The following is a 114,681-nucleotide window of genomic DNA, read 5'->3' as shown; positions in this document are numbered from 1 at the left end:
ATTTATTGCGCCACGCGGCTATTAAAGCACAGCGCTAATGTGACAAACACCCCGAAACCGGCAAGGGTTTATTGCGCTACGAGCAATAATCCTGCACTGAACAGTTACGCAGCGCACATCGTCTTTAAGAGGATTCCTTTAAGCACACTTAACGATTAACAGCGGTATTTTGATAAAGTTGCTCTTCACTATCCTTCAATGCTGCGAAATGTAACGTTATTGTGACTTTTAGCAGATATATTAAGCACTAAAGAAAGCGCAGCGGCTGCCGATATCCTGACAAGGTATTAACAGCGCTTAATGATTATATCGTGGAGTGGTTATGCGTAAGAGCTTTGCCCTGCTGGTTTTAAGTTTGACCGGTTGTTCAGTCGGTCATTATGAATACAGTAAAGAGGCCCAAAAGCGCGTTGATATGACCGTAACCGGCATTCCCACGGTGCTGGGTCTCGGCACGCTGGGCACCACAATTCCTTTGACTGCGGACTATAGCCTGACCGCCGCCCACGTCGCGAAGTTCTCTTTATACAAGGTTAAGGCCTGGCATCCTGAGTGCGATCTGGCGATCGTTTACCATAAGAATGACGAGAAAAATCTGCCGCCACGCTTTCGTAACGGCTTTATGGGCGACCGGATAAATCTCTACGGCTACAGTTTTTATACTGCGATGCCGGTCTCTTCATCCGGTAAAAACCTGGCGAATAGCAACCTGAAAAACAGCTGGAATAAGCAGGGCTGTGTGGTGGTCGCGGCAGACGCAGGCGTGGTACAGGGAATGTCTGGCGGCGCGGTTTATAACGCTTCTGACGATACGCTGGCTGGGGTAATAGTCGGCTACAGCGCAAAGATTAACGACAAGAAAAGCGGCAAAACGCTGTATAAGAACACCGCGCTTTATGTGCCTTATTCACAGTTTTCGGACTGGCTGACGGCAGAGACAAAATCGTAAGCGCCGGTGCCTGCCTGGCCCCCTACTCTCGCGGCTTATCTGGCAGCCCGTTATGCGCACCCAGGGGTTGCAACGGCGGATCGCGCCAACGATCGCTTCGGGTCGCTTCATACTCAGGGTTCAGCGGATAATGGATGCGATTTTCCTCTTTGTTCGCTTCGCCCACCACCAGTAATCTGGCTTCCGCCGTCCCGTTATTAATAAAGGTATGACAAATCCCCGTTCCTGCAGGAAAAGCCACCGCATCGCCCGGCTGCAAGGAATAGAGTTCGCCATTGATCCAGACATCAGGCTGCCCTTCCAGCACGTAAACGAACTCCTCTTCCGCACTTTCAGCATGTGGATAAGAGAGGCGACGCCCGGGCAACAGGCGCTCGTGATGGATGCCGATGCGTGTTAATCCCAGCGCCCGCCCCAGCGGCGCGCCGATGCCCATGTGCTCACTACTGCCGCTGTAATGCGCTTCATCAGGCGCTTCCAGTTCTTGCCAGTGACGAATAAAGCCGGGACGCGCTTTTAGCTGCATGCTTTCAACTCCCTACAGAAAGAATCTTTTGAGCATGGCAAAGGAAAAAGAGAATCTCAAGAGAGAGCAGCAGAAGCCGCTGGGTGGGAATCAAAATAAAAAGGGACGCCTGAGCGTCCCTTTTAGCAGGATAACCTGAATTACTTCGCAGACGGACGCAGCGCCGGGAACAGGATAACGTCACGAATGGTGTGGCTGTTGGTGAACAGCATTACCAGACGGTCGATACCGATGCCGAGACCAGCGGTCGGCGGCAGGCCATGCTCCAGCGCGGTGACGTAATCTTCATCGAAGAACATGGCTTCATCATCACCGGCATCTTTCGCTTCCACCTGCTGACGGAAACGATCAGCCTGATCTTCAGCATCGTTCAGCTCGGAGAAGCCGTTGCCGATTTCACGTCCGCCGATAAAGAATTCAAAACGATCGGTGATTTCCGGGTTGGTGTCGTTACGACGAGCCAGCGGAGAGACTTCTGCCGGATATTCAGTGATAAAGGTCGGCTGGATCAGATGACTTTCCGCCGTCTCTTCAAAGATCTCGGTAACGACGCGGCCCAGGCCCCAGCTTTTTTCTACTTTGATACCCAGCGAGCGCGCAATCGCCACCGCTTTATCAAAGTCTTCCAGATCGGCGAGGTTGGTTTCCGGACGATATTTCTGAATCGCTTCTTTCATCGTCAGTTTGGCAAACGGCTTGCCAAAATCAAACGTCTGGTCGCCGTATGGCACTTCAGTGGTGCCCAATACATCCTGCGCCAGCGTGCGGAACAGGCTTTCGGTCAGCTCGATCAGATCTTTGTAATCGGCGTAGGCCATATAGAGTTCCATCATGGTGAACTCAGGGTTATGGCGCGGCGAGATACCTTCATTACGGAAGTTACGGTTGATTTCAAATACCCGATCAAAACCGCCTACAACCAGGCGTTTCAGGTAGAGTTCCGGCGCGATACGCAGGTACATGTCGATATCAAGCGCGTTGTGATGCGTGATGAACGGACGTGCAGAAGCACCGCCAGGGATCACCTGCATCATCGGCGTTTCCACTTCCATAAAGTCACGGCCAACCATGAACTGGCGGATGCCGGCCATGATCTGCGAGCGAATTTGGAAGGTTTTACGCGACTCTTCGTTGGCGATCAGATCCAGATAGCGCTGACGATAGCGGGTTTCCTGATCGGCCAGGCCGTGGAATTTATCCGGCAGCGGACGCAGCGCTTTAGTCAACAGGCGCAGTTCGGTGCAATGGATAGAAAGCTCGCCGGTTTTGGTTTTAAACAGTTTGCCGCGCGCGCCAAGGATGTCGCCCAGGTCCCACTTTTTAAACTGTTCGTTATAGAGGCCTTCCGCCAGGTCATCGCGCGCGACGTAAAGCTGAATACGTCCGCCAACGTCCTGCAGCGTAACAAATGACGCTTTACCCATGATGCGGCGCGTCATCATACGACCCGCCACGCTGACTTCAATATTCAGCGCTTCCAGCTCTTCGTTTTCTTTATCATCGTACTGAGCGTGCAGCTGGTCAGAGACGCTGTCGCGGCGGAAGTCATTCGGGAACGCCACGCCCTGTTCACGCAGCGCGCTGAGTTTTTCACGGCGCGCTTTCAGTTCGTTGTTAAGTTCCAGCGCATCATCAGCGCCTTGTGATTGTTGTTCAGACATATTTAGAGTCCTGCTTTCAAACTTGCTTCAATGAAACGATCCAGATCGCCATCCAGCACAGCCTGGGTGTTACGGGTTTCTACGCCGGTGCGCAGATCTTTGATACGTGAATCATCCAGCACGTAGGAGCGAATTTGGCTGCCCCAGCCGATATCAGATTTGTTGTCTTCCAGCGCCTGTTTCTCGGCATTTTTCTTTTGCATTTCCAGTTCATAAAGCTTGGCTTTCATCTGCTTCATGGCCTGGTCTTTGTTTTTATGCTGAGAGCGATCGTTCTGGCATTGGGTGACGGTGCCGGTTGGAATATGGGTAATACGCACCGCTGATTCCGTACGGTTAACGTGCTGGCCGCCCGCGCCGGATGCGCGATAGACGTCGATACGCAGGTCCGCCGGGTTGATTTCGATATCGATATCGTCATCCACTTCCGGGTAGACGAAGGCGGAGCTGAAGGAAGTATGACGACGACCGCCGGAGTCGAACGGGCTTTTACGCACCAGGCGATGGACGCCAGTTTCTGTACGCAGCCAGCCAAAGGCATATTCACCGGCGATACGGATAGTGGCGGATTTGATGCCCGCGACTTCACCGTCGGAGACTTCGATGACTTCGGTTTTGAAGCCTTTATCTTCTGCCCAGCGCAGGTACATACGCAGTAGCATGCTGGCCCAGTCCTGAGCCTCCGTACCGCCGGATCCCGCCTGGAGATCGATGTAGCAGTCGGCGCTGTCATATTCTCCGGAGAACATGCGGCGGAATTCCAGTTCGCCCAGTTTTTTCTCCAGGATGTCCAGCTCGGCGACGGCTTCGTTGAAGGTTTCTTCATCGTCCGCTTCAACCGCCAGTTCCAGCAGGCCAGCCACGTCTTCCAGGCCCTGGGTCATTTGGTCAAGGGTGTCGACGATGGCTTCCAGCGTGGAGCGTTCTTTACCCAGCGCCTGGGCGCGCTCAGGTTCATTCCAGACGTTGGGTTGTTCGAGTTCAGCGTTTACTTCTTCGAGGCGTTCTTTCTTGGCATCGTAGTCAAAGATACCCCCTAAGAACGTCGCTGCGCTCAGTGAGGTCCTGGATACGATTTTTCACCGGATTGATTTCAAACATGGCTTTAGGATCTTTTAAGAAGTGACATGAGATATAACAGGGGAGTTTAACCGAAAAGGCAGTGAGATTGTAGTTTTGTACGGCAATGTTGCGGCGAACGGGGCTGATGTTTGGGTGGACAGCGTCGCGGCGGACTGGTGTTGGTGTTGGGTTTCGGGGCGTCGCGGCGGATCGACACTGGTATTCAGACCGGGGGCGTCAGCAACAGGCGGGCCGTTCCGTAAAGACGTCGTCAATCCATCCCTGGAGACTCCGCCGCGTCATCCCTGACGCGGAGGCTTTACTCCACGGCCCGTCTGTCGCTTCCCTGAGTTCAGCGTTAATGCGATAACAACAAGGCTCTCAAATGAGAGCCGTAAGTCATTATGGAGCAGAAAAAAATCATTCAAAAACGCGGGTAATTCCCTTGTGGATACATAATCCAGGTTGGTGTACCTGGTTTCCAGCATTTATTATTTGCATCTATCCCCCCCCATATCTTTTCCCCTACTGTCAAAGATATTATTTGATGGACGTAAGCCATTAAGGTTCATCGCACCAGATATTTTTTGGGTTTCGACATGCAATAGCTTTCTTATAATAACACTCATTTTTCTTTATCAATAACACCCTTTCCTCTTTATTATGGAGAAGATTTCTCCAAACTTTCTTTTTTGCAAAATATCCCCCTGAAGTATGGTGACATAGCCTTGTGCTGGGTTAATCTCGCCAAGTCTCTTTTTGTTAATAAGCCATAATCCACATGCGGCATAAAGCTTACTTTCTTTTGTGGCTTTTTCTGACTGTATCACTCTTAAAAAAATATCTTCCCTGTGTGTTGAGGACATTATTTTTTCATAAAGTCGTTCACCTTCTGATTTTTTAGGCACAAACCCGTTATAGCCTATAGAGAAATATTTTATCTGTGCCAGCTCATCTTCAATGCTCATAGCATGAGCAGATAATGATACGCTAAACAATAGTAAAGAAATAAATTTAAACATTGTCATCTGTCTCTGTTTTCAAGCAGCAAAGTAATAAAACCCTGCTCCCATTAAATTGACAGGGATCACAATGTAATGAATTAACCGCAATCAATCATTAAAGGTATCAATGTAAACAGATTAATAATAATCTTGGTTTTTTGAATTATATGATGGTAATAAATGAGCGAATAATAAATTAGAGTGAGAGAAAAGCGCTGGCAGAAGAGATAGCTCCCTCATGCCAGCTTATGCTTATAACGGCCAGATATGCTCGATTAACAGTTGTACGCTGCGGTTGCCGCGAAACTCGTTCACATCCAGCTTATAGGCCAGCTCTACGTGCCGCACGCTGGCGTCAGGCCACAGGCGCGTATCCACGTTAAAAGCGATACCGTCCAGTAACGGGCCACCGCCTAACGGCTCAATCATTACCTTCAGATGACGTTCGCCTACCAGCCGCTGCTGTAACAGCTTGAATTTGCCATCGAACACCGGCTCCGGAAACGCCTGTCCCCAGGGACCGGCATCACGCAGCATCTCTGCGGTGGGTAAGGTCAGCTCCTGCGCCATCAGCTCGCCATCGGACCAGATCACGCCCTGCAAGGCTTCTGCATCCAGCCAGTCGTCCACCAGCTCGCTAAACAGTGCGCTGAACTGCTCGAACTTCGACTCTTCCAGCGATAGCCCGGCAGCCATCGCATGGCCGCCGAACTTCAGAATCAAACCGGGATGCAGCGTATCCAACCGCTCCAGCGCATCTCGCAAATGCAACCCGGCGATTGAGCGACCAGAGCCTTTCAGAGTGCCGCCGCCCGCTGGCGCAAAGGCGATTACCGGACGATGAAAGCGCTCTTTCAGGCGCGAAGCCAGAATGCCAACCACGCCCTGGTGCCATTCAGGATGATAAAATGCCAGCCCTAAAGGCAACGCCTCGCTACTGCGCTCCAGCTGATTACAGAGCGTCAACGCTTCAGCCTGCATCCCCTGCTCAATCTCTTTACGCGTTTGGTTTAAAGCGTCCAGTTCGCTGGCCAGCATCCGCGCCTGCGCTAAGTCTTCCGTCAGCAACAGCGCCACGCCGACCGACATATCATCCAGACGGCCCGCCGCATTCAAACGCGGCCCCAGCGCAAAGCCCAGATCGCTGGCGGCCAGCTGACGCGCATCACGATTGGCGATTTCCAGCAGCGCACGGATCCCCGGACGACACTTGCCCGCACGGATGCGGCTCATGCCCTGCCAGACCAGAATGCGGTTATTGGCATCCAGCGGCACCACGTCCGCTACCGTGCCTAACGCCACCAAATCCAGCAGCTCCGCCAGATTAGGAATGCTCAGCCCATTGTCGAACCAGCCCTGCTCACGCAAATGCGCCCGCAGCGCCAGCATTAAATAAAACGCGACGCCAACTCCGGCTAGCGCCTTTGAAGGAAAAGTACTGTCGGTCAGGTTAGGATTAACGATCGCTTCTGCCGCTGGCAGCGTCTCGCCCGGCAGATGGTGATCGGTGACCAGCACCGGGATCCCTTTCTGATGCGCGCAGGTCACGCCCGCATGTGAGGAAATACCGTTATCGACCGTCAGAATTAACTCTGCGCCGCGCGCTGCCGCCTGCTCCACCACTTCCGGGCTCAGGCCATAGCCATCATCAAAGCGGTTAGGCACCAGATATTGCACATTCCGGCCGCCCATGCTGCGTAGTGCCAGCACGGTCAGCGCGGTGCTGGTCGCGCCGTCGGCATCAAAATCACCGACGATCATAATCTGTTTCTCATCGCGCAGCGCCTGATGCAGCAAGGCAACCGCCCGATCCATACCGCTTAAGCCCTGCCACGGATGCAGAAACTTCGCGCCGCGCTCCAGGGCGCGCTCATCGATTACGCCTCGCTGGGCATAGAGACGGCGCAGCAGCGGATGAAGATCCGCTGGCAGCGCCGCATTGTTTGCCGCCTCACGACGGCGGAGTTGCGTGGGTTTATTCACTGCTGATTAGCTACCGCTTTTTTGTTTATCAAGAAGCTGTTTCATCTCTTTCGGGCCCTGATAGCCTGGGATCATCATGCCGTTTTCCAGCAGGATGGCTGGCGTGCCCTGAATACCATAGAGAATGCCCAGCTGATAATGCTGATCGAGATTGATTTTGCAGTCGCCAGGGGAAACTTCGTCGCCTTTCATCGCCGCATCAAATGCCTTGTTGCGATCGGCCGCGCACCAGATAGATTTCATCTCTTTCGCTACCTGACCATTCATCCCTTCACGCGGGAAAGCCAGATAGCGTACGGTGATGCCCAGCGCGTTGTAATCCGCCATTTCCTGATGCAGCTTACGGCAGTAGCCACAGGTAATATCAGTGAAAACAGTAATCACATGCTGCTCTTTTGGCGCTTTGTAAACGATCATCTCTTTACTTAACGCATCAACCTTTTTCTGCAGCAGCTGATTGGTGACATTCACCGGATGCGCGCCGCTGACGTCATACAGCGGACCCTGAATAAAATGCTTTCCATCTTCGGTGACATACAGCACGCCGCTTTCCGAGAGCACGGTCTTCATGCCTGGCAGCGGAGAAGGTTGGATTTCAGTCTGTTGCAGTCCCAGTTTGCGTAGTGATTGCTGAATCGTAGCGTCGTCGGCCTGCGCGACACCGGTAACAGCGGCAGCCAGCAAGGCGACGATAGCAAATGTTTTTTTCATCCTGTTCCCTTATTGTTCCACGGCCTCAGGCGCGCGGATGATGCTGTTGATGTAACTGACGCAGACGCTCAGTGGCGACATGCGTATAAATCTGTGTGGTGGAGAGGTCGCTGTGTCCCAGCAACATCTGTACGACACGTAAATCCGCGCCGTGGTTCAGCAAATGCGTGGCAAACGCATGGCGCAGCACATGTGGCGAAAGTTTTTCGCTGTCGATGCCTGCCACCGTGGCGTAATGCTTAATTCGGTGCCAGAACGTTTGACGCGTCATCTGCTGCGCACGATTGCTGGGAAACAGCACGTCGATGACCTGCCCATTCAGCAGCCAGGGGCGGCCATATTCCAGATATTGCTCCAGCCAGTGTATCGCCTCTTCCCCCAGCGGCACCAGCCGCTCTTTATTACCCTTGCCGATGACGCGAACCACGCCCTGACGCAGACTAACGTCGCTGACCGTTAATCCTACCAGTTCGGAAACACGTAACCCGGTGGCATACAGCAGTTCCAGCATCGCCTTATCACGCAGCTCAATCGGCTGCTCAACGCTGGGTGCCTGTAGTAAACGTTCGACCTGCGCTTCCGAAAGATCTTTCGGCAGACGCTGCGGCAGTTTCGGCGAAGAAAGCAACGCGCTGGGATCATCAGTCCGTAGCTTTTCGCGATACAGATATTGAAACAGACGACGCATAGCGCTTAGCAGGCGCGCCGAGCTGGTGGCTTTATAACCGCCCTCCACGCGATCGGCAAGAAAAGCCTGTAGATCTGCCGCCTCTGCCTGAAGCAGCGTTCGCTCATGGTGTTTCAGCCAACCGATTAACGATTGCAGATCCTGACGATACGAAGCCAGGGTGTTTTGCGCCAGATTGCGTTCGATCCACAGCGCATCCAGAAACTGTTCAATAAGATCGTTATCCTGCACTCTTGCCTCTTTGCGCAAACGTGTGAATTTCTCCGCATTATGCCTGAAAGCGGCGGCCTTCTGATACAATTGCGCCCATCTGAAGCTATTTATGAGTAGATGTTCCGTATGAAGATTGGCCTTTTTTACGGTTCCAGCACCTGTTATACCGAAATGGCCGCCGAGAAAATTCGTGATTTTATCGGCGAGGAGCTGGTGACGCTGCATAACCTGAAGGATGATTCTCCGGCACTAATGGAGCAGTACGATATGCTGATCCTTGGCATTCCAACCTGGGATTTTGGGGAGCTGCAGGAGGACTGGGAGGCAAAATGGCAGGAGATTGCGGCGCTTAACCTGCGCGGTAAGGTGGTAGCGCTGTATGGTATGGGCGATCAGTTGGGCTATGGCGAATGGTTTCTTGACGCGCTGGGCATGCTGCATGAGCTGCTGGCACCGATGGGCGTACAGTTTGTCGGCTACTGGCCAATCGAAGGTTATGAATTTACCAGTCCGAAACCCCTTACCGCCGACGGCAAACAGTTTGTTGGCCTGGCGCTGGATGATGTGAATCAGTTTGAAGAAAGCGATGAACGCATCGCGCAGTGGTGTGAACAGATCCTGACGGAAACCGCTGCATTACTCTAACCTGCTCTACTGCTCAGGCTATCCCGGGTGCATATTGCCCGGGATTCATCGGTCAATAATAACCTTTTGTCAGACGCCGCAGCGCTCGCCAGCTGGTTTCGCTCATGCTGTCCCGCATCAGCCACAGTGAAAAACGTTTCCCCTGTTGCGTACGCAGCGAGAGGATAACGCCAAACGGCAGCACAAAAGGCGGACGCGTTACCCAACCACGCTGCTGCTGCCAGCACCAGCAGCGGTTTTCATCCGTGGTTAATACGCCGCGCCAGCGCTGCTGTAAATGCAGGCGATACCGTAACTCAATGATTAATAACAGCAGCAGGCCGACAATAATGGGGATCAGCCGCGTCGGCCAGGGCAACAGCAGCAGTCCGGCGGCGATCGACAAATAAAGCGCCAGGGTAACGCACCGGGCTAATGCCGACGGCGTCAGTTCAGATTGCCACCGCACCACGTTCCGGGCCACGCTGCTGGTTACGAGTCTGGATCAGCTGCACCATGCGTTTTAGCTCGGCGTCCGCCGGTTCGCCGTGGTTCATCAGCCAGTTAAACAGATCCGGATCGTCGCTTTTCAACAGACGGATAAACAGCGCCTTATCGTCATCGCTTAACGAATCATACTCATATTTAAAGAAAGGCATGATGGCGATGTCCAACTCCAGCATGCCACGGCGGCACGCCCAGTGAATACGGGATTTATCGTTAATATCCATGTGTTCTGTCATCGGTTAGCTTAAATATGCTGGCTAGTGTAGCGCTTTTTTTCCGGCCTGTTACAGGCAAATTCCTCTCCTGCGTAGAGTGCCGCATAGCGCACGCGCAAGTTACAGGGTTATCAAGCGATTTGTGCGTCTGTTTCCGGAAACAGGTTGCAAAGCCCTCTTGCTCTTTTAATATGAAGTCACTTTTGGTATTCACTGACTCTTCAGGATTTCGCTATGCCTGACTTTACTTTTCCACCGCGCCAGCCGGTTGCTTCATCCCGTCTGCCGCTGACATTGATTTCACTGGAAGACTGGGCGCTGGTTGTCGCTCAGGGCGCTGACAGCACCACCTATTTACAAGGTCAGGTGACGCTGGATGTCGCCGCTCTGCCCGCTGAAAAGCATCTGCCCTGCGCGCACTGCGATGCCAAAGGCAAAATGTGGAGCAACCTGCGCCTGTTTCACCGTGGCGAAGGTTACGCCTATCTGGTGCGTCGCGGCCTGCGTGATACGCAGATCACCGAACTGAAAAAATACGCCGTGTTTTCTAAGGTCACCATCGCTGCCGACGACAACGCGGTGCTGCTTGGCGTTGCTGGCTTTCAGGCCAGAGCCGCGCTGACTAACCGTTTTGCCGCTTTGCCGGATGCACAAACGCCGGTGATTCAGGATGGTGATTCCACGTTGTTGTGGTTTAGTACTCCAGCTGAGCGTTTTCTGTTGGTGACCACCGTGGAAAAAGCCAGCGAGCTGAAACAGGCGCTGGAAGGCGAAGCGCAGTTGAACGACAGCCAGCAGTGGCTGGCGCTGGATATTGAAGCGGGCCTGCCGGTACTGGATGAAAAAAACAGCGCGCAGCTGATCCCTCAGGCCGTTAATTTACAGGCGCTGGAGGCGATCAGCTTCAAGAAAGGCTGCTATACCGGTCAGGAGATGGTCGCGCGCGCCAAATTCCGCGGCGCCAACAAGCGTGCTCTTTACTGGCTGGCAGGTAAAGCGGGACGCGTGCCTGAGGCTGGCGATGCGCTGGAACTCAGAATGGGTGAAAACTGGCGGCGCACCGGCACTATTCTGGCGGCGGTGCAGCTGGAGTCAGGCGATGTTTGGGTTCAGGCGGTACTGAATAACGACCTGGAAGCAGATAGCGAACTGCGTGTGCAGGGCGATGACGGCGGCCTGCTGGCCATTCAGCCGCTGCCCTATTCGCTGGCGGAAGCCTGACTGAAACAGCAGGTAAAAGGCGGCTATGCAGCCGCCTTTTTTATGCCTGTTCGTTTACAGCACGTAAAGATAGATGGCTAAAAAGTGACAGATGCTGCCGCCCAATACAAAGCCATGCCAGATTGCATGATTGTAAGGAATGCGATCAGCCACATAAAAGATCACCCCCAGCGTATAGGTGATGCCGCCCGCCGCCAATAGCCAGACGCCGCCGGGCGCCAGCTTCATCGCCAACTGATAGATAACGATAACCGACAGCCAGCCCATCAGTAGATAGGTGACCAGCGACAGCACCTTAAAGCGATGGATAAAAACCAGCTTAAAAATAATTCCCGCCAGCGCCATGCTCCAGATAACCACCATCAAACTATGCGCCAGAGGAGACTTCAGCCCCACCAGCAAAAAGGGCGTATAGGTGCCGGCAATCAGCAGATAGATGGCGCAGTGATCCAGCTTTTTTAACCAAAATTTCGCGCGTGGCCAGGGAACCGCGTGGTATAGCGTCGAGGCCAGAAACAGCAAAATCATACTGCCACCGTACACACTGTAGCTGGTGATAGCTATCGCGTCTGCGTTCGCCTCCAGCGCCTGACTTAGCAGCAGGATCAGCCCGACGATACCAAAAATACAGCCAATGCCGTGACTGATACTGTTGGCAATTTCCTCCGCCAACGAGTATCCCGGCGACAATCCGCTCTTATTCACCATGTCTTACTCCCTCCATCCCGCTGATATTTTGTTTATACAAAGGGAATCGTTATTGTCTCCCCTGTTCAGCTTTATTCACACAGACTAGCTAACTATCATTTCAGTGTACACGTGTACGCTTATTAAATTTATCTCATGCTATAACCTGTAAGCGCCCGTCGGTGATTAAGGCAAAATCTGGTAAGGTATGGCGCGGGAATCACTGGCGGATATAGCATGTTTACTCACAGTATAATTTCAACGCTCAATGACACAGAGATGATGGTATACAGCACCGTGATCAAAAGCGGTGACAAGGTGATGTATATGACCATTCGCGAACTGGCGGATGCCGCTGGCGTCTCTACCACCTCGGTATTACGCTTCTGTCGAAAAATGCAGTGTGACGGTTATTCCGAGTTTCGTATTCGTTTTAAATTATATCTGGAACAGGAGCAGCAGCGCCCTGTTAATTATGGCGTTAATGAAATCGTCAGCTTTTTTAAAAGTATTAATAACGATGAATTCGAAAATTTAATTAGCCAGGCGGTGGATCATATTCTGGCGGCGCAGCGTATTATTTTTGTTGGCGCGGGTACCTCCGGAACTTTAGGGAAATATGGTGCACGCTTTTTCTCTAATGTCGGTAAGTTCAGCAATTATATTGATGACCCCTATTATCCGGTTAGTAACGATATGTATAAAGATGCCCTGGCGATTATTCTTTCCATATCGGGGGAAACCGAGGAGATCCTCAGGCTGGCGAGCCAGTTCAGCCTGCACCGCTGTAAAATCATCACCATTACCAATAGCGAAACCAGCTCGCTGGCTAAGCTGGCCGATTTTAATATCTCCTGTCATATGCCATTAATACGCATGAATGGCGGCTTTGATATTACCAGTCAGGTGCCCGTTATGTATATTATCGAGACGATTGGGCGTAAACTCGCCAGCCGTCAGGCGAAATAAAACAGGCTGTTTTTCTCAGGTAACAAATCACGTTTGTCACGTTTCGTTATAACGTGACATTCTTCCGCGCTTTGCTACACTCCGGTCAACGTTTGCAATCAAACCGTTATATTTCCCTGCGCCCTTGATAACGGCTGCACTAATATTTTCCTGCCGCCGCGTAATATCACTGGGTGCTGTGTAAGCCAGACCCTTTTTTACTGCAACAGTAAGGATCTCTTTATGACAAAGCAGCAATTACCGAAGGATTTTCTCTGGGGCGGCGCCGTTGCCGCGCATCAGGTTGAAGGTGGCTGGGATCAGGGCGGTAAAGGTATCAGCATCTGTGACGTGCTCTCCGGCGGCTCACACGGCGTCGATCGCGTGATGACCGATGGCGTACAGCCCGGCTATAACTATCCAAACCATGAAGCGGTAGATTTTTATCATCGCTACAAAGAAGATATCGCGCTTTTTGCAGAGATGGGGTTTAAATGCTTCCGTACCTCTATCGCCTGGACGCGCATTTTTCCCAATGGCGATGAACGGGAGCCGAACGAAGCGGGGCTGCAATTTTACGACGACCTGTTCGATGAGCTGCTGAAGCATGGTATCGAACCGGTGATCACCCTGTCACACTTTGAGATGCCGTGGCATCTGGTGAAACAGTATGGCGGCTGGCTGAACCGTAAAGTGGTCGATTTCTTTGTGCGCTTTAGCGAAGTGGTCATGAACCGCTATCAGCACAAAGTGAAATACTGGATGACCTTTAACGAAATCAATAACCAGCGCACCTGGAACTATCCGCTGTTCGGCTATTGCTGCTCAGGCGTGGTCTTCACCGATCATGAAAAACCGGAACAGGCGATGTATCAGGTGATGCACCATCAGTTTGTTGCCAGCGCCAAAGTGGTAGAGCTGGGTCATCGCATCAATCCCGATTTCCAGATTGGCTGTATGATCGCCATGGTGCCGGTTTATCCTTTCTCCTGCCATCCGGATGATGTGATGTTTGCTCAGGAAGCGATGCACCGCCGCTATGTCTTCAGCGATGTACAGATGCGTGGCTATTATCCTGCTTATACGCTGCATGAATGGGCGCGCAAAGGTTACCACATTGAAATGGAAGCCGGAGATGAAGAGATCCTGCGCAACGGCTGCTGTGACTATATCGGCTTCAGCTATTACATGAGCAATGCGGTGCAGGCGAATACCAAAGGCGAAGGTGACTCGATTACCGGTTTCGAAGGCAGCGTGCCGAATCCGCACGTCAAGGCCTCCGACTGGGGCTGGCAGATCGATCCGGTCGGCCTGCGCTATTCGCTGAATATCCTGTATGAGCGCTATCAAAAGCCGCTGTTTATCGTGGAAAACGGCTTCGGCGCTATTGATAAACCGAATGCCAACGGCTTTATTGAAGATGACTACCGCATCGATTACCTGAGCGCGCATATTGAGCAGATGAAAAAAGCGGTGCTGGAAGATGGCGTCGATCTGATGGGCTATACGCCGTGGGGCTGCATTGACTGCGTCTCGTTCACCACCGGTCAGTACAACAAGCGCTACGGCTTTATCCATGTGGATAAAAACGATGACGGCACCGGCACCATGGCACGTTCAAAGAAAAAGAGCTTCGCCTGGTATCAGCAGGTGATTGCCAGCAACGGCGAGCAGCTTTAACAACAAGAAGGCCGGAACAAGTCCGGCCTTTTTTATCACTTAAACAGGCTTACTGGTAATCGCTAAGCGGCACGCAAGAACAGAACAGATTGCGGTCGCCAAATACGTCATCCAGGCGCTTCACCGTCGGCCAGTATTTATTGGCGCTGCCTGCCGGGAACACTGCCAGCTCACGGCTGTAAGGATGTGTCCATTCGCCCACCATTTCCTGCTGCGTGTGCGGCGCATTAACCAGCGGGTTATCTTCCAGCGGCCACTCGCCGTCCGCCACGCGATCGATCTCCATACGAATCGCCAGCATCGCATCGATAAAGCGATCCAGTTCAGCTTTTCCTTCTGATTCAGTTGGCTCAACCATCAGCGTACCGGCAACCGGGAATGACATTGTTGGCGCATGGAAGCCGTAATCAATCAGACGCTTGGCGATATCCAGCTCGCTGATGCCGGTCTGCTCTTTTAACGGACGAATATCCAGAATGCATTCATGCGCTACGCGGTTATCGCGACCGGTATAAAGCACCGGATACGCCGACTGCAGACGGCTGGCGATATAGTTGGCATTGAGGATAGCGACCGAGCTGGCCTGCTTCAGCCCCTCTGCGCCCATCATGCGAATATACATCCAGCTAATTGGCAGAATCGACGCGCTGCCAAACGGCGCGGCGGATACTGCGCCCTGCTGCGTGAGCATATCATCAATCTGCACCACGCTATGACCCGGCACAAACGGTGCCAGATGCGCTTTCACGCCGATTGGCCCCATTCCCGGGCCGCCGCCGCCGTGCGGGATACAGAAGGTTTTATGCAGGTTCAGGTGAGAAACGTCTGCGCCAATATAGCCCGGCGTGGTGATCCCGACCTGCGCGTTCATGTTCGCGCCGTCAAGGTAGACCTGGCCGCCATACTGATGAACGATCTGACAAACCTCGCGGATAGTCTCTTCGTATACGCCGTGCGTGGAGGGATAGGTCACCATAATACAGGAGAGCGCGCTGCCTGCCTGCTCTGCTTTCTGACGCAAATCATGCAGGTCAATATTGCCCTGTTTATCGCAGGCCACCACCACCACCGTCATGCCCGCCATCTGCGCCGAAGCCGGGTTGGTGCCGTGTGCTGAGCTGGGGATCAGACAGATATGACGTTCGCCTTCATTACGGCTTTCATGGTAACGGCGAATCGCGAGCAGGCCAGCATATTCACCCTGCGCGCCAGAGTTGGGCTGCATACACAGCGCATCATAGCCGGTCAACTGCACCAGCCACTGCGAGAGCTGGCCGATCATTTGCAGATAGCCCGCAGCCTGCTCCGCCGGGCAGAATGGGTGCAGCTCGGCGAATTCTGGCCAGGTGATCGGGATCATTTCAGCGGCGGCGTTCAGCTTCATGGTGCAGGAGCCGAGCGGGATCATCGCCTGATTCAGCGCCAGATCCTTTTTCTCCAGGCTGTGCATATAACGCATCATCTCGGTTTCGCTGTGATAACGATTAAATACCGGATGGGTCAGAATCGGCTGCTGGCGCTGCAGCGCAGGCGGAATAGAACCGCTGTCGGCGGCAACGGCGGCGTCCAGCGCATCAATATCCAGTCCGTGCTCATCGCCCAGCAGAATAGCAAACAGCGTGGCGATATCTTCGCGGCTGGTGGTTTCATCCAGCGTAATACCCACCGCCTGATGAATATCGGTACGCAGGTTAACGCCAAAGCTGAGCGCACGCGCCAGCACCGCCGCCTTGTCCGCAACCTCCACGGTAAGAGTATCGAACCAGCTATGATGACGCAGGGTCAGGCCGCCTTTTTGCAGCCCGGCCGCCAGAATATCCGTCAGGCGATGGATACGGCTGGCGATACGCTTCAGTCCCTGCGGGCCATGGAACACGGCATAAAAACCGGCGATATTGGCCAGCAGCACCTGGGAGGTACAGATATTAGAGTTCGCCTTTTCACGGCGGATATGCTGTTCACGCGTTTGCATCGCCATGCGTAACGCGGTGTTGCCTGCAGTATCGCGCGATACGCCGATAATACGCCCCGGCATTGACCGTTTAAATTCATCGCGTGCGGCAAAGAAAGCTGCATGTGGGCCGCCGTAGCCCATCGGCACGCCGAAACGCTGGGCAGATCCAAAAACGATGTCCGCGCCCTGCTTACCCGGCGCTTCCAGCAATACCAGCGCCATAAAGTCAGCCGCCACGCTCACCACCACTTTACGGGCCTTTAATTCGCCGATCAGCGCGCTATAGTCGTGCGCTTCGCCAGTGGTGCCGGTTTGCTGCAACAGCACGCCAAACAGCGCCTCATGATCCAGCGCGCGCTCCGCCTTATCCACCAGGATTTCAAAGCCGAACGTCTCTGCGCGCGTTTTTACTACGTCCAGCGTTTGCGGATGGATATCATCAGCAATAAAGAATTTGTTGGCATTTTTAAGCTTGCTGACGCGCTTTGCCATCGCCATCGCTTCTGCGGCAGCAGTGGCTTCATCCAGTAACGAGGCGGAAGCGATATCCATCCCGGTTAAATCCAGCGTCAGCTGCTGGAAGTTCAGTAACGCCTCCAGACGCCCCTGGGAGACTTCCGGTTGATAAGGGGTATAGGCGGTGTACCAGCCTGGGTTTTCCAGCATGTTGCGCAGAATAACCGGCGGCGTCAGCACCGGTGTATAGCCCATGCCGATATAGGTTTTGCAGCGCTGGTTACGGCTGGCGATCGCTTTTAGCTCCGCCAGCGCCTGATGTTCCGTGAGCGCATCGCCAATAGCGGGCGGGCCTGGCAACTGAATATCAACAGGAACAATACTGCCGATAAGCTCACTGAGCGAAGGGGCACCGATGGCCTGTAGCATGCTTTCCTGCTGTGAGGCAGAGGGACCGATATGGCGTTCGATAAAGGCGCCAGTATGTTCAAGCTGGCTGAGTGTCTGAGTCATGAATCGTCAATCCTGAGGGGCGGCTACCGCTATCAACATAAGCGGCCAGCCGCAGCGACCGCTAAAACCTGGAGGTCAGCGCATTATCCGCTGACAGCCTGCTGGAGATTACTCATCAATGGAGGCCAGATAGGCTTCCGCATCCATCAGTTGCTCCAGTTCAGATTCATCGCTGGCTTTGAGGCGAAACAGCCAGCCGGAAGCGTAAGGCTCGCTGTTAACCAGCTCCGGCGAAGTTTCCAGCGCATCGTTAACCGCCACAACCTCGCCGCTTAACGGGGCGTAAATATCAGAAGCCGCCTTGACCGATTCCGCGACCGCGCAGTCGTCACCGGCGGCAAAGCTGCTGCCTACTTCCGGCAGGTCGATAAATACCATATCGCCCAGCAGCTCCTGCGCATGTTCAGTAATGCCAACGGTATAAGTGCCGTCCGCTTCCTTACGCACCCATTCATGACTTTCACGATATTTTAATTCATTTGGCACATTGCTCATCGCTGCATTCTCCTGCACTGGTTACTGAGCGACCGGTTTACCGGCGCGAACAAAAATAGGTTTAGTGACGTTGACCGGCATTTCCCGATTACGAATCTGTACGATGGCCTGCTCGCCAATACCCGCCGGAACGCGGGCCAGCGCAATGCTGCAGCCTAACGTTGGAGAAAAAGAGCCGCTGGTAATTACCCCCTGCTGCAGGTTGCCCTGCGCATCGGTAAACATTACCGGCAAACCATTACGCAACACGCCCTTTTCCGTCATCACCAGGCCAACCAGCTTCTCGGTGCCCTTTTCACGCTGATGCTCCAGCGCCTCGCGCCCGATAAACTGACGATCGGCTGGCTCCCAGCAGAGCGTCCAGCCCATATTCGCCGCCAGTGGCGAGACGCCTTCATCCATATCCTGGCCGTAAAGATTCATCCCCGCCTCCAGACGCAGCGTGTCACGCGCGCCCAGTCCGGCAGGCTTTACGCCCGCAGCCAACAGCTGCTGCCAAAATTCAGCGGCCTGCTCACCCGGCAGTGCGATTTCATAGCCGCTTTCGCCGGTATAGCCGGTGGTGGCGATAAAAAATCCGTCTGACTCAACGCCGAAAAAGGGCTTCATACCGCTCACAGCCTGACGCTGCGCATCGCTAAACAGCGTTTGCGCTTTCTGCTGGGCATTCGGTCCCTGTACGGCAATCAACGCCAGATCGTCACGTACCTGTAACGACACATCGTAGGGCTGCGCATGCTCGCCTATCCACGCCAGATCTTTTTCGCGCGTAGCGGAGTTCACCACCAGCCGGAACCAGCTATCGCTCATAAAGTAAACAATCAAATCATCAATCACGCCACCGGAAGCATTGAGCATGGCGCTGTAAAGTGCCTTTCCTGGCTGCGTCAGTCGCGCAACATCATTCGCCAGCAGTATGCGCAGAAACGCCCGGGTGCCTTCACCCCGGAGATCCACAATGGTCATATGGGAGACATCAAACATACCGGCATCTGTCCGTACCGCATGATGTTCATCCATCTGCGAACCATAGTGCAGCGGCATCATCCAGCCGTGGAAATCGACCATGCGGGCGCCGCACGCTTGATGCTGTTGATACAAAGGAGTCTGCTTCATAACATTCCTGTGCGTTAACGGGGTGATCAGACGCTAAAAGAGGCTAAAACGTCCGACGCAAACGTTCTCTTTCATTCGACGTTATCACTGAATGAGCCGTTTAACCATAAGCTAAACAAGGGCGAATTCATTCTGACAGCGTTGAAGTCCTCAGGGATTGTGCAGAACTTTTCACTGAAAAAATGCGTGGCAAGGCACATAACCAGCAACAAAAGCGCAACAAAGCAGTTTAAAAACCAGCCAGAGAATAAATAACGTTAAGAACGGCCACTGGCAAACAGCTTTGCGCATTAGAAAAAATAATGCGAAAGGAGGGGTTAAATTAGAATAATTCAAACGAAAGATCCAAAAGCGTGCAGCTGCTTCAGACTGGTGCAAAGCAGAGAAAAATGCGTGAAAAAACCATAACAGGTGATGAACGGCGCAAAAAAGGGCCGAACGGCCCTGAGATAGTGGGCTACAAACCCGCGCTGTAGGTTTGACGTGTAAATGCCCTGTCAGCAGGCTGCGCTTAGCGTAACCATTCCGGCAGGTCATGTAAGCCCATCGCCTGTTTCAGCAATCGGGGCTTAACGCCCGGCAGACGATCCGCCAGCCGCAGGCCAACATCGCGCAATAGCTTTTTCGCAGGATGGTTGCCGGCAAACAGCTCACGAAATCCCTGCATATTAGCCAACATGAGTGCCGCGCTGTGTTTGCGGCTACGCTCATAGCGACGCAGATAGAGATGCTGACCGATATCTTTGCCCTGCTGCTGCAGGCGGCGGATTTCACCGGTAAGCTCCGCAGCATCCATAAAGCCCAGGTTAACGCCCTGCCCGGCAAGCGGATGGATGGTATGGGCCGCATCGCCAACCAGCGCCAGCCGATGGGCCGCAAACTGGCGGGCATAGCGCGCCGTCAAAGGAAATGTCTGCCGTTCGCTCTCCAGCTCACACAGGCCAAGACGCATATCGAAAGCGACCGACAGTTGCTGATTAAACAGCGCGGCAGGCATTTCACGCAGCCGGGTCGCTTCCTGCGGCGGCAATGACCAGACAATCGAACAAAGATGCGCATCGCTCAGCGGCAGGAAAGCCAGTATGCCTTCGCCATGGAAAACCTGACGCGCCACCGCCTGATGCGGCTGTTCGGTACGAATATTCGCAACCAGCGCGTGATGCTGATAATCCCAGAAGGTTAAGGGAATATCGGCCTTTTCACGCAGCCAGGAGTGCGCACCGTCAGCCCCAACCAGCAGGCGCGCGCTCATCATGCTGCCATCCTGCAATGTGATAAAAGCTTCGTTATCGCCAAAAGCGACCTGCTGCAGCTGAGCCGGTGCCAGCAGCGTGATATCACTCAACTGTTGCGCACGCTGCCATAAAGCGTGATGGATAGCCTGATTTTCAATAATGTGGCCAAGATGGCTGACGCCCTGCGGCTCATCAAATTCAATGCGGCCAAAACTATCGCGATCCCATACCTCCATGCCGTGATAGGCGCTTGCGCGCTGCGCCAGAATCGCGGACCAGACATCAAGATGCTGTAGTAGCCGTTCGCTGGCGGCATTGATCGCAGAAACGCGCAGGCCGTGCGGCTCGCTGGGGTTAAAGGGTTCCGGCGCAGATTTTTCCAGCACCGCGATACGCAGGCCGCAGCCCTGTAATCCGCAGGCTACCGCCAGCCCCACCATTCCGCCACCGGCGATCACCACATCATAAGTTTGCATTGAAATCCTCTTTTCAGCGCGTTACCCAGCCAAGCGTACGCTCCGCCAGGCGGTTGCGCAGCCAGGGTAAATTGTCCATTGTCATCAGGCCAAAATTACGTCCTGCCACCAGCGGCAGATAACGGTTAGCAAACAGCCGCACCAGCCCATCGGTAATGCCGATAGTGGCGGCGCGATCCGCCTTTCGCCGTTGACGATAATGCTGTAGTACGGCAAAACTGCCCGGGTCTTCCTGCTGGCGTTGCGCTGCCGCCAGCGTTTCAGCCAGCGACATCACGTCACGTATGCCAAGGTTAAATCCCTGTCCGGCAATCGGATGTAAGGTCTGTGCCGCGTTGCCCACCAACGCCAGCCGATGCGCTACTGTCTGGCTGGCGCTTTGCAGCGCCAGCGGGTAGCTGGCGCGCTGTCCTACATGGGTAAAACGTCCCAGCCGCCAGCCAAACGCCTGCTGAAGTTCAGCTAAAAACCCGGCGTCGCTCCAGCTATCGATACGCGATTGCGCTGCTGGTGGATGACACCAGACCAGCGAACTGCGGCCATGCGACATCGGCAGCAAGGCCAGCGGGCCATGTTCGGTAAAGCGCTCAAAAGCGCGTCCCTGATGAGCAATTTGCGTCGTCACGTTGGCGATAACGGCGATTTGTTGATAGTCACTCCGCTGCCACTGAACGCCGCAGGCAGCAGCCACGCGTGAACGGGAACCATCCGCCGCGACCAGTAAACGCCCCTGCAGCTGCTCTCCGCTGGTCAGGGTAACATTGATATGATCCTGATGCTGTTCAACGCGGCTTACCTGCTCCGGGCAGCGCAGCGTCACGCCGGGAGCCTTGCGTAACCGCTGATATAACCGGTTTCCCACTTCGTGCAGCTCAACCACATTGCCCAAAGCGTTAACGCCATAATCAGCGGCATCGATGTTTACAAACCCGGCGTGACCGCGATCGCTAACGTGAACATGGGTAATTGGCGTTGCGCAGTCGGCAAGCGCGGGCCAGAGATTAATGGCCGCCAGCTGCTGACAGGTTCCTGCCGCCAGCGCGATTGCGCGTCCGTCATAGCCTGGATGGGCGCGTTCTCCCGGCGCAATTGCTTCAATTAGCGTAACCGGCATCTTTCCCTGCGTCAGATGCGAAAGCGCCAGCGCCAGCGTTGCGCCGGTCATGCCGCCACCGGCAATGATCACGCTCATGCCTGCTGCGCTGCCGCCATCAGCGCTTCGATAGCATCAACATCTTTCACCACGCTATCGGTAAGATTTTCATTTCCTTGTTCGGTAATCACGATGTCATCTTCAATACGAATGCCGATGCCGCGATATTCAGCCGGTACATCCGCATCCGGCGCGATATAAAGCCCCGGCTCAACGGTAAGCACCATGCCCGGCTCCAGAATACGTCCACGATCCGGCGTGCCGTAATCACCGACATCATGTACATCCAGCCCCAGCCAGTGACTCAGGCCGTGCATGAAGAACTGTCGATGGGCGTTTTCAGCGATCAGCAATTCCACATCACCTTTCATCACGCCCAGCTCCACCAGCCCGGTAACCATGACCCGCACCACCTCCTGGTTCACCTCACGAATGCTGGTGCCGGGACGAAACAGCGACAGCGCTTTGTACAGCGAAGCCAGCACGATGTTGTAAATCGCCCGCTGCGGCGCACTGAACCGGCCGTTAACCGGGAAGGTGCGGGTAATATCGCCTGCATAACCGTGCAGTTCACAGCCGGCATCGATCAGCACCAGGTCGCCATCGCGCAGCGCGCTCTCGTTTTCGGTGTAGTGCAGAATACAGGCATTTTCGCCGCCGCCAACAATGGTGTTGTAAGAAGGATGTCGTGCGCCGTGACGGGTAAACTCATGATGAATTTCACCCGCCAGTTGATATTCAAACATGCCGGGCCGACAGGCCTGCATAGCGCGCGTATGCGCCATCGCACTGATTTTTCCGGCGCGGCGTAATATTTCCAGCTCTTCCGGTGCTTTAAACAGGCGCATCTCATGCACCCAGGGCCGCCAGTCAGTTAGCGTATTCGGCGCCTGCAGGTTTTGCCGGAAGCCGCGACGCAGCTTTTCTAACGCGCTGAACAGAATACGATCGGCAAATTCATATTCGCCCTGCGCATGGTAAACCACCTCCAGCCCGTTCAGCAGCTGATGAAGCTGTTCGTCCAGCGCATCCCAGGGCAGCGCGCGATCCACGCCCAGCTTTTCCGGCGCAGAATCCTGCCCCAAACGGCGACCAAACCAGATTTCCGCCTGTTTATCGCGTACGCGGTTAAACAGCACGCTGTGGTTGTGGGTTTCACTGCTTTTAATCAATAGCAGCAGCGCTTCAGGCTCGTTGAAGCCGGTGAAATACCAGAAATCGCTATGCTGGCGAAAAGGATATTCGCTATCCGCGCTGCGCGTCACTTCCGGCGCCGCAAAAATTAACGCCGCGCTGCCCACAGCCATACGCGACAACAGCGCCTGACGGCGCTGCAAAAAAGTATCCAGCGTAATCATCCGTATCTTCTCCCTGAGTTAGGCCGCCGCGCGGCGATAGCAAACCATCAGTGCAGCGTAACCTTTTTCTCTTCCGGCGCGCCCGGCGGCATCGGCGGATTAAAGGTTTCATAGCATAGCAAGGCGGCTACGCGCACATACTCAATAACCTCTTCCATTGACTGCTCCAGCTCTTCCTGGTCGTCCTCTTCATCATAGCCAAGCTGCGCAATGGTGCGCAGATCGTCGATGGCTTCGCCCGCTTCGCCTTTGACTTTATCCAGTTTAGGCTGCGTTACGCCCAGCCCTAGCAGAAAATGGTTAACCCAGCCGGCTAACCCATCCGCGCGCTCAAAGACGCTGCTTTGGTCTTCGTCGGGCAGCATCAGCTGAAACAGAAAGCCCTCTTCTTCCAGCGTATCCTGAATATGCGCATGCAGTGCCTGTAGCGGCTGCGAGAGCGATTGTGAGAAGGCTAATCCTTCGTTGGCAAGATCGTGCACCAGCGCTTTCCAGCTGTGATCTTTATTGCCACCGCAGACAATGCCGCTGATCAAGCCGTGCATTTCAGCCGGCGTCATTCCCACCCCCTGTTGGGTCAGGAGGGATGCCAGCGTCTGATAGCCCGGCTGTGTGTTATCTGTAGACATATGCATTATCATCGTTGGCGGAGTAAGTTCGTGTTATGCTACCACCAGGTGCCTTGAGGTTTCCAGAAAGGGCTTGTTTCTTCACGCAAGGGTAGATATAGTGGCGCCCCTTCTGAGCCGGAGCAGGTTCAGAACGATGCGGGCGCAGTAATCAGTCAGGAAGGTGGCATGTCTGCACAACCGGTAGATATTCAGATTTTTGGACGTTCGTTACGCGTGAATTGTCCGCCTGAACAGCAAGATGCGCTGAACGCGGCGGCGGAAGATCTTAATCAGCGGTTGCAAGATCTGAAAGTTCGCACTAGAGTCACAAATACAGAGCAGCTGGTGTTCATCGCTGCGTTGAACATTTGCCATGAGCTGGCGCAGGAAAAGGGGAAAACCCGGGACTACGCTGCTAACATGGAACAACGCATTCGAATGCTGCAACAGACCATTGAACAAGCGTTGCTTGAGCAAGGTCGCATAACTGAACGCCAGGGTGCGAAGTTCGAATAACACTTTACGGCCTGCTGTGATACAGTGGCGGTGAAGTACAATTTCTCTGAGATGTTTGCAAGTGGGCCAGTCCCCTGAGCCGATATTTCAAAACCACAGAGTGTGGCGCTCCGCAGCCTGTGTGCATGCCCGGTCCGTCCGGGAAGCCTAATGGTTACGACGACACATTCACCTTGAACCAAGGGTTCAAGGGTTACAGCCTACGGCGGCATCTCGGAGATTCCTTTCTTTTCCTCAGCAGTAACAGTAACGCCCTGCGTTCGCCTGTAAATCCTCTGTGTTCTCTGTGCTATATTCGCAGCATTCCCCGCTGGCGCAGGAACCCCTATGTCTTTATCTCTTGAACCACAGGCTATACGTACGCATGTACGCCATTTACGGCGTGGACTCAGCGCAGAGCAGCAAACGCGTGCGGCAAATAGCGTCGCTGAACATGCATTAAACGTAGCGTCGATGGATCAGGCGCAGCATATCGCGCTGTTTCTGTCGGTTGATGGCGAGCTCAATACCCGTCCGCTGATTGCCCGGCTCTGGCAACAGCACAAGCAGGTTTATCTGCCGGTATTACACCCTTTCTCGCCGGGAAACCTGTTGTTTATCCACTATACGCCGGAAACAATACTGATCCCCAATCGGCTACGCATTCCGGAGCCGCCGCTGGACGTGCGGCATATTATTCCGCTCGACCGGCTGGACGTGATGTTTGTGCCGCTGGTGGCGTTTGATAAGCAGGGACAGCGTCTGGGAATGGGGGGCGGGTTTTACGATCGCACCCTGCAGCACTGGCGCAGCCATGGTTTTCTTCCCATCGGTCTGGCGCACGACTGTCAGCAGGTGGATACGCTGCCTGCCGAAGCCTGGGATATCCCGTTACCGGCGATTTTAACCCCTTCCCGTCTGTGGCAGTGGGAAACGTAAAACGCCGCCTGAAAATCAAGGCGGCGTTCACAGAGATAAACGCGGGTAATCAGTAAAGCAGGCGCGCGCGCATCGTGCCCGGAATTGCTTTCATCAGCATCAGCGCTTTATGCGCAACATCCAGTTCCGCATCAATATCGATAACCACATAGCCCATCATCGGCGTGGTTTGCAGATACTGCGCAGAGATATTGATCCCCTGCTCCGCGAAAATCTGGTTAATGGCGGTCAGCACCCCTGGACGGTTTTCATGGATATGCAGCAGACGGCTAACGTGCGCGCCATGCACAGGCAGGGAAACTTCCGGGAAGTTAACGGCAGAGAGCGTAGAGCCGTTATCAGAATATTTCGCCAGCTTGCCAGCGACTTCAATGCCGATATTCTCCTGCGCTTCCTGCGTTGAGCCGCCGATATGCGGCGTCAGGATCACGTTGTCGAATTCGCACAGCGGGGAGTTAAACGGATCGCTGTTGGTCGCCGGCTCTTCCGGGAAGACATCGATAGCCGCACCGGACAGATGTTTATTCGCCAGCACCTGGCAGAGCGCAGGAATATCCACCACCGTTCCGCGCGAGGCGTTAATCAGCAGCGAACCGGGCTTCATCAAGGCCAGCTCCTCTGCTCCCATCATATTTTGGGTAGCGGGGGTTTCCGGCACGTGCAGGCTGACAACATCGCTCATATTCAGCAAATCGGAAAGATGCGTGACCTGTGTAGCGTTACCCATTGGCAGCTTGTTTTCAATATCGTAGAAGAATACGTGCATACCCAGGCTTTCCGCCAGCACGCCCAGCTGCATGCCGATATGACCATAGCCAATAATGCCCAGTTTCTTACCGCGCGCCTCATACGAACCGGCCGCCTGTTTATTCCAGATGCCGCGATGGGCTTTGGCATTCGCCTCTGGGATGCCGCGCATCAGCAACAGCATCTCCCCGATAACCAGCTCCGCCACTGAACGCGTATTCGAGAACGGCGCATTGAACACCGGCACGCCGCGTTTTGCCGCCACGTCTAAATCCACCTGATTGGTGCCGATACAGAAGCAGCCTACGGCCACCAGCTTTTCAGCTGCGGCAAGAATCTCTTCAGTCAGCTGAGTACGGGAACGAATACCGATAAAGTGCGCATCGCGAATGGAGGCTTTCAGCGCTTCGCTATCCAGCGCGCCTTTGTGATATTCAATATTGGTGTAACCTGCCGCACGCAAATTATCCAGCGCGCTTTGGTGAACGCCTTCCACCAGCAGAAACTTAATTTTGTCTTTCTCCAGCGATACTTTTGCCATTTCCCGACCCTATTTTGCAGACTTCAGAAGAGGCTGTAATAAGCCAGCCTTCTGCCAAAATATCAAAATTTACGCGCACGGCAATACAAACGATTGCCTGCCGCTTAGCATGGGTAAATGTGGATTAAGACGGATTCAACAGATTATGATGAGAAGCGCGTTACTGGCAGAACGATAGCATTGCAGACACCCGTTATGTGACATAAGTCACCAAATTATGCCGTGCGTAGAAAAGATGTTTTTCAGCAAGAAATAACCGGCGCGGCAGACGCGCCGGTCAGATCATTGGGTAATGGTTTTTACCCCATCAGGGCCGCCGATCAGTGCCACATCGGCGCCGCGTGCGGCAAAAAGCCCCACCGTTACTACGCCAGGCAACGCATTGATGGCGCGCTCCAGCTCGGTCGGGTTCACAATGCTGAGATTATGTACGTCGAGAATAATGTTGCCATTATCGGTTACCACCTGCTGACGATATTCCGGCAGGCCGCCCAGCTTCACCAGTTCACGCGCCACATAAGAACGCGCCATAGGGATCACTTCCACCGGCAGCGGGAAAGCGCCCAGCACATCAACCTGCTTTGACGCATCAGCGATGCAGATAAACTTATCCGCGACCGCCGCGATGATCTTCTCACGCGTCAGCGCCGCGCCGCCGCCCTTGATCATCTGCATCTGCGGGTTGATTTCATCGGCGCCGTCAACGTATACCGCCAGAGAGTCGACCTCGTTAAGATCGAATACCGGGATACCCAGACCTTTTAGCTTCAGCGTAGAAGCCTCTGAGCTGGAAACCGCCCCCTCGATTTGGTGTTTGATCGAGCCGAGTGCATCAATAAAGTGGGCGGCGGTCGAGCCGGTGCCCACGCCAACAATGGTCCCTGGCGTGACATAATCCAGCGCGGCCCAGCCAACTGCTTTTTTCAGTTCATCCTGCGTCATGGTATGTTTAAAACCTGTGCTAATAGTGTGCGCGTAGTATAAAACAAGCTCTGGCTAAAATGCCTGTTGGACACGCGGTGTTTTGTCGCTTTGCAAAGCAGTCCACAAACTGTCGTCGTTATCCGCAGCCGCAAAGTATTAATTTTATGGCATAGTGTCCCGCCGTTCCTGAAGGAGAACAGAATAACAATGAAAAGACCCGATTATCGAACGCTTCAGGCTCTGGACGCTGTGATTCGCGAGCGCGGCTTTGAGCGCGCGGCGCAAAAATTGTGTATCACCCAGTCGGCGGTGTCACAACGTATAAAGCAGCTGGAGAACATGTTCGGTCAACCTTTGCTGGTGCGCACTATTCCGCCCCGCCCGACCGAACAGGGACAAAAACTGCTGGCTTTGCTGCATCAGGTAGAGCTGCTGGAAGATGAGTGGCTGGGGGATGAAAACGGCGGCACAACGCCGTTGCTGCTGTCACTGGCGGTAAACGCGGACAGTCTGGCGACCTGGCTGCTGCCCGCGCTAAAAGATGTTTTAACCGATTCGCCGGTACGCCTGAATTTACAGGTGGAAGATGAAACCCGCACGCAGGAACGCTTACGTCGTGGTGAGGTTGTCGGGGCCGTGAGTATTCAGCCGCAGCCGCTGCCCAGCTGTTTAGTGGATCGGCTTGGCGCGCTGGATTACCTGTTTGTCGGCTCGCCTGAGTTCGCCGCACGCTACTTTCCTAATGGCGTAACGCGCTCAGCGTTGCTAAAAGCGCCAGCGGTGGCCTTTGATCATCTTGATGATATGCACCAGGCCTTTTTACAGCAGAATTTTGATTTATCGCCCGGCAGCGTGCCTTGCCATATCGTTAATTCGTCTGAGGCGTTTGTGCAGCTGGCACGTCAGGGCTCGACCTGCTGTATGATCCCACACCTGCAAATCGAAAGAGAGCTGGCAAGCGGTGAGCTAATCGATCTTACACCCGGCCTTTATCAGCGCCGGATGCTTTACTGGCACCGCTTTGCGCCAGAAAGCCGCCTGATGCGTAAGGTCACCGATGCGTTGCTGGCGCATGGTCATCGTGTATTGCGTCAGGAAGAAGATAAAGCGATTAGCGGTTAAGGCGCGATGAAAGACATGCTTGCCTGCACATTAACGCCCAAAACCTAAGGCTCGGGGAGTGCAGGCAGAGGAGTAAAGCGTCCCGCGCCATGGATGGCGCGGGCCGAGCTGTCAGGGATGACGTTTTTTGCGTCTTTACGATCGGCCTGCACTTCCCGCGCAAGCGCCCTGCTTCCGCAACCTAAGGCGTGAGAAGTCCTTTAGGCTATTCAGATGGCATTTCTGCCGGGTTCAACTAGTTACGCTGTAGTTCGAACACCACATCAACCTGATCGTCAAAATGAATGCTCTGCTGCTCATACGTTTGCTGAGCAGAGGTCATTGGCGCAGCCTCAGCGGCTTTGTACATACGCGCAATTGGCATCGGCTGATAGTTGGCAACATGGTAGCGCACGCTATAAACCTGGCCCAGCTTAGCGTTAAAGCCTTTTGCCAGCGCCGCCGCCTGCTGCGTGGCGTTTTCAATCGCCGCCTGTCGCGCCTTCGCTTTGTAATCATCCGGATTCGCTACGCCCAACTCTACCGAGCGAATCTCATTCAGCCCTGACTTCAGCGCGCCATCCAGTAAATCGTTCAGCTTATCCAGCTGACGCAGCGTCACCTGCACCTGACGTACCGCACGGTAGCCTTTCAGCACCGATTTACCCTCTTTGGTGTAGTCATATTCTGGCTGGGTACGCAGGTTCGCCGCATCGATATCTTTTTTCTCGATACCATTTTTACTGAGCAGATCGAAGTATTGCGCCACGCGATCGTCCGCCTGTTTTTTCGCTTCCGCGGCATCCTTGGAGGAAACGTTAACTTCTATCGCCAGCGTGGCGATGTCAGGACGGGCATCTACGCTGGCCTGTCCTGATGTAACAACGTGCGGTCCGTTGGGTAGCTCATTCGCCTGAGCGATTAACGGCCCGGTACTTAATCCCATCATTGCGGCCAGAGCCAGTGCTTTCAGTTTCACGAAAGGTCCTCCTTGAAGACAAAACAAATTAACGGGGCACCGTACTGGCAGTTGCCATCACGGCCACGCAAGCCTGCCACAAGCCAGCCGCGGGCGACATGCGTGCTCCTCTGAGTTTTTATTGTGGCAAAAGTTTCCTTTTTTGCCGCGCGCCGCGTTTAATTCTGCCAGCGGCTCAGTAAAAGCCCGTTAACGCCTGTAATGCCAGTTTGAAGGCAATGAACCACATCACTACGCCGACAAACAGATTAATGATGCGCTGCGCGCCGACCGTACTCAGCCGTGGTGACAGCCAGGCCGCCAGCAACGCCAGGCTAAAGAACCAGAGAAAAGAGGCACTGGCGGTGCCGAGCGCGAACCAGCGACGCGCCTCTGGCGGCAGTTGCCCACCAAGGCTGCCCAGCACGACAAAGGTATCCAGATAAACGTGCGGGTTTAACCAGGTCACCGCAATCAGCGTAGCGATAATTCGCCAGCGGCTTTGCTGCTTTAGTTGGGTACAGGCAAGAGAAATATTAGCGCTAACCGCCGTACGCAGTGCGCCCCAGCCATACCACAACAGAAAAGCGACGCCGCCCCAGGTCACCAGATTCAGCAGCAGCGGTGACTGATTAAGCAGCGCGCTGCCGCCGAAAACGCCGGCGGAAATCAGAATGATATCGCTTAGCGTACAGAGCGCGGCGGTCATAAGATGATATTGCTGCCGTATACCCTGATTAAGTACAAACGCGTTTTGCGGTCCCAGCGGCAATATCAGCGCTACACCCAAAGCAAGCCCTTGAAAGTAGATGGATAACATGAACTTTTTCCCAAAGCGGATAATGGCGGGCAGTGTATAGCGTCAGGACAAGCAGGAGAAATGGAAAGAATTAATGAGATATCAGCGAAGCTAATAACAGCGCGGGCGAGGTGTTACCTCGCCCGCTGGCTTACACTGCGTTTGCCATTGCTTGCCATTATTGTTTAACGTTAACGGTTTCTGCGCTGGCTTTTTCCGCTCCAGCAGACTTTACCTGATGCAAATGAACATCCATCTGCGGATAAGGAATACCAATGCCGTTCGCATCCAGCGCACGCTTGAAATTTTTCATCAAATCCCAGTAAACATCTATCAGCTCGCCACTATTACTCCAGCAGCGCACCACAAAATTCAGCGAGGAAGGCGCCATTTCATTCAATCCAATCTGTACGCCTTTATCCTGCAACACGCGCGGATCGGCATCCACAACCTCACGCAGCAGGGAGATCACCTGATCGACATCAGCATCGTAGGCCACACCGATAATAAACTCATTACGGCGCACCGGCTCGCGTGAGAAGTTAACAATGTTGCCAGAGATTATTTTCCCGTTAGGGACAACTACCATTTTACCGTCGGCGCTGCGTAACGTCGTAGAGAAGATCTGCACATTCAATACCGTGCCCATTACGCCGCCCAGATCGACAAACTCACCGGTACGGAATGGACGGAAGGTGACCAGTAGTACGCCTGCGGCAAGGTTAGAGAGTGAGCCTTGTAACGCGAGGCCCACCGCCAAACCTGCCGCACCCAGTACGGCAATCACCGACGCCGTCTGTACCCCGACGCGCCCCAGCGCAGCAATCAACGTAAAGGCGATAACGCCGTAACGCACCAGCGCCGACAGAAAATCTGCCACGGTGGCATCGATATGACGTGCGAGCAGCAGACGGTTTATTCCGTTCGAAATGATGCGCGCGATAATCATCCCCACAATAAGGATGGCGAAAGCGGCAACAATATTAACCGCATAACCGATCAGCAACGCCTGATTATGTATCAGCCATCCGCCTGCGCTGCTGATGCCATTTACCACATCTAAATCTTCCATCTATTCACCCTGTTATCTTTCCCCAAAAGAGATTGTGAAAACCGTTAGTGAGAGCTGAGCAGCCCTGCACCAAGGGTAACAATAACCATCCGCTTCGCCAAATAAGTGACGATAAAGGTTACATTTTTCATGCAAAATGCCATAAAAAAAAAGGCCCCCTGGGGCCTTTTATCATCAGTTCGCGATTACAGCGTATTGATGTTGTTCAGCTCTTTAAATGCCTGCTCTAAACGCACAACCATGGAAGTCTGTGCAGCACGCAGCCAAACGCGCGGATCGTAGAATTTTTTGTTCGGCTTATCGTCGCCTTCCGGGTTACCCAGCTGCGCCTGCAGATAGCCTTCGTTCTTTTTGTAGTACTGCAGAATACCGTCCCAGGTCGCCCATTGGGTGTCGGTGTCGATATTCATTTTGATTACGCCGTAGTCGATAGATTCTTTGATCTCTTCAGCAGAAGAACCAGAACCACCGTGGAACACGAAGTTCAGCGCATTGTGCGGCAGGTTATGTTTCTGGCACACATATTCCTGAGAGTTTTTCAGGATTTTCGGCGTCAGAACCACGTTACCCGGCTTATAAACGCCATGTACGTTACCGAAAGAGGCGGCGATGGTGAAACGGTGGCTTACTTCGCTCAACCTGGTATAAGCGTAATCAACGTCTTCCGGCTGGGTGTACAGCGCAGAGCTGTCGAGATGGGAGTTATCCACGCCATCTTCTTCACCACCGGTCACGCCCAGTTCGATCTCCAGCGTCATATCCATTTTCGCCATACGCGCCAGATATTTGCTGCAGATTTCGATGTTTTCTTCCAGCGTCTCTTCAGACAGGTCGATCATGTGAGAAGAGAACAGCGGCTTACCGGTCTGAGCGAAATGTTTTTCGCCCGCGTCCAGCAGACCGTCGATCCACGGCAGCAGTTTCTTCGCGCAGTGGTCGGTGTGCAGGATAACCGGCACACCATATTTTTCTGCCATCAGATGCACATGGTGCGCACCAGCGATCGCACCAGCGATAGCAGCAGCCTGCGGCTCGTCAGATTTAAAGCCTTTACCCGCGATAAATGCGGCACCGCCGTTAGAGAACTGAACGATAACCGGAGCCTGAGCTTTAGCAGCAGCTTCCAGTACGGCGTTGATAGAATCGGTGCCCACACAGTTAACGGCTGGCAGAGCGAATTTGTTCTCTTTTGCTACCTGAAATACTTTCTGTACGTCATCACCGGTGACAACGCCTGGTTTTACGAAATCAAAAATTTTAGACATCTGTTTTGTCCTGTTTCGTCGGCCGTGTTACGGATTCACGCCCATTTAAGTAAGCTGGGCAATACGTTCTGGCAGGACGCAAAGCCCTGCCCTAAAAGTTACTGTTTAGCACGCTCTTCGAGCATAGCGACCGCTGGCAGTTTTTTACCTTCCACAAACTCAAGGAACGCGCCGCCGCCGGTAGAGATATAAGAAATCTTATCTTCGATGCCAAACAGATCGATTGCCGCCAGCGTATCACCGCCGCCAGCAACAGAGAACGCTTCGCTATCAGCGATGGCGTTAGCGATGATTTCGGTGCCTTTACGGAAGTTCGGGAATTCGAACACGCCTACCGGGCCGTTCCACAGAATGGTTTTCGCCTCTTTCAGCACTTTCGCCAGGGACTGTGCCGTTTCATCGCCGAAGTCCATAATCTCTTCGTTGTCGGCGATTTCGTTAACTTTTTTCACCGTAGCCGGAGCAGTTTCAGAGAATTCCGTACCCACGCGTGAGTCGGTAGGCACCGGAATAGCGTACTGATCGCGCAAGCCTTTCGCGGCTTCAACGAAATCCGGCTCATACAGAGATTTACCGACTTTGTTATCGATAGCCACGAAGGTGTTGGCGATACCGCCACCGACGATAACGGTGTCAGCGATTTTAACCAGTGAGTTCAGCACGTCGAACTTGGTAGAAACTTTAGAACCACCCACTACCGCTACCAGCGGACGAGCCGGGTTGTTCATCACTTTACCCAGCGCTTCCAGCTCGGCAGAGAGCAGCGGGCCGGCACAGGCGATCGGCGCAAATTTACCTACGCCATGCGTAGAAGCCTGCGCGCGGTGAGCGGTACCAAATGCGTCCATAACGAATACGTCGCACAGCGCGGCATATTTTTTCGAGAGGGTTTCGTCGTCTTTCTTCTCGCCTTTGTTGAAACGCACGTTTTCCAACACCACCAGCTCACCTGCGCCAACTTCTACGCCGTCGAGGTAATCTTTAGCCAGGGTAACGTTGGTGCCGTTCAGTTTCTCTTTCAGGTAGTTAACTACCGGCAGCAGCGAGAACTCTTCGTTGTATTCGCCTTCGGTCGGACGTCCCAGGTGGGAAGTCACCATCACTTTCGCGCCCTGTTTCAGAGCAGCTTCGATGGTCGGCAGCGAAGCGCGAATACGCGCATCTGACGTCACTTTCCCTTCTTTAACCGGCACGTTGAGATCGGCACGGATCAGAACGCGTTTACCAGCAAGATCCAGATCGGTCATCTTAATTACAGACATGGTGAACCCTCTCGTTGATTCTCATAAGTTTTGTCAGACGCATCCGCGTCTTACCTGAAACCACTTGCGGCCATTGCTAACGTCGTGTCGAGCATCCGGTTAGCAAAGCCCCATTCATTGTCACACCAGACTAATGTCTTAACCAGGTGGTGACCGCTGACCCGCGTTTGCGTGCCGTCCACTATGGCACTGTGCGGATCGTGATTAAAATCGATCGAGACTAACGGCATTTCCGTATAGTCAACTATACCACTAAAAGCCCCCGCTGAGGCATTTTGCAGCACGGCGTTCACCTCGCGCGCGCTGACCGCAGCGCGGACGCTAACGCTGAGATCCATCGCGGTCACGTTAATCGTAGGCACCCGCACGGCGATCGCTTCAAAGCGATCGTGGAACTGCGGCAGGATGCGTCCAATGCCCGCAGCAAGCCGCGTATCAACGGGAATGATCGACTGACTGGCAGCGCGTGTACGGCGAAGATCGCTGTGATAAGCATCGATCACTTGCTGATCGTGCATCGCGGAATGGATAGTGGTCACGGTGCCGGATTCGATGCCAAAAGCATCATCCAGCAGCTTAATAATCGGAATAATACAGTTAGTCGTGCATGAGGCGTTGGAGACAATGCGATCGCTTTGTTTAAGCGCCTGCTCATTTACGCCGAAGACTACCGTGGCATCAAGATCGTTGCCGCCGGGATGGGAAAACAACACTTTCTTCGCCCCCGCCTGCAGATGGGCTTCGCCATCGGCCCGGCTACCCCAGATGCCGGTACAATCCAGCACCACGTCAACATTGAGTTCGCGCCATGGCAGATCGGCAATTTGCGCCTGATGCAGCAGACGAATCGTATCTTCACCCACCCACAATAGATCGCGCTCCTGACGCACTTCCCAGGCAAAACGACCATGGCTGGTATCATATTTCAACAGATGCGCCATACCGGCAGATTCCGCCAGTTCATTAATGGCGACCACGCTAATTTCTGCCCGACGGCCGGTTTCGTACAGCGCACGTAGTACGCTGCGTCCAATACGGCCAAAGCCATTAATCGCTACGCGAAGGGTCATACATCTCCTGCGTCAGAACCTGATAAATACGTGCCGATAGCCTGAGCCAGCCGTTACGATTTGTACAGGGAAAAATCCGCCAGCGCAATCCATCCAAAGTGTGAGGAATTGTCGAAACTGAAACGCTTCAGCCAGAATATTCGTTACCAGGAATAATTAAAATGATAGCGATCAACCCTTGGCACAAACTTCTGACGCAGATCACAAATTTGAATAAAAGTTGCCGTGGGTATCCCCGCTTTTGTCAGCGCTCATAGTATGGTGAGACAATATCAACGCCTGCTTTACATGCAAACCGCCTGCAAGCGGAGACCTGTGGTCATGCATCGCCCGCACTTTGCGGAGGACCTGATGCTCTGTATTAAATGCAGACATTATCTGACAGCTCTGTATTACCTGATAAAAGGTTCAGTCGTGACGACTGCACCGCACTTATTTTGGTTCGGTAAAAGGACGTTATGAACTATAAGCTGCTTTGGGGCGTCTGGTTTACCTGGGCTACGGCTTTACTGATTTATTGTCTTGAATGGGAAAGCCGCCAGGAGCTACTCATCCTCCTGTTAAAAATAATGTTGGCGTTAATAACCTCTTTCATTATTTTATCTTTACTTCGCTATATAACATCTCACAAAGGACTGATTATGTTTAAACGCAAAGAGAACGCATCCGCCAGTAATTCCGCTACGGAAGAACAGGCGTGTTATATTCCGCCGCAGCCAATACAGGATAATAGCGAAACGGTTTCGGCCGCGATGGTGGTAGACAAGGAAGCGACTATTATTCCCTCTAATTGCCATATTAACGGTGAGATAAAAGCGTCTGGCGATATGAAAATCAACGGTACTATCGACGGCACCATCACGGCGGAGCGAACCGTCTACGTGCTCAGTAAAGGCAGCGTGGAAGGAGAAATTTATGCCGCTAAGGTTGTTGTGGATGGCAAAGTCACGGGCGTTTGCGCCAGCGCGGTTGTAGAGATCAACGCCCGCGGCTTAATTGACGGCACCATTGAAAGCGACGATCTCTCTATCAATAAAAGCGGACGTTTTTACGGTACGTCGAAACCGCTGGCGGTAAAAAAAACGCCGCCGGAAAGCAAGCCAGCAGTTGATAATAACAATAGCGATGAACAGTTTACGATTATTCAACAGGTACTGGATAACGTGCCGGATAAATTATCATTCCAGATGAAACCTGAAGTTTATTAATTGCCAGATTCATAAATAAAATAACATCTACTAAATGAATAGATTTTACGTCAGCCAGTTAGACTCTTAAGCCCAGAAGGTTAGCTGCAGCAATTCCGCTATTTATTAACGAAAGTAATTAGTTGCTAAATTAATGGGCTGGACAATGGGGGGGCTAATTTCATAAAAGATATTTTTACTGCATAAAACAACATATAAATAATGGCGCGCGGATTATTAAACCGCGCGCCATGAAAATATCAGGTTCGTCCGCATAACGGACAAACCTTTTTCTTACAGAATCGCTTTCGCTTTTGCTACCACGTTCTCAACGGTAAAGCCAAACAGCTCGAACAGCTTCTCCGCCGGGGCAGATTCACCAAAGGTGGTCATGCCGATTACCGCGCCGTTCAGGCCGGTATATTTATACCAGTAGTCAGCAATACCCGCTTCGATAGCTACGCGCGCGCTAACCGCTTTCGGCAGCACTGATTCACGGTAAGCCTCATCCTGCTTATCGAACGCATCGGTAGAGGGCATAGAAACCACGCGTACCTGATAACCTTCAGAAGTCAGCTTATCCCAGGCAGCAACCGCCAGTTCAACTTCTGAACCGGTTGCGATCAGGATCAGCTGCGGCTGGCCTTCGCAATCTTTCAGCACGTAGGCGCCGCGCGCAATGTTTGCCAACTGCTCAGGGCTACGTGACTGCTGTGCCAGATTCTGACGGGAGAAAATCAGCGCTGTCGGGCCATCCTGACGTTCAATGGCATATTTCCACGCCACGGCAGATTCAACCTGATCGCACGGACGCCAGGTGCTCATATTCGGCGTGACGCGCAGGCTGGCAATCTGCTCAACCGGCTGGTGAGTCGGGCCATCTTCGCCCAGACCGATAGAGTCATGGGTATAGACCATCACCTGACGAATTTTCATCAGCGCAGCCATACGCGCCGCGTTACGCGCATACTCAACGAACATCAGGAAGGTGGCAGTGTAAGGCAGGAAACCACCGTGCAGCGCAATGCCGTTAGCGATAGCGGTCATGCCGAATTCACGTACGCCGTAGTGGATATAGTTACCAGCCGCATCATCATTGATGCCTTTTGAGCCGGACCACATGGTCAGGTTGCTTGGTGCCAGGTCAGCAGAGCCGCCCAGGTATTCCGGCAACAGTTTACCGAACGCTTCGATCGCATTCTGCGATGCTTTACGGCTGGCGATTTTCGCCGGATTGGCCTGCAGCTGCTCGATAAATTTCTGCGACTCTTCCTGCCAGTTGGCCGGCAACTCGTTGTTCATGCGACGCGTAAACTCAGCAGCCAGCTCCGGATAAGCCTGCGCATAGGCATCAAATTTCTGCTGCCATGCGGCTTCTTTTACCCGACCTGCTTCTTTAGCATCCCACTGCGCATAAATGTCCTGAGGGATAACAAAAGGCGCGTGTTCCCAGCCCAGCTGTTTGCGGGTCAGCACGATCTCGTCATCGCCCAGCGGCGCGCCGTGTGAATCATGCGTACCGGCTTTATTCGGTGAGCCGAAGCCGATAACGGTTTTACACATCAGCAGCGACGGTTTATCGCTCACCGCTTTCGCTTCTTCAATCGCTTTCTTGATCGCATCGGCATCGTGGCCGTCTACGCCGCGCACCACGTGCCAGCCGTAGGCTTCGAAGCGGGCAGCGGTATCGTCGCTGAACCAGCCTTCAATATGACCATCGATAGAGATACCGTTGTCATCGTAAAACGCCACCAGCTTGCCCAGCTTCAGCGTACCGGCCAGCGAGCAAACCTCATGGGAAATCCCTTCCATCATGCAGCCGTCACCCATAAACACATAAGTATGGTGATCAACGATGTCATGATTCGGACGGTTAAACTGCGCCGCCATGGTGCGTTCAGCGATCGCCATACCCACCGCATTGGCAATCCCCTGCCCCAGCGGTCCAGTCGTGGTTTCCACACCTGCGGTATAACCATATTCCGGGTGGCCCGGCGTTTTAGAGTGCAGCTGACGGAAGTTTTTCAGCTCGTCGATTGGCAGATCGTAACCGGTGAGGTGCAGCAGGCTGTAGATCAGCATCGAGCCGTGACCGTTAGAAAGAACGAAACGATCGCGATCGGCCCACAGAGGGTTGGTTGGATTATGGTTCAGATAATCGCGCCACAGCACTTCGGCGATATCAGCCATGCCCATCGGGGCGCCCGGATGACCAGATTTCGCTTTTTGTACTGCATCCATGCTCAAGGCGCGAACGGCGTTGGCAAGCTCTTTACGAGAAGACATGTGTTACTCCAGGTCGGATTTATTGCTTCGCCGTCCTTAACCTATTGTAATTAATGAGTTATCAGGCAAAGCCAAGGGAAAGTCGCCAAACAATGTACATGAAAAGCGGGGTGGAAGTACATGGCGTGAGATGCGAAATATCAGGGACATTTCGCGCTTTCGGCGTTGTCTACTGGGCTTTATATATTGAAACCGCTATAAAGGTGCCTTCCTGAAAAAAGCGCCACGCGTAGTTTTATGCAGGACTTATTATATTTACTAGCTTGTTACTGTTATGGGATATGAATGGAATGAAAATCCGTGCTTCTTTGATGGCCCTGTCGGTCGCCACTTTACTTTCTGGCTGTCAGAATATTGACAGCTCCGCGCTGATGCAGTCTGGCGCCCAGGCTTTCCAGGCCGTTACCCTCAGCAATGATCAGGTTAAGACGCTCAGCGACCAGTCATGCCAGCAGATGGACAGCGAAGCGCAAATCGCTCAGCCAGGCAGCACCTACCAGAAACGTCTGGATAAGATCGCCGCCGCGCTGGGCAATAACATTAACGGTACGCCGGCCAACTATAAGGTTTATCTCACCAAAGATGTCAACGCCTGGGCGATGGCCAACGGTTGTATCCGCGTTTATAGCGGTCTGATGGATATGATGACCGATAACGAAGTTGAAGCGGTGTTGGGTCATGAGATGGGTCACGTTGCGCTGGGCCATACGCGTAAAGCGATGCAGGTCGCTTACGCCACCACGGCGGCGCGCACTGCTGCAGCCTCAATGGGTGGTATTGCGGCCTCGCTGTCACAATCACAGCTCGGCGAACTGGGTCAGAAACTGGTTAGCGCGCAGTTCTCGCAAACCCAGGAATCTCAGGCGGATGATTACTCTTACGACCTGCTGAAAAAACGCGGCATCAATCCGAACGGACTGGTTACCAGTTTTGAAAAGCTGGCGAAGCTGGAAGGCACTCATCAGAGCTCGATGTTTGACGACCATCCCGCTTCTGAGGCGCGCGCGCAGCATATCCGTGAACGTATGGCTGCCGACGGCCTTAAATAAGTTAACCCACAGGGGCGTTACGCCATCTCTTTTTAGCCAGCGGCATAAAAAGGAGGCGTTTCGCCTCCTTTGTGCATGATAAGCAATAAAGCGCTGACCGCCGCCTGACAATGTCGCGACGGTCAGAGGTTTAACCTTTATTAGCTTTATTCACCGCCTGCACGTGCAGCATATCCAGCGCAATGGTTGCCGCTGCCAGCGAAGTCAGATCGGACTGATCGTAGCCCGGCGCCACTTCTACCAGATCCATCCCCACAATATTCAGGCCCTGCAGACCGCGAACCAGCTTCAGCGCTTTATCGGTGGTCAAACCGCCAATAACCGGCGTGCCGGTGCCAGGCGCATGCGCCGGATCGAGGCAGTCGATATCAAAAGTCAGATAAACCGGCATGTCGCCGACGATCTGCTTCACCTGCACCAGAATGTCATCAACGCCGCGATCGTTAATCTGCGCCGCATCCAGCACCTGATAACCAAGATTTTTATCAAACTCGGTGCGAATACCGATCTGTACCGAGCGCTGCGGATCGATCAGACCTTCGTTCGGCGCATGATGGAACATGGTGCCGTGGTCAAATTTCGGGCCGTTGGAGTAGGTGTCGGTATGCGCATCAAAATGAACCAGCGCCATCTTGCCGAAATGCTTTGCATGGGCGCGCAGCAGCGGCAGGGTAATGTAATGATCGCCGCCAAAAGTGAGCATACGCTTACCGCTTGCCAGCAGTTTTTCCGCATGCGCCTGCAGCTTGTCGGTCAGATCCTGTGAATCACCGAAAGCGTAAACCAGATCGCCGCAGTCAATCACCTTCAGACGCTCGCGCAGATCGAAATCCCACGGCCAGCGACAGCCTTCCCATGCCAGGTTAGTGGAGATCTGGCGAATCGCGCCCGGGCCCAGGCGGCTGCCGGGACGACCAGACGTCGCGGCATCAAAAGGAACGCCGGTGATCACCCATTCAGCATCGCTGTCGTACGGCTGGAAATTCAACGGCAAACGCAAAAAGCCGAAGGCGTTGGAAACCAGGGAATTATCGTACTGATGACCTAAGGTGTTGGTGTTATTCATAACAACTCCTTTTATTCATGACGGCGCGGCCGACATGGTTGTTCAGATGAAAAAAATCCCCTCCGCGTCGTTAAACCCGACGAGGAAGGGATTGATGAGATAACTGACGGCGATTATCGCCGCGCGAAACGCTGGCGGCAATGTCATTTTTGACCCTCGCCGCCGCATCGCTGCTTATTCGTCTTCTAAATAAGTATAGCCGTAGAGGCCCGCTTCAAACTCTTCAAGGAACTGCGCGCGCAGTTCATCGTCAAGCTCGGTCTGTTTAACCTGATTGCGGAACAGATCCAGCAGCTCCTGCGGGTTCAACTGGACATATTCCAGCATATCCGCAACGGTATCCCCTTCATCCGACAGCTCTACTTCCACGCTGCCGTCGGCGAAAGCGTAAACGTTAACCGCTTCAGTATCGCCAAACAGGTTATGCATATTGCCCAGGATCTCCTGGTATGCGCCCACCATAAAGAAGCCCAGCATCGGCGGGTTATCCACGTCGTACTGCGGCATCGGCATGGTGGTAGCGATGCCATCGCCATCCACGTAGTGATCGATGGTGCCATCAGAATCACAGGTGATGTCGAGCAGTACCGCGCGACGCTCCGGCTTCTTATTCAGCCCTTCCAGCGGCAACACCGGGAACAGCTGATCGATGCCCCACGCATCCGGCATCGACTGGAACAGCGAGAAGTTAACGTAAATCTTATCCGCCATACGCTCCTGCAGCTCATCGATAATCGGACGGTGAGCGCGGTTGCTGGGGTCAAGATGCTGCTGAATATAGTGGCAGATGCTCAGATAAAGCTGTTCTGCCCAGGCGCGCTGCGACAGATCGTAGGTGCCCTGCGAATAACCGGTATGGATATCATGCAGATCCATCTGGCTGTCGTGCAGCCATTCACGCAACGAACGACGCGTATTCGGCTCGTGCATCTCCTGCCAGGTTTCCCACATGCTCAGCAGCGGACGCGGCGCATCCACTTCCGGCGCCGATGGCTTGCTGAACTCGCTGCGCTCAACGCCGATAATGTTGGAAACCAGCACGGTGTGATGCGCGGTTACCGCACGGCCCGACTCGGTAATCACCGTCGGATGCGGCAAGCCATGCTCTTCACAGGCGTCGCCAATGGCCCAGATCACGTTGTTGGCGTATTCGTTCAGGCCATAGTTAACGGAACAGTCTGACTGCGAGCGCGTACCTTCATAGTCAACGCCCAGACCGCCGCCGACATCAAAACACTGGATCTTAACGCCCAGCTTCGCCAGCTCCACGTAGAAACGCGCGGACTCACGTACGCCGGTAGCGATATCGCGGATATTGGCCATCTGCGAACCGAGATGGAAATGCAGCAGCTGCAGGCTGTCGAGACGCCCGGCGTTGCGCATAATATCCACCAGCTGCAGCACCTGCGAAGCGGAAAGACCAAACTTCGATTTTTCACCGCCGCTGGACTGCCATTTACCGGACCCCTGCGAGGCCAGACGGGCGCGAATACCCAAACGCGGCACCAGATTCAGGCGTTCCGCTTCTTCCAGCACCAGTTTCACCTCGGTCATTTTTTCGATAACCAGGTAAACTTTATGGCCCATTTTTTCGCCAATCAGTGCCAGACGGATATATTCACGATCTTTATAGCCGTTACAAACGATAACCGTGCGCGTCATACCGGCGTGAGCCAGTACCGCCATCAGCTCCGCTTTCGAACCCGCTTCCAGACCCAGCGGCTCGCCGGAGTGGATCAATGATTCGATCACGCGCTTATGCTGGTTCACCTTGATCGGATAGACCAGGAAGTAGTCGCCCTGATAGCCGTAAGACTCACGCGCGCGTTTAAAGGCAGCGTTAATAGAGCGCAGACGATGTTGCAGGATCTGCGGAAAGCAGAACAGCGCCGGCAGGCGCTGGCCGTCAGCTTCACGCTCTTTTACCAGGCGGGCCAGGTCTACGCGCACTTCCGGCATATCCGGATCGGGACAGACGCTAATATGCCCCAGCTCGTTGACGTCATAATAGTTGTTGCCCCACCAGGCAATGTTATAGGTGCGCAGCATTCTGCTCGCATCTTGATCGCTCATCGCCACCTCCTGCATTGAGCGCAGTTCACCCTGTTCGCCTGCTGACGAACCCTTGATATTCTTTATGTCGTCAGACATTGCGAACCTCAACATTAATTAGTGTTGCAGAATAATTAACAACTATCGCAGTTTGGCGCTGCCAGAACAAGCCACCTTCCGGCGAGATCGCCAGCATAAAATGCTGAACGGTCGCCTCAACCCACTGCGTCATAGATTCAGTGTAAAACACGTCGCTGAACTCCGTGTTGCGGGATAAAAAAGCATCAGCTCACCTTCAGCTAAAACTGAAGGCACCCAGTCAAACTGTAGCAAGTTAGCCTGCGCTCGTGTCGTGATGATGACCGAAACAGAGAAAACCTTGACGGAAAAGGCTGGCGGAGGAGCAAACGGAAAGAGACGAATACACATCAGTGCAGCGGAGTGAACCGGAAGAAAGGGTGAAAACCTGGTTCATTACTCGTATCACCTCCACACATGCCGGGCATGTGGAAAATAGGCCTGAGGGTGAAAATCAGATATCTCATCTGACGGGCCAGACGCGCTGAGCGTCCTGTATCTTCGCTGAAAACAGCAGCCGCGTTTTATACCGCTCACGCGGGCAAATTGCAAAAACAAATTATGTAAGCTGTGGTTGCTGTCAGGAAATCGGGCCAGCTGCCGATAATCAGAAAGCACCACCCGACAAAAAAGGGCTGGCAATTCGCTTACAGAGTAACCTAAAATAGACGTCCAGATGTTAATCCGTCTAAACTGGTTAACTTCTGTGCTGCACGCGGCTTTGCCTGAAGGGGCGCTGGAACAGGCTAAGCCTTTTCCCTGCGCCGGGCAGTTGTTAATTAAACCGTTTTAGTAAGGTAAAGAATTAAATGGCTAAACACCTTTTTACCTCAGAGTCCGTATCCGAGGGACATCCTGATAAAATTGCCGACCAAATTTCGGACGCCGTTCTTGATGCGATCCTCGCTCAGGATCCGAAAGCTCGCGTGGCTTGCGAAACGTATGTGAAAACCGGTATGGTCCTGGTGGGTGGTGAAATCACCACCAGCGCCTGGGTTGATATCGAAGAGATCACTCGTCAAACCGTGCGTGATATTGGCTATGTTCACTCCGATATGGGCTTTGATGCTAACTCCTGTGCCGTTCTGAGTGCTATCGGCAAACAGTCGCCCGATATCAATCAGGGCGTTGACCGCATCGATCCGCTGGAACAGGGCGCGGGCGATCAGGGCCTGATGTTTGGCTATGCCACCAATGAAACCGATGTGCTGATGCCTGCGCCGGTGACTTATGCTCACCGTCTGGTACAGCGTCAGTCTGAAGTACGTAAAAACGGCAGCCTGCCGTGGCTGCGTCCGGATGCAAAAAGCCAGGTAACCTTCCAGTACGATGGCGGCAAAATTGTCGGTATCGATGCCGTTGTGCTCTCCACGCAGCATGCAGAAGATATTTCTCAGGCCGACCTGCAAGAAGCGGTGATGGAAGAGATCATCAAGCCGGTCCTGCCGACGGAATGGCTGAGCTCTACCACCAAATTCTTTATCAACCCAACCGGACGCTTCGTTATCGGCGGCCCAATGGGCGACTGCGGCCTGACGGGTCGTAAGATCATCGTTGATACCTACGGCGGCATGGCTCGTCACGGCGGCGGCGCGTTCTCTGGTAAAGATCCCTCTAAGGTTGACCGTTCAGCGGCTTATGCGGCGCGCTATGTGGCAAAAAATATTGTGGCTGCCGGCCTGGCCGATCGCTGTGAAATTCAGGTTTCCTACGCTATCGGCGTAGCTGAACCAACGTCTATCATGGTTGAAACCTTCGGCACCGAGAAAGTCTCTACCGAGCAGCTGACTCTGCTGGTACGTGAATTCTTCGACCTGCGTCCGTATGGCCTGATTCAGATGCTGGATCTGCTGCAGCCGATCTATCGCGAAACGGCAGCTTACGGCCACTTTGGTCGCGAGCATTTCCCGTGGGAAAAAACCGATAAAGCACAACAGCTGCGCGACGCGGCTGGTCTGTAATCCTTTCACGCTGCCGTTTTCATCGGTGGCGTCTGTATAAAAAGGGAGCATTCATTGCTCCCTTTTTTATTCCTCATGTTTTTTTTCCCCAGCTACACTTTTTGTTGCCTGTATATACCGCTGGCATGATAACGCTTACAAATCGAAAGGCCTTATATTTCGGTTATTTAGGATTTAATCGCGGATGTATTTTGTCAGAAAATGCGTTATTTTCAGCGTCGTCTGATGGCGCATTAACACCGGACTGTCAGAAACTTAACAGGTGCTATACCTTACTGGTTATGTAACCAGAGCCTGGTGATAAATGCTGGTTTTCAGGGTTCCGGCGTGTGTAACCGATTACACCTCTGTGATCCGTCTCACTTTTCGCCCGGCTCAGGTTTCCTAACATTGATAACTACAACGATGGATACTATTCGGAGGCAATATGCCTGGTAATACCCACAAAAGCAGAACCTCGAATAAGATGATGACCTTATTCGTCTGCTTTCTTGCTGCACTTGCTGGCCTGCTGTTTGGCCTGGATATTGGCGTTATCGCCGGTGCCCTACCCTTTATCGCTAAAGATTTTAATGTTACCAGCCATCAACAGGAGTGGATCGTTAGCTCAATGATGTTTGGCGCAGCGATCGGCGCGATCGGTAGCGGCTGGATGTCTTCCCGCCTGGGCCGTAAAAAAAGCCTGATGGCCGGTGCGATCCTGTTTGTTATCGGTTCTCTCTGGTCGGCCATGGCGCCGAACCCGGAGATGCTGATCGCCGCACGCGTGGTACTTGGTCTGGCCGTGGGCGTTGCCTCCTATACCGCGCCGCTTTACCTGTCAGAAATCGCGCCGGAAAAAATTCGCGGCAGCATGATTTCTCTGTATCAGCTGATGATCACCATCGGTATTTTGGGCGCTTATCTTTCTGATACCGCCTTTAGCTATACCGGTAACTGGCGCTGGATGCTGGGCATTATTACCATTCCTGCCGTTCTGTTGCTTGTTGGCGTCTGTTTCCTGCCGAACAGTCCACGCTGGCTGGCGGCAAAAGGCCACTTCCGCGATGCGCAACGCGTGCTGGATCGCCTGCGTGACACCAGCGAGCAGGCAAAGCGTGAGCTGGATGAGATCCGCGAAAGCCTGAAGATCAAGCAGACCGGCTGGAGCCTGTTCCGCGAGAACAGCAACTTCCGTCGCGCGGTATACCTGGGCGTGCTGTTGCAGGTTATGCAGCAGTTCACCGGCATGAACGTCATCATGTATTACGCGCCGAAAATCTTTGAAATCGCGGGCTTCAGCAACACGACCGAGCAGATGTGGGGCACGGTAATTGTTGGCCTGGTCAACGTGCTGGCAACCTTTATCGCTATCGGTCTGGTGGATCGCTGGGGCCGTAAACCCACGCTGACGCTGGGCTTCCTGGTCATGGCGGTTGGTATGGGTATCCTTGGCACCATGCTGCATATGGGTATCGAATCGCCGGGCGCGCAATATTTTGCCGTTGCCATGCTGCTGATGTTTATTATCGGCTTTGCGATGAGCGCCGGTCCGCTGATTTGGGTACTCTGCTCGGAAATTCAGCCGCTGAAAGGGCGCGATTTCGGGATTACCGTTTCCACAACCACCAACTGGATTGCGAATATGATCGTCGGCGCAACCTTCCTGACGATGCTGAATACGCTGGGCAACGCCAATACCTTCTGGGTATACGCGGGCCTGAATATTCTGTTTATCATCCTGACGGTAATGCTGATCCCGGAAACGAAAAACATCTCTCTGGAGCATATCGAACGCAACCTGATGTCGGGTAAAAAACTGCGCGATATTGGTTCGCAAGAGTAACCCTGCTATCTGCAACAGCCGGGGCCGCCTTTGCCGCCCCGGTTTTTTTTATCCTCTGCCTCTGCTCAATCGCTACCCGCGCCCCATTGTTTTCTTGCTTTACGCGCCGTATTCTTTGCCGCTATGAAACCCATTCGCCTTCCTATTCCCCTGCAGCAGGCCGTTATGCGTGCGCTGCGTGAGAAACTGCAGCAGGCCAATCAGCGCCTGGCGCGCAATTACCCTGAGCCCACTCTGGTGTATCAGCAGCGCGGTACGGCAGCCGGCACCGCCTGGCTGCAAAGCTGGGAGATCCGCCTGAATCCCGTGCTGCTGCTGGAAAACCAGCAGGCGTTTATTGAAGAGGTGGTGCCGCATGAGCTGGCGCACTTGCTGGTATGGCGTCACTTTGGCCGCGTCGCGCCACATGGCAAAGAGTGGAAATGGATGATGGAAACCATTCTGGACGTTCCGGCGCGCCGCACGCATCAGTTTGAAGTTGCCTCCGTGCGCGGTAAAACCTTTCCCTGGCACTGTCGCTGTCAGCAACATCATCTCACGGTGCGCCGCCATAACCGTGTTATGCGCGGTGAAACAGAGTACCGCTGCGTTCAGTGCGGCGATCTGCTTCAGCCTGGCCATTACCCGGCATCAGGTGACTAAGCCGCCTGATTAATGCGCATTTCCCTCCGATCGGCCCTTTAGCATTCCGACAGACGACGCAATCTGGTACGCTGCGCGCTCTTTTTCATCAGCTGAAAAATGGAATATGTCTCGCAAATTTTTGTTTACCGTTGCCTTTTCTGTTCTGCTTGCGCCTTTAGCCGCGCACAGCCTGAGCGGAAATACTTATCATCAGAATAATTTTCAGCAGGCGAAGAAAGTCGCTGTGCAAATCAATGCCGATGCGCCAGGCTCTTTCTACTGCGGCTGTAAGATTAACTGGGAAGGGAAAAAAGGCGTGCCCGATCTGGCCTCGTGCGGCTATCAGGTGCGTAAAAACGCCAACCGCGCCAGCCGCATCGAATGGGAACATGTGGTTCCCGCCTGGCAATTCGGCCACCAGCGCCAGTGCTGGCAGGACGGCGGTCGTAAAAATTGCAGCAAAGATGAAGGCTATCGTCAGATAGAATCTGATTTACATAACCTGCAGCCGGCAATTGGCGAAGTGAATGGCGACCGTGGCAACTTCATGTACAGCCAGTGGAACGGCAGCGAACAGCAGTATGGCCAGTGCGAAATGAAAATAGATTTTAAAAATAAGCTGGCAGAGCCACCGGCCCGGGCGCGTGGCGTTATCGCCCGAACTTATTTTTATATGCGCGATCGTTACCAGCTGCGCCTTTCCCGTCAGCAAACTCAGCTGATGCAGGTATGGGATAAGCAGTATCCGGTAACGCCCTGGGAATGCGAACGTGATAAACGCATCGCAAAAATTCAGGGAAACCACAACCCTTACGTTGAGCGCGCTTGTCAGCGTTAAAAGCGCTGCCCTAAACTTTACATAACCGCATGGCAGGCTCTGCGTCTGTTATGCGAAGGTACTTTATGCCGTGCGCCTGCGCGGTCTGTTATGATCAGGAATATCATGCGAAAACCCCGCATTTATCATCCCGAATCCCTGACGGTGGGTCATGAAATCGCGCTAAGCGAAGATGCCGCCAATCATGTTGGCCGGGTGCTGCGTATGGGCAGCGGCCAGGCGCTGGAACTGTTTGATGGCAGTAATCTGGTTTTTGACGCTGAAATTTTACGCGCCGATAAGCGCAGCGTAACGGTCAAAGTCACGCAAAGCCGCATGGATAGCCGCGAGTCGCCTCTTCATCTGCACCTGGGACAGGTGATGTCGCGTGGTGAAAAAATGGAATTTACCATTCAGAAGTCGATTGAACTGGGCGTTAATGTTATTACCCCCTTGTTTTCTGAGCGCTGCGGCGTAAAGCTGGACGCCGAGCGGCAGGCCAAAAAGATTCAGCAATGGCAAAAAATCGCCGTGGCCGCCTGCGAGCAGTGCGGACGCAATGTGGTGCCTGAGGTCCGTGAAGCGATGTCGCTGGAAACCTGGTGCGCCGAGCAGGATGACGCAATGAAGCTGAATCTGCATCCGCGAGCGCAACACAGCATTAATACGCTGCCGCAGCCGGTGGAGCGGGTTCGCCTGCTGATTGGCCCGGAAGGCGGATTAACCGCTGAGGAGATCGCGATGACCGGCCAACATGGTTTTACCGATATTTTGCTTGGACCACGCGTGCTGCGCACCGAGACTACCGCGCTCACTGCAATTACGGCACTCCAGGTCAGGTTTGGCGATCTGGGTTAAGCTGAATAAGCGGCCCATTGCGTTAAGCCTGTAAAAAGAATTTATGCCAACCTGCGGCAAGCGGCATACCGACCGCCCGATCGAGGAGAGAAGAATGATTAAGCTTGGCATCGTCATGGATCCTATTACGACGATCAATATTAAAAAAGACTCCAGCTTTGCAATGCTGCTGGAAGCACAGCGCCGCGGTTACGAAATTCACTATATGGAGATGAACGATCTCTATTTACGCGGCGGTGAGGCGCGTGCGCGTACCCGTCAACTAAGCGTTGAGCAGAACTACGATAAGTGGTTCGAATTTGGCAGCGAGCAGGATATTGCGCTGGCTGAGCTGAATGTGATTTTGATGCGTAAAGATCCGCCTTTCGACACAGAATTTATCTACGCCACCTATATGCTGGAGCGTGCGGAAGAACAGGGCGTGCTGATCGTTAACAAACCGCAGAGCCTGCGCGACTGTAATGAAAAGCTGTTTACCGCCTGGTTTGCCGAGTTAACGCCCGATACGCTGGTCACACGCGATGCGAAGCGGATCCGTGAGTTCTGGCAGCAGCATGGCGATATTATCCTGAAGCCGCTGGACGGCATGGGTGGCTCTTCCATTTTCCGTGTGAAACAGGACGATCCAAACCTTGCGGTGATTCTGGAGACGCTGACCAATCACGGCAGCTTCTTCTGCATGGCGCAAAATTATCTGCCAGCGATCAAAGAAGGTGATAAGCGCGTGCTGGTGGTGGATGGCGAACCCGTTCCTTATTGCCTGGCGCGTATTCCTCAGTCGGGTGAAACGCGTGGCAATCTGGCCGCCGGTGGACGCGGTGAAGCGCGCCCGCTGAGCGAAAGCGATTGGGAAATCGCGCGTCGCGTTGGCCCCACGCTGAAGCAAAAAGGCCTGATCTTTGTTGGGCTGGATATTATCGGTGACAAGCTGACCGAGATTAACGTAACCAGTCCAACCTGCATTCGTGAAATCGAAGCCGCCTTCCCGGTCTCCATCACCGGTATGTTGATGGATGCCATCGAGAAGCGCCTGGCATAAATTTGAACGGGGCAGTAGCCCCGTCTTCAACCCGTTAATGGCCTGCCGTTCGCCGTTAACCCGTATTCAGACGAGTGAGAATGAATTTACAGCACCATTTTTTGATTGCGATGCCCGCCCTCCAGGATCCGCTGTTTAAACGTTCGGTGGTGTATATCTGCGAGCATAATCAGGACGGCGCCATGGGATTAATTATCAATAAGCCGATGGAGAACCTGACGGTTGAAGGCATCCTCACTAAGTTAAAAATTGCGCCCTCACCGCGCGATCCGCAGGTTAAACTGGATAAGCCGGTGTTCTCCGGCGGCCCGCTGGCTGAAGATCGCGGCTTTATTTTGCATTCTGCCCAGCGTACTTTCGCCTCCAGTATCCGTATCTCCGATAATACCGTCATAACCACCTCGCGCGATGTTCTGGAATCTCTTGGAACGCCGGAACAGCCGGAGCAGGTGCTGGTGGCGTTGGGCTACTGCGCCTGGGAGAAAGATCAGCTGGAAGGCGAACTGCTGGAAAATGCCTGGCTTACCACCCCTGCTAACAGCAATATTCTGTTCCAGACGCCAATCGCTGATCGCTGGCGTGAAGCGGCAAAAAGCATCGGCATAGATATACACAACATCACCAGCGAGGCAGGTCACGCCTGATGAGTAACATGACACTTCTGGCGTTTGATTTTGGCACCAAAAGCATCGGCGTCGCGGTAGGCCAGCCTCTTACCGGCACCGCGCGCCCTTTAACCGCCCTGAAAGCGCAGGATGGCGTGCCCAACTGGGAACAGATCGAACGACTGTTACAGGAATGGCAGCCGCAGCAGGTAGTGGTCGGCCTGCCGCTTAATATGGACGGCACCGAACAACCACTGACCGCCAGGGCGCGTAAGTTTGCTAACCGGCTGCATGGCCGTTTTGGCGTGCAGGTTGTTTTACATGATGAGCGGCTCAGTACCGTTGAGGCACGCGCCGATCTGTTTGCTCGTGGCGGCTATAAAGCGCTCACGAAAGGCAGCGTCGATTCGCTTTCGGCGGTGATCATCCTGGAAAGCTGGTTTGAGAACTATCCGGTCTGACAGTCAGCCCCTGTTGCTGCCGCTGTAGCAGGCTCTGTTCGAAGGTCTGCATACCTGACTGCATCCCGGTTTGCAGCAGGCCTGCTATCTGATGGGTTTTCCCCTCACGGATCAGGTTGGCGATCGCCGGCGTATTGATTAACACTTCATACAGCCCAACGCGCCCTCCCTCTTTCGCCACTACCAGTCGTTGGGCGACCACCGCCTTCAGGCTGGACGCCAGTTGACTGCGCACCAGGTTTTTCTGCTCAGCCGGAAAAACATCTATCAGGCGATCCACCGCCTGCGCCGCATTGCGCGTATGCAGCGTCGCCAGCACCAGATGCCCGGTTTCCGCCGCCGTCAGCGCCAGGCGAATTGTCTCCAGATCGCGCAGCTCTCCCAACAGAATCACATCGGGATCTTCGCGCAGCGCCGCCCGTAATCCCTGCTGAAAGCTGCTGCAATGCTGACCGATCTGCCGCTGCTGAATCAGCGACCGGTGACTAAGGTGAATAAACTCAATGGGATCTTCAAGCGTAATAATGTGGCGAGCCGCCTGCTGATTTAAGGCATCTACCATTGAGGCCAGCGTGGTTGACTTGCCGCTGCCGGTGGCACCGGTAATCAGGATCAGGCCATCCTGCTGCTCCAGCAGCGCCGGAACGCTGGCAGGCAGCCGCAGCGCCTCCAGCGCTGGACAGCGGCTACTAATCACACGCAACGCCAGCGATATACCCTGCCGCTGCTGGAATAGATTCGCGCGCAGGCGCTGCCCGCTGTAGGTGGTTATCGCAAAATCAATGTCTCCGTTCTGCGTCAGGCTGGCCTGCTGATCAGCATCCAGCCAGCGCTCACGCAGCGCCTCCAGCATTGCAGTACAGGTTGGCGGCTGATCGGGGATGGGTTGCAGCACGCCATCCAGACGCCAGCGCGGCAAATGTCCACTACAAAGATGCAGATCGGCAGCATTATGCTTTACACTAAGGGCCACGATTTCTTCCACATCCATGATTTTCTCCTGACTATGACTTCTATTCAGCACAACTTACAGGAAGTTCGCCAGCGTATCGCCGCGGCGGCGTCGCGTTGCGGCCGCGATCCACAAGAAATTACGCTGCTTGCCGTCAGTAAAACCAAACCTGCGAGCGCTGTCGCAGAAGCCCTGCAGGCAGGACAGCTTGCCTTTGGTGAGAATTACGTTCAGGAAGGCGTGGATAAAATTCAGGCGTTAGCCCACAGTGACCCTGAATGGCACTTTATCGGTCCGCTGCAATCCAATAAGAGCCGTCTGGTGGCGGAGAATTTCGCCTGGTGTCATACGGTGGATCGCTTACGTATCGCTACGCGCCTGAACGATCAACGTCCGCCACATCTGCCGCCGCTGAATGTGTTAATTCAGGTAAATATCAGTGACGAAAACAGTAAATCGGGCATTATGCTTGAGGCGCTGCCGGAACTGGCACAGGCAGTTGCAGCGCTGCCGCATTTGCGGTTGCGCGGACTGATGGCGATTCCGGCGCCGGAAAAAGATTACCAGCGTCAGCTGGCGGTCTGTCAGAAGATGGCGGATGCGCTGGCCTCGCTGAAACAGCATTATCCATCCGTCGATACACTTTCTCTGGGAATGAGCGACGATATGGAGGCCGCGATTGCGGCAGGCAGTACCATGGTTCGTATCGGCACCGCTATTTTCGGTGCGCGTGATTACGGCACCACTCCCCCACAACAATAATTGAGGAACCTCATGCTGACGTTGACTTTCCTGGTAACGACGCTGATTAATCTGTACGTGAAAGTGTTGTTGCTGCGCATCTGGATGCAGTGGGCAAGATGCGATTTTTATAACCCGTTCTCCCAGTTTGTAGTCAAAATTACCCAGCCGGTAATCAAGCCGCTACGCCGCGTTATCCCTTCTGTCGGTCCGTTGGATACCGCATCGCTGCTGCTGGCCTATGTGCTTAGCGTGCTGATGTTTACCCTGGTTTTCGCGCTTCAGAGCAGCGTTTTCCTGTTCGATCCGGTGTTCCTCTATTTCGGTTTGGTCTCGCTGGTGAAAGCGGCTGGCGTCCTGGTATTCTGGGTAATTATCGTCCGTTCGCTAATGAGCTGGATAAGTCAGGGTCGTAATCCGGTGGATTATGTACTGATTCAGCTGACCGAACCGCTGATGGCACCTGTGCGTCGCTTCCTGCCGGCAATGGGCGGTATCGACTTCTCCGCCATGGTGGTCATTTTGATCCTCTATATGCTGAACTTCCTGGGCATGGATTTCATCCCTGGCTGGGCGCAGCTGTAATTGTTGTTATCGCCGTAAACGTTTCTGGAACTGATATGCAAAAAGTTGTCCTCGCCACCGGTAACCCGGGTAAAGTGCGTGAACTGGCCGATATGCTGGCTGATTTTGGCCTGAATATTGTGGCGCAAACCGATCTGGGCGTAGAGCCCGCAGAGGAAACCGGCTTAACCTTTATTGAAAACGCCATTCTGAAAGCGCGCCATGCCGCCCAGGTAACCGGCCTGCCAGCCATTGCCGATGACTCAGGTCTGGCGGTAGATGCGCTCGGTGGCGCGCCTGGGATCTATTCGGCGCGCTACGCCGGCGAGGCGGCCAGCGATCGGCAAAATCTGGAGAAGCTGCTGGATGCGTTGCAGGATACCCCGGAAGGCCAGCGTCAGGCGCAGTTTCACTGCGTGCTGGTTTATCTGCGTCATGCAACCGATCCGACACCGCTGGTGTGCCACGGTAGCTGGCGCGGGGAAATTATCCGCACGCCGGCGGGCATTGGCGGTTTTGGCTACGATCCGATTTTTTATGTCCCTGAGCTGGGCAAAACCGCAGCTGAGCTGAGCAAAGCGGAAAAGCACGCGGTTTCTCATCGCGGCCAGGCGCTGACTCTGCTGCTGGAAGCGATGCGTAATGGCTAATCTTCCACCGCTCAGCCTCTATATTCATATTCCCTGGTGCGTGCAGAAATGTCCCTACTGTGATTTCAACTCGCACGCCTTAAAAGGCGAAGTGCCGCATGAGGAATATGTTAATCACCTGCTGGCCGATCTGGATCGCGACCTGCCGTTAACCCACGGACGTGAAGTGGCCACGATCTTTATCGGCGGCGGTACGCCCAGTCTGTTAAGCAGTCACGCCATGCAGCTGCTGCTGGACGGCGTGCGGGCGCGTCTGCCGCTGGCTGCCGGGGCAGAAATTACCATGGAAGCGAATCCCGGTACGGTGGAAGCCGATCGTTTCAGCGCTTATCAGGCGGCTGGTGTAAACCGTATTTCCATCGGCGTACAGAGCTTTAGTCCGCTTAAGCTACAGCGTCTTGGTCGCATTCATGGCCCGGAAGAGGCAAAGCGCGCGGCTCACCTGGCTGCCGGCCTTGGGCTGCGTAGTTTTAACCTTGATTTGATGCACGGTCTGCCCGATCAATCGCTAACCGAGGCGCTGGACGATCTGCGTCAGGCGATTGCGCTTAATCCGCCGCACCTTTCCTGGTATCAGCTGACGATTGAGCCGAATACGCTGTTTGCCTCGCGTCCGCCAGTGCTGCCTAATGATGACGCGCTGTGGGATATTTTTGAGCAGGGCCATCAGCTGCTGACGGCGGCGGGCTATGAGCAGTATGAAACGTCGGCCTACGCCAAACCTGGCTATCGTTGCGAACATAACCTGAACTACTGGCGGTTCGGTGACTATTTGGGGATTGGCTGCGGCGCGCACGGCAAGCTAACGCAGCCGGATGGCCGGATCGTGCGTACCATAAAAACGCGCCATCCACGCGGCTTTATGTCAGGAGATTACCTGGATAAGCAGTATGAGGTGGCGGACGAAGATAAGCCCTTTGAGTTTTTTATGAACCGTTTCCGCCTGCTGGAGCCAGCGCCGCGCGGCGACTTTACACGTTATACCGGTCTGGATGAAACCATTATTCGACCGCAGCTGAATAGTGCGCTGGAGAAAGGCTACCTGACGGAAACGCCACAATTTTGGCAGGTAACGGAGAAAGGCAAGCTGTTCCTTAATTCGTTGCTGGAACTGTTCCTGGCGGAATAATCTTTTTAATTAAAGCGCAAAGCTCATTGTGACTGGCTGATCTATTTAGCAGGCACATTGAGCTTTTTTATTTCCTCTGACACCTGACTATTGCTATCAGACAGGAATGATTTTCTTATCATTGCAAAGCCCGGCAATATCCCCTTTCCTGTTAATTTTAAAACAGCGAATCACGATTAAAACGGCCCTGAGTTCCTCGTTCAGATAAACAACATCGATAATTTCAGCGGGTTATGTCTCAGTGTAAGATCTTGATAATGTATTATTTATTTCTCCCTGTAATATTTTCCTTCTGGTTAATAACTTATTTCACAAAATGCTATGGCGTTTAACCCATCCTGACAGCATTCTGGACATTGTATTTATAAAGTTCCGGCTGACTACTTAAAGAGATACGGACTTTACATAACAAGGAGGTTATGGCTATGACGTACACGATATTCGTTCAGCGAAAATGGCAAACCACGTTATCTACCATTAGCGAATTCAGTATCCCTGGCACAGACATTAGAGGTTATTTTTTGGAATGTCCCGGACCTGATACGATTACTGCGGATTTAAACAAAAGAATCCCAGAAGGAAGTTACAGCCTCGTTTGGCACACCAGTAATAAATTTTCTAAGCACAGCCCTCTTCCTCAACTTTATAATGCACAGGTACCGCTAAGCCGCTGGATACTTATCCACCCAGGTAACGAACCTTCAGATACTGAAGGTTGCTTATTGCCTGGCCGTGTAAAGCTTTTTGATCGTGTTGAAGTCAGTAAAACGGTATATGATCGTATAAAATCTTTTATGTTGTCTAAGGGAATCAATAATTTCAAAGTAATTATCACATCCCACTATGTAGATGGAAACAGATAAAGGCGGAAGGAAATAACATGAAAAAATTTACCCTTTTGTTATTTTTATTGTTCTCCCCCATAATCCAGGCGCAGGAATTGAGCAGTGAAGGTATTTTACAGGCTTACTGGAAAGCAGAGTGGAACGGGGAAGGTACGGTAAATGAACCGGAATTAGCCTTGCGCTTTTTCCCGGCCGAAACTTCTTCTTCCTGGGGCAAGGTGTTTGATATCCGCCTAAAAAATCAAAGAAAAGCTATTGAATTTGTAATTCGAAATTTCAAGGTAATCCCTGATAATTTCTTATTACATAAAGAGTGGTTCGTTAATCAAAAAGGAACCGTTTTTCTTAAAAATCCAGAGCATTATATTGAATGTAGCACTGAGAACTATATGGCGATTTTATTGGATTTTATCCCTGACTTTTCAGCAAAAGCTTCTGACACAACTGCTTATGAAGAGATGGGGCGCTGTGGATATAATGGTGCCAGACCTTTTCTTACCTCTTATTATCTAAATCCAGAATATAAAAAGGGTTACTTCCTTTTAGAGCCTAACGATAATGCCGATTACGTTAAAACCTTTACTATCAGAGACCGGCTGGTAAAAATCAAAACCATTAATGAGAAATGGATTTACGCTACAATATATGATGATCAAAAAGAAAATAAGTTAGGAGATACAAAAGGTTATATAAATATAAAGTACCTTTTACCTTTTAACTAAAGTTAGGGCGAGCTTACGATAAGCGCCCTGCCAGCCCTCTGAGGCCGTCAGGGCATTTTACTATTTAATTCCGGCTAACACCGCTTTCCGTTGGTTTTCCAGGGCGGTTACGCGATTACAGACTTCACGACCGAAGTTCTGGAAATCCTGCTCCTGGTTACTCCATTCTGCCTGAATCGCCTGCTGCAAGCCGCCCAGATTACCCATAATCGCCTGCAACGGATTATCGCTCTGGCTGGCCTGTTTTGTGCCCATCTCGTTCAGGCTGTCCTGCACGACGCCGCCTAAGCTGCTTTGCACCAGACGCTCCCCGTCAGCACGAACCTGATCGATAGCCTGATGGTGGAAGGTTAAGCCGTCGCTGCGATGCTCAATAATACGGTTCATCTGCTGCTTCAGCTGCTCATCCAGCGTGGTAAGCCGCTTGCGCACGTTGCTGCTGGCTCCAAGTTTCTCCACAACTACCTTATCCAGTGCCACGCGGCCTTTCTCCAGCCGCTTCGATGCGCCCTGATCCACCCACGGCAAATCACGACGCAGCGCCGCCTGATAATCCACTGCTTTCTGACGTGTCGCCGTATCTGGCTGAATCTGCTTGCCGTTGTATTGCAGATCGCCCACCGGAGAGATCACCAGATTACCGCTGGCGCCCACTACCTGTACCGACTGCGGCGTGATAACCACATCATCCTGCGGCTTCACCGGGCATTCATAAGCTGCGTGCGCCTGCACCGCAGCCAGCAAAAGTACGCCCGTCAGCGCTTTACGCATCATAAAGACTCCTGGGTTCGTTATAGGACTCATTTCCCGTGCGCCTGTGAAACAGATGCTGTCATTGGCCAGGCGCGTTTTCAGCGCGGCCTGCCCGCTTCAGGCGCTCACTTAACGCGCCTGAATTGCCAGTATGCGCGTTGGCTTAGCTTTTAGTCCCACCAGACATCAAACAGTTCAGTGACTTTTACACCTTCCATATTGCGCGCTTCCAGCCACTGACGAACCTGTTCACGATGCTCATCGGTACATTTACCGATTTTCTGCAGGCATACCAGACCTTCCCATTGCAGATAACCGCTGCCGTCAAACGCCAGTCCGTTAGGCTCAATGACTTCATGAATAAAGGCATCAACGGTCGTATCGATCTCTTCTACCGCAGTACCCTGCGGAAACGTCCAGGCAACAGAAAAGCCCAATTCCTGAAACTCGTCAATATGCAGCTTTTTACGTAAACGGCGGCTACGCTGTATTGCCATTATTTAATCCTCTCAAACATTAAATCCCATACGCCGTGGCCCAGTCGCTGCCCGCGCTGCTCAAATTTCGTCAATGGTCGCGTTTCCGGACGCGGCACATAATCACTGGTGGCGGACTGGTTCTGATATCCCTCTACGCTGCTCATCACTTCCAGCATGTGCTCAGCGTATTCCTGCCAGTCGGTGGCCATATGAAATACGCCACCCAGCTTCAGTTTACGTAATACCAACTCGGCAAACGGAACCTGCACAATGCGGCGTTTGTTATGGCGCGCTTTATGCCAGGGATCGGGGAAAAACAGCTGCACCATGCGCAATGCGTTATCCGGGATCATCTTTTCCAGCACTTCAACCGCATCGTGGCACATTACGCGCAGATTTTTAAGCTCTGCTTCCTGCGCCGATCCCAGACAGGCCCCTACGCCTGGCGCATGAACCTCAATTCCAAGGAAATTTTGTTCCGGGTTTGCGCTGGCCATCGCTACCAGCGATGCGCCCATGCCAAAGCCAATCTCCAGCACCACCGGCGCTTCCCGGCCAAATAACGCCACCAGATCCACCGGCTCCGCCTGATACTCTACGCCCATAACCGGCCATAAGGTATCAAGCGCCTGCTGTTGACCTTTTGTCAGGCGACCCTGACGACGCACAAAGCTGCGGATACGACGCAAAGGGCGCCCGTTTTCATCAAATTCCGGTGTGATGACGTCATTAATCATGTCGTTGCCTGCCTGTCTGCATATTCAGGAAAACGGGCATTATGCAAAGTTACCGGACAGAAGCAAGCACTTGCAAAGTTCCGGTTTACTCCGCGCAATGTCTATGCTGGAATGCCTGCCTGAGTGTAGAGCAATAACGGAAATTTTCCTTCTCATGATGCAAGCGCAACAGTTCGCGCAGCAGGTGCTGGACTGGTATCAGCGCTTCGGACGTAAAACCCTGCCGTGGCAACAGGCCAAAACGCCTTACAAGGTTTGGCTCTCCGAAGTCATGCTGCAACAAACCCAGGTCGCCACCGTGATCCCCTATTTTGAACGCTTTATGGCGCGTTTTCCTACGGTCAACGATCTGGCGTCAGCGCCGCTGGATGAGGTGCTTCACCTCTGGACCGGCCTTGGTTATTACGCCCGTGCGCGCAACTTACATAAGGCGGCGCAGACCATTGCCGAGCGTCATCAGGGCATTTTCCCTGAAACTTTTGATGAGGTTGCAGCCCTGCCCGGCGTAGGCCGCTCTACCGCAGGCGCCGTGGTCTCGCTGGCGCTGGGCCAGCACTATCCGATTCTGGACGGCAACGTAAAGCGCGTGCTGGCACGCTGCTATACGGTGGGCGGCTGGCCGGGCAAGAAAGAGGTGGAAAAACGCCTGTGGCAGATTGCGGAAGAGGTCACGCCTGCGGCTGGCGTCAGTGAGTTTAATCAGGCGATGATGGATCTCGGCGCGCTGGTTTGCACGCGCTCAAAGCCCAAATGTGAAATTTGTCCGCTGAATAACGGCTGTATGGCTTATGCCGAGGGAAGCTGGGCCAGCTACCCCGGCAAAAAGCCCCGGCAGACGCTGCCGGAACGCACCGGTTATATGCTGCTGATGCAGCGCGGCGAGGGAGTCTGGCTGGAGCAGCGCCCGCCTGTTGGCCTGTGGGGCGGCCTGTTTTGCTTTCCACAGTTCGCTAACGAAGAGGAATTACGCGCCTGGCTCACCGCGCGCGGCATGCGCAGCGCCGCGTTACAGCAGCTAACTGCTTTTCGCCATACTTTTAGCCATTTCCATCTGGATATTGTGCCAATGTGGCTGGAACTGCCATCCTCGGGCGCGGTGATGGATGAAGACGCGGGTCTCTGGTATAACTTAGCGCAACCACCGGCCGTGGGTTTAGCCGCACCGGTCGAACGCCTGCTGCAAGAATTGCGGCATCCCCAGCAAATATCGCTGCATATGCGCGTTTCTGAAGAGGAAGAGTAATGAGCCGCACTATTTTCTGTACGTTTCTGCAACGCGAAGCTGAAGGTCAAGATTTTCAGCTCTACCCAGGCGAACTGGGAAAACGCATCTACAATGACATCTCGAAAGAGGCCTGGTCAAAGTGGATGAGTAAGCAGACCATGTTGATTAACGAAAAGAAACTCAACATGATGAACCCGGAAGATCGCAAAGTGCTGGAGAAGGAAATGGTGAATTTCCTGTTTGAAGGCAAAGATGTGCACATCGAAGGTTATACCCCACCAGAGAAATAACATTTTGGGCCTCATTTGAGGCCCCTGTTTTGGGTTCAGCGCAGATACGATGAAAAAAAAATTTCTTGCCTTGCTAGTGATAGCACCGCTGCTGGTTTCCTGCTCAGGAAGTAAAAAACAGACCTTCCATGAGGAATGGGTAAAAGACACCAACGGCTTCGATATATTGATGGGCCAGTTTGCTCATAACATTGAGAACATCTGGGGCATCAACGAAGTTCTGATAGCCGGACCAAAAGACTACGTTAAGTACAGCGATAACTATTACACCCGTAGCCATATCAACTTCGAAAAGGGCTCGATTACCATTGAGACCATCTCAGGTACCGATCCGACAGTCAGTCTGCGTCAGGCGATTATCACCACCTTGCTGATTGGTGAAGATCCCGGCAATGTCGATCTCTATTCTGATGCCAATGATGTGCAGCTCAGCAAAGAGCCGCTGCTGTATGGTCAGGTACTGGATAATACCGGTCAGCCTATTCGCTGGCAGGGGCGCGCCGCCAGCTTCGCGGATTATCTGATCCAGAACAAGCTTCAGCGCCGCGTTTCCGGCCTGCATGTGATCTGGTCGGTCACCATTCCAATGGTGCCTAACCACCTCGACAAGCGTGCGCACAAATATCTGCCGATGGTACGTAAGGCGGCGGAAAAATATAATGTGGATGCGTCTCTGATCCTGGCGATTATGCAAATCGAATCCAGTTTTAACCCGTATGCGGTCAGCCATGCCGACGCGCTGGGTCTGATGCAGGTGGTTCAGCATTCTGCCGGAGTTGACGTGTTCAGAATGAAAGGTAAATGGGGCAAGCCAAGCCGTAGTTATCTGTTCGATCCGGAAAATAATATTGATACCGGCACTGCCTATCTGTCGATTTTGCAAAGCAACTATCTGGCGGGTATTGCTAATCCGGTATCACGCCGCTATGCGGTAATTACCGCCTATAACGGCGGCGCAGGCAGCGTTCTGCGCGTCTTCTCCAGCGATAAAGATCGGGCCTTTGCGCAAATCAACGCCCTGTCGCCAGATGACGTCTACAAAACCCTGACGACCCGCCACCCGTCCGCTGAGTCACGCCGCTATCTGTATAAAGTCAGCCATGCTCAGCGCAGCTACAACCGCTTTTAACTTTAAAGAAGCCAGCCTCAAGTGCTGGCTTTTTTATCTTTTCCGGTTAATAACTATAACAACCTACTGACTAAAAAAGCATCAATATTACAAGCAGCGACAACTTCAATAACCACGCCCCGGTTAGTGGTCGCAATATTGCTGCTATACAGGCCAAGGGAATTTTTAACGCAGGTGAAATGGAAGCCAGCGATAAATTCGAGGCGGAAGGAAGCGCCCACTTTACGAACGCCGGTAAAGTGACCGCATTTCATCCTTGATTTGCCGCAATGGCAGCATCAGTTTTGCGTTGGCGGGTCTGCCGTTATATAAACCCGACAACTACCGGACGGATACCCTGACGCTGGGTTTTAATGTGCAATGGTAATATTAAAAAAGGGCAGCCCATCACCCGGCTGCCCTTTTACTGTTGCGTAAGCGGAATACCCGCCTGACGTTTCTGAATAAAACCCTGATGTTGGCGCTAAAAATTAACGCTGAATACTTTTAAACTGCTTAGTTGTATTAGTTAAAGCCACTTCTGTTGGTAACCGCTCCATCGAACTGGCGCCATAAAAACCGTCGCACAGTGGGCAGTTATCCATAATATATTGCGCATCTTCCGGGGTAGAAATCGGTCCACCGTGACACAGCACAATAATATCTTCCCGCACCGCTTTTGCCGCCTCGGCCCAGGCCGTGATCAGCGGAACGCAATCCTCCAGCTTCAGCGCGGTTTCTGCGCCGATATTTCCGCCAGTGGTTAATCCCATATGCGGCACGATAATATCTGCGCCCGCCTCGGTCATTGCAACCGCATCCTGCTCGCTAAAAACGTAGGGCGTGGTGAGCATATCTTTCTGATGCGCCAGACGGATCATCTCAACTTCCAGTCCGTAGCCCATACCGGTCTCTTCCAGATTTGCGCGGAAATTACCGTCTATCAGGCCTACCGTTGGGAAGTTTTGTACGCCGGAAAAACCCAGCGCCTTCAAATCGTCCAGAAACTTATCAAAATGGCAGAAAGGGTCGGTGCCGTTTACGCCCGCCAGTACCGGTGTTTTTTTCACTACCGGCAACACCTCTTTTGCCATATCGACCACGATTTCATTCGCGTTGCCGTAGGCCAACAGCCCTGCTAAAGAGCCTCTGCCCGCCATACGATAACGCCCTGAGTTATAAATAACGATCAGGTCGATGCCGCCCGCTTCTTCACATTTGGCGGAGAGGCCGGTGCCCGCTCCGCCGCCAATGATCGGTTCGCCTCGGGCAATCATTGCACGAAAATTTTCCAGCAATTCCTGTCGGTTTAACGCAGGCATGATTAGAACTCCCTGGTGTTGATGGTACGAAACGCTTCAACTGCAGCGTCAGCAAACATTGCATCATTAATGTTATAAGGTAATCGTATTATTTTTCTTTTTTCGGTTGGTATCAGTTCTGCTTCCAGCGTAGAGATAAACGCCCTGTTTGCTTCAGGTGACCAGAATGGCATCCCCGGCGCGTCAAGAGCGGAAAATCCCCCTTCCGGAATTAAAAACCGTACTTCCCCTTCGCAGCGATTAAGCTTGGCGGCAATCCACTTCGCCATCGCGCGGTTTTCCCCTGGTGTGGTGCGCATTAGCGTGACCTGGGCGTTATGATGATAAAACAGCCGGTCCGCATATTTTTCCGGCACGCTGGACGGATGACCGAAATTGACCATATCCAGCGCGCCGCAGGAAACAACATAAGGCACCTGTGAGCGGGCAATAGCATCAAAGCGCGTTTCAGCGCAGGCCAGTACGCCACCGGCTAACAGGTCGCAAACTTCAGTAGTGGTCAGATCCAGCACGCCGGCCAGCATGCCGCTATCCGCCAGTTTTTCCATCGCCATGCCGCCGCTGCCGGTGGCATGAAAAACCAGACAATCGAACTCATCTTCCAGCTGCTGGCTTACTGCCTGGATACAGGGCGTTGTTACGCCAAACATGGTTAAGCCAAGCGCAGGTTTATCATCTGCACAGGCTTCCGGCTGGAACAGCACAGCGCCTGCGATTTGATGTGCAGCGTTGCCAAGCACCTGACGTGAAATACGGTTAAGGCCCGCCACGTCGGTTACGGAATAGAGCATGCTGATGTCGCTGGCGCCGATATAGCCTGCGATATCGCCCGAGGCCATGGTCGAGACCATCACTTTCGGCACGCCGACCGCTAAATCCTGCATCGCTGGCGTAATCAGCGCGGTGCCGCCTGAGCCGCCCAAACCGAGAAGACCAACAACATCTTTACGGGTTTTAAGGTAATTCTGAAAAGCGAGCGCCATTGCCTCGATCGCGCGGCCACGGTCGCCGCAAAAAACGGCCTCCGTACCCTGGGGATGAAAAGCCGCTACCTCTTCTGGCTTTACATCAGCAGCGGAACTGGTGCTAAGTGCTTGAGTTGATAAGTCAACCGTCAGCGCCTGCAAGCCAGTTTTTCTAATCAAATCACGAACGTAAAACAGTTCCCTTCCTTTAGTATCCGCTGTAGCAGCAATGTAGATATAACCGGTTTCTTCTTTCATTTCTGTTAACCATTCCTGTCACAAAAGCCATTAAAAGCTTGATAAAACTGAAATAAAAACCAAAATGCTCTTTATAAGCGGAGGGAAGACCGTCCGTTCGAGACAACAGTATCATCGTCCTGAATGTTAAATCAAGCGAATGAAATGCACGTCTCAACAATAATGAGAAAAAACTGATGATTAAACAGGACGAATGTTGGCTGTTAATATTATGAGTTCTGTTATAGTGCCAACAGAGCTTGGCGAATCAGCGGACTCTGAGTCCAAACAGAGAAAACAAGGGGTTAAAGTGGTTGAAAGGGACACCCAGGCAGATATGCCGATGACGTCCACGCGCGCCCGTACGCGCAGGCTATTAATTGAAACGGCAATGAAAATGTTTGATAGCGGTAGCTTTCCTTCTATTACCGAAGTGGCTCAGGCAGCCCAGCTATCACGCGCCACAGCATACCGTTACTTCCCTACACAAAGCGCGCTGGTTTCAGCCATAGTCACTGAAACGCTGAGCCCGATGAAAAATTTCCAGCCGACAAAACCCGATGTCAGCGATCGTATTGATGAATTACTGGCTTTCGCTTTCCCACGCATGTTGCAACATGAAGGTACGCTCCGTGCAGCGCTGCACTTATCCCTGACGCAGTGGGCGCAGTCTCGCTCAACGGATTTGCCGCTGGTGAAAGAAAAGCTGGTACGCGGTAATCGTAAGCAAACACTGCAGCGTGTGGTTGAGCCGCTAAAAACTGAACTCTCCCCGGAGCTGTTGCAGAAAGTGATGTATGCGTTATCGCTGGTATATGGTTCTGAGATCTTTCTGGTAATGAAAGATATTTGGGGTTGTGATGATGACTCTCTGCAGGGCGTGGCGCGTTGGATCGCTAAGGCTATTGTACGTCAGGCGCGGGAAGATGCGCAGCTGGAATCGGCTGCAGATAAGTAGATCGTTGCGGCTTTCCCTTTCGGCCTTATCAAAGTGCGTCAGTTTAGGCCATTTGCCTGTCGGGTAAATCGCTATAGGTTATTTCTTAGCCAGTCAATATTGCATAGATCTTCGCATTGCTGGCTAAAGCGCAGTTAGCTGACGCTCTAAATTTTTGTCTGGTACAGACAAAGCCCTTGCCTTATGTTTAAGCGAGGTACGCCTTTCCTCTATCCTCTCTGCACAACACATTCTTTGTACGCTGTACAAGCGCGTCGGAAAAAGCGAAAATCAGGGCAGGATTTTACCGGAATAGTTTACGCTCCGGATTAGGTTTTGTAATTCAGATGCAAAACAACATCATCGAAATGGAGTCAGCATGATAAATTTTCTTGACATTAACTACCAAAAGTTATCAGAGCAAAGGTCGAGCGAGCTATTTATCCTGAGGAAGGAAACCTTCAAAGATCGCCTGGACTGGGCAGTTAACTGCATCAATGGTATGGAGTTTGATGAGTATGATAACGAACATACAACATATGTGTTCGGTATTCATAACGATAACGTATTATGCAGCGTAAGATTTATCGAAACCCGCTACCCTAATATGATCAGCCATACCTTTGCACCCTGGTTTAATAATGTTGAGTTGCCTGCAGGAAACTATATAGAATCCAGCCGTTTCTTTGTTGATAAAGAGCGCGCTCGCTCTTCCGATCTTTATCAATATCCCGTCAGTAACATGCTTTTTTTGGCAATGGTAAATTATGCGCGTCATTATGGTTATGAAGGCATATATACCCTGGTCAGTCATGCGATGCTGCGTATATTGAAACGTTCCGGCTGGGAAATTTCAGTAGTTGAGCAAACGCTGTCTGAGAAAAAAGAAAAAATTTATATCGTGTTTTTACCGATTGACGATAAAAACCGCGATATACTTATTGAGAAATCCAATCAGGATAAACTTTTTGATGACAAAGAGTTAGCTAAGTGGCCGCTGGCTTTTCAGCCTAACCTGCGGCAGGTTTAATTAGCTGTAGTTCAATACCCATCCTGATGGCATGTTTTGCGTTCATCACGCCCAGTTTTTTGACAACATTGCCAATGTGGAATTTTACGGTGCTTACTTTGATATCCAGGATAAGCGCTATTTCCTGGTAAGTTTTCCCAACGCTGGCCCAGTAAAGAATTTCATTTTCACGCGGTGAGAAAATATCTTTACTCACCTGTTTTTTACTGGCAGCGTTATCATCCATCTCTTTATAGAGCGAGATGACCTTGTCATGCGCTTTGATCAATAGCATCTGTAACTGTTCCTGATGCTGCGCAACAATCGCTTCGGTTTCATGAACATGATTTTCATTCATTAAAATAGAAAGCAAGGCAAGGTTATTGTAATAATCATGTAAAACAAAAGTATGACCGTTAACGATCTTATAATTTTTAGATAGATTGAAAATCTTGGAAAAGTTTAGCTCGCTATTGATCGTGATATTCTCGTCCCATGAGAAAGGCGAAATACGCGTAAAGGATGCAATAACCACAGGATCAATTTGCTGATAATTATTTTCTTTATAAATCTCTACCCATTCTTTCGGGTAGTTTGAAATAATCACCATGTCAGCGGGATTCTTTTTATTTAAAACCATATAGGCATATTTTAAATCGCCAAGCTGATTTAATTCGCTATCGAAATAGTGCTGTGCGGTGTCGATGATCGCCTGATTTTCTGAAAAAAATAGTGACATCCATAACCTCAAAATAACGTTGTATCTTCCTTAATTTTCCCGCTAATGCAGGACCCCTATACTAAAGTGTAACTTACAACCATGGTACATACATCGTAAAGTGTATGAAAGTAAAAGACAAAGAATAAATTACACGCAAAAAAAAACCTGACCATATGAGATCAGGTTGCCATTTGGCCAACACCAGGGAAAATTTATCTAAAAATTATCATACAGTTAACTGTCTAGCGTCAAGATAAACCCTCATTCTGTAATGATATATCCATATAACCTTTTCACGCCCTCGCTGTCCGTTTCGGTATACACGCCTTGCAGTTCCGGTGAAAAACCCGGCAGCAGGTTTATGCCCGCTTCCAGCGCTAAAAAGTAACGCAATGCTGCCCCGCCCCACACTTCGCCGGGCACTACGCACAGCACGCCGGGTGGATAAGGCAATGCGCCTTCTGCAGCAATCAAACCTTCCGCCTGTGCGACAGGCACCAGCTCAACATTTCCACGAATAAAGGCCTGATTAGCATCCTGCGCGTTCATTCTGACCTGCGGCAAGCTGGCCTGACGAAACATCGCTTTCTGTAAATCTTTTACACCATAGCTCACATACAAATCGTGCATTTCCTGGCATAAGCGACGCAGACGATAGCCGCGATAGCGGTCAGCATGTTTGCTGTACAGCACCGGCAGAACCTCGCTCATCAGCGAATCTTCGCGGATGTGCTGTTCAAAACGCACCAGCATTGCCACCAGCTGAGCCATTTTTTCCGCGCTTTCCGCAGGCGTCAGCAGAAAAAGGATGGAATTCAGATCCGATTTCTCCGGCACGATGCCGTTTTCACGCAGGTAGTTAGCCAGAATCGTAGCCGGAATGCCAAAGCTGCTGTATTCACCGTTGGCGGCATCGATACCGGGCGTGGTCAGCAACAGCTTACAGGGATCGATCAGATACTGGCCCGGCGCATAGCCGGCAAATCCATGCCATTTTTCGTCCGGCGCGAAGCTGAAATAACGGACATCAAGAGCAATTTGCTCACTTGGCGCTGCCTGCCACGGTTGGCCATCCACGCTTTCCGGGATAAAAGGACGGATCAGGCTGCAATGGGACAGAATCGCTTTGCGCGCTTCAATCCCCAGCGTAACGCACTCATGCCACAGCCGCCGTCCTGCTGCGCCCTGATGCATTTTGGCGTTCACATCCAGCGCGGCGAATAAGGGATAAAAAGGGCTGGTTGAGGCGTGCAGCATAAACGCATTATTCAGCCGCTTATGGCTGCAAAAGCGCCGCTGTCCGCGAATATGGTTATCCTTTTTATGGATCTGCGACGTTTGTGAAAACCCCGCCTGCTGCTTATGAACCGACTGGGTAACAAATATTCCCGGATCGTTTTCATTAAGCTCAAGCAGCAGCGGCGAACAGGCTTCCATCACCGGAATAAACTGCTCATAGCCCACCCAGGCAGAATCAAACAGAATGTAATCACAGAGGTGGCCAATGCGATCGATCACCTGACGGGCGTTGTACACCGTACCGTCATAGGTGCCCAACTGAATGATCGCCAGGCGAAACGGCCTTGCCTCTTCGGCGCGCTGCGGTGCAACGCGGCGCAGTTGTTCACGCAAATATGCCTCATCAAAACAGCGCGCGTCGATACCGCCAATAAAACCAAAAGGATTACGCGCCGCTTCCAGATAAACCGGCGTCGCGCCCGCCTGAATCAACGCGCCATGATGATTAGACTTATGGTTATTACGATCGAACAGCACCAGATCGCCACGCGTCAGCAGCGCATTGGTAACCACTTTGTTGGCGCTGGAGGTGCCGTTCAGCACAAAGTAGGTCTTATCCGCGTTAAAAACTTTGGCGGCAAATTTTTGGGCATCTTTCGCCGACCCTTCGTGAATCAACAGATCGCCTAGTCTGACATCCGCATTGCACATATCCGAGCGAAACAGATTTTCGCCATAAAACTCATAAAACTGACGCCCCGCCGGATGCTTGCGGAAAAAGGCACCGCCCTGATGGCCCGGACAGGCGAAAGTACTATTATTCATGGCGACATATTTGGTCAGGGTATCGAAGAACGGCGGCAGCAGCGTCGCTTCATAGTTATCCGCCGCCTGCATCAGCTGTGTTAGTGACTCAGCGCTGCCGTCCAGCACGCCTGTTACCTGCGGCAGATCCACCGTTTCGCTGGGCTGCATCACCGCCACAAATACCGGAAACGTAAAGCCAGTATGGCGTAATAACCCCAACATGCCGCTACGCGCGTCCGCAACAGAAACCACGACCGCCGCTACATCGGTAAAGTCTGTCTTATCGAGCGCAACGATCTCTCGTCCAACAGGAAGTGATGGCACCAGCGCGGCGCTGGCAGCTATTTTCAATGGTGTCATAACACAAATCCTCAGGCGTCAAGGATGAGCGGGTGCGCAAGGCACAGCAATGGGAATCAGTTTCCCGGCGAAAGATGTCGAGAGGATGCGAAGCCAAAAGGGTTCCAGCTGCAACCGATAGACATCAGTAAAATCAGAGCACGTCTGTTTTTACTCATGTCCAACAGGGAGCGTAGATTAACCTCACCGCATGGTGAATAGAGAGTTTGCCGAAGGGAAAAAGGAAGCGTGTCCACGCCGCGATCGATAACCACGGGCGCAGCGGTGCTGGGCTTGCAACGATCCGAACATAGCGCTCACTCCCGCAATAACGATGCACGATAAAAAAGTGGCGTCATGATGTCATTTTTTATTGCGGGAAACAACCCTGAAATCTGCATAGACAATCACATCATAAACAGTTAATAAGTTGAATTTAAAATACTAATTTATAAGATAGCGTTTTTTATCACAATAATAGTGATTTTTTATTCATAAAACGCGTATCTAACTTTAACAGAATATGCTGCCCCTTCCCCCGCTGCACCGCTATGCATTGACGCTCCACCTCCCACTCCGCATGATGATTTCACTGAAGTCTGACGCTCACTGAATGGATGAGGTAATTATGACAAGCTTGTACCAGCCGGTAAAAATCGGCGCGCTGGAATTAAAAAATCGTATCGTGATGGCACCGCTGACGCGGATGCGTGCGGTTGAAGCACGTACGCCAAATGAAATCATGCTAAAACACTACGTGCAGCGCGCCAGCGCAGGACTAATCGTGACTGAAGCCACGTCAATTTCACCGCAGGGCGTGGGCTATCCTCATACGCCGGGCATCTGGAGCGAGGAGCAGGTTGCTGGCTGGCGTCAAATCACCGATGCGGTGCATCAGGCTGGCGGCAAGATTATCATCCAGCTATGGCATGTAGGCCGGGTTTCCGATCCGATTCACCTTAACGGCGAGTTGCCGGTAGCGCCTTCGGCCATTGCGCCTGAGGGTCACGTGACGCTGGTTCGTCCACAGCGCCCTTACGTTACGCCGCGCGCGCTGGAAACCAGTGAGATCGCCGCTATTGTGGAAGATTTTCGCCGGGCTGCAGAAAACGCCAAACGGGCGGGCTTTGACGGTATCGATATTCACGCTGCCAACGGCTACCTGATCGATCAGTTTCTGCATGATGGCTCCAACCAGCGTACTGACCAGTATGGCGGCCCGATTGAAAACCGTACCCGTTTCCTGCTGGAAGTGGTCGATGCGGTTCTGCAGGTCTGGCCCGCCGATCGCGTTGGCGTGCATTTAAACCTGATGTCTAATGCCTATTCCATGTCAGACTCCAGTCCGCGCGCGCTGTTTGGCTATGTCGCAGAACAGCTTGATGCCCGCAAGCTGGCCTTTATTTTTGCCCGTGAAGCGTTAACGCAGGCGGAGCCTATTGGACCGCTGGTGCGCGAGAAGTTTAGCGGTGCATTTATTGCGAACGAGGGAATTACGCGTGAAGAAGCGGAAAAGCTGATTGCAGAAGGGGGCGCTGATGCTGTGAGCTTTGGCAAACTGTTTATCGCGAATCCGGATTTGGTGGCGCGCTTTGCGCATCAGGCGCCGTTAAACGCGCTGGATAGTGACAACCTCTATCGGATGGAGCCGCCATACGAGCGCGGCTACACCGATTATCCTTTCCTCGCGGATTAATCTTCTTCCGGAGTGCCAGCGGCGCTCCGGGAACCGCTCATTACCGTGCCGCGCTAACCCGCCAGACGGTATCCCCGGCATCATCCGCAATCAGCACGCCGCCCTGCTTATCCATTGCCAGGCCCACCGGCAGGCCGCGAACTTCCTTATGATCGTCCGTCAGGAAACCGGTGACCACCGGCTCCGGCTTACCAACCGGACGGCCATTCTGGAAAGCGACAAACGATACGCGATAGCCGTTCAGCGGTGTCCGATCCCAGCTGCCGTGCTCGCTGATAAAGGCACCGCCATGATATTTTTCCGGCAGCGTGGTGCCGGTATAAAATATCAGGCCCAGCGGCGCCACATGCGAGCTTAGGGCATAGTCCGGCTTAATCGCTTTTTTCACCAAATCGGGACGCTGCGGCATAATGCGATGATCGATATGTTGACCAAAATAGCTATAGGGCCAACCGTAAAAGCCGCCTTCCTGTACCGAAGTCAGATAGTCGGGCACCAGATCGGCACCGATCTCGTCACGCTCGTTAACGATCGCCCACAGTTTGCCGGTTTGTGGTTCCCACTGTAGCCCGGTGGGGTTACGCAGGCCGCTGGCATAGATACGGCTGCCGCCGGTAGCGGTATCCACTTCCAGCACCGCCGCCCGGCGATACTCCGCGCCGATCCCATTCTCGCCAACATTACTGTTGGAGCCGACGCCCACATACAGCTTGCTGCCATCCGGACTGGCTAACAGCGACTTGGTCCAGTGATGATTAAGCGGCCCACCAGGCAGATCGGTTACCTCAGTGCCGGGGTCGGTAATGCGTGTCGCACCCTCTTCATAGCGATAGCGCATGATATTGTCGGCATTAGCCACATAGAGCGTATCGCCCACCAGCTGTACGCCAAACGGCGAATGCAGCCCCTCAAGAAAAACATGTTTCTCCCAGGTCACGCCGTCGCCGCTGGAATTGCGCAGCAACGTGATGCGGTTGCCACCCTTCCCGCCTTTTCCGGACGATTGCTGCACCACTCCCATCACCAGCTGTTTCGGCATACTTATTGGCTTCGAGCCTGGGCTGTTGGCTTCAACCACCAGCACATCATTATTAGGCAGTACGTAAACCTGGCGTGGGTGCATCAGACCATCTGCCACTTTGGTAATTTGCAGACCGCTGGCGACCTTAGGCGCTTCGCCCTGCTTCCAGGCAACCCCTTTCGGCACCTGCATTGGCGGGATCAGAAAATCCTGCGCCTTCGGCAATACCGGATCGGGGCCCATTTGCTGGCTGGGATCGATGGTAGCCTGTTCATCACAGCCGCTTAACAGCAGCGCGGAAGAGACGGCGAGCAAGAGTAATTTTTTCATCGTGTCGCTCCTTCTGCACTACGAAGGCGCAGGGCCAGTTGGATATTGGCGAGACAGAGCAGCGCCACCACCAGCGTGGAAAGGATCACGCCTGTCGGCACCACGGCATAAGCATCGCGGCTGTGAATAAAGGCATTAAAAATCGCCAGCACGATCGCCAGAAGATTGGCCCAAAAATGAATTTTTACCGGCGAGGTTTGCGGCCATGAAGCACCTACCCATACCTGCACCAGATTAATCAGCCGGGGAATAATGGCAATAATCAGCCCAAACACAATTAGCCAGCTGGCGCTTTTAGTCCACATTGGGTTGTAACTATTGAAGTAAATAATGTCGAAAATCCAGGCAGCGACGAAAAAGCCCAGCGGAACAGGATTAAGAAATTCATACAGCGCCACTGCAAACGCAGAGTGACGTCTGGTCGCATAGGGGTTCATTGGCAGGCTCCTGAAGTAACAAGAAAAAACGGCAGCAAAACATTTACAGCCGTAACGCAGTACTGCAAAAGCGTAGTAAAAATAACCCGTTTCGGTTAACAAACAGGCAAAAAAATAGTCAATCTTTACCAAAAGGCGCACAAAAGGCGCTTGTGATAAAGATATATCTTAGATATGTTTCTGCTCTTACTTCACTATAAGGCGACGGCGATGAGCGCAGAGATCTTTACCCAGGAATGGCCCCTTCCCACACGCAGAAAAAATCAGCTAAAACTGCGGCAGCTGCGTGTACTGCACAAGACGCAGATGGGCAGTTTCTACCGTATTTGCTTCACCGGCGACGACCTGCAGGGCTTTAATTCCCACAGCTTCGATGACCACATCAAACTCTTTTTCCCTGATGCAGAAAACGGCGAGCTGCTGCTGCCGGAAATCAGCGATCAGGGCGTGGTATGGCCGGAAGGCAAGCGTCCGCAGTCGCGCGACTATACGCCGCTGACCTGGGATGCAGCAGCCAATACGCTGACCATCGATTTCTTTATCCATCCAGGCGGTCTCGCCAGCGGCTGGGCAGAAAAAGCGCAGCCCGGCGATCCGCTGGTGATTGGCGGCCCGCGTGGCTCTTTCTGTATGCCGCTGGACTATGCGTTTCAGCTCTACCTGTGTGATGAATCCAGCCTGCCCGCATTAAACCGTCGCCTGACTGAAATTCAGGCAGCACAGCCAGATGCAGAGATCCACGTCATGATTATGGCGGATGAAACGCAGAGCAGAGCTTACCTGCCCTCGCTGGCGGGCGTGACCTGTCACTTTCTGCCCGCAGGCGATGTTGATGCCGCACGGCATGCGCTACGGCAGTTGACGATCCCGCAGCAGGGATATTTCCTCTGGCTCACCGGCGAAGGCGCCCGGGTAAAAGCGCTGCTTGATGATCTGATCGGGGAACGTCAGATAAATGAAAACTATCTGCGCGGCGTGGCTTACTGGCATCAGAAGTGATCTTTTCCCGGCTGGGAAGGCCGGGATTGCTACCTGTTTAACCCCAGGTTAAAGGAAAAAACGGATGAAAGATAAAAACGGTTCTGCTTTTTTTGCCCATAAAAAACGTAAAGAGCGGCTGCTGGACGCAACGGAAGTACGCCTGCTTATTCTGCGTATTCTGGAGACGCGGCCGGCGCACGGCTATGAGATTATTAAGGCGATAGAAGAGCTGTCACGCGGCGAGTATGCGCCCAGTCCCAGCCTGGTTTATCCCAATCTGACGCTGCTGGAAGAGATGGGCTACGTTACCGCGAAGATGGAAGATAACAACAAGAAAAACCACTGGATTACTGCTGAAGGCAAAGATTTTCTGGAGCAGCACCAGGCCCAGCTGGAGAGCGTGATTGACCGCATGCAGTCGCTGGCGGTACTGGCCAATAACCGCAGCCTGCCGGAAGTACAGCGTGCCATTCATAATATGCGCACCGCCTTAAACACGCGTCTGTCCGAGGAGACTATTTCGCAGCAGTCGCTGTATGCCATTATTGATGTGCTGGATGAGGCCGCAAAAAAGATCGAACGCAGTTAGCAGGAGGGAAACTCACCTCCGGCGAGGCCGGAAGTGAGTGATTTGCGTTACTCGCTGGTGCGATAGCGTTCCAGCCAGTGAGCGTATGGCGCAGGCAGCACCCAGGCTGCTTTATCCTGCTTCAGCGCCAGCGCCGCTTTGTAAGGCCAGTGCGGATCTGCCAGATGAGCGCGGCCCACCATAACCAGATCCAGCTGCTGCTCTTCAACGGTACGGTTGGCAATCGCCGGTGCATCGATGCCCCAGGCGGAAGCGACCGGGATCTGCGCTTCACGACGTACGCGTTCAGCGATCGGTGCCAGGAAAGCCGGGCCCCACGGGATATTGCCATCCGGCGTAGAGAAGCCGATGCTGACGCTCAGCAGATCCAGACCGTTGGCACGCATCTGACGCGTTACCTCGATCGACTCCGCTAACGTCTCTTCATCGCGACCGTCATACTCAATCACGCCGAAACGCGCGGTCAGCGGCAGGTTCTCCGGCCACACGTGACGCACTGCTTCCAGGGTTTCCAGCATAAAGCGGCTGCGGCCAGCAAGGTCGCCGCCATACTGATCCTGACGCTGGTTAGCCTGTACTGAAAAGAAGCTCTGCGCCAGATAGCCGTGCGCAAAGTGCAGCTCCAGCCATTCAAAACCAGCATCGCGAGCGCGACGGGCGGCCGTGGCGAAATCTTCACGTACGCGGGCAATATCCTCCAGCGTCATCGCTTTTGGCACCTGCGGCAGGTTAGCGCCAAAGGCAACAGCGGAAGGCGCGATGGTTTCCCAGCCGCGACCATCATCGGCGGCAATATGGTCATCGCCTTCCCACGGACGGTTAGCGCTTGCCTTACGTCCGGCGTGTGCGATCTGAATGCCTGGTACGGCGCCTGCCGCTTTAATATCACGGGCGATCTGCGCCAGTTTCTCTGCCTGCTCGTCGTTCCAGATGCCCAGACAGCCGGGGGTGATACGGCCTTCCGGCGCTACCGCCGTTGCCTCAACGATCACCAGTCCCGCGCCGCCGCGCGCCAGCCCGCTGTAGTGAACGCGATGCCAGTCGTTGCTCAGGCCGTCGGTGGCGGTGTACTGACACATGGGCGGTACCGCAATGCGGTTACGCAGCGTCACGTCTTTCAAAGAAAACGGTGAAAATAAACCTGACATTTAAACCTCTTGCGTTCAGGAAAAGTAAATCCGGACGAGCCGGTCAGCCCGAAAAGAGAGCCGATCATAGCCCGTCCAGGTTTTTTAAACTTCACCGTATTTGCTACGCATCATATTCTCGATCTCCTCCAGACTCTTGCCGCGCGTCTCCGGCAGCAGGAAGTAAACGAAAATAAAGGAACCGATATTCAGCAGTACAAACAGGAAGAAGGTCTGGTTGCCGATCAGATTCAACATCAGCGGGAAAGCGAAAGCGACGGTGGCATTACAGATCCACTGAAACGAGACGGCGGTGCCAGCCAGCGCGCCACGAATTTTCATCGGGAACAGCTCTGACATCAGCAGCCAGTAAACCGGTGAGATACACATCTGCATAAAAAACAGGAATACCAGAATACAGCCCAGCGCCAGATAACTTTGCATCAGGTTTTGCGGCAGGAAAGTCAGCGTCATGCCCAGCGCCACCTGCGCCAGAATCACGATGCTCAGTCCAGCCATCAGCATGCGGCGGCGACTAAAGCGGCTTACCGCCCAGATACCCACCAGCGTCGCCAGTACCGATACAACGCCATTACCGATGGTGGCGGCGATGGAAGCGTTGGTGCCCATGCCGGTGGTCTTCAGGATAATCGGCGTGTAATACATAAAGGCGTTTACGCCGGTAAACTGCGCTACAAAGCCCAGACCGCAACCGGTCAGCAGCAGACGAATCACCCAGCGCTCCCGAAGCAGCTCTTTTATCGAGGGTCCTTTACGTGCCAGCTTCTCTTGCTTGCGCATCTCCGCCATCTCTTTGCGCACTTCGCGCGGCGTTTCACGAAGCTTTTTCAGCACTTTTAACGCTTCGGTGAAACGGCCTTCCGCTACCAGCCAGTGCGGTGAGGCGGGCACAAAGAAGGTGCCTATGAACAACAGAATGCCCGGCACCATCGCCAGCGCCAGCATATAGCGCCAGATATGCGGATCGTGCAATGTATAGCTCATCACGGTGCTGACGATATAAGCGAGCAGCTGACCACTGACGATCATTAACTCGTTGCGGCTCACCAGCGGCGCGCGTCGCTTAGGCCCGGCGATTTCAGCGATAAACACCGGCACGGTGGCAGAGCCGCCGCCCACAGCAATCCCCAGCACAAAACGCATCGCCACCATGGTCGGCACCGATGGCGCAACGGCAGTACCCAGCGCGCCGGCAATAAACAGCAGCGCCAGGCTGCGCAGCGTCATGCGTCGCCCGAAACGGTCAGACATAAAGCCGCTAAGAAACGATCCCAGCGCCGCGCCGAAAATCAGTGATGACGCTACCAGTCCCTCGGTAAAGGAGTTTAACCCCAGCCCGCCTTCTGACGGTGCGGCTGACATAAAAGGTAAAGAACCGGAAATAATGCCGGTATCGTAACCAAAGGCGAGCGCCCCCATCGTTGCTACCAGCACCACGGTAAATATGCGTTGCCTGATAGTGTCTTTGGTTTCCGTCACCTCTATGGATGAGGGCTGAGATGAATAGTCGGTCATAGTGCTCCCTGTTATTGATTTTGTAATGTTCTGTGCAGATGTTATTGATTGAAATTAAAGGGTTTTGCTCCAGAAAAAGAGGGAAAGGTAAAGATAAGTCTAGACCCGCTTCGCTGAGATCGCCTGTTTATGTGATAAAGATCACAACAAAAAGCGTTACAGCAGAGGAATAAATAACCGTTGGCGGCAACATCAAGGCAGCGAAATCCAAAGCAGCCTGCTTACTGGGCGTACTTCGTTGCGTTTACCTTCTTATTGCGCATCAACGTTTCACACACCGATCCGGCCTGCTGGGCTGACCAGCGCCGCTCTTGATTTGCCCCCTTCCGCGCATGCTTAAGCCAGGGTTATTGTTCACCCGTTCTGTATGCCCGTTCTCTGGGGATATTGTGAAAATTTTGTCTTTCAAACGTAACAAAAAATAAACAAAGCTCCCCTATAGTGGCTGCTCTTTCACCCAGGAGGTGCCATGCGAAGCTGGAATGAAGCCAGGAAAAACAAAGCGCATATAGAACTGATCCCGATGATCGACGTGATGATGTTTCTGCTGGTGTTCTTTGTGCTGATTAGCCTGAATGTGATACCGGCCCAGGGACTGAAAACCCAGTTGCCCGGTGCGGCAAGCGCGCAACAGCTGAAGCCGCAGAAAAAAGCGATTGTGACGCTGGGCGATAACGATCGTTTGCAGCTGGATGGGCAACCGATCGCCCTGCAGGAACTGGTAGGTAAGCTAAAACAGCAGCAGCAGAGCGAACCGCTGACCATCATCCTCAACAGCGATAAGGGCGTCGCCGTAGAACGGTTGGTCACAGTGATGGATAACCTGCGCCAGGGCGGCTTTACCTCCGTTTCTATCGCCACACGGAAACTGTGATATGTACTCGCTCTATCGCTCTCGCCATCTGCTGAGCTGGTTCCCTGCCCTTGCGGCGGCAGGCTGGATGCTGTGGATGAACCAGCAGGTCACGCTGAAAGTACAGCCTCGTTATGATGAATCCACCATGGAACTGGTACTGGCAGAGCCGCCTGCGCCGGTGACGCCTGCCGAGCCGGAACCGGATCCCGCGCCGCAGCCTGACCCTGTGCCGCAGCCTGACCCTGCGCCGCCGCCACAACCGCTGCCGGATCCCGAACCATTGTGAAATATAACCGTCAGGAAAACAGCAACTATAACTCCATCAGCAAGGCGCAATTTGAAAGTGAGGGGCGCAGCTCCGGCGATTTTCCCTCCTCGCCGCAATACAACAGCCGCGGCCAAATAAGCCGCTATTACAAGCTGAACCGTAACCCGTTTGAAAACCTGACCGTCAGCTTTAGCCAGAAACTCCAGCTACGCGATAATCTGAGCTGGACCATTCAACCCTATTATTACTGGGGTAACGGCGGCAGCTTCAGCGGTCAGAACGCGTCAACGCTCTCTCCCACCTCGGACCGGGCCGGACAGTATGATTTAAGCAATCTCAGCAGCAATACTTACTATCGCCCTTCCTGGACACAAACCTGGCGTCCTGGCATTACCACTAAACTCAAGTGGGACATCAACGAACAGCACAGCCTCGACCTGGGCTACTGGTACGAGCGCGCGCGTCAGCGCCAGACCCAGCCGTTTATCAGCATCAACTCAGACGGCAACCCGGCGGATCTGTGGGGCGAGCCGGGCGGTTCAAATCAGGTAACCGATGCCAATGGCAAGACAGTACAGGGCCGCGATCAGTACACCGTTACGCCAGCGCAAAAGATCTGGGTACAGGATAGCTGGTATCTTTCGCCCGACTGGACGCTGGTAGGCGGCCTGGCCTGGCAACACATTGAGCGACGCGGCGAGAATAATGGCAGCCTGTATAGCAGCCCGGAAGATCGCCGCGCCAGCTACCATAAGCTTCTGCCCAACTTCAGCGCCAGCTATCGCCTGAACCCGGAGAATCAGCTGTTCTACAGCCTGTCACGCAATATGCGTACGCCACCTAACTATGTGCTGTACAACGTCGGCGACTCGATCAGCACCAAACCAGAGCTGAGCTGGAACCACGAACTGGGATGGCGTTTCCAGCAGGAAGATATGCTGTTGAGCGCCACGCTGTTCTGGCTGCGCTATAGCGATCGTCAGGTTTCCACCACCAACAGCAGCGGCGACTATGAAATGATGAACGTCGGCAAGGTAGAGAACCGGGGGATAGAGCTGGAGTGGAGCGGAAAGCTGCCGCATAACTTCAACTATTACGCCTCTTATACCTTCACCGATTCAGAACAGAAAGAGGATCTCACTACCGAGGGTGTGACCCTGCCGACCTCCGGCAAGACACTGCCTAACGTGCCGAAAAACCTGCTTAACCTGACGCTGGGCTACGACGATGGCCTCTGGTATAGCGGCGTAACCGCTAAATATGTTGGCGCGTTTTACGGCGATCTCACCAATGATGAAAAAGTGGGCGGCCGCACGGTATTTGATCTGGCAGCGGGCGTTCATCTGCCGGTCGATAAAAAAATTGTGAAAAGCGCCGCGCTGCGTTTCGGCGTCGATAACCTGTTTGATAAAGAGTATCTCACCTCGGCACGCACCACCGTGTTTAACGCCAGCGCGCGTAACGGACTGGATGCTAACACGCCTTATTACAACGTTGGCGAGGAGCGTACCTTCAGCGTCTCGCTGGAAGCCACCTTCTGATGAATCAGGAACCAACACAATGAACGCGACCTTACTGCACGACATTATCTTTTATATCATGTACTTTTCACTGGCTATTGCGCTGGTGATCATTATTGAGCGGGCGATTAGCTTCGCCTGGACATGGCGCCAGGCGCGGCAGCTGGAGCAGGCGCTGACGCCGCAGGTAGGGCAGATTACAGCCCTGCCCGCCGAACTGCTGCGCCGTAACAGCCTGCCGCTCTCAATGATTCAGCCAATTATGCTGCATAAAAATCAGCATAACGCGCAGTCGCTGAATGATATGGTGGAAACGCAATATCTGCTGAGTAAGCCACAGCTGAACCGTGGACTGTGGCTGCTGGAAACCATCGTTACCGCCGCACCGCTGCTTGGCCTGCTGGGAACGGTAATGGGGATTATCGATACCTTTAAAGCGCTCTCCGCTTCCGGCGTTTCTGAGCCGAGCCTGGTATCGGCAGGAATGGGCACTGCGCTGTATGCCACCGGCCTGGGCATTGCCATCGCGCTGATTGCGCTGGTAGGCAATAATTATCTGCAAAGCCGTATGGATCGCATTGGCGAACTGTTAAAAGTGCTGCTTATCCGCGCGGCCGGATCGGCACTGCCGCTGCCCGACGCTGCCGATAACTGGGTAAAAAACGGAGCGCAGCGTTATGCCTGACATTTTTTCGTGCAGGTGGCGGTGCCGCCTGCAATTTTTAATCTGGAGCAGTAGCCTGTTGATATTAAGTCCCGGCGCCAGCGCGCGTTTTGAAACCGAAGGTTATGAGCTGGTCTACACCGCGCCGGTAGAGACCCAATTACAGGCGGAAGATCTGCGCCGCAGCGACGATGTCTGGCGCGAAATGTTTGCGAGTGCGCAACGGCAGATCGATATCGCCCAGTTTTACGTTGCCAACCAGCCCGGCTCAAAGCTGGATGAAGTGCTACAGACGCTGCGCGCTGCAGGCGAGCGTGGCGTAAAAATCCGCTTTCTTATGGAAGAGAAAGGTTTGCGTAACAGCACACCGGAGACGCTGGAACAGCTGAAAAGCATTCCCAATCTTGAGCTACGTCTGATGCCGTTTGGCAAACTCAGCGGCGGCATTATTCACGCCAAATATTTTGTCGTAGACGCTCGTCAGGCGTTTGTCGGCAGTCAGAACTTCGACTGGCGGGCGCTGGAACATATTCAGGAGACTGGCCTACGCATCAGCGATGCGCCGGTGGTGGCGCAAATCGCCGCGATATTTAATCAGGACTGGCAGGCCCAGGCGCTGCTGGCAGCCGATCAGCCGGTGCCCCCTGTTGCCAGTCAGGAGAGGCGCACGGATCTGCCTGCCGGCAACTATCTGGTCGCCAGCCCGCATAGCTGGAATCCGCCAGGGGTCATTGATTCGCAGGCGGCGTTACCGCAGCTGCTGGCGTCGGCCACACACTCGGTGCGCGTTCAGGTAATGGACTATGCGCCGCTCTCTTATGGTTCGCAGCACAGCCGCCCTTTTTATCCGGTTATCGATAACGCCTTACGCAGCGCGGCAGCACGCGGCGTGCATATTGAACTGATGGTTGCCGACTGGAATACCGACCGCCCCGATATTCACTGGCTGAAAAGCCTGGCGCTGGTACCCAACGTAGAGATTAAAGTGGTCACTATTCCCCCTGCGCGCAGCGGCTTTATTCCTTATGCCCGGGTGATCCACAGTAAAATAATGATCCTTGACGATCGGCTTGCCTGGATCGGCACCAGCAACTGGCGCGGCGGCTATCTGGATAACTCGCGCAACCTGGAGCTGGTTTTAAATAATGAGAGCATGGCGCAGCGGTTAAACCAGCTTTATCAACAGCTGTGGCATAGCCCTTACGCGGCGGCATTACGTATTGATTATGACTATCCGCCACCGCAGCCGGGCGGCGAGAAAAAAACGCCCTGATGGCTAAGCGCTGCCTGCCTGGCGCGGCACCATCAGCGCAATGGTAATAAATGAAACTACGCAAAACCCGACGTTAACCAGCAGCCCGGCGGTCGCGGCGGTTGCTGCGCCCAGCGGCAACACTGCGGCATAGACCGAGGCGGAGATGGCAATGCCGAAGGCGCCGCCCAGCGAACTGGCCATTTTATAGATACCGGACGCCACGCCGATTTTATCCTCCGGCGCGCTGGAAATAGCGGTATCGGTGGAGGGAGTGGCATAAAAACCTAACCCAAGACCAAACAGCACATAACCTGTAAATACCGCCGCCGCGTAGGTGCTGTCAGGAAGCTGCGTTAGCGCCATCAAGGCCACGCCGATGCCGGTCATCGCGGTGCCCCACAGCATCGGCTTACGCGCCCCCACCTTTTGCAGCAGTTTTTCACCGACACGGATCATTGCCAGTACCGCAACCAGATAGCCCAGGGTTAACATACCGGACTGAAAGGCGCTGAATCCTCGCCCCTGCTGCACATAAATGCTGGCGACAATCAGCGTACCGGCCACCGCGTTAAGTAAAAAGTTAGAGAGCGTCGCCCCGCTCCAGGCTCGTTGCCTGAACAGGGCGAAATCGATAAAGCTGGCGCTTTTTTTACGCCGTGCGCCGGTAAAAAACAGCGCCGCCGCCAGCAAAAATATGATGGCGGGGATCAGGATCAAGCTGCTGGTCCAGCCAAAGGCGTTGCCTTTGGTAATCGCCCAGTTCAGGCAAACAAGCATTACCACAAAGGTAAACAGGCCAAAATAGTCAAAGCGATGGGAAACGGTGGTATTCACCTTGCTTTCCGGCGTGCCGCGGATCAGCAGCATGCCCGCCAGCGCAAAGAGGATCGACAGAATAAACACCCATTTCCAGCCCCAGTAGGTGGCTATCGCGCCGCCTGCCAGCGAGCAAAGACCGGAACCGCCCCAGGAGCCGATCGACCAGTAGCTCAGCGCCCGTTGCCGCGCCGCATCCTGATAGCAGGTTTTTATTAATGCCAGCGTGGCGGGCATAATACAGGCGGCGGACAGCCCCTGAATAATTCGCCCTGCGGCAAACAGCAGGCTATTTTGCGCCATAATCAGACACAGGCAGCCAATAATACTTAATATAAAACCCAGCTGGGTCATTTTTACCCGACCAAAACGATCGGCTAAGCCGCCCGCCACCACAATAAAACAGCCGGAAAAAAGTCCCGTCAGGCTAATAGCTAAATTTAACGATCCCAGAGGAATGGCGACATCCTGCTGAATAGCCGGAACGATATTCACCACCGACTGGGCAAACAGCCAAAACGTCAGTACCCCAGCCATAATTCCGACAATTAACCGACCGCTTCCCTGATACGCTACGGATTTAATCTGTTTTATTTCTGTTGCAGACATTCGGAGTCCCTCTGTTTTATATTTCCCTGTGAGCGTTTACGCGATGCCCAATGCAAAAAGAATAATGCTCAGCCAATATTTAATTTAAAAATTGTTCTGCAAGATGGCTAAAAAACATTGCGCCCGGAACAATCAGCTCATCGTTAAAGTCGTAGCCTGGATGATGCACCATACATCTTTCCGGCTCGTCGCCTGCGCCCAGGAACAGATAGCTGCCGTGCGGATTTTCCGTCAGCATAAAGGCGAAATCTTCGCTGCCCATGACCGGCGCGGTATTGGTGCAGACCCGGCTTTCGCCGACCAGCTCGCGCGCCACGTTGATGGCAAACTCTGTTGCCGCAGGGTCATTAATCAGCACCGGGCTGCCGTTAATATGATCGATATTTACCTTCGCGCCAAAGCTTTGCGCCTGTCCGTGAGCGATATCGCCGATGCGTTTAAGCAACTGCTGCCGCACCTTATTATCCAGTGCGCGTACGCTCAGCTTCAGCATGGCGCTGGCGTTGATAATATTAGGCGCTTCGCCTGAGCAGAGGCTGCCAACGGTAACCACGGCGGGAGAAAATGGCGAGACGTTGCGCGAAACCACCGTTTGCAGCGCCAGCACAATCTGGCAGGCCACCAGCGTGGCATCGACGCTTTTTTCCGGGAAAGCACCGTGGCCCCCCTTACCGCTTACCTCAATATGTAACGTATCTGACGAAGCCATCATGGCACCGGTTTTAAAGTAAAAATGCCCCTTTTTTAAGCCCGGCATATTGTGCAGCGCATAGATCGCATCGCAGGGAAACTGCTGAAACAGCCCATCTTCCAGCATCAGTTTGCCGCCATAGAGCAGCTCTTCGCCCGGCTGAAATATCAAATGCAGCGTGCCGCAAAAGTTCTGTGTTTTCGCCAGATACTCCGCCGCGCACAGCAGCGTTGCCGTATGGCCGTCATGACCGCAGCCGTGGAATTTCCCTTCTGTCCGGCTGCTCCAGGACTTGCCGGTCTGCTCCTGCATTGGCAACGCATCCATATCCGCCCGCAGGCCCAGCGTTTTACCGCCGTGGCCCACTTTCAGCGTGCCCACCACGCCGGTTTTCGCCATGCCTCGATGCACCTGATAACCCCAGGAGCGTAATTTATCAGCAACAATACTGCTGGTGCGCAACTCTTCCAGCCCAATTTCAGGATGCTGATGCAGATCGCGACGCAGCGCGGTAAATAACGCCTGACTGTTTATAATATGCTGAAACTTTCCACTCATAGCCCACCTCATTTAATAGCATGAAAAGAAAAAACAATGACGGATTCATTACGGTGATTATTTTCACCCCTCATGCCAGATTAAAACGGGCGCATTTTCACATAAACTAAAAATGGAAATGGCTAATATTATGGATAATTGCAATGATTATATAACCAGCCAGACTGGATTATTCTCCTCCCGACAGCTTCCGGTTACCGATTATCCACTACAAAAAGAAAATGATAAGATCTCTGTCACGACCTGCTTTACCGGATGTTATTTTAATTACTACTTTTATTTAAACCGTTAATAATAACAGCGGCTTCAAACCAAAAAGCAGTTAACCATTGGCTAAAATGTTATGTCATGAATCACAAGTAAATTTAAAGTCAGCCGGTTAATTAGAATTAATGCTAATGCGTTCTAATTATTTAATCAGCTAATTCGTACGCGGGAAATAGGTAACACGCTGTTGATAATGCGCGTTATTAATGAATAGCGGTATTTTATTCACTGCAAAACCACGGCGGCTTTCCGCCGTGGCTGCAGATTAGCGTACCTGATTCAGCCCAAAGGGGTCGAAATCAGTGGCATCGTGGCGCTCTGGCAGCGACTGCTCGCCCCAGGTACGGTTAACGATGCGTCCGCGCTGTACGGCTGGCCGCTCACCAATCTCCTGCGCCCAACGCTGAAGATTTTTATAGGAAGCAGCATCAAGGAATTCTGCCGCCTCGTACAGACCACCCTGAACCAGCACGCCATACCAGGGCCAAATCGCCATATCGGCAATGCTGTACTCTTCCCCGGCAATATAGCGATGCTGAGCCAGCTGACGATCCAGCACATCCAGCTGACGCTTGGCCTCCATCGCAAAACGGTTGATGGCGTACTCGATTTTTTCTGGCGCGTAGTGATAGAAATGACCGAAACCGCCGCCGATATAGGGCGCAGACCCCTGCAGCCAGAACAGCCAGTTCAGGGTTTCAGCGCGCGCGCCGCGCGCCTGCGGCAGGAAATGACCAAATTTTTCCGCCAGATAAACCAGAATATTGCCCGATTCAAACACGCGCACCGCAGGCGTTTCTGAGCGATCAAGCAGCGCCGGAATTTTGGAATTGGGATTAACCGCAACAAAGCCGCTGGAGAACTGATCGCCTTCACTGATACGAATCAGATGCGCGTCATACTCCGCGCCGCTTTCACCTAATGCCAGTAACTCCTCCAGCAGAATCGTCACTTTCTGCCCGTTCGGCGTTCCCATTGAGTAAAGCTGCAACGGATGTTTACCCACCGGCAGAGCCGCCTCATGCGTGGCGCCAGAAATCGGACGGTTTATTTTCGACCAGCTCCCTGCGCCCTGCTGATCCCATTGCCAGACCTTCGGCGGCTGATAATTGTTCTCTGACATGATGTGGTGTCCTTGATAGTAGTGATTAAGTGACGTACTACGCTGAACCGAGTGTAGCAGGCGGTATTAAACAAACTTAACCGTGCTGGCTTTCATCATCCGGCAGCGCGTCAAAATGACAAGCCTGCGTCATTTTGACAGGTTTCGGTGGCATCAAAATGACAGCGCAATTTAGATTACCCATTTAAATTCATATGGTTAACTGTGGCATACAGCTTGCAGTAAGGAAGACAACAGCAGCGCCACGGCTGCTGCGTTAACCGCTAAAGGAGCTAACCATGCCCTGGTATGATGATTTACAGCGTCAGGTAGAAAAATGCGTCAGCAGCGAGAATATGATGCGCGAGCTGCTGGGCGAAATCAGCGTAGAAGAGATGATCGCGCATAATGAAGGCTATGCTTTACCGCGTCGCAGGCAAGTTTTTAACGTGCTGCGCCGCTTGTTTGGCATTGATGCCGCACGATAGCGGCAACGATTTCCTGTATGGCAGGTTAAGTGAATGAAGATAATGACGATTGAGGCCAATATTGCCGCCGGTAAAAGCTCGCTTATCGGGCCGCTGGCTGAACGCCTTACCGCGTTGAGTGGCGAAAGCTGGCAGGTCATGGTAGAGCCGGTAGATGGCGATCCGCAGTTTTTGGCGCTGCTGCAGGCCTTTACCAGCAGCCCCGGCGACGCCGATGCCCGAATACGCTTTCAGCTCTATATCACCCGGATGCGCCAGCAGCTATTGAAGGATCTGCCCGACGGCAACTATTTGATCGAGCGTTCGCTTTACAGCGACGTGGTTTTTTGTCACGCCAATTTCCTGCATACCGAACGCCCCGACGCCGCCTATATGGATTATTACTATCAGATCAAAACCTGCCTGAGCGACTATCCGCCGATCGATGTAGTGCTCTATATCGATCGTTGTCCGCAGGCCTGTTTTGAAAGCTGTATGGCGCGTGGTCGGCCAGGCGAGGCCGCCTATACGCTGGACTATTTTCTCGATCTAAAGCGTTTTCACGACGCCTGCCTGCCGCAGCTGGTGCGAGCTTATCCAGCCCGGCTGCTCACCTGCCCGGTGGGAAGCGGCTTCGCTGACGTCGATGCGCTGGCCGCGCTGCTGGTGCAGCAAACCCACTGAAAGAGGTAACGGAAGACCTGTATATGGACAGGCCTTTGTAAAACCGGTCGGGCGTTCCGCCAGGGCAACCGGTAACAGGCCTGCGCGCTAAAAAGGCTACCCTTTTTTCCTGGGCTGATATTTTTCCGGGATCGGCGGCACGGGGCGCCTGTCGTCAATCAGGTGACGAATGGCAAGAATGGGGTGATACCACAGCATACGCGGCCCCGCCCAGCGCATGATTTGCTTCATCTCTGCGCGCTTTGCGGGCTGATAGCAGTGAATCGGACACTGTTTACAGGCGGGCTTCTCTTCGCCAAAAGCGCAGCGGTCCAGGCGTTTCACCGCATAGTGATACAGCGACCGGTAACGTTCAGCATCGTTATCGGCCTGCGGGCAATCAGCCTGATACAGGGCGATCATTTTCTCAATGGTGCACTTTTCTCGCTGGATGCGTTTTCCTGACATAACGAATAACCAATGATATCGGTAAGGGGTAAACGGCCACGGTGGGTTACAAACAGTGACTTTTTACCCTGAATTCACCTGGCGGGTATTAAGCGCGATCAACAGAAACAGCTAAGCCGATAGATGATTATCTCATCACTGTTATATCAGGCTGGCGCAAAAATGTTGTCTGCGGATGGGGTTTAAGCTTTGGTGGATGGACTCGGAAAGCGTGACTATCTGGCGGCTGGCGGTCCTCAAACAGCGTTTCACGATGGTTTCGCGTCCTGAAAAACAAAAACCCCCGCTTTTCAGCGAGGGTTTGAAAGAAGTGGTGCCCGGACTCGGAATCGAACCAAGGACACGGGGATTTTCAATCCCCTGCTCTACCGACTGAGCTATCCGGGCAACGGGGCGCATTAAACCGTAAAGCCTCGAAGTCGTCAAATGCTTTTCACTAAATTTTGACTGATTGCGCTCTTTTGCAGCAATAGATAATAACAGGCATAAAAAGGCCTCTGGCCCGCCTCCCTTTGCTTAACCTTTACCCTTGCAGGCCGATAATCCGCGGTGAAACCCCATAACACAATAAAGGTTCACCATGTTCAGTACTATTGCATCAGGAATTGCTTCTCGTTTTGCCTTACAGCCGCGAGGAGCGGCCACGCTTGCCTCATTAAATCAGGCAATCGCGATCATTGAGTTCAAGCCCGACGGCACCATTCTCTCCGCCAACGCTCTTTTTCTGCAGCGGATGGGCTATCGTCTCAATGAGATCGCTGGAAAACATCACCGGATATTTTGCCCGGAAGATCTGATTAACTCGCCGCAATATTTCTCTTTCTGGCAGCGATTACAGCGCGGTGAGAGTTTCAGCAATAAATTTTTGCGCCTGGACAAACAGGGGCATCCGGTCTGGCTGGAGGCTAACTATGTCCCGGTGCGCGATCGTCGCGGCAAAGTAGTGAAAATCATCAAGCTGGCTTCAGATATCACCGCTGATGTTCTGGAGGCCCAGGAGCAACGTGCAATGACCGCAGCCATCGATCGTTCAATGGCGGTGATTACGTTTAACCTTGAAGGAGAAGTGCTGAAGGTTAACGCAAACTTCCTGCAAACAACCGGTTACCGTGAACAGGAGGTGGTTGGGCAACATCACCGAATGTTCTGTACCTCTGAGCTACGTAACAGCGCGGAATACAAAAAATTTTGGCAGAAGCTCAATCAGGGCGATTTTATTTCCGGCCTGTTTCATCGTATTGATAAACAGGGCCGTCCGCTGTGGCTGCGCGCCACCTATAACCCGGTTTTTGATGAAGAGGGCCGGCTGTATAAGATCGTTAAGTTCGCTTCTAACGTCACCGCGCAGGTGGAAAAAAGTCAGCTGGAGCGCGACGCGGCGCATCAAGCCTATGAAACCGCGCGACGTACTGATGAAAGCACGCGCCTCGGCGCAACCGTGGTGGAAAGCAGCGTGCAGAATATCAACGGGCTGGCGAGCGAGCTTCACGGCATTTCCGGCGATATTTCCAGCCTGAGCGCCCAGTCAGATCGTATCGGCCTGATTGTGGAAACCATCCGCAATATTGCCAGCCAAACCAACCTTCTGGCACTGAATGCCGCGATTGAAGCCGCCCGCGCCGGTGCGCACGGACGCAGCTTCGCCGTGGTAGCCAATGAAGTGCGCGCGCTGGCGGCAAATATTAACCAGGCCACCAACGAGATTGAAACAATGGTACGGGATAATAATCAGCTGGCGAATAAAGCGCTAACCGGCATCGAAGCCAATCTTCAGCGCGCCGATCGCGGCGTGGAGCTGGCGCAGGAAGCGGGAGAGGTGATTGCTGAAATCCGTCACAGCGCAGCGGAGGTCGTCAGTGCCATCAGCCATGTCGCCGAGGCGCTAAAAGAAGCCTAATTACCCGAACTGCCGTTGATCTGATTCAGGCGGCGGGACAGGTGCCCGCCGCCGTTTTCCAGCATCCGCGTCCTTACCACTACAGCATCGTTATACGGCGTGAAAGCAGCATCAGCGCAACGGCAGGCATGGCAAATGCGGCTGAAAATGCGAATAAGCCGCATTCAGATAGTGAATTAATTATCTTTAAAATCAGTAAATTAAAAACAAAAAAGCATACTCCTTTCAGCAGCTTTGCTGCATAATTCAGCACAACACTTTTCATCTGCCCCCTATTCTGAGGAATCACTATGCTGACCAATGACATGACCGCGCGTTTAAACGAGCAGCTCAACCTGGAGTTCTATTCCGCAAACCTGTATCTGCAAATGAGCGCCTGGTGCAGCGACAAAGGTTTTGAAGGCGCGGCGGCCTTTCTGAAATCTCATTCGCGTGAAGAGATGGAGCATATGCAGCGCCTGTTTGATTACCTCAGCGATACCGGCGCGATGCCGGTGTTAGGCAGCATTGCTGCACCGCCGGTGGCTTTTAACTCTTTAGCAGACGTGTTTGAGCAAACTTATGAGCATGAACAGCTGATTACCCGTAAAATCAATGAACTGGCGCATGCGGCGATGACTACTCAGGATTACTCAACTTTCCATTTCCTGCAGTGGTATGTTGCGGAACAGCATGAAGAAGAGAAACTGTTTAAATCGGTGCTGGATAAGCTGGCGCTGGTGGGCAACAGCGGTAAAGGCCTGTTCTTTGTGGATAAAGATCTGGCGAAAATGGATGGTGAAAGCCACGGTCCAACCGCTTAATGTATGACTGCCCCGACGCGAATCGCCGCGTCGGGGCGGCGATTACAGCACCGTTAACCGCAGTTCAGACGGCTGCGGTCGGCCAAAGAAGTAGCCCTGAAACAGCGTGCATCCCTCCTCCTTCAGCTTATCGAACTGCTCACGACTCTCCACACCTTCAGCGGTGATCTGAATATCCAGGCTGCGGCTCATGCCGGTAATCGCACGGATAATCGCCAACGCTTCACGGCTGTCGCTCATATCATTGATAAACGAACGGTCGATTTTGATTTTATCGAACGGGAACGAGCGCAGGTAGCTTAACGAAGAGTAGCCGGTCCCGAAATCGTCCAGCGCAATCAGCACCCCCAGCGCCTTCAGATTTTGCAACGTGCGAATATTGCCCAGCGTATCATTCAGCAGTACCGACTCGGTGATCTCTACCTCCAGCCGCCATGGCTCCAGTCCTGACTCACGCAGCGCGCCTTCAACCAGTGAAATCAGCGTGCTGTTTTTAAACTGCACCGGAGAGAGGTTAACCGATACCGTTTGCCCGCCCGCCCATTTTTTTGCCTCATGGCACGCTTCATACAGGGCCCATGCGCCCAGGCTATGGATCAGCCCGGTCTCTTCCGCCAGCGGAATAAATTCAGCCGGCATAATCAGCCCTTTTGAGGGATGATGCCAGCGCATCAGCGCCTCGTAGCCGATAATCGCATGCTGTTCGCTGTTGGTGATCGGCTGATAATAGAGCCGCATCTGATTTTCGGTGATCGCCTCGCGCAGATCGTTTTCCATGCAGCGTCGCGCCCGCGCCTGAACATCCATCTCCTGAGTAAAATATTCATAGCGGTTACGTCCGTTGCGCTTGGCTTCATACAGCGCCATATCGGCACAGCGCAATAGCTGCTCAGGTGAAGCCAGCTCGGCATCGGCAAAGGCAATGCCGATGCTCAGCCCCACCGACAAATTATGTCCATCCACATTGATTGGCGGACGCACTATCTCGATTAATCGCTGCGCTACCATGCTCGCCTCCTGCTGGTTGCTCAGGCCAGGCAGCACAATAGCAAACTCATCACCCCCGATGCGCGCCAGCGTATCCTGCTCACGCAGCACGGCCCGCAGGCGCTTGGCGATCACGCGCAGCAGCTCGTCACCCATTTGATGCCCCAGCGCATCGTTAACGTTTTTGAAGTTATCCAGATCAAGACAGAGCGCCGCCGTTTGCCGCTCGCCCTGACGTAACGCGTCGTTTAGCCGCTGACGAAACAGAATGCGGTTGGGCAGGCTGGTCAGATAATCGTGATGCGCCATATGATGAATTCGTGCATCGGCGGCGCGCTGATCGGTGACATCATCGACAATCAGCATCACATATTGGGTACGCGCATCGCCGCCGCGAACCGTGGCCGCCCGGGTATGCAGAATGCGCTCGCCGCTTGCGGTGATCAGCTGACGTTCGCTTTGATGGATCCTTTCGCTACGCAAGGCCGCATCCGCCAGCACGTTAAAGTAGTCGCTCAGCTCCGGCGGCAGACACTCATGCGGCTTTTTCCCTTGCATACTGTTTTTCTCAACGCCAAATAACTGCTCGGTCTTGCGGTTTACCAGCAGGATCTCACGTGAAACGGCATCTTCTACCAGCACGCAGGAAGGAATGCTGCTGATGATGGTATCAAGAAAGCGCGACATGGCGGTCATACGTTCACTCTGCGCTTCCGCCAGATCTTTGGCGCACAGGATTTGCTGCTCATATTCACGCCGCTCGGTAATATCGCGGGTAATTTTGGCGTAGCCTATAAGCTTACCGTTTTCGTCGTGAATGGCGTCGATCACCACATGCGCCCAGAACGCGCTGCCATCTTTACGATAGCGCCAGCCCTGATCCTCAAAGCGGCCTGTGGTGCACGCAATATTCAGGTTGGTCATCGGCGTCTTGTTCTGACGCTCCTGCGAACTGTAAAACAGCGAAAAATGCTGACCAAGGATCTCCTGTGCCGTATAGCCTTTGGCACGTTGGGCGCCCGTGTTCCAGTTCACAACGTGGCCGCCCGGATCCAGCATATAAATGGCGTAATCGGTGACGCTTTCCACCAGCAGCCGGAATTTTTCTTCTTCTGCGCGCCGCTCGCGTTGTAGCTCACGCTGCTCGGTGCAGTCGCGGGTGATTTTCGTATAGCCGATCAGCTTGCCGTTATCATCATGGATGGCGTCGATAATCACATGCGCCCAGAACGCGCTGCCATCTTTACGATAGCGCCAGCCTTCATCTTCAAAACGGCCGGTGCGAAAAGCGGTCTGAAGATTCTTTTCCGGAATATAGGCCATGCGTTCCTGCAGGCTGTAGAAAGCGGAGAAATGTTTCCCGACAATCTCATCCGCCGTATAGCCCTTGGCACGCTGAGCGCCAGCGTTCCAGTTCACCACCATCCCATCAATATCAAGCATATAGATAGCGTAATCCGTAACGCCCTCAACCAGCAGACGGAATCTTTCCTGCTGCTCGCGCTGCTGGCTAAGCTGCGCCTGCTGTTGGGTACAATCGCGGGTGATCACCGCAAATCCCATCAGCGTGCGATCGTCAGCATAAATGGCATCGATCACTACGTGTGCCCAGAACGCGCTGCCATCGTGGCGATAGCGCCAGCCCTCTGTCTCCAGCCGACCCTGGCTGGCGGCAATAACCAGATTGTTGGCCGGAACCCCTTTTAACTGTTCAGCTTTATCATAAAAAATGGCGATGTTTTTACCGATGATATCTTCCGGCAAATAGCCTTTAATATGCTTAGCGCCCGTGTTCCAGTTGGCAATGGTGCCGTCGGGTTTGATCATGTAGATCGCGTAATCGATTACGCTTTGCACCAGTAGCCGATAAAGTGTATCTGGATTCTCGTTCATCCTGTTGCCCGATAGCTGCCCAAATAAGAGATCTGGGTGGGTTGGCGATGGCAACGTAGTATCGCTGTCTGACCAGCGCTACGCTAAAGAAAAATTTATCAATTCCCCCGAAACAAAGCTATCGGGCAAACTGTTGCCATACATATCGGCAAGGCTGACAAATTTTTCAGCTATTTATTGTTGAAATAATCTTAACAAAAGAATTAAGCCAGATTTCCTGTGTGGGTAATTCCATACTCGGTAAGGATTTGGCGCAGCGTGTTAAAGGCTGGCAGCATATTCTTCTCTTCTACACAGGCAAATCCCAGCAGCAGCCCGCGACGCGTCTGGCCTTGCATATAATATTGCGACAGCGCCCGCACCGTCACTCCGCGCCGGAGCGCGCTGGCGGCAATGCTTACATCGTCACATCTCTCGGGCAGGTTAAGCACTAAATGCAGCCCGGCGTCATGATTGAATTCCCGGATAAAGCTCTCACCGAGGTAGCGCTGGATCAGGCCGATCAGAAAAGCACGGCGCTTGCCATACAGCAGGCGCATCCGCCGAATATGCGCAACGTAATGGCCTTCGCGGATAAATTCTGCCAGCGCCCGCTGGATTAGCAGATGACCGCCGCGATAAAGCTCTGCTGCCGCAATACGCAGCGGATGAACCAGCGCCTTTGGCACCACCAGATAGCCAATGCGCAGCGCCGGATAGAGCGTTTTACTGAAGGTGCCCATGTAAATCACCGGCGCGTCTGGCTCCAGCCCCTGCAACGCCGGAAAAGGCTGACCGGAGAAGCGAAACTCGCTATCGTAATCATCTTCCACGATCCAGCTGCCGTGCTGGCGCGCCAGCGCCAGCAGTTGTCGACGGCGCGCCAGGCTCAGATGCGCGCCCAGCGGATATTGATGCGAAGGCGTAACAAATACCAGCCGTGGCGCCAGCCGATCGTTAACCGGCACGATGCCCTCTTCATCCACCCGCATCGGCACCGGCTTGAGTCCGTTAATGCGCAGCAGATTGCGCGTTCCCCAATAGCCGGGTTCCTCGATCCACACCCGATCGCCATTGTCGCACAGCAACCGCGACACCAGATCCACCGCCTGATGGATCCCTTCGGTGATCAGGATCTGATCGGCCTCGCAACGCACCGATCTCGCCACACGCAGGTAGTGCGCCAGCGCGGCGCGTAACGCCTCGCAGCCCCCGGCGCTGCTGTAGGTCAGGCGATTGACTTCTGGCTGACGGTTCAGGCGCGCCTGAATGCGGCTGAACTGCGCATGTGGAAATGCGGTCACGTCCGGGACGCCAGGCACAAAAGCGCCCCACTGATGCGGCGATGCGCTGGCATAGCCCAACAACGCCGCACCACGTGCGGAAAGTTTAACCGGTGAAAACGGCGCTTCCGGGGCCGGGACCGGCTCACCGCCTGCATTCAGGCAGCTGTCCGGCAGCGTACCGGCTACCCAGGTGCCGCTGCCGGTACGCGCCTGCACATACCCTTCAGCCAGCAAACGTTCATAAGCGTTAAGCACCGTATTACGCGATACCGCCAGCTCGCGCGCCAGATCGCGAGAAGCAGGCAGGCGGCTGTGCGGCGGCAATACGCCTTCAACGATCGCGCTACGCAAACAGCGAAACAGACGCTGATGCAGCGCGCCTTCGGTCTCCTGCTGCAGACGCTGCAAAAGGTGATCTCCATACAGGCTGTGCAATTGGCTCCCTCCTGTTGTTCTCAAATGGCTCTCGTCACCGACAGTAGCTCCCCGCTAAATAAACGTGATCAGGCTCCTTTTGTAAACAAACGATAACAATGAGGTAACGCTATGGACATAAAGAATGCGGCACTGAACGATCGCAAACAGCAGGCTACCCCACGCGGCGTCGGCGTTATGTGCTCATGGTTTGCCGCGCGGGCGGAAAACGCCACGCTGTGGGATGTGGAAGGAAACGAATATATCGATTTCGCCGCCGGGATTGCGGTACTGAATACCGGTCATCGCCATCCGAAAGTGATCGCTGCGGTCACAGAGCAACTGGCGCATTTTACTCATACCGCTTACCAGATTGTTCCTTATGAGAGCTATGTGGCGCTGGCGGAACGCCTGAACCAGCGGGTGCCGGTTAACGGCCCGGCAAAAACCGCTTTCTTTACCACCGGCGCGGAAGCGGTAGAAAACGCGGTGAAAATCGCCCGCGCCAGCACCGGCCGCCACGGTATTATTACTTTTGGCGGCGCGTTTCATGGCCGGACCTTTATGACCATGGCGATGACCGGCAAAGTGGCGCCGTATAAGCGGGATTTTGGGCCGATGCCGGCCTCGGTATTCCATGCACGCTATCCTGTTGAACTGCGTGGCATCAGCGTTGACGATGCGATGGCCAGCCTGGAAGCGATTTTCAGCCAGGATATCGCGCCACAGGATGTTGCCGCTATTGTGCTGGAGCCGGTTCAGGGCGAAGGCGGTTTCCATATCGCCCCTGCCGAATTTTTCCAGCGCCTGCGCGAGTGCTGCGATCGCCACGGCATTTTGCTGATTGCCGATGAAGTGCAAAGCGGCTTTGCCCGCACCGGCAAGCTGTTCGCCATGGAACACTACGAGGTCAAAGCGGATCTGATTACCATGGCGAAAAGCCTGGCGGGCGGTTTGCCGCTATCGGCGGTTTCCGGCCGAGCCGAAATCATGGATGCGCCAGCGCCGGGCGGCCTTGGCGGCACTTACGCCGGTAACCCGCTGGCCATCGCGGCGGCACATGCGGTTCTCGACGTGATTGATGAAGAGCAGCTGTGCCAGCGTGCCACACAGCTGGGCGCTGAACTGGTAGAGGTGTTGCAACAGGCTCAGCGCACCCTGCCCGCGATGGCGCAAATCCGCGCGCGTGGTTCCATGGTCGCCGTTGAGTTCGCCGATGCCAACGGCCAGCCGAATGCCGAACTGGCGCGTTCGGTGCAGCAGCACGCGATGGCGCAGGGGCTGCTGCTGCTGACCTGCGGTCAGCATGGCAACGTCATCCGTTTCCTTTATCCGCTAACCATCGAGGAAACCACTTTCCGTCGTGCGCTGACGCTGCTGCGTCAGGCGCTGGAGGCGCAGGCATGATTAACGCCCCGCTAAAAGCACTGCTCGATCATCCTGACGTTAGCCTGACGCCGCAAAGCGGCAACTGGCTGGCGGTAACCGATGCGGCAACGCGTGAGCCGCTGGCCTGGGTTAAAACCCACGATGCGACAGCGGTTAACGCGGCGATCGCCCGCTCTGTTGGGGTGCAACGCCGGTGGCAGCAACAAACGGCAACCGCCCGCGCCGACCTGTTGATGGGCTGGTATCAACGAATACTGCAGCAGCAGGAACCGCTGGCGCAGTTGTTGACCGCCGAACAGGGCAAACCGCTGGCCGAGGCGCGAGGTGAGATTGGCTACGCCGCTTCCTTTATTCGCTGGTTTGCTGAACAGGCGCGGCGCACCGATGGCGCCATTCTGCCCTCTCCACTGCCGCAACAGCGTCTGCTGGTGCTGAAGCAGCCGGTGGGTGTTTGCGCCGCTATTACGCCGTGGAATTTTCCCGCTGCGATGATCACCCGCAAAGTTGCGCCCGCGTTGGCCGCTGGCTGTTCCATGCTGGTTAAGCCGGCCGAACAGACGCCGCTGACCGCATTTGCGCTGGCGACGCTGGCGTCTGAAGCGGGGCTGCCTGCAGATCTGCTGCTGATCCTCTGTGGTGACGCGGTGAACGTTGGCCAGGCGCTCTGCGCCAGCGACAGCGTACGCAAGCTGAGCTTTACCGGCTCGACGGAGGTGGGACGCCTGTTGATGGCGCAGTGCGCGCCGACGGTGAAAAAGCTCTCGTTGGAGCTGGGCGGCAACGCGCCGGTGCTGGTGTTTGACGATGCGGATCTGGAGCAGGCGGTACAGGGCATTATGCTCAGTAAATTCCGCAATAGCGGCCAGACCTGCGTCTGCGCCAATCGTATTTACGTGCAGAGCGGGATCTATCAGGCATTAAGCGAACGGCTGGCGCAGGCAATCGGTGAACTGCAGGTGGGCGATGGTCGCCAGCCCGGCGTAACGCAGGGGCCACTGATTGACGATACCGCCGTTGCCAAAGTGCAGAGCCACATTGACGATGCCTGTTCTAAAGGTGCCACGCTGCGGCTCGGCGGCGGTCGCGACGCGCGTGGCGGCACCTTCTTTCAGCCCACGCTGTTAACCCATGTTACCCAGCAGATGCGCGTGGCGCATGAAGAGACCTTCGGCCCGCTGGCAGCGCTGTTCCGCTTCGATAGTGAAGCAGAAGCGATCGCCATGGCGAACGACACTGAATTCGGTCTGGCCGCCTATCTCTTTACGCAAAGTGCCTCCCGCCAGTGGCGCGTCAGCGAGGCGCTGGAGTATGGCATGGTCGGCGTGAATACCGGGCAGATCTCCAATGAAATCGCTCCTTTCGGCGGCATCAAACACTCCGGCCTGGGCCGCGAAGGCTCGCAGGCAGGGATCGATGAATATCTGGAAAGCAAATATCTCTGTATGGACATCTCTTCACCTGGCGCCTGAGCGCACTAAGGAGTTCCCATGTCATACGAAACATCCTGGCCCGCATCCGCCAAAACGGCCACCGCGCGCGCTACAGGCGTAAAGGCCAAACCGCTAAGCTTTGTGGAAGGCGTGGCGATGATTGTCGGCACCAATATCGGCGCGGGCGTGCTTTCTATCGCCTACGCCGCCCGTAAGGCGGGCTTTATGCCGCTGCTGTTCTGGCTGGTGGTGGTGGGTCTGTTTACCACCGTAACGATGCTTTACGTGGCAGAAGCCACGCTGCGCACCCGCGCACACCTGCAACTGAGCGGCCTGGCACGCCGCTATGTGGGTCGCCTCGGCAGCTGGCTGATGTTCGCTTCCGTATGTGTTAACTCGCTGGGGGCGCTAACCGCCTATATGAGCGGCAGCGGACGGCTGCTGCAGTCGCTGCTGGGATTGCCGCCTTCGCTGGGCAGTCTGCTCTTTTTCCTGCCCGCAGCGGGCGTGCTCTGGCTCGGCCTGAAGGCAATCGGCCGCAGCGAAAAAGTGATCTGTATCTGTATGGTGCTGATGCTGCTGTTGCTGGTTGGCACCACCTTTCTGCAGCCGGTCACCCAACTGGCGCATCTGCTGGAAGGCAACTGGCTCTATATGATCCCGGTATTTAACGTGGTGGTTTTCTGCTTCTCTGCGCAGTACATCGTGCCGGAAATGGCGCGGGGCTTCAGTAATAAGCCGGAACAGCTACCGAAAGCGATCGTTACCGGCATGGCCATAACCTTTGTTCTGCTGGCGCTGGTGCCGCTGTCGGTTATTGCCCTTAACGGCCTGGCGAATGTCTCTGAGGTCGCGACGCTCAGCTGGGGCGAAGCACTGGGTAACTGGGCCTTTTTCTCCGCTAATATTTTTGCCCTGTTCGCCATGCTTACCTCTTACTGGGGGCTGGGCGGCAGTTTACTGACCAATATCGGCGATCGTTTTAACTGGCAGGTGGATAGCGCGGCGCGTCAGCGGCTAATGGCGATGCTGCTGGTGGTGCTTCCGCCGTTTCTGCTGGCCTATAGCGGGCTGGTATCCTTTGTCAACGCGCTCTATATCGCCGGCGTTTTCAGCGGCGTGGTGCTGTCGATTATGCCGATGCTGATTTTACAAAGCGCCCGAAAACAGGGCGATGTGCAGCCGAGCTGGCAATGTCGCGCATGGCTGACCCATCCGATCATCAAAAGCGTTATCGTGCTGCTCTATCTCGCCAGCGCGATCTACGCCATCGCCTCGCTGTTTAATCTGCTGCCCTCCGGCTGGTAACTGCTTTCTGCCTCTCTGCCCGACCCGCTCGCCGGTTCGGGCTTTTTCGCCGTCTGTGGTCTATAACCATTCACTGAGGAAATCAAAATTCCGCCTTGTTAAACGCGTTATGCTGTTCCGGTTTTCACTGATTTATTGACCAGACAAGGCACCGCATGAAAATTGATGCTGATATTAGCTTTCGCAAACTGGAAATTTTTATCGCCTTTATGGCCAGCGGCAATATTGCCCGTACCGCCGAACAGCTGGATTTAAGCAACGTCAGCGTGCACCGCGCGCTGCATACGCTGGAAGAGAATGTACGTTGTCCGCTGTTTATCCATCAGGGCCGCAGCCTGAAGCCGCTGGCCGCCGCCCATACCCTGCTTGAATATGCGCAGGAGGCGGTGGATGTCATGGAAAAAGGGATTATCGACGCGCGGCAGAAGGCCGGACTGGGTCAGAAGCGGATGCGCATCGGCACCCTCTATTCGCTGACGCTGGAAACCGTGCCGCGCCTGATTATGGGCATGAAACTGCGCCGCCCTGAACTGGAGCTGGATCTGACGATGGGATCTAACCAGCTGCTGCTGGAAAAACTTCAGCTGGGCGAGCTGGATGCGATTTTACTGTCGGTGAATGACAGCCAGATCGATACCCGGCGACATGAGGTGCTGCCGCTGTTTGAGGATAATATCTATCTCGCCGCCCCTGCCGAGGCCAGGCTGAATGAAGGGGGCAGTGCTGACTTACGGAATTATCGTCAGGAAAAGTTTGTTTCACTGGCCGAGGGATTTGCCACTTTTCACGGCTTCCAGGAGGCGTTCGGCGTGGCAGGTTTTGATGCCAATATTGTGATGCGGGTGAACGATATTTTTTCCATGCTGAGCCTGGTGCAGGCAGGCGTTGGCTTTGCGCTGGTGCCGGGCAGAATGCGGCGGGTGTATGAAAACAGCGTACAGCTGCTGCCGCTGGCGGAGCCGTACCAGATGCGCCAGTCGATCGCTATCGTGTTCGATCGTAATCGCGAACACGATCCCAATCTGCTGGCGCTGGTGGCCGAGGGGCGAATGTACGCCCGCGAGGTGCTGGCTAACGCTGAGCGCGTGCCTGAGTCGCCAGCCTGAGCACCAGCGCGACGCCCGCCTGTTCCAGCGACAGCGCATCGCCGCGCGTCAGCGGTTCACGCGCCAGTCCGGTCAACACGGCACCGGGCGGCATTTCGATCGCCAGCCCCACGTCACGTTCGTTGGCCGCTTCCATCGCCTCATGCCAGCGCACGGTGCGCGCCATATTCATTGCCAAATCGTCAGCGATCTGTGGCGGCTGCCACAGCAAACGCGCGCTGCTACCGCTGAGATAAGCACAGCGCGGACGCGTCAGGGTAACCTGCGTAAAGGCCTGCGCCAGCTGCCGCGCCGGTTCGTCCAGCAATGCGCAGTGCGAGGGCACGCTCACCGCCAGCCGGTGCACTTTCTGCGCGCCGTGCGCCACCGCCTGTTGCGCTACCTGCTGCATCGCCGCTTCGCTGCCCGCAATCACCATTTGCTGAGCTGCATTAATGTTCGCCAGGTAACAGTCGCCCAGCAAGGGTTCAATCTCGCTCTGGCGCAGGCCGGTGATCGCCGTCAGGCCATAGCCGGACGGATAAGCCTGTTCCATCAGTTCACCGCGCAGCGCCACCAGCCGCAGCGCATCGGCAAAGTCGAGCGCCCCGGCTACCACCGCCGCCGGGAAAGCGCCGATGGATAGACCGCTAACCATATCTGGCTCCAGCCCCTGGCGCGCCAGTTCACGCGCCCAGGCGACCCCGGCAATCAGCAGGCAAAGCTGAACGGCGCGGGTATGACGTAGCGCCTGCTCACTGTCCAGCTGAACGGCATCTTCGTTTAGCGCCGCGCTGGCTTCCTGCAACAGGTGCTCGCCATCCGGCAACCCCTGAAGCATGCCCACACGCTGCGGCCCCTGCCCGGGAAACATAAACAAAATTTTCATCAGTCCGGATCCTCCATTTTTGCCTGCCATGGAGCGCTAACCAGCCGCGGCCCCCGGTTGGTTTTTAGCAGCGTCCTTCCGTCGCGCAGCCACTCATTAAGGGCAAAAGCGCCGTTGGGCGTTTCCACCTGGGTATCTGCCCGGCACAGCAGGCGCGTCACCTGCTGCTGCCAGCGCTGAAACGCGGTTGGCGGCAGCGGCTGCGGTGCACGGATCAGCAGATCGAGATCGCTGCCGCTGTGCAATACCGGCACATCGGTCGCCAACGCATAACCGCAACTGCCGGTCACGCCCCACTGCCACGGCCATGACTGCTGCGCCAGCAGGATCGTTGCCTGCACCGGCGGCTGTGAAACAAAAGGGGAACGCAGCAGCTGCGGGAGATCCACCAGCGATTCCGGCGTCACGCGGCGCGCAATGGCTCCGGCAGGAAGCCAGGCGGCGGCACGCCGTTCACGCCCCATGCCACGGATCCCCACGGCGATAAGCCCATCCGGGTGCCAGTCCCGGCGCACCACCAGCGGCAGCGTAGGCTGCCACTGCTGTGCGACCCAGTCAGGCAGTTCGCCTGTGAGCGCCTGCGGATCGTTAAGCCAGATAAGGTCGTGGGGACGCGGTAACATCAATTACATTCCTGCGGTTAAAGAGATAAATAGCGGCAGCGTGACGATACAGAGCACTGAGCTAATCAGCAAGGCGGCTTCCGCATCGGGAGACTGCACGCCAAACCGGTTGCCGAATACCACGCCGAAGAAACCTGCAGAGAGCGCGATCATCAGAATTGCCGTAATCGCCAGCGAACCCTGTAACCCCATCATCAGCACCAGCGCCCAGGCGATCAGCGGTTGAATCAGTAGTTTAGTGATGCTGGAGAGCGCCACTGCGCCGTTCAGTTTCAGCTGACGCGCCGACAGGATCAAGCCGGTCAGGAACAGCGCGGCGGCGGTAGCGGCCAGGCCCAGCGGTTTAATTGCCGTCAGCACCAAATCAGGCATATGAATACCCAGCGCTGATAGCACCACGCCCAGCAGCGGACCCCAGACGATCGGCTTTTTCACCGAGCGCCACATCAAAACCGGTAGCATGGTCAGCGACGAGCCCTGCACCGTACCTGCCGTACGCGCTTTTTCACGTTCCAGAATCAGCAGACAGAACGGCGTCATCAGCACCGAACCGCAGGCAATTGAGACCGCAACCGAAAGCGACGTGCTGCCTGACTCGCCCAGGACGCTGCCCAGAATCGGCAGACCCAGCGCGGCATAGTTTGGCAGTGCAACCGTCAGCGTCAGCACGGCGGCATCCTGCGGCGACTTATGGAACCACTTAATGCAAATAAAGTAGATGGCGGCGTAGGTGATCCACATTGCCAGCGTCAGCACCACCACCAACGGCATCTGTTCAACAATGCCGCTCCAGGGCGTCTGCACGGTAGCGCTAAACAGCGCAGCCGGCAGTGCAAAATCCATCACAAAGATATTCAGTAAAGCAACGTTCTTGTTATCCACCATTTTTGCCTTACCGGCCATAAAGCCTAACAGCATAATGATGAAAATTGGGGCAAGCGCGTGGAGAATGATGTATGTCATATTTCACCTGTATAACAAAGCGTTGTAATTAGCACAGGTGCGATGGTTTATTATTTTTACAGGCTATTTTTCTGGATGGGCAGCGTGTGCCCATCACTATCGACCTGGCAGGTTTGTCTTAACATGATTACCAATTTGCGCGCATACGCTCGCGTACCAGCACAGAGCTGCGGCGGTTGTCGCCACGTAGACGATGCTTCAGCGTGCGATCGCCCTCACGCGCATCTTTGATGGCGCGAATCAGCGACTCGGTCACCTGCTGTTTTTCCTGCTCGCCCGGCGCATCAGGTTTGGCAATGTTCAGCATTTCATCGAGGATGCCCAGCGTCTGGAAATTTTTGACGTCATAGGCCATCGGCGGCACGGTAGAGGCCAGCTCGATCAGCGCTTCTACGCTGCGCAGCGTGATACGCGCCGCTGATGCCTGTCCCATTGCATGGATCATGACGCCAGGATCGTTGAAGGCGATCAGCCGGTTTGCCTGATAGCCATGCGCCAGAAACGCGCCGGACATCGCTTTGCCAACGATCAGACCGATAACCGGATGGCCCGCCAGACGCGCCTGCGCCCAGGCCGCCGCCGAGGCTGCCAGCGCCTGATGGATACCAAAGGCTTCTTCACGACGACCATAGGCCTGGCTCGGCACATCAATCACCGCCACGATGGGGCGTTTATGCTCCGCCTGTTCATCAGCAGCGATGGTTTCCTGCACCACCTTCGCCAGCGTCCAGCCTTCAAGCAGGCCGACTTCCCCGCCTGCAGCACGCGGGAAATGGTTGTTTTCATCGGGTACCACGGCGATATAACGCACGCTTTCACCGCCCAGCTCGGCATCCGCCGCCTGGACCGACGGACAGAGACCGCCTAAACGCGGCGCGTCCTGACTCAGCAGCGTTAGCCAAATCTCGCCACGACTGTTGGTTTTCATAACGCATCCCCCGCAAAAAATTGTTGAATTTGTTCGCTTTCCGGCTGCTGAGTGGTATCCACCTTGTTCAGACGTGCCAGCATGGCCTGATAGTTATCGGTGCGGTGCCGCGCCGGAACGCCACGCGCCAGTGCTTTAGTCACCGCATCTTTCACCGCGTGTACGCCATCATTGACCAGTACGTCGGCCAGCCCGCTGCGATAGCGTGCTTCGCCGCCGGTCATGCGCCAGATAAATGGACGATCGCGCGAGTCATATTCATCAATACCCGCTTCCTGTTCGATAACCTGCGGGCCGTTCAGCCCCAGGCGCGCTCCACGGGTAACAATCAGCGAGCTGCACAGTCCAGCGGCAATCGACATCCCGCCAAAGCAGCCAACGGTACCGGCAATAACGCCGATCACCGGGGTATAGCGGCGTAAATCAACGATTGCCGCATGAATATCCGCGATCGCCGCCAGCCCCAGGTTAGCTTCTTGCAAACGTACCCCACCCGTTTCCAGGCAAAGCACCGCCTGCGTGGGCACGCCACGGCGATGATCGTCTGCCGCCAGCTCTAACGCTGCTGCCATTTTCGCGCCGGAGACTTCCCCCATACTGCCGCCCTGGAAGGTGCCTTCGATGGCGATCACCACCGTGGGCTTGCCCTCAATGGTGCCTTTTGCCACCACCATGCCGTCATCGGCCTGTGGCACAATGCCCTGCATCGGCAGCCACGGCGACATCACGCCGTCGAACGGATCGAGCAATTCGCGGTAAGACCCTTCATCCAGCAGCAGACGTGCGCGTTCACGCGCCCGCAGCTCAATAAAACTGCTGTCGTTACGCATTGGCCGCCTCCTCAAATACCTGTTCGATACGAATACGCGCGACGCCTGGCGTAGCGCCAAAATCATGAATCGTCAGTTGACCTGCCGGTAGTTCAGTTAGCGTGCTGAGACGGTCAAACAGCGCCCGCCAGCGCGCTTCAAAATTGACGATGGAAGTGGTGATGCTGACTTCCAGTCTTTCGCCTTGATCGGCGACAAACAGGGCTTCCATATCACCGGAGCCCACAACGCCAGCCAGCGCACGTCCATACAGCGTGCGAGTGGCGGGGTAAGAAAGTGTGATTTGTTCCATAACATCCTCAATCTGTAGGTAAGCAAATACCATCGAGAAACAGCGTGGCCGCCAGCAGATCAGCTGCTCCGCCTGGCGAAGCGTTGAGCTGCAGCATGGCGGCATCGAGACGGGCCAGCGCCTGGCGTCCGACGGGCATTGCACAGCCGCCTGCGTCCAGCACCTGCTGTGCGCCCTGCTGCATCGCCTGCAGGCCGGTCAGACCCGCGCGTGACAGCACGCAGGTATCGCTTAGCGAGGTCATGATCGCCATCAGAGCGTCAATGCGCGCCTCCGCTTCCGCTGCGCCAGCCGCACGGCTGCGACGAAGCTGGGGCAGCGCGAGCCGGGAAATATGCGGAAAAGCCTGCTGCGCCTCTTCACGCGCACCGGGAACCCGATAACGCTGCGTTGCCCGCAACCCTTTGCTGAAGCTGCGCGGCGCGCGATCGTCCGGCAGACGTGCCAGCGTGGCGGCAGCCTGACAAATAGCGGTGGCCTCAGCTTTGCCATCCAGCATCGCCGCACCGCTGACCAACAGTCCCAGCGCCCAGATCGCGCCACGATGGGTATTGACGCCCTGCGTAGCGGCCATCATTTGCGCTTCGCCAGCGCGCCCCAGTTCGCCGACCTGCTGACGCAGCGCAATATCCGCTGGACGCAGCCAGCTGTGCAGCGCCAGCGCATAAAAGGTCCGCTCCAGCGCGCAGGCGGATCGCTCCATCAGCGCCAGATTTAAATCCTGATGCGCCCCGCTGCCGCGCCCGTCAACCAGGCCCGGCTTCGGCGTTAAACGCGCTTCGGCGATCAGAGCGGCCCTGGCCTGTTCCGCCAGCCGTAAAGCCAGCGTTTCGGCACGCTGCGGTGAGAGTTGCGGTTGGGTTGCCATTACCAGCTCCGGAATTTAGCCGGTGGGTTATAGAGACCGCCTGACCATTCCACCAGATCCGCCACGCTACCTGCGGCCAGCAGAGAACGGTTGGCTTCGCTACGTCGAATCCCTAAATCTTCCGGCCAGGCAATTTTGCCTTCCTGACGCAGCTTCGCGACGCGCTGAGCATCAACGCCCAGACCGATATCGGTAATCCCGGCTACCGCAGCCACCATCGCCCGACGTTCTTCCATTGACTCGGCGCGGTAGAGGTAAGCGATACCTTCTTCGGTAAGAACATGAGTAACGTCTTCGCCGTAAATCATGACCGGTGCCAGCGGCATTGAGGAGGCTTTCGCCACATCAACGGCATCCAGCTTCTCGACGAAAGTAGGCTTGCCGCCCGCCTGGAAGGTTTCCACCATCTGCACCACCAGTTTGCGGCCGCGCACCATGGGATCGGGCTTGTCGATCATTGCCAGCCAGGCCGGTGTGGCGTGGCGACGGCCATGGGGATCGTGACCCATGTTCGGCGCGCCGCCGAAGCCGGAAAGACGGCCACGGGTTACGGTTGAGGAGTTGGCGTAGCCGTCTACCTGTAGCGTTGAGCCGATAAACATATCCACCGCATACTGACCGGCCAGCTGACACATGGCGCGGTTGGATCGCATTGAACCGTCCGAGCCGGTAAAGAAGATGTCGGGACGCGCGGCAATGTAATTTTCCATGCCCAGTTCGCTACCGAAGCTGTGAATGCTTTCTACCCAGCCGCTTTCAATAGCTGGAATCAATGTCGGATGCGGGTTCAGCGTCCAGTGTTTACAAATTTTGCCTCTCAGCCCCAACTGTTCGCCCCAGGTCGGCAACAGCAGTTCAATGGCGGCGGTATTGAAACCGATACCGTGATTCAGCGACTGCACCTGATGTTCGGCGTAGATGCCCTTGATCGCCATCATTGCCATCAGGATATGTTCCTGTTTGATCAGGCGCGGATCGCGTGTAAACAGCGGCTCTATAAAGAAAGGCTGATCGGCTACCACCACGTAATCGATCCAGGATCCGGGAATATCGACGCGCGGCAGATCGCTAACGTCATCCACCAGCTCATTGACCTGAGCGATAACGATACCGTTACGGAAAGCGGCGGCCTCGACCAGCGCGGGCGTATCTTCCGTGCTGGGACCGGTATAAAGGTTGCCCTGGCGGTCAGCCTTGAAGCCCGCCACCAGCGCTACGTTCGGCACCAGATCAACATACAGACGGGCATAAAGTTCGATGTAAGTGTGGATAGCACCGATTTCCAGTTGACCATCTTCCAGCAGCTGCGAAATGCGCAGGCTTTGCGTGCCGGAGAAAGAGAAATCGAGCTTACGGGCGATGCCCTTTTCAAAAATATCAAGATGCTCGCTGCGGCTGACGCTCGGCATAATCATATGCAGATCGTGTACCTTTTGCGGATTAACCTCTGCCAGCATACGTGACAAAAAATCGGCCTGTTTCTGGTTATTCCCTTCCAGCACCACGCGGTCGCCGGGGGCAATCAGTTTTTCCAGAACGGTGGGTAAATCATGAGTGGGCAGAACTTTACCTGGGATAGAGAGAGACGCGATGCGTCGCTGTTTCTCTGTACGACGCGTATCCCAGACGCGGCCTGCCGATGCTTCAGGCAACATGGCTAACCTCCTGGCTTGATAGTGATTTAACTAAAATCGACAGCAGGAAGTTTCCGCCTGACAGGCTGAAGCATCAATTAAGGTTGACGTCAAAACATTAGCCTGAGAGTAATGGAATTCTCTCGTATCTGGTATAGCTTAAACGGGTTGGCTTGCGTTTAAGTTTGCTATGCGTTGGGAAAAGCGCGCCATACCGCTAAGAGTAAAGGATTTAATTTATCGCTACGCTGCCAGAAAGCTTGATTCTATGGCTTATCCCTCCCTGACACGCACAAAATAATTATTACGCTAAACGGCTCTGGGTCACAAAAACACAGCGTAAACGTTTACACAGCAGACTCACCGGACTTAAGTACAGTTCTCTCATCATTCCTGTGATGCGGTTCCGCTTTAAGCGTAAAAAGGCGCTGGTTTTCTGCTGTATGCCCAGGCCCGTCTGTTTTATTTAAAAAAACGGGACTAATATTTACTTCATCCAACTTTTGTTAAACCTGCTGTCGTTAATAATAGTTTTTACAGAGAAGCTTTATTCAATAACTTATTTCCCTGAATTTTGTCTTCAATCAATCTCTGGCAGTAAATAATCCTTTCCCATATTTTTACTTTTTGATGAGAGGCCGGATTTAAAAAGTTGTGAGAAAGCAGACCCTGTGAGTAATTAAACCTACCGGTTTTGCATTCAAATCAGAGAATAGCGGCGCGTTGCGTATCAGTAACGCAGCTTAATTAGAGACAATTCTCACATTGATAGATTAGGTGGAAAGTTATACTGCTTCACTGACTACGCCAGGAATACAAATGGATAAATATTATTATTTATGGATTTTATAATATCACTCAGGATTAATTATGATTAACACAGTATTTATTGTTGATGACCACCCTTTTATCTGTTCGGGCATTAAGACGTATTTACGCGCTAACGGCTATACCATTGCCGGCATCGCGCAGGATGGCGTTTCGGTGATTGCGGATGTTGGCCTGCATCGTCCCGATCTGGTGATTATGGATCTCAATATTCCGGGCAGGGACGGTATGCAAGTCATTGAAAGCCTGAAGCGTATTAACGTACAGCAAAAAATCATCGTATTAACCGCCTCCGAAAGCAAGTTCCATATGCAGCGCTGCCTGCTGCTGGGCGTTGATGGCTATTTGTGTAAAAGTCATGATATTACCCAGCTGTTACAGGCGATTCGCAGCATCGATAAAGGTATTAAATTCTATCCCTGCTCGCAAGATACAGAGGTAAAAGCGGTGCATTCAGAAAGTGAAAAATTAATGTCGCTTTCCCGCCGAGAGCTAACGGTACTCAGGAAACTGGCTGCCGGATATTCTAATAAAGAAATAGCCTTACAGCTTTCACTTAGCAATAAAACCATCAGCACCTATAAAATTAAAATATTGCGCAAGCTGGGTATAAAAAGCGTGGTTGATATTAATGAAGTCGCTAAAAGAAATTATCTGGTTTAACCGGTTAATTGCGTACAGAGATCTCTTTAATTCTTTCAATAAAACAGGCGTGTCAAAAGCGATGAATTTAACCCGAGCGGGCAGCCTGTCGCCGCCCCGTCTCTGGTTTAATTATGATGGGCCTGTTGCTGTGCAACGGGATGCCAAAAATCGGTTACCGCACCTTCGCCGCCGGTTAGCGGATCGAACTGCGGTAACGGCACCCGTTTAATGGTGCTCAGGGATTTCTCCAGGATACTTCTATCGTCACGCAACGTATCGGGCTCCATGCCTGCCGGATAAGCGCCAACGGTAAAGAAATCTTCGCTGGCTGCAATCTGCTGATGCCCTACGCCTGCTGGAATAAGTACCGCATCGCCCATGCGCAGCGTTACCATGCGGCCGCTTTCGCCGCCAAACAGTACTTCAGCCCAGCCCGCGCTGACGCCCAACAGCTCATGACAGTTAGAGTGATAATGCGTCCAGGGAAAAATATCGGCGCGCCAGCGTGGCGGCCAGTGGTGTTCCGTAAACCGCTGTTCGAACCAGGCCGCAATGTCCTCAACATCATTTGGCACCACGCGCGGGTAGATAATCAACGGCAACGGGTTATTCGGAATACCGTTTGAAGGCATAGCCAGCATCAGATGCTGCGGGTTGTTGGACGTCCCCGCAAAAGGTGTGCCTGCCGCAAATGACATCATTGTCATAAGACTGCACGATGAGGGAAACATACTACGCCTCCATGTTGGTCATAATGTTAATTGATTGTGGCAAAAGTTAATAACTTTGCAATAGGAATAACGACCAATTCACAATAAATTTCTTTGAAATTCAATACTTAAGTCAAATTACCCTACCAGCGTGGCGTGCATTCATTTTTTTACGCATTTTCATGGCCGCGTTAAAGTATGCCAGGCCACTGTTACAGCTTTTTGCTAACGCTTGTTACATCATGGCGGCAATCAACCCTCCCAGGATGGCCACAGCCGCTTCCTGTGCGCTATCCCACGGCCAGGAAGTATTAAAGCGAAAGTAGTTCGCGTACTGCTGTCCTGAGGAAAACATGCTGCCTGGCGCGATGCTGATGTTATGTCCCAGCGCGCGATAGTAGAGTTGTGTCGCGTTTACCTGTCCGGGTAGTTCAATCCATAAAAAGTAGCCGCCGCGTGAATCATTGATTTTGGCACCATAGGGCAGATGGCGCTTGAGCGACTGCCGGGCCAGATTTTTGCGCTGCTCCAGTACCTGACGCAGCTTGCGCAAGTGACTGTCATAGCTACGGGTACTCAGGTAGTTCGCCAGCGCCAGCTGCATCGGCGCGCTGGTGGCAAGCGTACTCATTAGCTGCAGCCGCTGAATACGCTGCGCCTGTTTGCCCGCCGCTACCCAGCCTACGCGAAAGCCCGCTACCAGATTTTTGGAAAAGGATGAGCAGTGCAGTACGTTACCCTGACGATCAAACGTTTTAGCCGGTAACGGTTTATCGGCACCAAAGTAAAGCTCGCTGTAAACATCATCCTCAATCAGCGCCACCTGATGCGCTGCCAACAGCGCAACCAGCGCCTTTTTTTTCTCCCGGCTCAGGGTAAACCCTACCGGATTCTGATGATTGGTCATCAGCCAGCAGGCTTTGATCGGCCAGCGTTTTAACGCCTGCTCAAGCTCGTTTAAATCCATGCCGTGCTGAGGATCGGTGGCGATGGCCACGGCTTTTAGCTTTAGACGTTCAATAGCCTGTAGCGCGCCGTAAAACGTTGGATTTTCTACCACCACCCAGTCGCCTGGCTCGGTGACCGCCTGCAAACTCAGGCTTAGCGACTCCATTGCTCCGTTAGTAATCACAATCTCATCCGGCGAAACGGCAATCCCCTGTTGAGCGTAGCGACGAGCCAGCGTTTTACGCAGCGCTTCGTTGCCGGGTGGCAGATTATTAATGGCGTCGCCCGGCGTCAGACGATGAGAAACATGATTCAGGGCGCGCATTAGCTGGCGCTGCGGAAAAAGCTCCGGATCGGGAAAGGCGGAGCCGAACGGGATAATCAGTGGATCGCGGCAGGCTTGTAACACATCGAAAATAAAGGAATTTATATCAACCGCCTCTGCCAGTTGCACCTTTTGATGGTTAACCGGCTGGCTGAGAAATTCAGCGCGCGGCGCAACATAATAGCCGGACTGCGGTCGTGAAACGATGCTGCCCTGGCTCTCCAGCACCTGATAAGCATGCATCACCGTCATCAGGCTCATGCCGCTCTGGCTAACCTGATCGCGCAGCGAAGGGAGCTTTTCGCCCGGCAGCCAGATTTCGGCATCTATTTGCGCCTGGATTTGCTCCACCAGCTGAAGATACTTTGCCATAAACTGTTACAGGTCCCGGAAGGCTAAAGGGCAACTATTATAGTTTTTCCCGGGTACAGCGGATATCCCAGCCGCCCTTTTTCTCTATCAGGCAATTTCAGCTGACTCGTTCTCCTGAGTTTTGATAAATTCTTTCAGCTCATGGATACGCTCAGGAGGGATCGGTTTTCCCAACAGATAGCCTTGTAAGCTGTTACAGCCAAGATGGGTTAAAAAGGCCTGCTGCTCCGGCGTCTCTACCCCTTCCGCCACCACTTTGAGGTTAAGCGACTGCGCCAGCGCCACAATTGCAGAGACAATGGTGGCATCTCCGCTGTCTTCGCTGAGTTCGTTTACAAAGGCCCGATCGATTTTCAGTTCGCTGGCAGGCAGACGTTTCAGATAGAGCAGGCTGGAATAGCCGGTACCGAAGTCATCGATCGAAGCATTCACCCCGAGATCGGTTAGCGCCGTGAGAATGCGCACGCTCTCATCAGGATTGCGCATCGCGGTGGTTTCAGTGACCTCCAGCGTTAGAAGATGCGGCGGGATATGATGTTTTTCCAGCGCCGTCATGACGGTATCAACCAGGCTATTCTGTTCAAATTGCAACGCCGACAGGTTAACCGCTACGGACCAGTTTTTATGCCCCTGTTTATGCCATTCATGTAGCTGTCGGCAGGCTTCATTAATTACCCAGTTACCTACGCCAATAATCAAGCCGCTCTTTTCCGCCAGCGGCAGGAAAGTATCCGGCGGCAGCAGGCCATGCTGCGGATGTTGCCAGCGCAGCAGCGCCTCAAAGCCCACAATCGGGCCGCTTGGTGCGGTATATTTCGGCTGATAGAACAGCCGCAGCTCACTTTTATCCAGCGCCAGCCACAGATCGTTGATCAGCTGAAGCTGATTTTGCGCAATGGTGTTCATTGAAGGCTGGAAGAAATAATAGCCGTTGCGCCCGTTGTTTTTGGTGTGATACATGGCAGCATCGGCGTTAAACATCAGTTCACGTTCATCAACGCCATCTCCCGGATAAACCGCAATGCCAATACTGACCGAAACATTAAGTTCATAGCGTGAGATGTTAAAGGGTTTCCCTATCAATTTGACCAGCGCATCTGCGGTAACCGCAGCTTCGTTTGGCTCTTCGATTTCCATCAGCAGCACAAATTCATCGCCGCCCAGCCGCGCCAGCGTGTAATGCCCGTTGATACTGGTGGTCATACGTTCCGTCACCGCTACCAGCAGACTGTCACCGATATGATGTCCAAATGCGTCATTGACCGCCTTAAAGCCATCAAGATCCATAAACATCAGCGCAAAACGGCTATGTTCCCGCGTCGCTTTATTGATCGCCTGATCGAGACGATCCTCCAGCAGAATACGGTTCGGCAGGCGCGTCAGATTATCCTGCAATGCCAGTTGCGCCAGCTCGCGGTTGGCTTCCGCCAGGGATGAGGCGAGCATTGACGTACGCGCCTGCATGCGCGCATCAAGCATCGAAACCAATAGCGTAATACCGAGAATAGAGAGCGAGACCACCGCCACCAGAATCGCCAGCCAGTCGCTGTCTACGCCCTGGTGCATCATATGGCTTTGGGTGGGGAAACTGGCGGCGACCATGCCGGTATAGTGCATACCGGCAATAGCAAACCCCATGACTATCGCCGCGCCCGCGCGCAGCAGCGCCAGACGGCCTGCCCCTTTACGCAGCCGGAACGCCAGCCACAGCGCAGTGCCTGATGCCAGCAAGGCGATAACCACCGAAACAAGCACCCAGCCCCATTTCCAGATAATCTCCGGCTCAAGCATCAGCGCGGCCATACCGGTGTAATGCATCGCTGCCACGCCGCTGCCCAGAATCAATGCGCCATAGCTTAAACGCGGCCAGCGCAGTTCACCGTAGCAGACGATCCACAGTGCAAACAGCGAGGCGGCGACAGCAATAATCATCGACAGTAGCGTCAGCGGGCCGTTGTAGCTCATCATCATCGGCATCTTCATTGCCAGCATACCGATAAAATGCATCGCCCAGATGCCAATACCCATGGCAAATCCACCGCCAAGCAGCCAGGCCTGAGCTGCTCTGCCGGTGCTGTTTACTACCCGGCCTGCCATATCCAGCGCAGTATAGGAAGCCAGAAAAGCCACGATTATCGATACGATAACCATTACCGTATCGTAAGACGTTATCAACATAGACTTATCCGCCAGTTAATGCCTGCAGCAGGCGCAAAGTTAAAAAAGCAACAGCAAGCGTTACACGGTTTGCATTGGATAAGTTATCGGCATACCAGACCCAATACTTATCACTCTCTTGATGAATAAAAGAGATTGCCGGAAACTACATCCTGCCAGCGGCGGACATTGTTCAACGATAAACGAAAAATATATAAAAATTGTTTTAGTTTATTTAGCAAACAACCCCTGGTACCGACGGACTTCAGGACTGATTGCTTATTTCCCTGCCAGCAATAAGGCTTTATAACAACTTGTTTTAGTGCCAGATTAATCAGGTTAGCCTGTAAGAAGGCGATTTTCTCATGCCAAAAAAGAAAATAATACTGTTAAACATTTACGGATAGATATCACTGAGGGGGATCGGCGGGTTGACCTTAAATAAGTCCAGGTCCCTAACGTGTTGCGGCTTAATAAATATATAGTATTAAAATTTCCATTTTCTGGTACCCGCTTTGCCAGAGCGGGTTATACAGTAAAAGTCATTTATTGATTAAGTCTATCATTAGCTTGCCGTAGAGGCCGTGACAACGCCACCCTGACGCCTTTGATACTGCTTCAGCAAACGCCTGATAAGCAAAGTGCCCAGCAAACCACAGACCGCAGCGATGGTTAACCAGACGCCGGGCATCGCTTTGTCGCCAGTCGCATGAATAAGATAGCTGGAAATCGCTGGCGTAAAGCCGCCAAACAGCGCAGTCGCCAGGCTGTAGGCCAGCGAGAAGCCACTGGCACGCACTTCGGCAGGCATGACTTCGGCCAGGTAGACCACCATCGCGCCGTTATAGCTGGCATAAAGGAAAGAGAGCCACAGCTCCGCCTCCAGCAGATGGCTAAAAGAGGGTGATCCCACCAGCCAGTGCAGCACAGGCCAGGCGGTCGCTATTATTAACAGGGTAAAGGTAATTAATAACGGACGACGACCAACGCGATCGGATAAGGCCCCCATTAGCGGCAGCCAGATCAGGTTGGAGAGCCCGATACACAGCGTAACGAGAAAGCTCTGTTTATCGCTCATCATCAACACGGTTTTGCCGAAGGTCGGGGTGAAAGCGGTGATCATGTAAAACATCACGGTAGTGGTTACCACCATGAGCATACCTGCCAACACCAACGCCCAGTTACCGGCAACCGTACGCATAATCGCGCGCATTGAAGGATGCTGCTTACGCTGACTAAAGGCTTCAGTTTCTTCCAGCATACGACGGATCCAGAACAGAAACGGAACAATCAGGCAACCCACCACAAACGGGATACGCCAGCCCCATTCGGTGACCTCCTGCGGCGCCAGCAGATGGTTAAGCAGCAGGCCAAGCAGCGCGGCAAAGATCACCGCGATCTGCTGGCTGCCGGACTGCCAGCTAACATAAAAACCTTTACGTCCTTTGGGAGCGACTTCACTCAGATAAACAGAAACTCCGCCCAGCTCGACGCCGGCGGAGAACCCCTGCAATAAACGTCCCAGCAGGATCAGAATCGGCGCGGCGACGCCGAGCGTGGCGTAGCCCGGTACGCAGGCGATAGTGAGCGTGCCCAGCGCCATCAGCCCCAGCGTAAGCAGCAAACCTTTACGCCTTCCGTGATGATCGATATACGCACCCAATACAATTGCGCCCAGCGGACGCATCAGAAAACCTGCGCCAAAGGTCATTAGCGTCAACATTAGCGAGGCGAATGGATTATTGCCTGGAAAGAAGGTTTTGGCGATTGCGCTGGCATAATAGCCGAATACCATAAAATCATACATTTCGAGAAAATTGCCGCTGGTGACGCTGAAGATGGTTTTAGCGGCGCTGCGGCGCGAGTTTTGTAAATTTTTAGCTGACTTCATACTGGCTTCCTTGTGTTTTTTCCCGTTGTAGCCCGATTCCTGTCCGCATAATGTGATGATAATCACCATTTCAGTTTACAAAACGATCGCTTTAGTAACCATTATTTAACAAAGCGGCGTAGGGATTATTTTTCGCTGGAAAATGCACTTTTTGATGGGGATTATTCATATTTATTAATATTTTCTCGCATTTTTTCTTCACGCTTTTTTCTATTGCTGACAGTGACTTGACTGGTATGAGCAGTTACAGGACTCGACAACCCGTGGGTTTCTCCTAGCCTTAACAGTGAATTTTGTTTGAATACATCAGGAGGAAACATGGCAGACCAGAATAAAATGCAGAATCCTCTCACCCAGTATTACAGCGGGGAATACCCGAAACAGCGCCAGCCCGCACCTGGCATCCAGCAGGATATGCAGCCGGTGCCGGACTGCGGAGAGCAAAGCTACCGTGGCAGCCAGCGCCTCGAAGGACGCAAGGCGCTGGT

Annotated in this window: 105 protein-coding genes, 1 tRNA gene, 1 other RNA gene and 1 pseudogene (1 of these 108 cut by a window edge); 48 read left to right on the top strand and 60 right to left on the bottom strand. The window is 53.8% G+C overall.

Translation table 11 applies throughout. The features are described 5' to 3' along the window. The first annotated feature begins 322 nt into the window (after window positions 1-322). The gene (locus tag ACQE3Y_RS15120) at window positions 323-949 is read left to right on the top strand and encodes a serine protease (RefSeq protein ID WP_426973622.1); all 627 of its coding nucleotides are present in this window, start codon (window positions 323-325) and stop codon (window positions 947-949) included. Between the two features lie 22 nt (window positions 950-971). On the opposite strand, the gene ACQE3Y_RS15115 is transcribed toward ACQE3Y_RS15120, so the two are convergent. The 7 genes from ACQE3Y_RS15115 to xerD all read right to left on the bottom strand — a co-directional run bounded on the left by ACQE3Y_RS15115 (window position 972) and on the right by xerD (window position 8,815). Continuing rightward, window positions 972-1,475, bottom strand: a complete 504-nt coding sequence (locus tag ACQE3Y_RS15115; RefSeq protein ID WP_426973620.1) for a cupin domain-containing protein — start codon at window positions 1,473-1,475, stop codon at window positions 972-974. A gap of 140 nt (window positions 1,476-1,615) precedes the next feature. Continuing rightward, the gene (gene lysS / locus ACQE3Y_RS15110) at window positions 1,616-3,136 is read right to left on the bottom strand and encodes a lysine--tRNA ligase (RefSeq protein ID WP_426973618.1); all 1,521 of its coding nucleotides are present in this window, start codon (window positions 3,134-3,136) and stop codon (window positions 1,616-1,618) included. A gap of 2 nt (window positions 3,137-3,138) precedes the next feature. Then, a protein-coding gene (prfB, locus tag ACQE3Y_RS15105) for a peptide chain release factor 2 (RefSeq protein WP_250652765.1) occupies window positions 3,139-4,237 on the bottom strand; the annotation gives its coding sequence in 2 pieces (ribosomal slippage) (window positions 3,139-4,161 and window positions 4,163-4,237; 1,098 coding nt in all). A 599-nt stretch (window positions 4,238-4,836) separates the two neighbouring features. After that, complete coding sequence (gene mchS3, locus ACQE3Y_RS15100) at window positions 4,837-5,226, bottom strand: MchS3 family protein (protein ID WP_426982003.1); 390 nt, start codon at window positions 5,224-5,226, stop codon at window positions 4,837-4,839. Between the two features lie 228 nt (window positions 5,227-5,454). Continuing rightward, window positions 5,455-7,185, bottom strand: a complete 1,731-nt coding sequence (recJ, locus tag ACQE3Y_RS15095; protein ID WP_426982002.1) for a single-stranded-DNA-specific exonuclease RecJ — start codon at window positions 7,183-7,185, stop codon at window positions 5,455-5,457. Window positions 7,186-7,191: 6 nt separating this feature from the next. After that, window positions 7,192-7,896 (bottom strand): bifunctional protein-disulfide isomerase/oxidoreductase DsbC, encoded by a 705-nt coding sequence (dsbC, locus tag ACQE3Y_RS15090; protein WP_250650803.1) that lies wholly within the window; start codon window positions 7,894-7,896, stop codon window positions 7,192-7,194. Between the two features lie 25 nt (window positions 7,897-7,921). Continuing rightward, a complete protein-coding gene (gene xerD, locus ACQE3Y_RS15085; protein WP_426973615.1) occupies window positions 7,922-8,815 on the bottom strand; it encodes a site-specific tyrosine recombinase XerD in 894 nt (297 codons plus the stop codon). 108 nt (window positions 8,816-8,923) lie between these two features. On the opposite strand from xerD, the gene fldB reads away from it, so the two are divergent. Beyond that, window positions 8,924-9,442, top strand: coding sequence for a flavodoxin FldB (gene fldB, locus ACQE3Y_RS15080; protein WP_085072289.1), 519 nt, complete (start codon window positions 8,924-8,926; stop codon window positions 9,440-9,442). A 52-nt stretch (window positions 9,443-9,494) separates the two neighbouring features. On the opposite strand, the gene ACQE3Y_RS15075 is transcribed toward fldB, so the two are convergent. Next, window positions 9,495-9,890 carry a protein YgfX gene (locus ACQE3Y_RS15075; RefSeq protein ID WP_426982001.1) on the bottom strand — a complete coding sequence of 132 codons (396 nt, stop codon included), beginning with the start codon at window positions 9,888-9,890 and terminating at the stop codon, window positions 9,495-9,497. Further along, window positions 9,874-10,152 (bottom strand): FAD assembly factor SdhE, encoded by a 279-nt coding sequence (sdhE, locus tag ACQE3Y_RS15070; RefSeq protein ID WP_085070265.1) that lies wholly within the window; start codon window positions 10,150-10,152, stop codon window positions 9,874-9,876. The genes ACQE3Y_RS15075 and sdhE overlap by 17 nt, the downstream gene beginning before the upstream one ends. 225 nt (window positions 10,153-10,377) lie before the next feature. Here sdhE and ygfZ point away from each other — a divergent pair, with 225 nt between their 5' ends. Continuing rightward, entirely contained in the window at window positions 10,378-11,364 is a 987-nt protein-coding gene (ygfZ, locus tag ACQE3Y_RS15065; RefSeq protein WP_426982000.1) for a tRNA-modifying protein YgfZ, read from the top strand. Between the two features lie 54 nt (window positions 11,365-11,418). Here the strand turns inward: ygfZ and trhA are convergent, their stop codons facing one another. Next, window positions 11,419-12,072, bottom strand: coding sequence for a PAQR family membrane homeostasis protein TrhA (gene trhA, locus ACQE3Y_RS15060; protein ID WP_426973608.1), 654 nt, complete (start codon window positions 12,070-12,072; stop codon window positions 11,419-11,421). 216 nt (window positions 12,073-12,288) lie between these two features. On the opposite strand from trhA, the gene ACQE3Y_RS15055 reads away from it, so the two are divergent. Both ACQE3Y_RS15055 and ACQE3Y_RS15050 read left to right on the top strand, forming a co-directional pair. After that, window positions 12,289-13,020, top strand: a complete 732-nt coding sequence (locus tag ACQE3Y_RS15055; protein WP_426981999.1) for a MurR/RpiR family transcriptional regulator — start codon at window positions 12,289-12,291, stop codon at window positions 13,018-13,020. A gap of 222 nt (window positions 13,021-13,242) precedes the next feature. Beyond that, a complete protein-coding gene (locus tag ACQE3Y_RS15050; RefSeq protein ID WP_426973606.1) occupies window positions 13,243-14,679 on the top strand; it encodes a 6-phospho-beta-glucosidase in 1,437 nt (478 codons plus the stop codon). Window positions 14,680-14,728: 49 nt separating this feature from the next. Here the strand turns inward: ACQE3Y_RS15050 and gcvP are convergent, their stop codons facing one another. The 7 genes from gcvP to ACQE3Y_RS15015 form a co-directional block, all read right to left on the bottom strand. Next, window positions 14,729-17,602, bottom strand: a complete 2,874-nt coding sequence (gcvP, locus tag ACQE3Y_RS15045; protein WP_426981998.1) for an aminomethyl-transferring glycine dehydrogenase — start codon at window positions 17,600-17,602, stop codon at window positions 14,729-14,731. A gap of 108 nt (window positions 17,603-17,710) precedes the next feature. Continuing rightward, complete coding sequence (gene gcvH, locus ACQE3Y_RS15040) at window positions 17,711-18,097, bottom strand: glycine cleavage system protein GcvH (RefSeq protein ID WP_085070253.1); 387 nt, start codon at window positions 18,095-18,097, stop codon at window positions 17,711-17,713. Window positions 18,098-18,118: 21 nt separating this feature from the next. After that, entirely contained in the window at window positions 18,119-19,213 is a 1,095-nt protein-coding gene (gene gcvT / locus ACQE3Y_RS15035; protein ID WP_426981997.1) for a glycine cleavage system aminomethyltransferase GcvT, read from the bottom strand. A 511-nt stretch (window positions 19,214-19,724) separates the two neighbouring features. Continuing rightward, window positions 19,725-20,924 carry an FAD-dependent 2-octaprenylphenol hydroxylase gene (gene ubiI, locus ACQE3Y_RS15030; protein WP_426973601.1) on the bottom strand — a complete coding sequence of 400 codons (1,200 nt, stop codon included), beginning with the start codon at window positions 20,922-20,924 and terminating at the stop codon, window positions 19,725-19,727. Between the two features lie 13 nt (window positions 20,925-20,937). Then, window positions 20,938-22,116 (bottom strand): 2-octaprenyl-6-methoxyphenyl hydroxylase, encoded by a 1,179-nt coding sequence (ubiH, locus tag ACQE3Y_RS15025; protein ID WP_426973599.1) that lies wholly within the window; start codon window positions 22,114-22,116, stop codon window positions 20,938-20,940. Then, window positions 22,113-23,435 carry a Xaa-Pro aminopeptidase gene (gene pepP, locus ACQE3Y_RS15020; RefSeq protein ID WP_426981996.1) on the bottom strand — a complete coding sequence of 441 codons (1,323 nt, stop codon included), beginning with the start codon at window positions 23,433-23,435 and terminating at the stop codon, window positions 22,113-22,115. Before pepP ends, ubiH begins: the two co-directional genes overlap by 4 nt. Before the next feature lie 47 nt (window positions 23,436-23,482). Beyond that, window positions 23,483-24,064 (bottom strand): YecA family protein, encoded by a 582-nt coding sequence (locus ACQE3Y_RS15015; RefSeq protein ID WP_426973597.1) that lies wholly within the window; start codon window positions 24,062-24,064, stop codon window positions 23,483-23,485. 168 nt (window positions 24,065-24,232) lie between these two features. On the opposite strand from ACQE3Y_RS15015, the gene zapA reads away from it, so the two are divergent. From zapA to ACQE3Y_RS15000, 3 genes are all read left to right on the top strand, one after another. Next, window positions 24,233-24,562: a cell division protein ZapA gene (gene zapA, locus ACQE3Y_RS15010; protein WP_085070241.1), complete on the top strand. Its 330-nt coding sequence runs from the start codon at window positions 24,233-24,235 to the stop codon at window positions 24,560-24,562. A 40-nt stretch (window positions 24,563-24,602) separates the two neighbouring features. Then, a non-coding RNA gene (ssrS, locus tag ACQE3Y_RS15005) (6S RNA) lies at window positions 24,603-24,786 on the top strand. A gap of 103 nt (window positions 24,787-24,889) precedes the next feature. Further along, window positions 24,890-25,480 (top strand): 5-formyltetrahydrofolate cyclo-ligase, encoded by a 591-nt coding sequence (locus ACQE3Y_RS15000; RefSeq protein WP_426981995.1) that lies wholly within the window; start codon window positions 24,890-24,892, stop codon window positions 25,478-25,480. A gap of 49 nt (window positions 25,481-25,529) precedes the next feature. Here ACQE3Y_RS15000 and serA read toward each other — a convergent pair whose 3' ends face one another. After that, window positions 25,530-26,768, bottom strand: a complete 1,239-nt coding sequence (gene serA / locus ACQE3Y_RS14995) for a phosphoglycerate dehydrogenase (protein WP_426981994.1) — start codon at window positions 26,766-26,768, stop codon at window positions 25,530-25,532. Window positions 26,769-27,050: 282 nt separating this feature from the next. After that, the gene (gene rpiA, locus ACQE3Y_RS14990) at window positions 27,051-27,710 is read right to left on the bottom strand and encodes a ribose-5-phosphate isomerase RpiA (RefSeq protein WP_426973594.1); all 660 of its coding nucleotides are present in this window, start codon (window positions 27,708-27,710) and stop codon (window positions 27,051-27,053) included. A gap of 189 nt (window positions 27,711-27,899) precedes the next feature. Between rpiA and ACQE3Y_RS14985 the strand changes: the two genes are divergently transcribed. Beyond that, a complete protein-coding gene (locus ACQE3Y_RS14985; RefSeq protein ID WP_426973593.1) occupies window positions 27,900-28,814 on the top strand; it encodes a LysR family transcriptional regulator ArgP in 915 nt (304 codons plus the stop codon). Between the two features lie 235 nt (window positions 28,815-29,049). On the opposite strand, the gene ACQE3Y_RS14980 is transcribed toward ACQE3Y_RS14985, so the two are convergent. The 6 genes from ACQE3Y_RS14980 to epd all read right to left on the bottom strand — a co-directional run bounded on the left by ACQE3Y_RS14980 (window position 29,050) and on the right by epd (window position 35,219). Continuing rightward, a complete protein-coding gene (locus ACQE3Y_RS14980; RefSeq protein ID WP_250650818.1) occupies window positions 29,050-29,772 on the bottom strand; it encodes an oxidative stress defense protein in 723 nt (240 codons plus the stop codon). A 175-nt stretch (window positions 29,773-29,947) separates the two neighbouring features. Continuing rightward, on the bottom strand, window positions 29,948-30,571 hold the full coding sequence (gene argO, locus ACQE3Y_RS14975) for an arginine exporter ArgO (protein WP_426981993.1): 624 nt from the start codon (window positions 30,569-30,571) through the stop codon (window positions 29,948-29,950). A 157-nt stretch (window positions 30,572-30,728) separates the two neighbouring features. Beyond that, window positions 30,729-31,622, bottom strand: coding sequence for a small-conductance mechanosensitive channel MscS (mscS, locus tag ACQE3Y_RS14970; protein WP_426981992.1), 894 nt, complete (start codon window positions 31,620-31,622; stop codon window positions 30,729-30,731). A 185-nt stretch (window positions 31,623-31,807) separates the two neighbouring features. Then, window positions 31,808-32,887: a class II fructose-bisphosphate aldolase gene (gene fbaA, locus ACQE3Y_RS14965; protein ID WP_426973589.1), complete on the bottom strand. Its 1,080-nt coding sequence runs from the start codon at window positions 32,885-32,887 to the stop codon at window positions 31,808-31,810. A 98-nt stretch (window positions 32,888-32,985) separates the two neighbouring features. After that, on the bottom strand, window positions 32,986-34,149 hold the full coding sequence (pgk, locus tag ACQE3Y_RS14960) for a phosphoglycerate kinase (protein ID WP_085070223.1): 1,164 nt from the start codon (window positions 34,147-34,149) through the stop codon (window positions 32,986-32,988). Between the two features lie 50 nt (window positions 34,150-34,199). Beyond that, window positions 34,200-35,219 carry an erythrose-4-phosphate dehydrogenase gene (epd, locus tag ACQE3Y_RS14955; protein WP_250650821.1) on the bottom strand — a complete coding sequence of 340 codons (1,020 nt, stop codon included), beginning with the start codon at window positions 35,217-35,219 and terminating at the stop codon, window positions 34,200-34,202. 641 nt (window positions 35,220-35,860) lie between these two features. Between epd and ACQE3Y_RS14950 the strand changes: the two genes are divergently transcribed. Then, a complete protein-coding gene (locus ACQE3Y_RS14950) occupies window positions 35,861-36,427 on the top strand; it encodes a bactofilin family protein (RefSeq protein ID WP_426981991.1) in 567 nt (188 codons plus the stop codon). A gap of 273 nt (window positions 36,428-36,700) precedes the next feature. Here the strand turns inward: ACQE3Y_RS14950 and tkt are convergent, their stop codons facing one another. Further along, window positions 36,701-38,692 carry a transketolase gene (gene tkt, locus ACQE3Y_RS14945; RefSeq protein WP_426973586.1) on the bottom strand — a complete coding sequence of 664 codons (1,992 nt, stop codon included), beginning with the start codon at window positions 38,690-38,692 and terminating at the stop codon, window positions 36,701-36,703. A gap of 290 nt (window positions 38,693-38,982) precedes the next feature. Between tkt and ACQE3Y_RS14940 the strand changes: the two genes are divergently transcribed. Then, entirely contained in the window at window positions 38,983-39,741 is a 759-nt protein-coding gene (locus ACQE3Y_RS14940; protein ID WP_085070216.1) for a M48 family metallopeptidase, read from the top strand. 130 nt (window positions 39,742-39,871) lie between these two features. Here ACQE3Y_RS14940 and speB read toward each other — a convergent pair whose 3' ends face one another. Next, window positions 39,872-40,807 (bottom strand): agmatinase, encoded by a 936-nt coding sequence (gene speB, locus ACQE3Y_RS14935; RefSeq protein ID WP_426981990.1) that lies wholly within the window; start codon window positions 40,805-40,807, stop codon window positions 39,872-39,874. Window positions 40,808-40,981: 174 nt separating this feature from the next. Then, on the bottom strand, window positions 40,982-42,958 hold the full coding sequence (speA, locus tag ACQE3Y_RS14930) for a biosynthetic arginine decarboxylase (RefSeq protein WP_085070213.1): 1,977 nt from the start codon (window positions 42,956-42,958) through the stop codon (window positions 40,982-40,984). A gap of 788 nt (window positions 42,959-43,746) precedes the next feature. Between speA and metK the strand changes: the two genes are divergently transcribed. The 8 genes from metK to ruvX all read left to right on the top strand — a co-directional run bounded on the left by metK (window position 43,747) and on the right by ruvX (window position 51,127). Further along, entirely contained in the window at window positions 43,747-44,898 is a 1,152-nt protein-coding gene (gene metK, locus ACQE3Y_RS14925; protein WP_085070212.1) for a methionine adenosyltransferase, read from the top strand. A gap of 427 nt (window positions 44,899-45,325) precedes the next feature. After that, window positions 45,326-46,723: a sugar porter family MFS transporter gene (locus ACQE3Y_RS14920; protein WP_426981989.1), complete on the top strand. Its 1,398-nt coding sequence runs from the start codon at window positions 45,326-45,328 to the stop codon at window positions 46,721-46,723. Between the two features lie 123 nt (window positions 46,724-46,846). Next, window positions 46,847-47,365, top strand: coding sequence for a SprT family zinc-dependent metalloprotease (locus ACQE3Y_RS14915; protein ID WP_426981988.1), 519 nt, complete (start codon window positions 46,847-46,849; stop codon window positions 47,363-47,365). 106 nt (window positions 47,366-47,471) lie between these two features. After that, complete coding sequence (gene endA, locus ACQE3Y_RS14910; protein ID WP_426981987.1) at window positions 47,472-48,185, top strand: deoxyribonuclease I; 714 nt, start codon at window positions 47,472-47,474, stop codon at window positions 48,183-48,185. 105 nt (window positions 48,186-48,290) lie between these two features. Further along, window positions 48,291-49,022 carry a 16S rRNA (uracil(1498)-N(3))-methyltransferase gene (rsmE, locus tag ACQE3Y_RS14905; RefSeq protein ID WP_426973580.1) on the top strand — a complete coding sequence of 244 codons (732 nt, stop codon included), beginning with the start codon at window positions 48,291-48,293 and terminating at the stop codon, window positions 49,020-49,022. A gap of 94 nt (window positions 49,023-49,116) precedes the next feature. Next, entirely contained in the window at window positions 49,117-50,061 is a 945-nt protein-coding gene (gshB, locus tag ACQE3Y_RS14900) for a glutathione synthase (protein ID WP_426973578.1), read from the top strand. A gap of 80 nt (window positions 50,062-50,141) precedes the next feature. After that, window positions 50,142-50,705 (top strand): YqgE/AlgH family protein, encoded by a 564-nt coding sequence (locus tag ACQE3Y_RS14895; protein ID WP_426973576.1) that lies wholly within the window; start codon window positions 50,142-50,144, stop codon window positions 50,703-50,705. Next, window positions 50,705-51,127, top strand: a complete 423-nt coding sequence (gene ruvX, locus ACQE3Y_RS14890; protein WP_426981986.1) for a Holliday junction resolvase RuvX — start codon at window positions 50,705-50,707, stop codon at window positions 51,125-51,127. The genes ACQE3Y_RS14895 and ruvX overlap by 1 nt, the downstream gene beginning before the upstream one ends. On the opposite strand, the gene ACQE3Y_RS14885 is transcribed toward ruvX, so the two are convergent. After that, window positions 51,090-52,118, bottom strand: a complete 1,029-nt coding sequence (locus tag ACQE3Y_RS14885) for a type IV pilus twitching motility protein PilT (protein WP_426981985.1) — start codon at window positions 52,116-52,118, stop codon at window positions 51,090-51,092. The genes ruvX and ACQE3Y_RS14885 overlap by 38 nt on opposite strands. Window positions 52,119-52,133: 15 nt before the next feature. On the opposite strand from ACQE3Y_RS14885, the gene ACQE3Y_RS14880 reads away from it, so the two are divergent. From ACQE3Y_RS14880 to ACQE3Y_RS14855, 6 genes are all read left to right on the top strand, one after another. Beyond that, window positions 52,134-52,841 (top strand): YggS family pyridoxal phosphate-dependent enzyme, encoded by a 708-nt coding sequence (locus ACQE3Y_RS14880; protein WP_426981984.1) that lies wholly within the window; start codon window positions 52,134-52,136, stop codon window positions 52,839-52,841. Window positions 52,842-52,853: 12 nt separating this feature from the next. Continuing rightward, the gene (locus ACQE3Y_RS14875) at window positions 52,854-53,405 is read left to right on the top strand and encodes a YggT family protein (protein WP_250650834.1); all 552 of its coding nucleotides are present in this window, start codon (window positions 52,854-52,856) and stop codon (window positions 53,403-53,405) included. A 35-nt stretch (window positions 53,406-53,440) separates the two neighbouring features. Next, window positions 53,441-54,034, top strand: coding sequence for an XTP/dITP diphosphatase (locus ACQE3Y_RS14870; RefSeq protein ID WP_426981983.1), 594 nt, complete (start codon window positions 53,441-53,443; stop codon window positions 54,032-54,034). Next, window positions 54,027-55,163, top strand: coding sequence for a radical SAM family heme chaperone HemW (gene hemW, locus ACQE3Y_RS14865; protein WP_426981982.1), 1,137 nt, complete (start codon window positions 54,027-54,029; stop codon window positions 55,161-55,163). The genes ACQE3Y_RS14870 and hemW overlap by 8 nt, the downstream gene beginning before the upstream one ends. A 425-nt stretch (window positions 55,164-55,588) precedes the next feature. Then, window positions 55,589-56,026 (top strand): DUF5675 family protein, encoded by a 438-nt coding sequence (locus ACQE3Y_RS14860; RefSeq protein ID WP_426981981.1) that lies wholly within the window; start codon window positions 55,589-55,591, stop codon window positions 56,024-56,026. Between the two features lie 17 nt (window positions 56,027-56,043). Then, window positions 56,044-56,730, top strand: a complete 687-nt coding sequence (locus tag ACQE3Y_RS14855) for a hypothetical protein (RefSeq protein WP_426981980.1) — start codon at window positions 56,044-56,046, stop codon at window positions 56,728-56,730. 60 nt (window positions 56,731-56,790) lie between these two features. Here ACQE3Y_RS14855 and ACQE3Y_RS14850 read toward each other — a convergent pair whose 3' ends face one another. From ACQE3Y_RS14850 to trmB, 3 genes are all read right to left on the bottom strand, one after another. Then, on the bottom strand, window positions 56,791-57,504 hold the full coding sequence (locus tag ACQE3Y_RS14850; protein WP_426973569.1) for a DUF2884 domain-containing protein: 714 nt from the start codon (window positions 57,502-57,504) through the stop codon (window positions 56,791-56,793). Window positions 57,505-57,653: 149 nt separating this feature from the next. Beyond that, the gene (locus ACQE3Y_RS14845) at window positions 57,654-57,980 is read right to left on the bottom strand and encodes a YggL family protein (protein ID WP_250650839.1); all 327 of its coding nucleotides are present in this window, start codon (window positions 57,978-57,980) and stop codon (window positions 57,654-57,656) included. Beyond that, window positions 57,980-58,699: a tRNA (guanosine(46)-N7)-methyltransferase TrmB gene (trmB, locus tag ACQE3Y_RS14840; RefSeq protein ID WP_426973568.1), complete on the bottom strand. Its 720-nt coding sequence runs from the start codon at window positions 58,697-58,699 to the stop codon at window positions 57,980-57,982. The genes ACQE3Y_RS14845 and trmB overlap by 1 nt, the downstream gene beginning before the upstream one ends. Window positions 58,700-58,853: 154 nt before the next feature. Between trmB and mutY the strand changes: the two genes are divergently transcribed. From mutY to mltC, 3 genes are read left to right on the top strand one after another with little or no spacing between them, the layout of a single operon-like run. Next, window positions 58,854-59,942 (top strand): A/G-specific adenine glycosylase, encoded by a 1,089-nt coding sequence (mutY, locus tag ACQE3Y_RS14835; protein WP_426973567.1) that lies wholly within the window; start codon window positions 58,854-58,856, stop codon window positions 59,940-59,942. Further along, window positions 59,942-60,214, top strand: a complete 273-nt coding sequence (locus tag ACQE3Y_RS14830; RefSeq protein WP_085070177.1) for an oxidative damage protection protein — start codon at window positions 59,942-59,944, stop codon at window positions 60,212-60,214. Before mutY ends, ACQE3Y_RS14830 begins: the two co-directional genes overlap by 1 nt. 49 nt (window positions 60,215-60,263) lie before the next feature. After that, window positions 60,264-61,343 carry a membrane-bound lytic murein transglycosylase MltC gene (mltC, locus tag ACQE3Y_RS14825; RefSeq protein WP_426973565.1) on the top strand — a complete coding sequence of 360 codons (1,080 nt, stop codon included), beginning with the start codon at window positions 60,264-60,266 and terminating at the stop codon, window positions 61,341-61,343. A gap of 470 nt (window positions 61,344-61,813) precedes the next feature. Here mltC and ACQE3Y_RS14820 read toward each other — a convergent pair whose 3' ends face one another. Then, the gene (locus tag ACQE3Y_RS14820) at window positions 61,814-62,644 is read right to left on the bottom strand and encodes a phosphoenolpyruvate hydrolase family protein (RefSeq protein ID WP_426973564.1); all 831 of its coding nucleotides are present in this window, start codon (window positions 62,642-62,644) and stop codon (window positions 61,814-61,816) included. A 2-nt stretch (window positions 62,645-62,646) separates the two neighbouring features. Beyond that, complete coding sequence (locus ACQE3Y_RS14815; protein WP_426981979.1) at window positions 62,647-63,867, bottom strand: Tm-1-like ATP-binding domain-containing protein; 1,221 nt, start codon at window positions 63,865-63,867, stop codon at window positions 62,647-62,649. Window positions 63,868-64,183: 316 nt separating this feature from the next. Between ACQE3Y_RS14815 and ACQE3Y_RS14810 the strand changes: the two genes are divergently transcribed. Together ACQE3Y_RS14810 and ACQE3Y_RS14805 are read left to right on the top strand one after the other, a co-directional pair. Continuing rightward, window positions 64,184-64,804 (top strand): TetR/AcrR family transcriptional regulator, encoded by a 621-nt coding sequence (locus tag ACQE3Y_RS14810; protein WP_426973747.1) that lies wholly within the window; start codon window positions 64,184-64,186, stop codon window positions 64,802-64,804. A gap of 358 nt (window positions 64,805-65,162) precedes the next feature. Beyond that, window positions 65,163-65,813, top strand: a complete 651-nt coding sequence (locus tag ACQE3Y_RS14805) for an acyl-homoserine-lactone synthase (protein WP_426973560.1) — start codon at window positions 65,163-65,165, stop codon at window positions 65,811-65,813. Here ACQE3Y_RS14805 and ACQE3Y_RS14800 read toward each other — a convergent pair. Continuing rightward, on the bottom strand, window positions 65,794-66,531 hold the full coding sequence (locus ACQE3Y_RS14800) for a LuxR family transcriptional regulator (RefSeq protein WP_250650847.1): 738 nt from the start codon (window positions 66,529-66,531) through the stop codon (window positions 65,794-65,796). The genes ACQE3Y_RS14805 and ACQE3Y_RS14800 overlap by 20 nt on opposite strands. Window positions 66,532-66,774: 243 nt before the next feature. Continuing rightward, window positions 66,775-68,919, bottom strand: a complete 2,145-nt coding sequence (locus ACQE3Y_RS14795) for an ornithine decarboxylase (RefSeq protein ID WP_426973558.1) — start codon at window positions 68,917-68,919, stop codon at window positions 66,775-66,777. A gap of 607 nt (window positions 68,920-69,526) precedes the next feature. Between ACQE3Y_RS14795 and ACQE3Y_RS14790 the strand changes: the two genes are divergently transcribed. Beyond that, window positions 69,527-70,594 carry an alkene reductase gene (locus ACQE3Y_RS14790; protein WP_426981978.1) on the top strand — a complete coding sequence of 356 codons (1,068 nt, stop codon included), beginning with the start codon at window positions 69,527-69,529 and terminating at the stop codon, window positions 70,592-70,594. Between the two features lie 40 nt (window positions 70,595-70,634). Here ACQE3Y_RS14790 and ACQE3Y_RS14785 read toward each other — a convergent pair whose 3' ends face one another. Both ACQE3Y_RS14785 and ACQE3Y_RS14780 read right to left on the bottom strand, forming a co-directional pair. Beyond that, window positions 70,635-71,945, bottom strand: a complete 1,311-nt coding sequence (locus tag ACQE3Y_RS14785; RefSeq protein ID WP_426973556.1) for a PQQ-dependent sugar dehydrogenase — start codon at window positions 71,943-71,945, stop codon at window positions 70,635-70,637. Beyond that, window positions 71,942-72,382, bottom strand: a complete 441-nt coding sequence (locus ACQE3Y_RS14780) for a DUF2231 domain-containing protein (protein ID WP_426973555.1) — start codon at window positions 72,380-72,382, stop codon at window positions 71,942-71,944. The genes ACQE3Y_RS14785 and ACQE3Y_RS14780 overlap by 4 nt, the downstream gene beginning before the upstream one ends. Before the next feature lie 210 nt (window positions 72,383-72,592). On the opposite strand from ACQE3Y_RS14780, the gene ACQE3Y_RS14775 reads away from it, so the two are divergent. Both ACQE3Y_RS14775 and ACQE3Y_RS14770 read left to right on the top strand, forming a co-directional pair. Then, window positions 72,593-73,381, top strand: coding sequence for a siderophore-interacting protein (locus tag ACQE3Y_RS14775; protein ID WP_426973554.1), 789 nt, complete (start codon window positions 72,593-72,595; stop codon window positions 73,379-73,381). A 64-nt stretch (window positions 73,382-73,445) separates the two neighbouring features. Beyond that, entirely contained in the window at window positions 73,446-73,952 is a 507-nt protein-coding gene (locus ACQE3Y_RS14770; RefSeq protein WP_426973553.1) for a PadR family transcriptional regulator, read from the top strand. A 47-nt stretch (window positions 73,953-73,999) separates the two neighbouring features. Here ACQE3Y_RS14770 and ACQE3Y_RS14765 read toward each other — a convergent pair whose 3' ends face one another. Further along, a complete protein-coding gene (locus ACQE3Y_RS14765; protein ID WP_426973552.1) occupies window positions 74,000-75,100 on the bottom strand; it encodes an NADH:flavin oxidoreductase/NADH oxidase in 1,101 nt (366 codons plus the stop codon). Between the two features lie 84 nt (window positions 75,101-75,184). Next, complete coding sequence (locus ACQE3Y_RS14760) at window positions 75,185-76,630, bottom strand: sugar porter family MFS transporter (RefSeq protein ID WP_426973746.1); 1,446 nt, start codon at window positions 76,628-76,630, stop codon at window positions 75,185-75,187. A 454-nt stretch (window positions 76,631-77,084) separates the two neighbouring features. Here ACQE3Y_RS14760 and ACQE3Y_RS14755 point away from each other — a divergent pair, with 454 nt between their 5' ends. The 5 genes and pseudogenes from ACQE3Y_RS14755 to ACQE3Y_RS14735 all read left to right on the top strand — a co-directional run bounded on the left by ACQE3Y_RS14755 (window position 77,085) and on the right by ACQE3Y_RS14735 (window position 81,196). Then, complete coding sequence (locus ACQE3Y_RS14755) at window positions 77,085-77,489, top strand: ExbD/TolR family protein (protein ID WP_426973551.1); 405 nt, start codon at window positions 77,085-77,087, stop codon at window positions 77,487-77,489. A 1-nt stretch (window position 77,490) separates the two neighbouring features. Further along, window positions 77,491-77,757, top strand: coding sequence for a hypothetical protein (locus tag ACQE3Y_RS14750; protein ID WP_426981977.1), 267 nt, complete (start codon window positions 77,491-77,493; stop codon window positions 77,755-77,757). Further along, a pseudogene (locus ACQE3Y_RS14745) lies at window positions 77,742-79,280 on the top strand (TonB-dependent receptor domain-containing protein); the annotation flags it as partial. The gene ACQE3Y_RS14750 and the pseudogene ACQE3Y_RS14745, both read left to right, overlap by 16 nt. Window positions 79,281-79,299: 19 nt before the next feature. Continuing rightward, window positions 79,300-79,944, top strand: coding sequence for a MotA/TolQ/ExbB proton channel family protein (locus ACQE3Y_RS14740; protein ID WP_426973548.1), 645 nt, complete (start codon window positions 79,300-79,302; stop codon window positions 79,942-79,944). Further along, on the top strand, window positions 79,937-81,196 hold the full coding sequence (locus tag ACQE3Y_RS14735; protein WP_426981976.1) for a phospholipase D-like domain-containing protein: 1,260 nt from the start codon (window positions 79,937-79,939) through the stop codon (window positions 81,194-81,196). The genes ACQE3Y_RS14740 and ACQE3Y_RS14735 overlap by 8 nt, the downstream gene beginning before the upstream one ends. Before the next feature lie 3 nt (window positions 81,197-81,199). On the opposite strand, the gene ACQE3Y_RS14730 is transcribed toward ACQE3Y_RS14735, so the two are convergent. From ACQE3Y_RS14730 to yghU, 3 genes are all read right to left on the bottom strand, one after another. After that, window positions 81,200-82,603, bottom strand: a complete 1,404-nt coding sequence (locus ACQE3Y_RS14730; RefSeq protein ID WP_426981975.1) for an MFS transporter — start codon at window positions 82,601-82,603, stop codon at window positions 81,200-81,202. Between the two features lie 79 nt (window positions 82,604-82,682). Continuing rightward, window positions 82,683-83,852 (bottom strand): M20 aminoacylase family protein, encoded by a 1,170-nt coding sequence (locus ACQE3Y_RS14725; RefSeq protein WP_426973543.1) that lies wholly within the window; start codon window positions 83,850-83,852, stop codon window positions 82,683-82,685. Window positions 83,853-84,384: 532 nt separating this feature from the next. Beyond that, window positions 84,385-85,242 carry a glutathione-dependent disulfide-bond oxidoreductase gene (gene yghU, locus ACQE3Y_RS14720; protein ID WP_426973541.1) on the bottom strand — a complete coding sequence of 286 codons (858 nt, stop codon included), beginning with the start codon at window positions 85,240-85,242 and terminating at the stop codon, window positions 84,385-84,387. 278 nt (window positions 85,243-85,520) lie between these two features. Between yghU and ACQE3Y_RS14715 the strand changes: the two genes are divergently transcribed. Then, complete coding sequence (locus ACQE3Y_RS14715; RefSeq protein WP_426981974.1) at window positions 85,521-85,709, top strand: hypothetical protein; 189 nt, start codon at window positions 85,521-85,523, stop codon at window positions 85,707-85,709. A 33-nt stretch (window positions 85,710-85,742) separates the two neighbouring features. Beyond that, window positions 85,743-86,372 (top strand): deoxynucleoside kinase, encoded by a 630-nt coding sequence (locus ACQE3Y_RS14710; protein ID WP_426981973.1) that lies wholly within the window; start codon window positions 85,743-85,745, stop codon window positions 86,370-86,372. 96 nt (window positions 86,373-86,468) lie between these two features. Here ACQE3Y_RS14710 and ACQE3Y_RS14705 read toward each other — a convergent pair whose 3' ends face one another. Together ACQE3Y_RS14705 and ACQE3Y_RS14700 are read right to left on the bottom strand one after the other, a co-directional pair. Next, complete coding sequence (locus tag ACQE3Y_RS14705; protein ID WP_426981972.1) at window positions 86,469-86,819, bottom strand: nitrous oxide-stimulated promoter family protein; 351 nt, start codon at window positions 86,817-86,819, stop codon at window positions 86,469-86,471. 311 nt (window positions 86,820-87,130) lie between these two features. Further along, window positions 87,131-87,206 (bottom strand) — tRNA-Phe (locus ACQE3Y_RS14700). A 193-nt stretch (window positions 87,207-87,399) separates the two neighbouring features. Between ACQE3Y_RS14700 and ACQE3Y_RS14695 the strand changes: the two genes are divergently transcribed. Beyond that, the gene (locus tag ACQE3Y_RS14695; protein WP_426981971.1) at window positions 87,400-88,716 is read left to right on the top strand and encodes a methyl-accepting chemotaxis protein; all 1,317 of its coding nucleotides are present in this window, start codon (window positions 87,400-87,402) and stop codon (window positions 88,714-88,716) included. A gap of 79 nt (window positions 88,717-88,795) precedes the next feature. Here the strand turns inward: ACQE3Y_RS14695 and ACQE3Y_RS14690 are convergent, their stop codons facing one another. Then, the gene (locus ACQE3Y_RS14690; protein WP_426973533.1) at window positions 88,796-88,981 is read right to left on the bottom strand and encodes a hypothetical protein; all 186 of its coding nucleotides are present in this window, start codon (window positions 88,979-88,981) and stop codon (window positions 88,796-88,798) included. A 25-nt stretch (window positions 88,982-89,006) separates the two neighbouring features. On the opposite strand from ACQE3Y_RS14690, the gene ftnA reads away from it, so the two are divergent. After that, window positions 89,007-89,519 (top strand): non-heme ferritin, encoded by a 513-nt coding sequence (ftnA, locus tag ACQE3Y_RS14685; RefSeq protein ID WP_250650866.1) that lies wholly within the window; start codon window positions 89,007-89,009, stop codon window positions 89,517-89,519. 42 nt (window positions 89,520-89,561) lie between these two features. Here the strand turns inward: ftnA and ACQE3Y_RS14680 are convergent, their stop codons facing one another. Both ACQE3Y_RS14680 and ACQE3Y_RS14675 read right to left on the bottom strand, forming a co-directional pair. Then, on the bottom strand, window positions 89,562-92,399 hold the full coding sequence (locus tag ACQE3Y_RS14680) for an EAL domain-containing protein (RefSeq protein ID WP_426981970.1): 2,838 nt from the start codon (window positions 92,397-92,399) through the stop codon (window positions 89,562-89,564). Between the two features lie 203 nt (window positions 92,400-92,602). After that, window positions 92,603-94,099: a PLP-dependent aminotransferase family protein gene (locus ACQE3Y_RS14675; RefSeq protein ID WP_426973530.1), complete on the bottom strand. Its 1,497-nt coding sequence runs from the start codon at window positions 94,097-94,099 to the stop codon at window positions 92,603-92,605. 117 nt (window positions 94,100-94,216) lie between these two features. Between ACQE3Y_RS14675 and ACQE3Y_RS14670 the strand changes: the two genes are divergently transcribed. The 4 genes from ACQE3Y_RS14670 to ACQE3Y_RS14655 all read left to right on the top strand — a co-directional run bounded on the left by ACQE3Y_RS14670 (window position 94,217) and on the right by ACQE3Y_RS14655 (window position 99,311). Further along, a complete protein-coding gene (locus tag ACQE3Y_RS14670; protein ID WP_426982044.1) occupies window positions 94,217-95,485 on the top strand; it encodes a 4-aminobutyrate--2-oxoglutarate transaminase in 1,269 nt (422 codons plus the stop codon). Continuing rightward, complete coding sequence (locus tag ACQE3Y_RS14665; RefSeq protein WP_426981969.1) at window positions 95,482-96,936, top strand: NAD-dependent succinate-semialdehyde dehydrogenase; 1,455 nt, start codon at window positions 95,482-95,484, stop codon at window positions 96,934-96,936. Before ACQE3Y_RS14670 ends, ACQE3Y_RS14665 begins: the two co-directional genes overlap by 4 nt. An 18-nt stretch (window positions 96,937-96,954) precedes the next feature. Beyond that, window positions 96,955-98,205 (top strand): aromatic amino acid transport family protein, encoded by a 1,251-nt coding sequence (locus ACQE3Y_RS14660; protein WP_426973528.1) that lies wholly within the window; start codon window positions 96,955-96,957, stop codon window positions 98,203-98,205. Window positions 98,206-98,360: 155 nt separating this feature from the next. Continuing rightward, window positions 98,361-99,311 carry a LysR family transcriptional regulator gene (locus ACQE3Y_RS14655; protein WP_250650871.1) on the top strand — a complete coding sequence of 317 codons (951 nt, stop codon included), beginning with the start codon at window positions 98,361-98,363 and terminating at the stop codon, window positions 99,309-99,311. On the opposite strand, the gene mdcH is transcribed toward ACQE3Y_RS14655, so the two are convergent. The 8 genes from mdcH to mdcA all read right to left on the bottom strand — a co-directional run bounded on the left by mdcH (window position 99,277) and on the right by mdcA (window position 106,338). Next, window positions 99,277-100,179, bottom strand: coding sequence for a malonate decarboxylase subunit epsilon (gene mdcH / locus ACQE3Y_RS14650; protein ID WP_426973526.1), 903 nt, complete (start codon window positions 100,177-100,179; stop codon window positions 99,277-99,279). The genes ACQE3Y_RS14655 and mdcH overlap by 35 nt on opposite strands. Further along, window positions 100,179-100,802 (bottom strand): malonate decarboxylase holo-ACP synthase, encoded by a 624-nt coding sequence (locus tag ACQE3Y_RS14645; protein WP_426981968.1) that lies wholly within the window; start codon window positions 100,800-100,802, stop codon window positions 100,179-100,181. Before ACQE3Y_RS14645 ends, mdcH begins: the two co-directional genes overlap by 1 nt. Window positions 100,803-100,805: 3 nt before the next feature. After that, on the bottom strand, window positions 100,806-101,765 hold the full coding sequence (locus tag ACQE3Y_RS14640) for an AEC family transporter (protein ID WP_250650873.1): 960 nt from the start codon (window positions 101,763-101,765) through the stop codon (window positions 100,806-100,808). 127 nt (window positions 101,766-101,892) lie between these two features. Beyond that, window positions 101,893-102,693 (bottom strand): biotin-independent malonate decarboxylase subunit gamma, encoded by an 801-nt coding sequence (gene mdcE / locus ACQE3Y_RS14635; protein WP_426981967.1) that lies wholly within the window; start codon window positions 102,691-102,693, stop codon window positions 101,893-101,895. Continuing rightward, window positions 102,690-103,523, bottom strand: a complete 834-nt coding sequence (locus ACQE3Y_RS14630) for a biotin-independent malonate decarboxylase subunit beta (RefSeq protein ID WP_426981966.1) — start codon at window positions 103,521-103,523, stop codon at window positions 102,690-102,692. Before ACQE3Y_RS14630 ends, mdcE begins: the two co-directional genes overlap by 4 nt. After that, entirely contained in the window at window positions 103,516-103,815 is a 300-nt protein-coding gene (gene mdcC / locus ACQE3Y_RS14625) for a malonate decarboxylase acyl carrier protein (protein WP_085070106.1), read from the bottom strand. Before mdcC ends, ACQE3Y_RS14630 begins: the two co-directional genes overlap by 8 nt. A gap of 7 nt (window positions 103,816-103,822) precedes the next feature. Next, window positions 103,823-104,683, bottom strand: a complete 861-nt coding sequence (locus ACQE3Y_RS14620) for a triphosphoribosyl-dephospho-CoA synthase (RefSeq protein WP_426981965.1) — start codon at window positions 104,681-104,683, stop codon at window positions 103,823-103,825. Then, entirely contained in the window at window positions 104,683-106,338 is a 1,656-nt protein-coding gene (gene mdcA / locus ACQE3Y_RS14615) for a malonate decarboxylase subunit alpha (protein ID WP_426973518.1), read from the bottom strand. Before mdcA ends, ACQE3Y_RS14620 begins: the two co-directional genes overlap by 1 nt. A gap of 849 nt (window positions 106,339-107,187) precedes the next feature. Between mdcA and ACQE3Y_RS14610 the strand changes: the two genes are divergently transcribed. Continuing rightward, complete coding sequence (locus ACQE3Y_RS14610) at window positions 107,188-107,808, top strand: response regulator (RefSeq protein ID WP_426973517.1); 621 nt, start codon at window positions 107,188-107,190, stop codon at window positions 107,806-107,808. A gap of 107 nt (window positions 107,809-107,915) precedes the next feature. Here the strand turns inward: ACQE3Y_RS14610 and ACQE3Y_RS14605 are convergent, their stop codons facing one another. The 4 genes from ACQE3Y_RS14605 to ACQE3Y_RS14590 all read right to left on the bottom strand — a co-directional run bounded on the left by ACQE3Y_RS14605 (window position 107,916) and on the right by ACQE3Y_RS14590 (window position 114,193). Then, entirely contained in the window at window positions 107,916-108,521 is a 606-nt protein-coding gene (locus ACQE3Y_RS14605; protein ID WP_426981964.1) for a hypothetical protein, read from the bottom strand. 214 nt (window positions 108,522-108,735) lie between these two features. After that, window positions 108,736-110,145, bottom strand: a complete 1,410-nt coding sequence (locus ACQE3Y_RS14600) for a PLP-dependent aminotransferase family protein (RefSeq protein ID WP_426981963.1) — start codon at window positions 110,143-110,145, stop codon at window positions 108,736-108,738. An 87-nt stretch (window positions 110,146-110,232) separates the two neighbouring features. Beyond that, entirely contained in the window at window positions 110,233-112,323 is a 2,091-nt protein-coding gene (locus ACQE3Y_RS14595) for a putative bifunctional diguanylate cyclase/phosphodiesterase (RefSeq protein WP_426973513.1), read from the bottom strand. Window positions 112,324-112,867: 544 nt separating this feature from the next. Beyond that, complete coding sequence (locus tag ACQE3Y_RS14590; protein ID WP_426981962.1) at window positions 112,868-114,193, bottom strand: MFS transporter; 1,326 nt, start codon at window positions 114,191-114,193, stop codon at window positions 112,868-112,870. A gap of 318 nt (window positions 114,194-114,511) precedes the next feature. Here ACQE3Y_RS14590 and ACQE3Y_RS14585 point away from each other — a divergent pair, with 318 nt between their 5' ends. Beyond that, a protein-coding gene (locus ACQE3Y_RS14585) for an SDR family oxidoreductase (protein ID WP_085070080.1) crosses the window boundary here: on the top strand, window positions 114,512-114,681 show its 5' portion. It continues 724 nt past the right edge of the window; only the first 170 of its 894 coding nucleotides appear in the window; its start codon is at window positions 114,512-114,514; the stop codon falls past the right edge of the window.

Source organism: Pantoea sp. FN0305, from assembly GCF_050113845.1.
GTDB classification, from domain to species: Bacteria; Pseudomonadota; Gammaproteobacteria; order Enterobacterales; family Enterobacteriaceae; genus Mixta; species Mixta alhagi.
This window is presented reverse-complemented; position numbering and strand designations above follow the sequence as displayed.

Excerpts from the sequence above, each read along its gene's own strand:
- ACQE3Y_RS15120 (WP_426973622.1), top strand. The coding sequence starts at position 323 with ATGCGTAAGAGCTTTGCCCTGCTGGTTTTAAGTTTGACCGGTTGTTCA.
- ACQE3Y_RS15115 (WP_426973620.1), bottom strand. The coding sequence starts at position 1,475 with ATGCAGCTAAAAGCGCGTCCCGGCTTTATTCGTCACTGGCAAGAACTG.
- lysS (WP_426973618.1), bottom strand. The coding sequence starts at position 3,136 with ATGTCTGAACAACAATCACAAGGCGCTGATGATGCGCTGGAACTTAAC.
- mchS3 (WP_426982003.1), bottom strand. The coding sequence starts at position 5,226 with ATGACAATGTTTAAATTTATTTCTTTACTATTGTTTAGCGTATCATTA.
- dsbC (WP_250650803.1), bottom strand. The coding sequence starts at position 7,896 with ATGAAAAAAACATTTGCTATCGTCGCCTTGCTGGCTGCCGCTGTTACC.
- fldB (WP_085072289.1), top strand. The coding sequence starts at position 8,924 with ATGAAGATTGGCCTTTTTTACGGTTCCAGCACCTGTTATACCGAAATG.
- sdhE (WP_085070265.1), bottom strand. The coding sequence starts at position 10,152 with ATGGATATTAACGATAAATCCCGTATTCACTGGGCGTGCCGCCGTGGC.
- ygfZ (WP_426982000.1), top strand. The coding sequence starts at position 10,378 with ATGCCTGACTTTACTTTTCCACCGCGCCAGCCGGTTGCTTCATCCCGT.
- trhA (WP_426973608.1), bottom strand. The coding sequence starts at position 12,072 with ATGGTGAATAAGAGCGGATTGTCGCCGGGATACTCGTTGGCGGAGGAA.
- ACQE3Y_RS15055 (WP_426981999.1), top strand. The coding sequence starts at position 12,289 with ATGTTTACTCACAGTATAATTTCAACGCTCAATGACACAGAGATGATG.
- ACQE3Y_RS15050 (WP_426973606.1), top strand. The coding sequence starts at position 13,243 with ATGACAAAGCAGCAATTACCGAAGGATTTTCTCTGGGGCGGCGCCGTT.
- gcvP (WP_426981998.1), bottom strand. The coding sequence starts at position 17,602 with ATGACTCAGACACTCAGCCAGCTTGAACATACTGGCGCCTTTATCGAA.
- gcvH (WP_085070253.1), bottom strand. The coding sequence starts at position 18,097 with ATGAGCAATGTGCCAAATGAATTAAAATATCGTGAAAGTCATGAATGG.
- gcvT (WP_426981997.1), bottom strand. The coding sequence starts at position 19,213 with ATGAAGCAGACTCCTTTGTATCAACAGCATCAAGCGTGCGGCGCCCGC.
- ubiI (WP_426973601.1), bottom strand. The coding sequence starts at position 20,924 with ATGCAAACTTATGATGTGGTGATCGCCGGTGGCGGAATGGTGGGGCTG.
- ubiH (WP_426973599.1), bottom strand. The coding sequence starts at position 22,116 with ATGAGCGTGATCATTGCCGGTGGCGGCATGACCGGCGCAACGCTGGCG.
- pepP (WP_426981996.1), bottom strand. The coding sequence starts at position 23,435 with ATGATTACGCTGGATACTTTTTTGCAGCGCCGTCAGGCGCTGTTGTCG.
- ACQE3Y_RS15015 (WP_426973597.1), bottom strand. The coding sequence starts at position 24,064 with ATGTCTACAGATAACACACAGCCGGGCTATCAGACGCTGGCATCCCTC.
- zapA (WP_085070241.1), top strand. The coding sequence starts at position 24,233 with ATGTCTGCACAACCGGTAGATATTCAGATTTTTGGACGTTCGTTACGC.
- ACQE3Y_RS15000 (WP_426981995.1), top strand. The coding sequence starts at position 24,890 with ATGTCTTTATCTCTTGAACCACAGGCTATACGTACGCATGTACGCCAT.
- serA (WP_426981994.1), bottom strand. The coding sequence starts at position 26,768 with ATGGCAAAAGTATCGCTGGAGAAAGACAAAATTAAGTTTCTGCTGGTG.
- rpiA (WP_426973594.1), bottom strand. The coding sequence starts at position 27,710 with ATGACGCAGGATGAACTGAAAAAAGCAGTTGGCTGGGCCGCGCTGGAT.
- ACQE3Y_RS14985 (WP_426973593.1), top strand. The coding sequence starts at position 27,900 with ATGAAAAGACCCGATTATCGAACGCTTCAGGCTCTGGACGCTGTGATT.
- argO (WP_426981993.1), bottom strand. The coding sequence starts at position 30,571 with ATGTTATCCATCTACTTTCAAGGGCTTGCTTTGGGTGTAGCGCTGATA.
- mscS (WP_426981992.1), bottom strand. The coding sequence starts at position 31,622 with ATGGAAGATTTAGATGTGGTAAATGGCATCAGCAGCGCAGGCGGATGG.
- fbaA (WP_426973589.1), bottom strand. The coding sequence starts at position 32,887 with ATGTCTAAAATTTTTGATTTCGTAAAACCAGGCGTTGTCACCGGTGAT.
- pgk (WP_085070223.1), bottom strand. The coding sequence starts at position 34,149 with ATGTCTGTAATTAAGATGACCGATCTGGATCTTGCTGGTAAACGCGTT.
- epd (WP_250650821.1), bottom strand. The coding sequence starts at position 35,219 with ATGACCCTTCGCGTAGCGATTAATGGCTTTGGCCGTATTGGACGCAGC.
- ACQE3Y_RS14950 (WP_426981991.1), top strand. The coding sequence starts at position 35,861 with ATGTTTAAACGCAAAGAGAACGCATCCGCCAGTAATTCCGCTACGGAA.
- tkt (WP_426973586.1), bottom strand. The coding sequence starts at position 38,692 with ATGTCTTCTCGTAAAGAGCTTGCCAACGCCGTTCGCGCCTTGAGCATG.
- ACQE3Y_RS14940 (WP_085070216.1), top strand. The coding sequence starts at position 38,983 with ATGAAAATCCGTGCTTCTTTGATGGCCCTGTCGGTCGCCACTTTACTT.
- speB (WP_426981990.1), bottom strand. The coding sequence starts at position 40,807 with ATGAATAACACCAACACCTTAGGTCATCAGTACGATAATTCCCTGGTT.
- speA (WP_085070213.1), bottom strand. The coding sequence starts at position 42,958 with ATGTCTGACGACATAAAGAATATCAAGGGTTCGTCAGCAGGCGAACAG.
- metK (WP_085070212.1), top strand. The coding sequence starts at position 43,747 with ATGGCTAAACACCTTTTTACCTCAGAGTCCGTATCCGAGGGACATCCT.
- ACQE3Y_RS14920 (WP_426981989.1), top strand. The coding sequence starts at position 45,326 with ATGCCTGGTAATACCCACAAAAGCAGAACCTCGAATAAGATGATGACC.
- ACQE3Y_RS14915 (WP_426981988.1), top strand. The coding sequence starts at position 46,847 with ATGAAACCCATTCGCCTTCCTATTCCCCTGCAGCAGGCCGTTATGCGT.
- endA (WP_426981987.1), top strand. The coding sequence starts at position 47,472 with ATGTCTCGCAAATTTTTGTTTACCGTTGCCTTTTCTGTTCTGCTTGCG.
- rsmE (WP_426973580.1), top strand. The coding sequence starts at position 48,291 with ATGCGAAAACCCCGCATTTATCATCCCGAATCCCTGACGGTGGGTCAT.
- gshB (WP_426973578.1), top strand. The coding sequence starts at position 49,117 with ATGATTAAGCTTGGCATCGTCATGGATCCTATTACGACGATCAATATT.
- ACQE3Y_RS14895 (WP_426973576.1), top strand. The coding sequence starts at position 50,142 with ATGAATTTACAGCACCATTTTTTGATTGCGATGCCCGCCCTCCAGGAT.
- ruvX (WP_426981986.1), top strand. The coding sequence starts at position 50,705 with ATGAGTAACATGACACTTCTGGCGTTTGATTTTGGCACCAAAAGCATC.
- ACQE3Y_RS14885 (WP_426981985.1), bottom strand. The coding sequence starts at position 52,118 with ATGGATGTGGAAGAAATCGTGGCCCTTAGTGTAAAGCATAATGCTGCC.
- ACQE3Y_RS14880 (WP_426981984.1), top strand. The coding sequence starts at position 52,134 with ATGACTTCTATTCAGCACAACTTACAGGAAGTTCGCCAGCGTATCGCC.
- ACQE3Y_RS14875 (WP_250650834.1), top strand. The coding sequence starts at position 52,854 with ATGCTGACGTTGACTTTCCTGGTAACGACGCTGATTAATCTGTACGTG.
- ACQE3Y_RS14870 (WP_426981983.1), top strand. The coding sequence starts at position 53,441 with ATGCAAAAAGTTGTCCTCGCCACCGGTAACCCGGGTAAAGTGCGTGAA.
- hemW (WP_426981982.1), top strand. The coding sequence starts at position 54,027 with ATGGCTAATCTTCCACCGCTCAGCCTCTATATTCATATTCCCTGGTGC.
- ACQE3Y_RS14860 (WP_426981981.1), top strand. The coding sequence starts at position 55,589 with ATGACGTACACGATATTCGTTCAGCGAAAATGGCAAACCACGTTATCT.
- ACQE3Y_RS14855 (WP_426981980.1), top strand. The coding sequence starts at position 56,044 with ATGAAAAAATTTACCCTTTTGTTATTTTTATTGTTCTCCCCCATAATC.
- ACQE3Y_RS14850 (WP_426973569.1), bottom strand. The coding sequence starts at position 57,504 with ATGATGCGTAAAGCGCTGACGGGCGTACTTTTGCTGGCTGCGGTGCAG.
- ACQE3Y_RS14845 (WP_250650839.1), bottom strand. The coding sequence starts at position 57,980 with ATGGCAATACAGCGTAGCCGCCGTTTACGTAAAAAGCTGCATATTGAC.
- trmB (WP_426973568.1), bottom strand. The coding sequence starts at position 58,699 with ATGATTAATGACGTCATCACACCGGAATTTGATGAAAACGGGCGCCCT.
- mutY (WP_426973567.1), top strand. The coding sequence starts at position 58,854 with ATGATGCAAGCGCAACAGTTCGCGCAGCAGGTGCTGGACTGGTATCAG.
- ACQE3Y_RS14830 (WP_085070177.1), top strand. The coding sequence starts at position 59,942 with ATGAGCCGCACTATTTTCTGTACGTTTCTGCAACGCGAAGCTGAAGGT.
- mltC (WP_426973565.1), top strand. The coding sequence starts at position 60,264 with ATGAAAAAAAAATTTCTTGCCTTGCTAGTGATAGCACCGCTGCTGGTT.
- ACQE3Y_RS14820 (WP_426973564.1), bottom strand. The coding sequence starts at position 62,644 with ATGCCTGCGTTAAACCGACAGGAATTGCTGGAAAATTTTCGTGCAATG.
- ACQE3Y_RS14815 (WP_426981979.1), bottom strand. The coding sequence starts at position 63,867 with ATGAAAGAAGAAACCGGTTATATCTACATTGCTGCTACAGCGGATACT.
- ACQE3Y_RS14810 (WP_426973747.1), top strand. The coding sequence starts at position 64,184 with ATGCCGATGACGTCCACGCGCGCCCGTACGCGCAGGCTATTAATTGAA.
- ACQE3Y_RS14805 (WP_426973560.1), top strand. The coding sequence starts at position 65,163 with ATGATAAATTTTCTTGACATTAACTACCAAAAGTTATCAGAGCAAAGG.
- ACQE3Y_RS14800 (WP_250650847.1), bottom strand. The coding sequence starts at position 66,531 with ATGTCACTATTTTTTTCAGAAAATCAGGCGATCATCGACACCGCACAG.
- ACQE3Y_RS14795 (WP_426973558.1), bottom strand. The coding sequence starts at position 68,919 with ATGACACCATTGAAAATAGCTGCCAGCGCCGCGCTGGTGCCATCACTT.
- ACQE3Y_RS14790 (WP_426981978.1), top strand. The coding sequence starts at position 69,527 with ATGACAAGCTTGTACCAGCCGGTAAAAATCGGCGCGCTGGAATTAAAA.
- ACQE3Y_RS14785 (WP_426973556.1), bottom strand. The coding sequence starts at position 71,945 with ATGAAAAAATTACTCTTGCTCGCCGTCTCTTCCGCGCTGCTGTTAAGC.
- ACQE3Y_RS14780 (WP_426973555.1), bottom strand. The coding sequence starts at position 72,382 with ATGAACCCCTATGCGACCAGACGTCACTCTGCGTTTGCAGTGGCGCTG.
- ACQE3Y_RS14775 (WP_426973554.1), top strand. The coding sequence starts at position 72,593 with ATGAGCGCAGAGATCTTTACCCAGGAATGGCCCCTTCCCACACGCAGA.
- ACQE3Y_RS14770 (WP_426973553.1), top strand. The coding sequence starts at position 73,446 with ATGAAAGATAAAAACGGTTCTGCTTTTTTTGCCCATAAAAAACGTAAA.
- ACQE3Y_RS14765 (WP_426973552.1), bottom strand. The coding sequence starts at position 75,100 with ATGTCAGGTTTATTTTCACCGTTTTCTTTGAAAGACGTGACGCTGCGT.
- ACQE3Y_RS14755 (WP_426973551.1), top strand. The coding sequence starts at position 77,085 with ATGCGAAGCTGGAATGAAGCCAGGAAAAACAAAGCGCATATAGAACTG.
- ACQE3Y_RS14750 (WP_426981977.1), top strand. The coding sequence starts at position 77,491 with ATGTACTCGCTCTATCGCTCTCGCCATCTGCTGAGCTGGTTCCCTGCC.
- ACQE3Y_RS14740 (WP_426973548.1), top strand. The coding sequence starts at position 79,300 with ATGAACGCGACCTTACTGCACGACATTATCTTTTATATCATGTACTTT.
- ACQE3Y_RS14735 (WP_426981976.1), top strand. The coding sequence starts at position 79,937 with ATGCCTGACATTTTTTCGTGCAGGTGGCGGTGCCGCCTGCAATTTTTA.
- ACQE3Y_RS14730 (WP_426981975.1), bottom strand. The coding sequence starts at position 82,603 with ATGTCTGCAACAGAAATAAAACAGATTAAATCCGTAGCGTATCAGGGA.
- ACQE3Y_RS14725 (WP_426973543.1), bottom strand. The coding sequence starts at position 83,852 with ATGAGTGGAAAGTTTCAGCATATTATAAACAGTCAGGCGTTATTTACC.
- yghU (WP_426973541.1), bottom strand. The coding sequence starts at position 85,242 with ATGTCAGAGAACAATTATCAGCCGCCGAAGGTCTGGCAATGGGATCAG.
- ACQE3Y_RS14715 (WP_426981974.1), top strand. The coding sequence starts at position 85,521 with ATGCCCTGGTATGATGATTTACAGCGTCAGGTAGAAAAATGCGTCAGC.
- ACQE3Y_RS14710 (WP_426981973.1), top strand. The coding sequence starts at position 85,743 with ATGAAGATAATGACGATTGAGGCCAATATTGCCGCCGGTAAAAGCTCG.
- ACQE3Y_RS14705 (WP_426981972.1), bottom strand. The coding sequence starts at position 86,819 with ATGTCAGGAAAACGCATCCAGCGAGAAAAGTGCACCATTGAGAAAATG.
- ACQE3Y_RS14695 (WP_426981971.1), top strand. The coding sequence starts at position 87,400 with ATGTTCAGTACTATTGCATCAGGAATTGCTTCTCGTTTTGCCTTACAG.
- ACQE3Y_RS14690 (WP_426973533.1), bottom strand. The coding sequence starts at position 88,981 with ATGAAAAGTGTTGTGCTGAATTATGCAGCAAAGCTGCTGAAAGGAGTA.
- ftnA (WP_250650866.1), top strand. The coding sequence starts at position 89,007 with ATGCTGACCAATGACATGACCGCGCGTTTAAACGAGCAGCTCAACCTG.
- ACQE3Y_RS14680 (WP_426981970.1), bottom strand. The coding sequence starts at position 92,399 with ATGAACGAGAATCCAGATACACTTTATCGGCTACTGGTGCAAAGCGTA.
- ACQE3Y_RS14665 (WP_426981969.1), top strand. The coding sequence starts at position 95,482 with ATGATTAACGCCCCGCTAAAAGCACTGCTCGATCATCCTGACGTTAGC.
- ACQE3Y_RS14660 (WP_426973528.1), top strand. The coding sequence starts at position 96,955 with ATGTCATACGAAACATCCTGGCCCGCATCCGCCAAAACGGCCACCGCG.
- ACQE3Y_RS14655 (WP_250650871.1), top strand. The coding sequence starts at position 98,361 with ATGAAAATTGATGCTGATATTAGCTTTCGCAAACTGGAAATTTTTATC.
- mdcH (WP_426973526.1), bottom strand. The coding sequence starts at position 100,179 with ATGAAAATTTTGTTTATGTTTCCCGGGCAGGGGCCGCAGCGTGTGGGC.
- ACQE3Y_RS14645 (WP_426981968.1), bottom strand. The coding sequence starts at position 100,802 with ATGTTACCGCGTCCCCACGACCTTATCTGGCTTAACGATCCGCAGGCG.
- ACQE3Y_RS14640 (WP_250650873.1), bottom strand. The coding sequence starts at position 101,765 with ATGACATACATCATTCTCCACGCGCTTGCCCCAATTTTCATCATTATG.
- mdcE (WP_426981967.1), bottom strand. The coding sequence starts at position 102,693 with ATGAAAACCAACAGTCGTGGCGAGATTTGGCTAACGCTGCTGAGTCAG.
- ACQE3Y_RS14630 (WP_426981966.1), bottom strand. The coding sequence starts at position 103,523 with ATGCGTAACGACAGCAGTTTTATTGAGCTGCGGGCGCGTGAACGCGCA.
- mdcC (WP_085070106.1), bottom strand. The coding sequence starts at position 103,815 with ATGGAACAAATCACACTTTCTTACCCCGCCACTCGCACGCTGTATGGA.
- ACQE3Y_RS14620 (WP_426981965.1), bottom strand. The coding sequence starts at position 104,683 with ATGGCAACCCAACCGCAACTCTCACCGCAGCGTGCCGAAACGCTGGCT.
- mdcA (WP_426973518.1), bottom strand. The coding sequence starts at position 106,338 with ATGTTGCCTGAAGCATCGGCAGGCCGCGTCTGGGATACGCGTCGTACA.
- ACQE3Y_RS14610 (WP_426973517.1), top strand. The coding sequence starts at position 107,188 with ATGATTAACACAGTATTTATTGTTGATGACCACCCTTTTATCTGTTCG.
- ACQE3Y_RS14605 (WP_426981964.1), bottom strand. The coding sequence starts at position 108,521 with ATGTTTCCCTCATCGTGCAGTCTTATGACAATGATGTCATTTGCGGCA.
- ACQE3Y_RS14600 (WP_426981963.1), bottom strand. The coding sequence starts at position 110,145 with ATGGCAAAGTATCTTCAGCTGGTGGAGCAAATCCAGGCGCAAATAGAT.
- ACQE3Y_RS14595 (WP_426973513.1), bottom strand. The coding sequence starts at position 112,323 with ATGTTGATAACGTCTTACGATACGGTAATGGTTATCGTATCGATAATC.
- ACQE3Y_RS14590 (WP_426981962.1), bottom strand. The coding sequence starts at position 114,193 with ATGAAGTCAGCTAAAAATTTACAAAACTCGCGCCGCAGCGCCGCTAAA.